Source organism: Brevundimonas sp. (genome assembly GCF_019636155.1).
GTDB lineage: Bacteria > Pseudomonadota > Alphaproteobacteria > Caulobacterales > Caulobacteraceae > Brevundimonas.
The window spans coordinates 109,022-218,328 of record NZ_JAHBYB010000001.1 but is presented as its reverse complement, the minus strand read 5'-3'; the positions used below and the strand labels follow the sequence as shown (position 1 = coordinate 218,328).

116 protein-coding genes, 3 tRNA genes and 2 pseudogenes (2 of these 121 running past the window's edge) are annotated in these 109,307 nt (G+C 69.4%); 82 read left to right on the top strand and 39 right to left on the bottom strand.

Annotated elements, in window-relative coordinates; genetic code table 11:
- Nucleotides 1–1,395, bottom strand: the 5' portion of a protein-coding gene (locus KF910_RS01175; protein WP_292258379.1) for a patatin-like phospholipase family protein. It extends 444 nt beyond the left edge of the window; only the first 1,395 of its 1,839 coding nucleotides appear in the window; the start codon lies at nucleotides 1,393–1,395; its stop codon lies off the left edge, out of view.
- 52 nt (nucleotides 1,396–1,447) lie between these two features.
- Here KF910_RS01175 and KF910_RS01170 point away from each other — a divergent pair, with 52 nt between their 5' ends.
- On the top strand, nucleotides 1,448–3,040 hold the full coding sequence (locus tag KF910_RS01170) for a carboxyl transferase domain-containing protein (protein WP_292258378.1): 1,593 nt from the start codon (nucleotides 1,448–1,450) through the stop codon (nucleotides 3,038–3,040).
- A gap of 362 nt (nucleotides 3,041–3,402) precedes the next feature.
- Nucleotides 3,403–3,897 (top strand): hypothetical protein, encoded by a 495-nt coding sequence (locus KF910_RS01165; RefSeq protein WP_292258377.1) that lies wholly within the window; start codon nucleotides 3,403–3,405, stop codon nucleotides 3,895–3,897.
- 100 nt (nucleotides 3,898–3,997) lie between these two features.
- Here KF910_RS01165 and KF910_RS01160 read toward each other — a convergent pair whose 3' ends face one another.
- Nucleotides 3,998–4,360 carry a DUF2200 domain-containing protein gene (locus KF910_RS01160; RefSeq protein ID WP_292258376.1) on the bottom strand — a complete coding sequence of 121 codons (363 nt, stop codon included), beginning with the start codon at nucleotides 4,358–4,360 and terminating at the stop codon, nucleotides 3,998–4,000.
- A gap of 68 nt (nucleotides 4,361–4,428) precedes the next feature.
- On the opposite strand from KF910_RS01160, the gene KF910_RS01155 reads away from it, so the two are divergent.
- On the top strand, nucleotides 4,429–5,343 hold the full coding sequence (locus KF910_RS01155) for an enoyl-CoA hydratase-related protein (protein ID WP_292258375.1): 915 nt from the start codon (nucleotides 4,429–4,431) through the stop codon (nucleotides 5,341–5,343).
- Nucleotides 5,344–5,347: 4 nt separating this feature from the next.
- Here KF910_RS01155 and KF910_RS01150 read toward each other — a convergent pair whose 3' ends face one another.
- Complete coding sequence (locus KF910_RS01150; protein WP_292258374.1) at nucleotides 5,348–6,379, bottom strand: SAM-dependent methyltransferase; 1,032 nt, start codon at nucleotides 6,377–6,379, stop codon at nucleotides 5,348–5,350.
- Nucleotides 6,380–6,538: 159 nt separating this feature from the next.
- Here KF910_RS01150 and KF910_RS01145 point away from each other — a divergent pair, with 159 nt between their 5' ends.
- Together KF910_RS01145 and KF910_RS01140 are read left to right on the top strand one after the other, a co-directional pair.
- Nucleotides 6,539–8,542, top strand: a complete 2,004-nt coding sequence (locus tag KF910_RS01145; protein WP_292258373.1) for a biotin carboxylase N-terminal domain-containing protein — start codon at nucleotides 6,539–6,541, stop codon at nucleotides 8,540–8,542.
- Nucleotides 8,539–8,907 (top strand): hypothetical protein, encoded by a 369-nt coding sequence (locus KF910_RS01140; protein WP_292258372.1) that lies wholly within the window; start codon nucleotides 8,539–8,541, stop codon nucleotides 8,905–8,907. The genes KF910_RS01145 and KF910_RS01140 overlap by 4 nt, the downstream gene beginning before the upstream one ends.
- Here KF910_RS01140 and KF910_RS01135 read toward each other — a convergent pair.
- Complete coding sequence (locus KF910_RS01135) at nucleotides 8,904–9,308, bottom strand: putative quinol monooxygenase (protein ID WP_292258371.1); 405 nt, start codon at nucleotides 9,306–9,308, stop codon at nucleotides 8,904–8,906. The genes KF910_RS01140 and KF910_RS01135 overlap by 4 nt on opposite strands.
- 62 nt (nucleotides 9,309–9,370) lie before the next feature.
- On the opposite strand from KF910_RS01135, the gene KF910_RS01130 reads away from it, so the two are divergent.
- From KF910_RS01130 to metG, 3 genes and pseudogenes are all read left to right on the top strand, one after another.
- Nucleotides 9,371–9,781 (top strand): DUF1489 family protein, encoded by a 411-nt coding sequence (locus tag KF910_RS01130; RefSeq protein WP_292258370.1) that lies wholly within the window; start codon nucleotides 9,371–9,373, stop codon nucleotides 9,779–9,781.
- Nucleotides 9,782–9,828: 47 nt separating this feature from the next.
- A pseudogene (locus KF910_RS01125) lies at nucleotides 9,829–11,221 on the top strand (MATE family efflux transporter).
- A gap of 94 nt (nucleotides 11,222–11,315) precedes the next feature.
- Complete coding sequence (metG, locus tag KF910_RS01120; RefSeq protein ID WP_292258368.1) at nucleotides 11,316–13,016, top strand: methionine--tRNA ligase; 1,701 nt, start codon at nucleotides 11,316–11,318, stop codon at nucleotides 13,014–13,016.
- Between the two features lie 161 nt (nucleotides 13,017–13,177).
- Here the strand turns inward: metG and KF910_RS01115 are convergent, their stop codons facing one another.
- Together KF910_RS01115 and rlmB are read right to left on the bottom strand one after the other, a co-directional pair.
- Nucleotides 13,178–14,038 (bottom strand): TerC family protein, encoded by an 861-nt coding sequence (locus KF910_RS01115; RefSeq protein WP_292258367.1) that lies wholly within the window; start codon nucleotides 14,036–14,038, stop codon nucleotides 13,178–13,180.
- Nucleotides 14,039–14,085: 47 nt separating this feature from the next.
- The gene (gene rlmB, locus KF910_RS01110; RefSeq protein WP_292258366.1) at nucleotides 14,086–14,967 is read right to left on the bottom strand and encodes a 23S rRNA (guanosine(2251)-2'-O)-methyltransferase RlmB; all 882 of its coding nucleotides are present in this window, start codon (nucleotides 14,965–14,967) and stop codon (nucleotides 14,086–14,088) included.
- Nucleotides 14,968–15,114: 147 nt separating this feature from the next.
- Between rlmB and KF910_RS01105 the strand changes: the two genes are divergently transcribed.
- The 3 genes from KF910_RS01105 (at nucleotide 15,115) to tuf (ending at nucleotide 16,601) form a co-directional block, all read left to right on the top strand.
- A tRNA-Tyr gene (locus tag KF910_RS01105) sits at nucleotides 15,115–15,198 on the top strand.
- 79 nt (nucleotides 15,199–15,277) lie between these two features.
- Nucleotides 15,278–15,351, top strand: a tRNA-Gly gene (locus tag KF910_RS01100).
- A gap of 59 nt (nucleotides 15,352–15,410) precedes the next feature.
- On the top strand, nucleotides 15,411–16,601 hold the full coding sequence (gene tuf, locus KF910_RS01095) for an elongation factor Tu (protein WP_292258365.1): 1,191 nt from the start codon (nucleotides 15,411–15,413) through the stop codon (nucleotides 16,599–16,601).
- Between the two features lie 168 nt (nucleotides 16,602–16,769).
- Here the strand turns inward: tuf and KF910_RS01090 are convergent, their stop codons facing one another.
- Entirely contained in the window at nucleotides 16,770–16,937 is a 168-nt protein-coding gene (locus KF910_RS01090; protein ID WP_292258364.1) for a hypothetical protein, read from the bottom strand.
- 125 nt (nucleotides 16,938–17,062) lie between these two features.
- Between KF910_RS01090 and KF910_RS01085 the strand changes: the two genes are divergently transcribed.
- The 33 genes and pseudogenes from KF910_RS01085 to KF910_RS00925 all read left to right on the top strand — a co-directional run bounded on the left by KF910_RS01085 (nucleotide 17,063) and on the right by KF910_RS00925 (nucleotide 37,105).
- Nucleotides 17,063–18,193: a GNAT family N-acetyltransferase gene (locus KF910_RS01085; RefSeq protein ID WP_292258363.1), complete on the top strand. Its 1,131-nt coding sequence runs from the start codon at nucleotides 17,063–17,065 to the stop codon at nucleotides 18,191–18,193.
- 11 nt (nucleotides 18,194–18,204) lie between these two features.
- Nucleotides 18,205–19,113 (top strand): cupin-like domain-containing protein, encoded by a 909-nt coding sequence (locus KF910_RS01080; protein WP_292258362.1) that lies wholly within the window; start codon nucleotides 18,205–18,207, stop codon nucleotides 19,111–19,113.
- A 114-nt stretch (nucleotides 19,114–19,227) separates the two neighbouring features.
- Nucleotides 19,228–20,112, top strand: a complete 885-nt coding sequence (locus tag KF910_RS01075) for a GIN domain-containing protein (protein WP_292258361.1) — start codon at nucleotides 19,228–19,230, stop codon at nucleotides 20,110–20,112.
- Between the two features lie 125 nt (nucleotides 20,113–20,237).
- A complete protein-coding gene (locus KF910_RS01070) occupies nucleotides 20,238–21,191 on the top strand; it encodes a hypothetical protein (protein WP_292258360.1) in 954 nt (317 codons plus the stop codon).
- 292 nt (nucleotides 21,192–21,483) lie between these two features.
- A complete protein-coding gene (gene rpsJ / locus KF910_RS01065) occupies nucleotides 21,484–21,789 on the top strand; it encodes a 30S ribosomal protein S10 (RefSeq protein WP_003164367.1) in 306 nt (101 codons plus the stop codon).
- Between the two features lie 22 nt (nucleotides 21,790–21,811).
- On the top strand, nucleotides 21,812–22,567 hold the full coding sequence (rplC, locus tag KF910_RS01060; RefSeq protein WP_292258359.1) for a 50S ribosomal protein L3: 756 nt from the start codon (nucleotides 21,812–21,814) through the stop codon (nucleotides 22,565–22,567).
- Nucleotides 22,567–23,205, top strand: coding sequence for a 50S ribosomal protein L4 (gene rplD / locus KF910_RS01055; protein ID WP_292258358.1), 639 nt, complete (start codon nucleotides 22,567–22,569; stop codon nucleotides 23,203–23,205). Before rplC ends, rplD begins: the two co-directional genes overlap by 1 nt.
- A complete protein-coding gene (locus KF910_RS01050) occupies nucleotides 23,205–23,507 on the top strand; it encodes a 50S ribosomal protein L23 (protein ID WP_292258357.1) in 303 nt (100 codons plus the stop codon). The genes rplD and KF910_RS01050 overlap by 1 nt, the downstream gene beginning before the upstream one ends.
- A 4-nt stretch (nucleotides 23,508–23,511) precedes the next feature.
- Nucleotides 23,512–24,348 carry a 50S ribosomal protein L2 gene (gene rplB, locus KF910_RS01045; RefSeq protein WP_292258356.1) on the top strand — a complete coding sequence of 279 codons (837 nt, stop codon included), beginning with the start codon at nucleotides 23,512–23,514 and terminating at the stop codon, nucleotides 24,346–24,348.
- A gap of 3 nt (nucleotides 24,349–24,351) precedes the next feature.
- Nucleotides 24,352–24,630: a 30S ribosomal protein S19 gene (rpsS, locus tag KF910_RS01040; protein WP_003164372.1), complete on the top strand. Its 279-nt coding sequence runs from the start codon at nucleotides 24,352–24,354 to the stop codon at nucleotides 24,628–24,630.
- Nucleotides 24,631–24,633: 3 nt separating this feature from the next.
- Nucleotides 24,634–25,014 carry a 50S ribosomal protein L22 gene (gene rplV, locus KF910_RS01035; RefSeq protein WP_292258355.1) on the top strand — a complete coding sequence of 127 codons (381 nt, stop codon included), beginning with the start codon at nucleotides 24,634–24,636 and terminating at the stop codon, nucleotides 25,012–25,014.
- Complete coding sequence (rpsC, locus tag KF910_RS01030; RefSeq protein ID WP_292258354.1) at nucleotides 25,014–25,769, top strand: 30S ribosomal protein S3; 756 nt, start codon at nucleotides 25,014–25,016, stop codon at nucleotides 25,767–25,769. Before rplV ends, rpsC begins: the two co-directional genes overlap by 1 nt.
- A 3-nt stretch (nucleotides 25,770–25,772) precedes the next feature.
- Nucleotides 25,773–26,210 (top strand): 50S ribosomal protein L16, encoded by a 438-nt coding sequence (gene rplP, locus KF910_RS01025; protein ID WP_292258353.1) that lies wholly within the window; start codon nucleotides 25,773–25,775, stop codon nucleotides 26,208–26,210.
- Complete coding sequence (gene rpmC, locus KF910_RS01020) at nucleotides 26,207–26,407, top strand: 50S ribosomal protein L29 (protein ID WP_292258352.1); 201 nt, start codon at nucleotides 26,207–26,209, stop codon at nucleotides 26,405–26,407. Before rplP ends, rpmC begins: the two co-directional genes overlap by 4 nt.
- 12 nt (nucleotides 26,408–26,419) lie before the next feature.
- Nucleotides 26,420–26,662 (top strand): 30S ribosomal protein S17, encoded by a 243-nt coding sequence (gene rpsQ, locus KF910_RS01015; protein ID WP_292258351.1) that lies wholly within the window; start codon nucleotides 26,420–26,422, stop codon nucleotides 26,660–26,662.
- Nucleotides 26,663–26,680: 18 nt separating this feature from the next.
- Complete coding sequence (rplN, locus tag KF910_RS01010; RefSeq protein ID WP_003164378.1) at nucleotides 26,681–27,049, top strand: 50S ribosomal protein L14; 369 nt, start codon at nucleotides 26,681–26,683, stop codon at nucleotides 27,047–27,049.
- A 2-nt stretch (nucleotides 27,050–27,051) separates the two neighbouring features.
- Nucleotides 27,052–27,360 (top strand): 50S ribosomal protein L24, encoded by a 309-nt coding sequence (rplX, locus tag KF910_RS01005; RefSeq protein ID WP_292258350.1) that lies wholly within the window; start codon nucleotides 27,052–27,054, stop codon nucleotides 27,358–27,360.
- On the top strand, nucleotides 27,360–27,917 hold the full coding sequence (rplE, locus tag KF910_RS01000) for a 50S ribosomal protein L5 (protein WP_292258349.1): 558 nt from the start codon (nucleotides 27,360–27,362) through the stop codon (nucleotides 27,915–27,917). Before rplX ends, rplE begins: the two co-directional genes overlap by 1 nt.
- Before the next feature lie 19 nt (nucleotides 27,918–27,936).
- On the top strand, nucleotides 27,937–28,242 hold the full coding sequence (gene rpsN, locus KF910_RS00995; protein WP_292258348.1) for a 30S ribosomal protein S14: 306 nt from the start codon (nucleotides 27,937–27,939) through the stop codon (nucleotides 28,240–28,242).
- Nucleotides 28,243–28,257: 15 nt separating this feature from the next.
- Complete coding sequence (gene rpsH, locus KF910_RS00990; protein ID WP_292258347.1) at nucleotides 28,258–28,656, top strand: 30S ribosomal protein S8; 399 nt, start codon at nucleotides 28,258–28,260, stop codon at nucleotides 28,654–28,656.
- 1 nt (nucleotide 28,657) lies between these two features.
- Nucleotides 28,658–29,191 carry a 50S ribosomal protein L6 gene (gene rplF, locus KF910_RS00985; RefSeq protein ID WP_292258346.1) on the top strand — a complete coding sequence of 178 codons (534 nt, stop codon included), beginning with the start codon at nucleotides 28,658–28,660 and terminating at the stop codon, nucleotides 29,189–29,191.
- A gap of 3 nt (nucleotides 29,192–29,194) precedes the next feature.
- Complete coding sequence (rplR, locus tag KF910_RS00980; protein ID WP_292258345.1) at nucleotides 29,195–29,551, top strand: 50S ribosomal protein L18; 357 nt, start codon at nucleotides 29,195–29,197, stop codon at nucleotides 29,549–29,551.
- 12 nt (nucleotides 29,552–29,563) lie between these two features.
- The gene (gene rpsE / locus KF910_RS00975) at nucleotides 29,564–30,166 is read left to right on the top strand and encodes a 30S ribosomal protein S5 (RefSeq protein WP_292258344.1); all 603 of its coding nucleotides are present in this window, start codon (nucleotides 29,564–29,566) and stop codon (nucleotides 30,164–30,166) included.
- Between the two features lie 3 nt (nucleotides 30,167–30,169).
- Nucleotides 30,170–30,364 (top strand): 50S ribosomal protein L30, encoded by a 195-nt coding sequence (gene rpmD, locus KF910_RS00970; RefSeq protein ID WP_292258343.1) that lies wholly within the window; start codon nucleotides 30,170–30,172, stop codon nucleotides 30,362–30,364.
- A gap of 173 nt (nucleotides 30,365–30,537) precedes the next feature.
- Nucleotides 30,538–30,978, top strand: a pseudogene (rplO, locus tag KF910_RS00965) (50S ribosomal protein L15); the annotation flags it as partial.
- 265 nt (nucleotides 30,979–31,243) lie between these two features.
- A complete protein-coding gene (secY, locus tag KF910_RS00960) occupies nucleotides 31,244–32,617 on the top strand; it encodes a preprotein translocase subunit SecY (RefSeq protein WP_292258515.1) in 1,374 nt (457 codons plus the stop codon).
- A gap of 28 nt (nucleotides 32,618–32,645) precedes the next feature.
- On the top strand, nucleotides 32,646–33,206 hold the full coding sequence (locus KF910_RS00955; RefSeq protein ID WP_292258342.1) for an adenylate kinase: 561 nt from the start codon (nucleotides 32,646–32,648) through the stop codon (nucleotides 33,204–33,206).
- Nucleotides 33,207–33,278: 72 nt separating this feature from the next.
- Nucleotides 33,279–34,007, top strand: a complete 729-nt coding sequence (locus KF910_RS00950; protein WP_292258341.1) for a TonB family protein — start codon at nucleotides 33,279–33,281, stop codon at nucleotides 34,005–34,007.
- A gap of 147 nt (nucleotides 34,008–34,154) precedes the next feature.
- On the top strand, nucleotides 34,155–34,523 hold the full coding sequence (gene rpsM / locus KF910_RS00945; protein ID WP_292258340.1) for a 30S ribosomal protein S13: 369 nt from the start codon (nucleotides 34,155–34,157) through the stop codon (nucleotides 34,521–34,523).
- A 9-nt stretch (nucleotides 34,524–34,532) separates the two neighbouring features.
- A complete protein-coding gene (gene rpsK, locus KF910_RS00940) occupies nucleotides 34,533–34,922 on the top strand; it encodes a 30S ribosomal protein S11 (protein ID WP_292258339.1) in 390 nt (129 codons plus the stop codon).
- A gap of 92 nt (nucleotides 34,923–35,014) precedes the next feature.
- Complete coding sequence (locus KF910_RS00935) at nucleotides 35,015–36,034, top strand: DNA-directed RNA polymerase subunit alpha (RefSeq protein ID WP_292258338.1); 1,020 nt, start codon at nucleotides 35,015–35,017, stop codon at nucleotides 36,032–36,034.
- Nucleotides 36,035–36,131: 97 nt separating this feature from the next.
- Complete coding sequence (gene rplQ / locus KF910_RS00930; RefSeq protein ID WP_292258337.1) at nucleotides 36,132–36,551, top strand: 50S ribosomal protein L17; 420 nt, start codon at nucleotides 36,132–36,134, stop codon at nucleotides 36,549–36,551.
- A 92-nt stretch (nucleotides 36,552–36,643) separates the two neighbouring features.
- Nucleotides 36,644–37,105 (top strand): GNAT family N-acetyltransferase, encoded by a 462-nt coding sequence (locus KF910_RS00925; RefSeq protein WP_292258336.1) that lies wholly within the window; start codon nucleotides 36,644–36,646, stop codon nucleotides 37,103–37,105.
- Nucleotides 37,106–37,118: 13 nt separating this feature from the next.
- Here the strand turns inward: KF910_RS00925 and KF910_RS00920 are convergent, their stop codons facing one another.
- Both KF910_RS00920 and KF910_RS00915 read right to left on the bottom strand, forming a co-directional pair.
- Nucleotides 37,119–37,991 (bottom strand): hypothetical protein, encoded by an 873-nt coding sequence (locus KF910_RS00920; RefSeq protein WP_292258335.1) that lies wholly within the window; start codon nucleotides 37,989–37,991, stop codon nucleotides 37,119–37,121.
- A complete protein-coding gene (locus KF910_RS00915; RefSeq protein ID WP_292258334.1) occupies nucleotides 37,981–38,892 on the bottom strand; it encodes an ABC transporter ATP-binding protein in 912 nt (303 codons plus the stop codon). The genes KF910_RS00920 and KF910_RS00915 overlap by 11 nt, the downstream gene beginning before the upstream one ends.
- 128 nt (nucleotides 38,893–39,020) lie before the next feature.
- Between KF910_RS00915 and KF910_RS00910 the strand changes: the two genes are divergently transcribed.
- The gene (locus tag KF910_RS00910) at nucleotides 39,021–40,259 is read left to right on the top strand and encodes a TCR/Tet family MFS transporter (RefSeq protein ID WP_292258333.1); all 1,239 of its coding nucleotides are present in this window, start codon (nucleotides 39,021–39,023) and stop codon (nucleotides 40,257–40,259) included.
- Nucleotides 40,260–40,317: 58 nt separating this feature from the next.
- Nucleotides 40,318–41,694 carry a trypsin-like peptidase domain-containing protein gene (locus KF910_RS00905; protein ID WP_416354671.1) on the top strand — a complete coding sequence of 459 codons (1,377 nt, stop codon included), beginning with the start codon at nucleotides 40,318–40,320 and terminating at the stop codon, nucleotides 41,692–41,694.
- A gap of 4 nt (nucleotides 41,695–41,698) precedes the next feature.
- Here KF910_RS00905 and KF910_RS00900 read toward each other — a convergent pair whose 3' ends face one another.
- Nucleotides 41,699–42,115, bottom strand: a complete 417-nt coding sequence (locus KF910_RS00900) for a VOC family protein (protein ID WP_292258331.1) — start codon at nucleotides 42,113–42,115, stop codon at nucleotides 41,699–41,701.
- Nucleotides 42,116–42,184: 69 nt separating this feature from the next.
- Here KF910_RS00900 and KF910_RS00895 point away from each other — a divergent pair, with 69 nt between their 5' ends.
- From KF910_RS00895 to KF910_RS00880, 4 genes are all read left to right on the top strand, one after another.
- Complete coding sequence (locus KF910_RS00895) at nucleotides 42,185–43,489, top strand: replication-associated recombination protein A (protein ID WP_292258514.1); 1,305 nt, start codon at nucleotides 42,185–42,187, stop codon at nucleotides 43,487–43,489.
- Between the two features lie 65 nt (nucleotides 43,490–43,554).
- A complete protein-coding gene (locus KF910_RS00890; protein ID WP_292258329.1) occupies nucleotides 43,555–44,001 on the top strand; it encodes a hypothetical protein in 447 nt (148 codons plus the stop codon).
- 178 nt (nucleotides 44,002–44,179) lie between these two features.
- Nucleotides 44,180–44,923, top strand: a complete 744-nt coding sequence (locus KF910_RS00885) for an RluA family pseudouridine synthase (RefSeq protein ID WP_292258327.1) — start codon at nucleotides 44,180–44,182, stop codon at nucleotides 44,921–44,923.
- Nucleotides 44,924–44,983: 60 nt separating this feature from the next.
- On the top strand, nucleotides 44,984–45,475 hold the full coding sequence (locus KF910_RS00880; RefSeq protein ID WP_292258325.1) for a CC0125/CC1285 family lipoprotein: 492 nt from the start codon (nucleotides 44,984–44,986) through the stop codon (nucleotides 45,473–45,475).
- A 3-nt stretch (nucleotides 45,476–45,478) separates the two neighbouring features.
- Here KF910_RS00880 and KF910_RS00875 read toward each other — a convergent pair whose 3' ends face one another.
- Nucleotides 45,479–46,690: a hypothetical protein gene (locus KF910_RS00875; protein ID WP_292258324.1), complete on the bottom strand. Its 1,212-nt coding sequence runs from the start codon at nucleotides 46,688–46,690 to the stop codon at nucleotides 45,479–45,481.
- A gap of 202 nt (nucleotides 46,691–46,892) precedes the next feature.
- Between KF910_RS00875 and crcB the strand changes: the two genes are divergently transcribed.
- From crcB to KF910_RS00835, 8 genes are all read left to right on the top strand, one after another.
- Nucleotides 46,893–47,276 (top strand): fluoride efflux transporter CrcB, encoded by a 384-nt coding sequence (gene crcB / locus KF910_RS00870; protein WP_292258322.1) that lies wholly within the window; start codon nucleotides 46,893–46,895, stop codon nucleotides 47,274–47,276.
- The gene (locus KF910_RS00865; RefSeq protein ID WP_292258320.1) at nucleotides 47,273–48,268 is read left to right on the top strand and encodes an RluA family pseudouridine synthase; all 996 of its coding nucleotides are present in this window, start codon (nucleotides 47,273–47,275) and stop codon (nucleotides 48,266–48,268) included. Before crcB ends, KF910_RS00865 begins: the two co-directional genes overlap by 4 nt.
- 145 nt (nucleotides 48,269–48,413) lie before the next feature.
- On the top strand, nucleotides 48,414–49,088 hold the full coding sequence (locus KF910_RS00860; RefSeq protein WP_292258318.1) for an HAD-IA family hydrolase: 675 nt from the start codon (nucleotides 48,414–48,416) through the stop codon (nucleotides 49,086–49,088).
- Nucleotides 49,089–49,850, top strand: a complete 762-nt coding sequence (locus KF910_RS00855; RefSeq protein ID WP_292258316.1) for an ATP12 family chaperone protein — start codon at nucleotides 49,089–49,091, stop codon at nucleotides 49,848–49,850.
- A gap of 99 nt (nucleotides 49,851–49,949) precedes the next feature.
- Entirely contained in the window at nucleotides 49,950–51,728 is a 1,779-nt protein-coding gene (locus tag KF910_RS00850; protein WP_292258314.1) for a hypothetical protein, read from the top strand.
- Between the two features lie 78 nt (nucleotides 51,729–51,806).
- Nucleotides 51,807–53,339: an acyl-CoA carboxylase subunit beta gene (locus KF910_RS00845; RefSeq protein WP_292258312.1), complete on the top strand. Its 1,533-nt coding sequence runs from the start codon at nucleotides 51,807–51,809 to the stop codon at nucleotides 53,337–53,339.
- Nucleotides 53,340–53,349: 10 nt separating this feature from the next.
- Nucleotides 53,350–53,808: a hypothetical protein gene (locus KF910_RS00840; RefSeq protein ID WP_292258310.1), complete on the top strand. Its 459-nt coding sequence runs from the start codon at nucleotides 53,350–53,352 to the stop codon at nucleotides 53,806–53,808.
- A 117-nt stretch (nucleotides 53,809–53,925) separates the two neighbouring features.
- A complete protein-coding gene (locus KF910_RS00835) occupies nucleotides 53,926–54,147 on the top strand; it encodes a hypothetical protein (RefSeq protein ID WP_292258309.1) in 222 nt (73 codons plus the stop codon).
- A gap of 1,095 nt (nucleotides 54,148–55,242) precedes the next feature.
- On the opposite strand, the gene rpsU is transcribed toward KF910_RS00835, so the two are convergent.
- Complete coding sequence (gene rpsU, locus KF910_RS00830; RefSeq protein WP_292258513.1) at nucleotides 55,243–55,476, bottom strand: 30S ribosomal protein S21; 234 nt, start codon at nucleotides 55,474–55,476, stop codon at nucleotides 55,243–55,245.
- Nucleotides 55,477–55,663: 187 nt separating this feature from the next.
- On the opposite strand from rpsU, the gene KF910_RS00825 reads away from it, so the two are divergent.
- On the top strand, nucleotides 55,664–56,341 hold the full coding sequence (locus tag KF910_RS00825; RefSeq protein WP_292258307.1) for a COQ9 family protein: 678 nt from the start codon (nucleotides 55,664–55,666) through the stop codon (nucleotides 56,339–56,341).
- On the top strand, nucleotides 56,338–56,595 hold the full coding sequence (locus tag KF910_RS00820; protein WP_292258305.1) for a YdeI/OmpD-associated family protein: 258 nt from the start codon (nucleotides 56,338–56,340) through the stop codon (nucleotides 56,593–56,595). Before KF910_RS00825 ends, KF910_RS00820 begins: the two co-directional genes overlap by 4 nt.
- Before the next feature lie 85 nt (nucleotides 56,596–56,680).
- On the opposite strand, the gene KF910_RS00815 is transcribed toward KF910_RS00820, so the two are convergent.
- From KF910_RS00815 to KF910_RS00805, 3 genes are all read right to left on the bottom strand, one after another.
- Nucleotides 56,681–57,274: a hypothetical protein gene (locus KF910_RS00815; RefSeq protein WP_292258303.1), complete on the bottom strand. Its 594-nt coding sequence runs from the start codon at nucleotides 57,272–57,274 to the stop codon at nucleotides 56,681–56,683.
- 92 nt (nucleotides 57,275–57,366) lie between these two features.
- On the bottom strand, nucleotides 57,367–59,895 hold the full coding sequence (locus KF910_RS00810) for a tipN (RefSeq protein WP_292258301.1): 2,529 nt from the start codon (nucleotides 59,893–59,895) through the stop codon (nucleotides 57,367–57,369).
- Between the two features lie 107 nt (nucleotides 59,896–60,002).
- Entirely contained in the window at nucleotides 60,003–60,203 is a 201-nt protein-coding gene (locus KF910_RS00805) for a hypothetical protein (protein WP_292258300.1), read from the bottom strand.
- A gap of 172 nt (nucleotides 60,204–60,375) precedes the next feature.
- On the opposite strand from KF910_RS00805, the gene KF910_RS00800 reads away from it, so the two are divergent.
- Complete coding sequence (locus KF910_RS00800; protein ID WP_292258298.1) at nucleotides 60,376–61,890, top strand: phospholipase D-like domain-containing protein; 1,515 nt, start codon at nucleotides 60,376–60,378, stop codon at nucleotides 61,888–61,890.
- Here KF910_RS00800 and KF910_RS00795 read toward each other — a convergent pair.
- The 5 genes from KF910_RS00795 to KF910_RS00775 all read right to left on the bottom strand — a co-directional run bounded on the left by KF910_RS00795 (nucleotide 61,808) and on the right by KF910_RS00775 (nucleotide 65,748).
- A complete protein-coding gene (locus tag KF910_RS00795) occupies nucleotides 61,808–62,539 on the bottom strand; it encodes an endonuclease/exonuclease/phosphatase family protein (RefSeq protein WP_292258296.1) in 732 nt (243 codons plus the stop codon). The two genes, KF910_RS00800 and KF910_RS00795, sit on opposite strands and share 83 nt — an antisense overlap.
- Nucleotides 62,540–62,591: 52 nt before the next feature.
- The gene (locus KF910_RS00790) at nucleotides 62,592–63,278 is read right to left on the bottom strand and encodes a TPM domain-containing protein (RefSeq protein ID WP_292258294.1); all 687 of its coding nucleotides are present in this window, start codon (nucleotides 63,276–63,278) and stop codon (nucleotides 62,592–62,594) included.
- The gene (locus tag KF910_RS00785; protein ID WP_292258292.1) at nucleotides 63,278–64,096 is read right to left on the bottom strand and encodes a TPM domain-containing protein; all 819 of its coding nucleotides are present in this window, start codon (nucleotides 64,094–64,096) and stop codon (nucleotides 63,278–63,280) included. The genes KF910_RS00790 and KF910_RS00785 overlap by 1 nt, the downstream gene beginning before the upstream one ends.
- A gap of 11 nt (nucleotides 64,097–64,107) precedes the next feature.
- A complete protein-coding gene (locus KF910_RS00780; protein ID WP_292258291.1) occupies nucleotides 64,108–64,767 on the bottom strand; it encodes a LemA family protein in 660 nt (219 codons plus the stop codon).
- 66 nt (nucleotides 64,768–64,833) lie between these two features.
- Nucleotides 64,834–65,748, bottom strand: a complete 915-nt coding sequence (locus KF910_RS00775; RefSeq protein ID WP_292258289.1) for a bifunctional methylenetetrahydrofolate dehydrogenase/methenyltetrahydrofolate cyclohydrolase — start codon at nucleotides 65,746–65,748, stop codon at nucleotides 64,834–64,836.
- A 93-nt stretch (nucleotides 65,749–65,841) separates the two neighbouring features.
- Between KF910_RS00775 and KF910_RS00770 the strand changes: the two genes are divergently transcribed.
- On the top strand, nucleotides 65,842–67,668 hold the full coding sequence (locus KF910_RS00770; protein ID WP_292258287.1) for a PPC domain-containing protein: 1,827 nt from the start codon (nucleotides 65,842–65,844) through the stop codon (nucleotides 67,666–67,668).
- 13 nt (nucleotides 67,669–67,681) lie between these two features.
- On the opposite strand, the gene hutH is transcribed toward KF910_RS00770, so the two are convergent.
- A complete protein-coding gene (gene hutH, locus KF910_RS00765; protein ID WP_292258285.1) occupies nucleotides 67,682–69,211 on the bottom strand; it encodes a histidine ammonia-lyase in 1,530 nt (509 codons plus the stop codon).
- A gap of 194 nt (nucleotides 69,212–69,405) precedes the next feature.
- Entirely contained in the window at nucleotides 69,406–71,067 is a 1,662-nt protein-coding gene (gene hutU, locus KF910_RS00760) for a urocanate hydratase (protein WP_292258283.1), read from the bottom strand.
- A gap of 87 nt (nucleotides 71,068–71,154) precedes the next feature.
- Here hutU and KF910_RS00755 point away from each other — a divergent pair, with 87 nt between their 5' ends.
- Genes KF910_RS00755 through KF910_RS00735 form a run of 5 tightly spaced genes read left to right on the top strand, consistent with a single transcriptional unit; the run spans nucleotide 71,155 to nucleotide 79,144 of the window.
- Nucleotides 71,155–71,856 (top strand): UTRA domain-containing protein, encoded by a 702-nt coding sequence (locus KF910_RS00755; RefSeq protein WP_292258281.1) that lies wholly within the window; start codon nucleotides 71,155–71,157, stop codon nucleotides 71,854–71,856.
- Between the two features lie 2 nt (nucleotides 71,857–71,858).
- Entirely contained in the window at nucleotides 71,859–72,761 is a 903-nt protein-coding gene (locus tag KF910_RS00750) for an agmatinase family protein (protein ID WP_292258279.1), read from the top strand.
- Nucleotides 72,761–73,972 carry an imidazolonepropionase gene (hutI, locus tag KF910_RS00745; protein ID WP_292258512.1) on the top strand — a complete coding sequence of 404 codons (1,212 nt, stop codon included), beginning with the start codon at nucleotides 72,761–72,763 and terminating at the stop codon, nucleotides 73,970–73,972. Before KF910_RS00750 ends, hutI begins: the two co-directional genes overlap by 1 nt.
- 54 nt (nucleotides 73,973–74,026) lie before the next feature.
- Complete coding sequence (locus tag KF910_RS00740; protein ID WP_292258277.1) at nucleotides 74,027–77,509, top strand: class I SAM-dependent DNA methyltransferase; 3,483 nt, start codon at nucleotides 74,027–74,029, stop codon at nucleotides 77,507–77,509.
- Between the two features lie 48 nt (nucleotides 77,510–77,557).
- Entirely contained in the window at nucleotides 77,558–79,144 is a 1,587-nt protein-coding gene (locus KF910_RS00735) for a phytoene desaturase family protein (protein ID WP_292258275.1), read from the top strand.
- 133 nt (nucleotides 79,145–79,277) lie between these two features.
- Here the strand turns inward: KF910_RS00735 and KF910_RS00730 are convergent, their stop codons facing one another.
- Together KF910_RS00730 and KF910_RS00725 are read right to left on the bottom strand one after the other, a co-directional pair.
- Complete coding sequence (locus tag KF910_RS00730) at nucleotides 79,278–79,640, bottom strand: response regulator (protein ID WP_292258273.1); 363 nt, start codon at nucleotides 79,638–79,640, stop codon at nucleotides 79,278–79,280.
- Nucleotides 79,637–81,139, bottom strand: a complete 1,503-nt coding sequence (locus KF910_RS00725; protein WP_292258272.1) for a sensor histidine kinase — start codon at nucleotides 81,137–81,139, stop codon at nucleotides 79,637–79,639. The genes KF910_RS00730 and KF910_RS00725 overlap by 4 nt, the downstream gene beginning before the upstream one ends.
- A gap of 134 nt (nucleotides 81,140–81,273) precedes the next feature.
- Between KF910_RS00725 and KF910_RS00720 the strand changes: the two genes are divergently transcribed.
- Entirely contained in the window at nucleotides 81,274–82,695 is a 1,422-nt protein-coding gene (locus KF910_RS00720; RefSeq protein ID WP_292258270.1) for a carboxylesterase/lipase family protein, read from the top strand.
- A gap of 8 nt (nucleotides 82,696–82,703) precedes the next feature.
- On the opposite strand, the gene gor is transcribed toward KF910_RS00720, so the two are convergent.
- The 3 genes from gor to glmU form a co-directional block, all read right to left on the bottom strand.
- Entirely contained in the window at nucleotides 82,704–84,089 is a 1,386-nt protein-coding gene (gene gor, locus KF910_RS00715; RefSeq protein ID WP_292258268.1) for a glutathione-disulfide reductase, read from the bottom strand.
- Nucleotides 84,090–84,113: 24 nt separating this feature from the next.
- Nucleotides 84,114–84,800 (bottom strand): ribose-5-phosphate isomerase RpiA, encoded by a 687-nt coding sequence (gene rpiA, locus KF910_RS00710; RefSeq protein ID WP_292258511.1) that lies wholly within the window; start codon nucleotides 84,798–84,800, stop codon nucleotides 84,114–84,116.
- 175 nt (nucleotides 84,801–84,975) lie between these two features.
- Nucleotides 84,976–86,322 (bottom strand): bifunctional UDP-N-acetylglucosamine diphosphorylase/glucosamine-1-phosphate N-acetyltransferase GlmU, encoded by a 1,347-nt coding sequence (gene glmU / locus KF910_RS00705; RefSeq protein ID WP_292258266.1) that lies wholly within the window; start codon nucleotides 86,320–86,322, stop codon nucleotides 84,976–84,978.
- Nucleotides 86,323–86,389: 67 nt separating this feature from the next.
- Between glmU and KF910_RS00700 the strand changes: the two genes are divergently transcribed.
- Nucleotides 86,390–87,106 (top strand): HAD-IA family hydrolase, encoded by a 717-nt coding sequence (locus KF910_RS00700; protein WP_292258264.1) that lies wholly within the window; start codon nucleotides 86,390–86,392, stop codon nucleotides 87,104–87,106.
- A 55-nt stretch (nucleotides 87,107–87,161) separates the two neighbouring features.
- A tRNA-Val gene (locus tag KF910_RS00695) sits at nucleotides 87,162–87,236 on the top strand.
- A gap of 116 nt (nucleotides 87,237–87,352) precedes the next feature.
- Here the strand turns inward: KF910_RS00695 and KF910_RS00690 are convergent.
- The 7 genes from KF910_RS00690 to KF910_RS00660 all read right to left on the bottom strand — a co-directional run bounded on the left by KF910_RS00690 (nucleotide 87,353) and on the right by KF910_RS00660 (nucleotide 93,081).
- Nucleotides 87,353–87,772: a molecular chaperone DnaJ gene (locus tag KF910_RS00690; RefSeq protein ID WP_292258262.1), complete on the bottom strand. Its 420-nt coding sequence runs from the start codon at nucleotides 87,770–87,772 to the stop codon at nucleotides 87,353–87,355.
- Nucleotide 87,773: 1 nt separating this feature from the next.
- A complete protein-coding gene (locus KF910_RS00685; protein WP_292258256.1) occupies nucleotides 87,774–88,604 on the bottom strand; it encodes a division plane positioning ATPase MipZ in 831 nt (276 codons plus the stop codon).
- Nucleotides 88,605–88,724: 120 nt separating this feature from the next.
- Nucleotides 88,725–89,363 (bottom strand): SPOR domain-containing protein, encoded by a 639-nt coding sequence (locus KF910_RS00680; RefSeq protein WP_292258254.1) that lies wholly within the window; start codon nucleotides 89,361–89,363, stop codon nucleotides 88,725–88,727.
- A 241-nt stretch (nucleotides 89,364–89,604) separates the two neighbouring features.
- On the bottom strand, nucleotides 89,605–89,994 hold the full coding sequence (locus KF910_RS00675) for an OmpA family protein (protein ID WP_292258252.1): 390 nt from the start codon (nucleotides 89,992–89,994) through the stop codon (nucleotides 89,605–89,607).
- 83 nt (nucleotides 89,995–90,077) lie between these two features.
- Nucleotides 90,078–90,851 (bottom strand): chorismate mutase, encoded by a 774-nt coding sequence (locus KF910_RS00670; RefSeq protein ID WP_292258250.1) that lies wholly within the window; start codon nucleotides 90,849–90,851, stop codon nucleotides 90,078–90,080.
- A gap of 266 nt (nucleotides 90,852–91,117) precedes the next feature.
- Nucleotides 91,118–91,711 carry a prephenate dehydratase domain-containing protein gene (locus KF910_RS00665; RefSeq protein WP_292258248.1) on the bottom strand — a complete coding sequence of 198 codons (594 nt, stop codon included), beginning with the start codon at nucleotides 91,709–91,711 and terminating at the stop codon, nucleotides 91,118–91,120.
- On the bottom strand, nucleotides 91,708–93,081 hold the full coding sequence (locus tag KF910_RS00660) for a class II 3-deoxy-7-phosphoheptulonate synthase (protein WP_292258246.1): 1,374 nt from the start codon (nucleotides 93,079–93,081) through the stop codon (nucleotides 91,708–91,710). Before KF910_RS00660 ends, KF910_RS00665 begins: the two co-directional genes overlap by 4 nt.
- A 303-nt stretch (nucleotides 93,082–93,384) precedes the next feature.
- Here KF910_RS00660 and KF910_RS00655 point away from each other — a divergent pair, with 303 nt between their 5' ends.
- Nucleotides 93,385–94,032, top strand: coding sequence for a glutathione S-transferase family protein (locus tag KF910_RS00655; RefSeq protein WP_292258244.1), 648 nt, complete (start codon nucleotides 93,385–93,387; stop codon nucleotides 94,030–94,032).
- Nucleotides 94,033–94,036: 4 nt separating this feature from the next.
- On the opposite strand, the gene KF910_RS00650 is transcribed toward KF910_RS00655, so the two are convergent.
- From KF910_RS00650 to ligA, 4 genes are all read right to left on the bottom strand, one after another.
- Complete coding sequence (locus KF910_RS00650; protein ID WP_292258242.1) at nucleotides 94,037–94,609, bottom strand: DUF4287 domain-containing protein; 573 nt, start codon at nucleotides 94,607–94,609, stop codon at nucleotides 94,037–94,039.
- Nucleotides 94,610–94,707: 98 nt separating this feature from the next.
- Complete coding sequence (gene clpA / locus KF910_RS00645; protein WP_292258240.1) at nucleotides 94,708–97,014, bottom strand: ATP-dependent Clp protease ATP-binding subunit ClpA; 2,307 nt, start codon at nucleotides 97,012–97,014, stop codon at nucleotides 94,708–94,710.
- Between the two features lie 13 nt (nucleotides 97,015–97,027).
- Complete coding sequence (gene clpS, locus KF910_RS00640) at nucleotides 97,028–97,357, bottom strand: ATP-dependent Clp protease adapter ClpS (RefSeq protein WP_292258238.1); 330 nt, start codon at nucleotides 97,355–97,357, stop codon at nucleotides 97,028–97,030.
- Between the two features lie 272 nt (nucleotides 97,358–97,629).
- The gene (ligA, locus tag KF910_RS00635; protein WP_292258236.1) at nucleotides 97,630–99,960 is read right to left on the bottom strand and encodes an NAD-dependent DNA ligase LigA; all 2,331 of its coding nucleotides are present in this window, start codon (nucleotides 99,958–99,960) and stop codon (nucleotides 97,630–97,632) included.
- Nucleotides 99,961–100,079: 119 nt separating this feature from the next.
- On the opposite strand from ligA, the gene KF910_RS00630 reads away from it, so the two are divergent.
- From KF910_RS00630 to KF910_RS00620, 3 genes are read left to right on the top strand one after another with little or no spacing between them, the layout of a single operon-like run.
- Entirely contained in the window at nucleotides 100,080–101,051 is a 972-nt protein-coding gene (locus KF910_RS00630) for a M28 family peptidase (protein WP_292258234.1), read from the top strand.
- Between the two features lie 57 nt (nucleotides 101,052–101,108).
- The gene (locus KF910_RS00625; RefSeq protein ID WP_292258232.1) at nucleotides 101,109–101,738 is read left to right on the top strand and encodes a methyltransferase family protein; all 630 of its coding nucleotides are present in this window, start codon (nucleotides 101,109–101,111) and stop codon (nucleotides 101,736–101,738) included.
- Between the two features lie 10 nt (nucleotides 101,739–101,748).
- Nucleotides 101,749–102,318: a hypothetical protein gene (locus KF910_RS00620; RefSeq protein WP_292258230.1), complete on the top strand. Its 570-nt coding sequence runs from the start codon at nucleotides 101,749–101,751 to the stop codon at nucleotides 102,316–102,318.
- Nucleotides 102,319–102,337: 19 nt separating this feature from the next.
- On the opposite strand, the gene KF910_RS00615 is transcribed toward KF910_RS00620, so the two are convergent.
- Nucleotides 102,338–102,796 carry a peptidylprolyl isomerase gene (locus tag KF910_RS00615; RefSeq protein ID WP_292258228.1) on the bottom strand — a complete coding sequence of 153 codons (459 nt, stop codon included), beginning with the start codon at nucleotides 102,794–102,796 and terminating at the stop codon, nucleotides 102,338–102,340.
- 70 nt (nucleotides 102,797–102,866) lie between these two features.
- Here KF910_RS00615 and KF910_RS00610 point away from each other — a divergent pair, with 70 nt between their 5' ends.
- The 8 genes in view from KF910_RS00610 to guaA are tightly spaced (at most 49 nt apart) and all read left to right on the top strand, a layout consistent with a single transcriptional unit that may run on beyond the window.
- Nucleotides 102,867–103,592 (top strand): RlmE family RNA methyltransferase, encoded by a 726-nt coding sequence (locus KF910_RS00610; RefSeq protein WP_292258226.1) that lies wholly within the window; start codon nucleotides 102,867–102,869, stop codon nucleotides 103,590–103,592.
- A 36-nt stretch (nucleotides 103,593–103,628) separates the two neighbouring features.
- Nucleotides 103,629–103,865: an AbrB/MazE/SpoVT family DNA-binding domain-containing protein gene (locus tag KF910_RS00605; RefSeq protein ID WP_292258224.1), complete on the top strand. Its 237-nt coding sequence runs from the start codon at nucleotides 103,629–103,631 to the stop codon at nucleotides 103,863–103,865.
- Nucleotides 103,852–104,271 (top strand): PIN domain-containing protein, encoded by a 420-nt coding sequence (locus KF910_RS00600; RefSeq protein WP_292258222.1) that lies wholly within the window; start codon nucleotides 103,852–103,854, stop codon nucleotides 104,269–104,271. Before KF910_RS00605 ends, KF910_RS00600 begins: the two co-directional genes overlap by 14 nt.
- Nucleotides 104,272–104,320: 49 nt before the next feature.
- Complete coding sequence (gene guaB / locus KF910_RS00595; protein ID WP_292258220.1) at nucleotides 104,321–105,778, top strand: IMP dehydrogenase; 1,458 nt, start codon at nucleotides 104,321–104,323, stop codon at nucleotides 105,776–105,778.
- An 18-nt stretch (nucleotides 105,779–105,796) separates the two neighbouring features.
- The gene (locus KF910_RS00590) at nucleotides 105,797–106,195 is read left to right on the top strand and encodes an MAPEG family protein (protein WP_292258218.1); all 399 of its coding nucleotides are present in this window, start codon (nucleotides 105,797–105,799) and stop codon (nucleotides 106,193–106,195) included.
- 11 nt (nucleotides 106,196–106,206) lie between these two features.
- On the top strand, nucleotides 106,207–107,715 hold the full coding sequence (locus KF910_RS00585) for an RsmB/NOP family class I SAM-dependent RNA methyltransferase (protein WP_292258217.1): 1,509 nt from the start codon (nucleotides 106,207–106,209) through the stop codon (nucleotides 107,713–107,715).
- Nucleotides 107,712–108,407 (top strand): 5'-methylthioadenosine/S-adenosylhomocysteine nucleosidase, encoded by a 696-nt coding sequence (locus KF910_RS00580; protein WP_292258215.1) that lies wholly within the window; start codon nucleotides 107,712–107,714, stop codon nucleotides 108,405–108,407. The genes KF910_RS00585 and KF910_RS00580 overlap by 4 nt, the downstream gene beginning before the upstream one ends.
- Nucleotides 108,404–109,307, top strand: partial view of a glutamine-hydrolyzing GMP synthase gene (gene guaA, locus KF910_RS00575; protein ID WP_292258213.1) — the 5' portion only. The gene runs 656 nt beyond the window's last position; 904 of the gene's 1,560 nt are visible here — the first part of the coding sequence; its start codon is at nucleotides 108,404–108,406; its stop codon lies beyond the right edge, outside the window. The genes KF910_RS00580 and guaA overlap by 4 nt, the downstream gene beginning before the upstream one ends.

Sequence of the window (109,307 nt, the reverse complement as noted above, 5' to 3'; positions counted from 1 at the left end):
GATGGGGCCATTGGTCATCTGCCGCATGATCTCGGCGGGGAAATTCTTCAGCACCGCCCCGTCGACCAGAACCTGATCGTCCATCACCACCGGCGGCATGACGCCCGGAATGGAGATCGAGGCCCGCATCGCCTGTCGCAGCAGCCCCCGGCGGTGGGTCTGCACCTGGCCGTTGGTCAGGTTGGACGAGGTGCAGAAGAAGGGCAGGGGCATGTCCTCGATCTCGATCTCGCCATAGGCATCGTGCAACAGGCGCTCAACCTTGCGGGCCCGGGTCATGGCCACGATGGGGAAAGCGATGTCCGACAGGGGGTCGGTGCGCACGAACGCCTGCCGGATGTGCGCCTCCAGCTCCGCGTCGGTCCAGCCGAGGGCAGGCCCGGCCCCGACCACCGCCCCCATCGACGCCCCGCCGACGAAGTCGAACGGAACCCGGGCCTCATGCAGGGCCTGGACGACTCCGATATGGGCATAGGCCCGCGCCCCGCCGCCCGAGAAGACCACCCCGACCGCCGTCCCGGTGACGACCCGCGCGATCCGGCTCGCGTCGTCGGCCACCCCTTCCGCCACATGGAACCAGCGCCCGGGGTTGAGGGCGTCCAGCCAGATCCGGGTATTGGCCGGCCGCGTCAGGCGCGCGTCGCGCAGCAGGATCAGGTCCGGCTGGCGGTGCGCCGCGTCCGGCCCCGGTCGTCGCGGCGGCGCGGCCGGCGGGGCCAGCAACGGATTGCCGATCATGAAGACCCGATCCACCTGGCGCGCGCACAGGGCGGCCCAGGCCGGCTCGTCCGCCTCGGCGACATACAGCACATAGTCGTGGGCGTCCTCGACTCGCGAGAACCATTCCGTGGCCGAACTCAGGGCCGAATGGTCGATGACCCGGCAGGTGAAGCCCATGGCCTGGATCGCCGCCGCCACCCGGTCGACGAAGGGCCGGACGGGCCGCGGCCTCAGACCGATGAAACCGAACACACTGGGCTCCGCCGCGCCGGATCGCCGATCCCGCGCCCGCTGGATCATCAGGCGTGACAGCTCGACCATCAGGTCCGGCTCGGTGCGGGCGGCCTCGAAGAAGGCGTCGCGCGGCAGGGCCAGGATCTCGCTGTCCCTCAGGGCCACCACGCTGGCCGTGTGCGGGGCGCCGGCCAGCATGGCCATCTCACCCACCGGCTCGCCGGGGCGCACCACGCCGATGAACTGGCTGGGCTGGCCCGGCTCGTGCCGGAACACGCCCAGACGGCCGTTGCGCACCAGATAAAGGGTGTCGGCCGGGTCGCCTTCATGGAACAGGGCCTCGCCGCCGGTCAGGGCGAACCAGCTGGCCCGGTCGATCATCCGCCCTTCGAAGACGCGGGCCAGGGCGGCTTCCAGGGTATCGGGGCGAGGCGTGCTCATCGGCCCTTGTATCGCCCTTCCGCGCGGGCGGGGGAAGGGTTAGGGAAGGGCCATGCCCAAGCTGACAACCGCCGTCGATCGAACCAGCGAACGCTTCGCCGCCCTGGACGCCCATAACCGGGCCCTGGCCGACGATCTGCGCGCCCGCGTGGCCAAGGCGGCCCTGGGCGGCCCGGAAAAGTCGCGCGAACGGCACGTCAGCCGCGGCAAGCTGCTGCCCCGCGACCGGGTCGAGCGGCTGCTGGACCCAGGCTCGCCCTTCCTGGAGGTGGGCCAGCTGGCCGCCAACGGCATGTATGGAGACGAGGCGCCGGGCGCGGGCATGATCTGCGGCGTCGGCCGGGTTTCGGGCCGCGAGGTGATGATCGTCGCCAACGATCCGACGGTGAAGGGCGGCGCCTACTTCCCCCTGACGGTCAAGAAACACCTGCGGGCCCAGGAGATCGCCGAGCAGAACCGCCTGCCGTGCGTCTATCTGGTCGATTCCGGCGGGGCCAACTTGCCGCACCAGGCCGAGGTGTTTCCCGACCGCGACCATTTCGGCCGCATCTTCTTCAACCAGGCGCGGATGAGCGCGCGGGACATCCCCCAGATCGCCTGCGTCATGGGGTCGTGCACCGCCGGCGGCGCCTATGTGCCGGCCATGTCGGACGAGACGGTGATCGTCAGGAACCAGGGCACCATCTTCCTGGCCGGACCGCCGCTGGTGAAGGCGGCGACGGGCGAGGTCATCTCGGCCGAGGAACTGGGCGGGGCCGAGACCCACGGCCGCAAGTCCGGGGTGGTCGATCATGTGGCCGAAAACGACGAGCACGCGCTGGAGATCGTGCGGGCCATCGTGGCCGACCTGAACACGGTCAAGGCCGTGGAGATGGACATCCGCGAGCCGCGCGACCCGGCCCTGGACCCCCAGGACCTGTACGGCCTGATCCCCGACGACGTGCGCGCGCCCTATGATGTGCGCGAGGTCATCGGTCGCATCGTCGACGGGTCGGATTTCGACGAGTTCAAGGCGCTATACGGCACGACCCTGGTCTGTGGTTTCGCCCGCATCTGGGGGATGCCGGTCGCCATCCTGGCCAACAACGGGGTGCTGTTTTCCGAAAGCGCGCTGAAGGGGGCGCATTTCATCCAGCTGGCCTGCAAGCGCAAGATCCCACTGGTCTTCCTGCAGAACATCTCGGGCTTCATGGTCGGCGGCCGGTACGAGGCCGAGGGCATCGCCAAGAACGGCGCCAAGCTGGTCACCGCCGTCGCCAGCGCCGAGGTGCCGAAATTCACTGTCCTGATCGGCGGCAGCTTCGGCGCCGGCAACTATGGCATGTGCGGCCGGGCCTACAGCCCGCGCTTCCTGTTCACCTGGCCGAACAGCCGGATCAGCGTCATGGGCGGCGAACAGGCGGCGTCCGTCCTGGCCACCGTCCACCGCGACGCCGACACCTGGACCGACGACCAGGCCGAAGCCTTCAAGGCCCCGATCCGCCAGAAATACGAGGACGAGGGCAACCCCTACTACGCCACCGCCCGCCTGTGGGACGACGGCGTGATCGACCCGGTGCAGACGCGCGATGTGCTGGGGCTGGCGATCAGCGCCAGCCTGAATGCGCCGATGCCGGACACGCAGTTCGGCGTGTTCAGGATGTGAGGCTGTGAGTGTCGGCTAGGGCGATTTGCCGACATTGACGCCCCGGTGGTGCTCCGACTTCAGGGCCACGTGCGCTTTAGGCGAAACGTTCCTGCGCAGGACGGTATCGAAGCAAGTTCCCGGTACCGCACGTCCTCCACTTAACCGCGCGCTATCCACAGCCGCGAGAACATTCTGGCAACTTCGCCATTGCGCGAACGGCGGTATGAAGTAAGAAGGAAGCATCGGGGCAGCGCCCCAATCACACAATCTGGTATAGGGTGGTATCTGTGGCGACAAAATCGGGTGGTTTATACGTCGGACGGCGGGCCTGCGAGAACGCGCTCCACGCGGTCCGATACGTCGGGGAGGTGGGACGTCCTATGAACACCCATGTGACAGTCAGCTTTGCCCCTGTGGGGATCGACGCTGAAGTCGCTGGCCGCGCCTTTGCAGACCTCCAAGCCCGCGTCACACGCTGGTGGAGAGACCAACGACAGCGGCAGGGCCGCGACATTGGTGAACTCCAAGGCTTCCACTGCCATTCAAACCCCGCCGGTAGTCGTCACGTCCACTGGGTTCTCCATGTCCCGCCCGCATTCGCTGCTGCCTTCGCCGACACGGTCAAAAACCGCCTCCAAAAAATATCGGGTCGCGTCGATCTGAGAGACGGGCTGCATATCGGCCCGGTGCACACGCCCGGGTCTCTGGCGAAGTACGTCCTGCGCGGCATCGAACCCGAGTATGCTGACTACCTTCACATCATGGCGGCGAATGAGGGCTTGGTTGCTGGCTGTCGGCGGACAGGAGTGAGCCGTGCAGCGAGCAAGGCCGCTCGCAAGCGCGCCGGATGGGTTCGCAAGAAACGGCGGCTATAACGGACATCGCCTACAGCGGGCGCGCGGAATGCCCTTCAAGGGTTGTAAGCGGACTATCATCGGTAGGTCGGAAGGACGCGTCGCGGGTACTTGAGCCAATTCACCCCGCCCGCAGCACCTTCTCCATCGCCTTCCCCTTGCTCACCTCGTCGACCAGCTTATCCAGGTGGCGCAGTTCGCGCATGAAGGGGTCTTCGATCCCTTCCACCCGATGGCCGCAGATCACGCCGGTGATCAGGAAGCGGTTGGGGTTCATGGCCGGGGCCTGGGCGAAGAAGGTTTCGAAGTCGGTTCCGTCGGCCAACAGGGCCTCAAGCTGCGCCTGGGAATAGCCGGTCAGCCAACGGATGACCTGGTCCACCTCGGCGCGGGTGCGGCCCTTCTTCTCTACCTTGGCGACATAGTGGACGTGGACGCTGGCCACGCTGGTCCTGCGGATGCGGTCGGTCGCGCTGGTCTTCATGGCGCAGCTTTCGTGTTCCGTTCGGCCGGTGGCGCGTTATAGGCGATGCAGCGCAGGAGACCCAAGCCATGGCCAAGCCCACAGACGCCGATCTGAACGCCGCCGATCTGAACGCCTTCGACATCACCGATGCCGAGGCGGCCGAGATCAACCGCATCGCCCATCCTCTGGTCGCCGATCCGGCGCCCGACGCCAATGATGATCTGGTGCGGGTGCAGGCGACGCCGGACGGCCTGGTCTTCGTCACCCTGAACCGGCCGCAGAAGAAGAACGCCTTCGACGCCGCCACCATCGCCGCCCTGCACGAGGCGTTCGAGACCCTGCACGGCGCCGATCATGTGCGGGCGGTCTTCATTCGTGGGGCGGGGGGGACCTTCAGCGCCGGGGCCGACCTGGGCTGGATGCGCGACGCCGCCGACTGGAGCGAATCCGAGAACCGCGCCGACGCCATGGGCCTGGCCGCGATGCTCAAGGCCCTGCACGACGTCCCGGCCCTGACCGTGGCCATCGTCGAGGGCGCGGCCATGGGCGGCGGGGCGGGCATCGTCGCCGCCTGCGACATGGCCGTGGCGGTCAGGGGAACGCGCTTCGCCTTTTCCGAGGTCAAGCTGGGCCTGATCCCGGCGACCATCGCCCCCTATGTGATCGAGGCCGTCGGCGCCCGCACCGCGCGGGCCCTGTTCCTGACGGCCGATGTGTTCGACGCCGAGGCGGCCAAACGCTTCGGACTGATCGGCCATGTGCTGGACGACGCCGGCCAGATCGACGCCTTCGTGGCCGATTTCAGCGCCGCCGTCCGCGCCTGCGCCCCCGGCGCCATGGGGGAGGCCAAGCGGCTGGTGCACGATGTCGCCGGGCGTAAACTGGATCACGGCCTGATGGAAGACACCGCCCGTCGCATCGCCCGCGCCCGCGTCTCGGCCGAGGGCCAGGAAGGCGTCCGCGCCTTCCTGGACAAGCGCAGGCCCAACTGGGCCGAATAGGGCCTCAGTCCGGCTTCTTCTGCACGATCACCCCGATCGAGGTGGTCTGGTGCCCCCACAGGGCCAGGACCAGATGCGGCTCGGACCGGTAAGGGGCGATGTCCAGGTATCGGTCGATCTCGCCTTCGCCCGGCGTGAAGTCGAACGCCGCCACCTTGTGACCCTGGGCCTCCAGGCGGCGCTTCAGTTCCAGGAAGTCGCGCTGGCGGAACAGCACCGTGCCGCCCACCTCGACCGTGCGATCATTCGAGGACATGTTGTATTCGGTGGTGTGGATCGCCCAACCGCCCGGCTTCAAGGTGTCCAGCGACCGCTCGACGAAGGTCAGTCCGGCCTCGATCGACCCCAGATGCTCGAAAGCGCAGGCGGACCAGCAGAAATCATAGCCGTTCAACTCGGCCGGAATGGCGTTCATGTCGCACGGCTGAAACTCGACATTGGCTTCGAAAATATCCGGCGGGCAAAGATGGGGGCGCGCCAGGGCGGCCTTGCTGGCGGCGTGCTGGTTGCTGGCGATCCAGCCGGCATCCGCCGCCTGGTCGGCCTCGACATCCGTGGCCGTGATCTTCACCCCCTGCGAGGCGAACCAGGCCGGCAGGGATTCCGATCCAACACCAAAGCCCAGGCCGCGCGCGCCCGGCCGGATCGCACCGCGTTCCCACAGCGCCTGCAGAATGAACACGAACTCCCAGATCTTGCGATGATAGCGCAGGCCTTCGCCGATCTTTGCGGTCCAATAGGCGAAATAGGGCTGCTCGAAACTGTCCTGGCGGCAGATCGTCGATTTCGGGAAGGCGCGGGTCGCCGGCTCGCCCGGAATCCTTGTCGGCTTGCCCCGCCACAGATCGGGCGCCGGTCGGGTTGATGCCGCCAGCATCAGCTTGACCTCGGCCAGTTCGGCGAAGATCGCATGGCTCATCCGTTCCAGCCCCACCATCCGTTCGTACAGGGGCAAGGTGGGATCGGGCGGCGGCAGGCCCGGCGCCACCGGCGGCAGTTCACGCGGAAACAGGTTGCGCAGGCGCTTTCGGATCACGCGATACGGACGATCAATGAGGGGAAGCGGCAAGAAAAACGACTCCGCCAGCGGAAAAGGAACCTCCTCATAGCCATGTCGCGCCGCCTTCGCCACGGTCTAACGTCGCCGTGGGCGCCCGACCTTTCCCCGGCGCCGGCGAACCGCTAACGGTGGGCCATGTTCAAGTCCGTCCTGGTCGCCAATCGCGGCGAGATCGCCTGCCGTGTCTTCCGCACCGCCCAGCGGATGGGAATCCGCACCATCGCCATCTATTCCGACGCGGACGCCCAGGCCCTGCATGTGCGCGAGGCGGACCAGGCGGTGCGGATCGGCCCTGCGGCGGCGCGTGAGTCCTATCTGGACGCCGACAAGGTTCTGGCCGCCGCGAAGGAAGCCGGGGCCGAGGCGATCCATCCGGCTTATGGCTTCCTGTCCGAGAACGCCGACTTCGCCGAGGCGGTGACGGCCGCCGGCATGGTCTGGATCGGCCCTCCGCCCGCCGCCATCCGCGCCATGGGCCTGAAGGACGCGGCCAAGACGCTGATGATCGAGGCGGGCGTGCCCGTCACCCCCGGCTATCAGGGCGAGGACCAGTCGGCGGCGACCCTGGCGGCCGAGGCGGCGCGCATCGGCTATCCGGTGCTGATCAAGGCGGTCGCCGGCGGCGGCGGCAAGGGGATGCGCCTGGTCGAACGGGCCGAAGACTTCGCCGACGCCCTGGCCAGCGCCCAGCGCGAGGGGCAGTCGTCCTTCGGCGACCCGCGCGTGCTGATCGAAAGCTACATCACCCGCCCGCGCCATATCGAGGTGCAGGTGTTCGGCGACAGCCACGGCACGGTGGTCCACCTGCACGAACGCGACTGTTCGCTGCAACGGCGCCACCAGAAGGTGATCGAGGAAGCGCCGGCGCCCGGCATGGATGCGGCCACGCGCGCCGCCGTCACCGCCGCCGCCGTGCGCGCGGCCCAGGCGGTGAACTATCAGGGCGCGGGGACGATCGAGTTCATCGCCGACGCCTCTGACGGGCTGAAGGCCGACCGCATCTGGTTCATGGAGATGAACACGCGGCTGCAGGTCGAACATCCGGTGACCGAGGCGATCACCGGCGTCGACCTGGTGGAATGGCAGTTCCGCGTGGCGGCGGGCGAAGCCATCCCACTGAAACAGGCGGACATCCCCATCAAGGGCTGGGCCATGGAGGCGCGCCTTTATGCCGAAGACCCGGCCAATGGTTTCCTGCCGTCCATCGGTCGGCTGGAGCATTTCAGCCTGCCGGACGACATCCGCGTGGACACGGGCGTGCAGCAGGGCGGCGAGGTCAGCCAGTTCTACGACCCCATGATCGCCAAGCTGATCGTCCACGCCGACACGCGCGAGGCGGCGGCGGCCGATCTGGCCCACGCGTGCGCCCAGGTCGAGGTCTGGCCGGTGAAGACCAATGCGGGGTTCCTGGCCCGCTGCCTGAGCCACCCCCGGTTCGTCGCTGGCGATGTGGATACGGGTTTCATCGCGGCGGAAGAGGCGGCGCTGCTGTCAAACGAGGACCTCCCCGCGCATGTGGCGGCCACAGCGCTGGCGACGGTGGGTTTGCGGGCAGACGATGCAGCTTTCTCAGCGGGAGGCGACGCTGCCTCTCCCTGGCGGGATGGACTGTTCGCCTTCCGGCTCAATGCTCCGGCCAGGGCGCAGATCGCCCTCTATCATCAGGGCGAAGCCGTTCTGGCCAATCTGGTCGGACGGGCCGGACCGCCGATCGGCCATTCTACGTACGACGTGGAAATGAACGGTAGACGCTTCCTCGTCTATGGCTCGCCTGACTTCGTCCACGTCGATCATGAACTAGCCTCGGTGGCGCCGCGCATCACGGACCGGGTGATCGTGTTCGAACGGGGATACGCGTTCGAGTTCGGTCTGCGCCGAGCGGCCGGAGTCGGAGATGGGTCGGCCTCCGACGGCGCCCTGCGCGCGCCCATGCCGGGTCGGATCGTTGCGGTCCCGGCCAAGGCCGGGGACGCCGTCACGAAAGGTCAGTCGATCGTGGTGCTGGAAGCCATGAAGATGGAGCACGCCCTGACCGCCCCCTTCGACGGGGTGGTGGGCGCAATATCGGTTTCGGTCGGCGATCAGGCCGCCGAGGGAACGGTCCTGGCCACGGTCACGGCCTCGGGAGACGCAGAATGAAGACCTTCACCCTGGCCCTGGCCGCCGCCACGACCCTGGCCTTCGCCGCGCCCGCCTCGGCCCAGACCGCCGTTGACCGTCCGCTGACGGCCGAAGAGACCGCGGACATCCAGTGCATGGCCATCTACAGCCTGGTCGCCGCCCAGGGTCAGACCGAGGCCGGCGCCCTGGGCGTCTTCTATTTCCTGGGTCGGCTGGAAGGCCGCGATCCCGCGCAAGACTGGCTCCGGCGGCTGCAGCAGTTCGCCGACGGCGCCACCCAGGCCGACGTGGCTCCGCACAGCGAGCGCTGCGGCCAGGCCATCATGGAAAAGGCCGAGACCATGCAGCGCGTGGGCGCCGAAATGACGGCCCAGGAAGACTAAGCCAGGCCCGCCCCGCCCAGGGGGCGGGTCTCGGTCTGGCTGTCGAACCCGACGATCAGGGGCCGGCCCCGCGCGATGGCGTCCCGGACCGCCGGCAGGGACAGGGAGGCGCGGTGGCTGTCGGCGCTGTCCCAGACCTCGGTGATCCACAGGGCGTCGGCGTCCACCGTGTCTTCGGCGACGATATAGGACAGGCAGCCGGGCATGGCCCCGGTTCCCTCCAGCAGGATGGCGGCCAGGTCGGCCCGGTGGCCGGGCAGGGCCTTCATGCGCCCGATCAGTCCATACATGGATGTTCCTTCGAAGGTCATGCTCGCCAGGGCCGGCGAGACGGCGGCCGTGGCCAGGCCCAGTCCCGCGCCCAGGCCGGCGGTCAGCGTCTGACGGCGTGTGGTGCTCATGTCCGCCAGACTACAGGTCCATCGCCCTGACGTCGCCGGGATTCAGATGCTATGGGGCGGCCATGGCGGCTCCGTCTTCCCTGCATCTGATCAAGCTGTGCGTCGGCGTCTCGGACATCGACTGGCTGGAACGCCGCGCGGCGGGCGGCAAGCCCCTGGTCGTGCACACCCGGATGACGCCCAAGCGCGCGGCCGAGATCGAGGACGGCGGCTCGCTCTACTGGGTGGTCAAGGGGATCGTCGGCTGCCGCCAGCCTGTGCTGGACATCACCACCCGCGGCGAGGGCAAGGCCAGCCGTTGCGAGATCACCCTGAAGCCGCGCATCATCCGCACCGCCCCCCTGGCGCGCCGCCCGTTCCAGGGCTGGCGCTATCTGGACGGGCACGAGGCGCCGGCCGACCTGACCGCCGCCGACGCCGGCGACATGCCGCCGGAACTGGTCGTCCAGCTGCGCGACCTGGGGGCCTGGTAGGCTGTAGAAGCCTCCATCCGATTCCGTGTTGACCGCCGCGATCCAGCGTGGCCTTTGCCCGCTCCCATGATCGCCCTCGGCCCCCAGACCCGAACCGTCCTGAAGGATCTGCTGGCCCTGGCCTGGCCGGTGGTCCTGGCGCGGCTGGGCATCATGACCATGGGTCTGACCGACGCCCTGGTGGTCGGCAACCATTCCGGACAGCAACTGGCCTTTCACGCCCTGGCCTGGGCGCCCAGCTCCATCGTCCTGACCACGGCGGTCGGGCTGATGATGGGGGTTCAGGTGATGACCGCCCGCCTGCTGGGCGAAGGTCGGCGGCGCGAGGTCGGCGCCGTCCTGCGGCGCGGCATGACCTATGCGCTTCAGATCGGCCTGGTCTCGATGGTCGCCCTGGCGGCCCTGGGCCCCTGGGCCCTGCGCCACGCCAATCTGGCCGAGGGGCTGGGCGAGGGGGCGGGCCCGGTCCTGGTCATCTTCGCCCTGTCCATGCCCGCCTATCTGGTCAGCGTCGCGGCCCAGTTCTTCCTGGAGGCCCTGGGTCGGCCCAAGCCCGGCATGTGGGCGATGTGGATCGCCAACGGCGTCAACCTGGTCCTCAACCTGGTGCTGGTGCCCGATCTGCTGGGAATTGGCGCGTCGGGCGCGGCGGCCTCGGCCTGGGCCACCTTCGGCGCCCGCACGGCCCTGGCGGTCTTCCTGGTGATCTACATCCTGCGCCTGCCCGAGGCGCGGGCCCTGGGCGTGTTCGACAAGCCCGCCCGCGACCGCCCGGCCGAGCGCGAGCAGCGCAAGGTCGGCTATGGCGCCGGGTCCAGCTTCTTCATCGAGGTCGCGGCCTTCGCCGCCATGACCTTCATCGCCGGACAGCTGGGAGCCGTCGAGACCACGGCCTGGACCATAGTGCTGAACGTCTCGGCCATCGTCTTCATGGTCCCCATGGGCCTGGCGGCGGCGACGGCCGTCCTGGTCGGCCGGGCCTATGGGGCGCGGGATCGCGACGGCGTCCTGCGCGCCGGCCTGGTCGGGATCGGGGTGGTGGCGGCCCTGGGCTTCGTCATCGCCCTGGTGGTCTGGCCGACGGCGGGCATACTGGCCTCGGCCTACAATCGCGACGCCGCCCTGTTGGCGGTCGCCGCCCCGGCCCTGGCCCTGGCGACCTTGTTCTTCGTCGCGGACGCCATCCAGGTGGTCGCCGCCTCGGCCAATCGCGCCGCCGGGGACATCTGGTGGCCCACCATCCTGCATTTCGTCGCCTATTCGGCGATCATGATGCCCCTGGGCTGGGTTCTGGCCCATCGCATCGGCGTGGACGGCCTGGTCTGGGCCGTGATCGTCGCCAGCCTGGTCTCAGCGACCCTGCTGACGGGCCGGTTCGTCCGGGTGGCGAAGAGAAGTGGCGAGTGGCGAGCGGCGAGTGGCGAGTGCGACGCGGCTTGACCGCGCTCTGCTTTTTCCCGACCTGCCGGTTGCGCTGAACGCTCGCGACCTCCACTAACACTCGCCACTCGCCACTCGCCACTCGCCAGAACCCATGTCCCGCATCCTCATCACCTCGGCGCTGCCCTACATCAACGGCATCAAGCACCTGGGGAACCTGGCGGGTTCGATGCTGCCGGCCGACGTCTGGGCGCGGTTCAAGCGGGGACAGGGGCATGACGTCCTCTATATCTGCGCCACCGACGAGCACGGCACCCCGGCCGAACTGGCCGCCGCCGCCGCGGGCCAGGACGTCCGCACCTATTGCGACGAACAGCACCAGATCCAGAAGCAGGCGGGCGCGGCCTTCAACCTCAGCTTCGACTGGTTCGGCCGCTCGTCCTCAGACGCCAACCGCCGCCTGACCCAGCATTTCGCCAGGGTGCTGGAGGCCAACGGCCTGATGGAGGAGCGGGTCGACCGGATGATCTATTCGGTCGACGACGGCCGCTTCCTGCCCGACCGCTATGTCGAGGGGACCTGCCCTCACTGCGGCCATGTCGGCGCGCGGGGGGACCAGTGCGACAACTGCGGCCGCCTGCTCGACCCGACCGACCTGATCGATCCCTATTCCGCCGTCTCGGGCAGCCGGAACCTGGAGGTGCGCGACACCCGGCACCTGTATCTGCTCCAGGCCGGCATGGCCGACCGCATCCGCGCCTGGGTCGATTCCAAGGACTGGTCGTCCCTGGCCAAATCCATCGCCTACAAGCATCTGGACGAAGGCCTGATCGACCGTGGCATGACCCGCGACCTGAAATGGGGCGTGCCCGTGGTCGGCCCCGACGGCGGCCCGCGCCCGGGCATGGAGGGCAAGGTCTTTTACGTCTGGTTCGACGCCCCCATCGAATATATCGCCGCGACCGAGGAATGGGCCGAGGCGAAGGGCGGCGACTGGCGTTCGTGGTGGCGCACCGACGAGGGCGCCGACGACGTGCGCTACGTCCAGTTCATGGGCAAGGACAATGTCGCCTTCCACACCGTCAGCTTTCCGGCCACCATCCTGGGCTCCGAAGAGCCGTGGAAGACGGTGGACACGCTGAAAGCCTTCAACTGGCTGAACTGGTACGGCGGCAAATTCTCGACCAGCCAGAAGCGCGGCGTCTTCATGGACCAGGCGCTTGAGCTTCTGCCCGCCGACTATTGGCGCTGGCACCTGACGGCCTATGGGCCGGAAGGATCGGACGCCGCCTTCACCTGGGAGCAGTTCCAGTCGACGACCAACAAGGACCTGGCCGACGTCCTGGGCAATTTCGTCAACCGCATCGTGAAGTTTGCGGAATCGAAGATGGACGGCGTCGTGCCGGACGGCGGCGCGGCCGGCGATCTGGAGGCCAGGCTGGAGGCCGACCTGCGCGCCGGCATCGCCGAGGCGACCGAGGCTTTCGAGGCGCTGGAGTTCCGCAAGGCGGCCCAGGCCATCCGCGCCGTCTGGGTGCTAGGCAATGAATATCTGCAGGTCGCGGCGCCGTGGACAGCCCTGAAGACCGACCGCGACGCGGCCGCTGTGGGGGTGCGCACCGGGCTGAACCTTGTGGCCCTGTTCGCCCGGCTGGCGGCGCCGATCATGCCCGAGACCGCCACCCGCATCGCCGCCTCGGTCGGGGCGACGGACCTCAGCTGGCCCTCGGCCGACGAACCCCTGCTGGACGTCCTGCCGCGCGGCCGGCCGGTGACGGCCCAGGGTGTCCTGTTCGCCAAGATCGAGGACGCCCAGGTGGCCGAATGGTCCGAACGGTTCGGCGGCGCGTCGTAACATCCCTTCTCCCCCTGGGGGAGAAGGTGGCTCGCGGAGCGAGGCGGATGAGGGGTAAGCCCGATCCATCCTCGCCGTGAGCCAGCGAGTGTGTCTGACACAACCCCCTCATCCGAACGCCTTTGGCGCCCACCTTCTCCCCCGAGGGGAGAAGGGAATTATCACGCGGCGGGCAGGGCCTCCGACCGGGTCATCTGCGGAACCACCTCCACCGGCGGCGGGGCGGAAGACGGCGCCCCGGTCGCCGGGACGGTCGAGCGCTCGCTGCGAACGCCCCTCAGGAATTTGGCCTGTTCCTCGGGGGTGATGTCCAGCCAGGCGGGGGCGGCGCGGTTGAAGGCCTCGGTCCGGTCCGTCCGCACGATCACCGAGCGATAGCCGTCCCAGATCATGTGCAGGGCGACATAGAGGACGATGGCCAGGCCGATGTAGCCGATCCAGCGGAAACGGTTCAGGACCTTGGCGATGAAGGTGGCCGCCACCCCCATCAGGCCGATGGACAGGACCAGGCCGAAGACCATGATCCAGGGGTGTTCGTGCGCCGCGCCGGCGACGGCCAGGACATTGTCCAGGCTCATGGTCACATCGGCGATCATGATCTGCAGCAGGGCCGCGCCGAACGACTTGCGCTTCAGGCCCAGTTCCTCGGGCGAGGGACCCTGGCCATGCTCGATCTGCATGGCCAGCTCCAGCTCCGCCTGGGCCTCGGCCTGGTCGTGGGTGGCCGCCTCGCGCAGTTCGCGCCACATCTTCCAGCAGACCCACAGCAGCAGCACCCCGCCCGCCAGCAACAGGCCGACGATGGCCAGAAGCTGGACCGTGATCAGGGCGAAGCCGATGCGCAGCACCACGGCGGCGGCCAGCCCGACCAGGATGGCCTTCTTGCGCTGCTCGGGCGCCAGGGCGGCGGCGGCCAGGCCCACGGCCACGGCGTTGTCGCCGGCCAGGACCAGGTCGATCATCAGCACCTGGCCCAGGGCGGTCAGCTGGCTGGCGAGTTCGGGGGAGGAGAGGAATTCCATCGGCGCTTCCTAATGGGGTGAAGCGAATGCGCCAAGGGCGCGCCCGTTCAACCCGCCTGTTTCCGTGACGCCTCGTAAAGGGCGACGGCCGCCGCGTTCGACACGTTCAGGCTTTCGAACCCGCCCGGCATGGGAATGCGCGCCAGGGCGTCGCAGTGTTCGGCCACCAGCCGCCGGATGCCGTCGCCTTCGGACCCCATGACCAGGACCGTCGGCCGGTCGTCCAGCGCCTGTTCCAGCGTCTCCTCGCCCGCGCCGTCCAGCCCGACCGCCCGCCAGCCCAGGTCGGCCAGCCGCTCCAGCGCCCGGCTGAGGTTGGTCACCCGCGCGCAGGCCAGGCGCTCGGTCGCGCCCGCCGAAGCCTTGGCCAGGGCGCCGGACAGGGTGGGGGAATGCCGCTCCTGCACCACGATGCCGCGCGCGCCGAAGGCCAGGGCCGAGCGGAAGATCGCGCCCACGTTCTGAGGATCGGTCAACTGGTCCAGCATGACGATGACGCCCCGGGCGGGATCGGCGATGTCTTCCAGGGACACCCCCTCCAGCGGGGCCACCTTCATCGCCATCCCCTGGTGCACGGCGCCGGGCGGCAGCAGGCGCGCCAGATGCGGTCCATCGACCACCTCGACCGTGCGGCCGCCGGCGCGGGCGGTCAGCTCCTCGGCCCGGTCGGGCGTGGCGAACAGGCGGCCGGCGCCGCGTCGCGCGGGGTTCTCCAGGGCGGCAATGACCGGGTGGCGGCCCCACAGCCAGTTCTCGGCGTCCGCCCGAGCCGGCCTGGCGCGCGGAGGCGAACGATCCGCCCCAGAATCGTCCCGGGTCCGTGCCTCGCCGCGCGGGCCGACGCCCCGCTCGTCCTTCCGCTCGGGCCGGGGCCGAAAGCCCGTCTTTCCGGCCTTTTTCCGGTCGTTGCGTTCCCTGTTCGACGACACTATAAGACGCGCTCCGATTTGGGGCCCCAAGGGTTTCGGGCCGGCGCTTCCCTCTATTACAGGGCGTGCTCAGTCTGAAACGCTTTGTCGTCCGGCGGCGTTCGCGCCGGTGGATGGCGTCCGGATCGGTCTTGAAAGACGGCGCGCGGGGGAATGTCCCGAGCGGCAAAGGGGGCGGACTGTAAATCCGCTGCGTAAGCTTCGCAGGTTCGAGTCCTGCTTCCCCCACCACGCCCGTCCTTCCGGACCGTCCAGGCCGGGACCCTGAGGAGGATCAGGGTGCGAAGGGGTTTCCTGACGCATTCTCCGCGCGGGTATAGCACAATGGTAGTGCAGCAGCCTTCCAAGCTGAGGATGTCGGTTCGATCCCGTCTACCCGCTCCAGATTTCGATGACGCAACGCCCGCTCCCCGATCTGGGCCAGGGCCACAGGAGTTTTGGCGATGGCCAAGGAAAAATTCGAACGGACTAAGCCGCACTGCAACATTGGCACGATCGGCCACGTTGACCACGGCAAGACGACCTTGACGGCGGCGATCACGATCACGCTGGCGAAGTCGGGTGGAGCGACGGCGAAGAACTACGCCGACATCGACGCGGCGCCGGAAGAGAAGGCGCGGGGCATCACGATCAACACGGCGCACGTGGAATATGAGACGGCGAACCGTCACTACGCCCACGTCGACTGCCCGGGCCACGCCGACTATGTGAAGAACATGATCACCGGCGCGGCCCAGATGGACGGCGCGATCCTGGTGTGTTCGGCCGCCGACGGCCCGATGCCGCAGACGCGCGAGCACATCCTGCTGGCCCGTCAGGTCGGCGTTCCGGCGCTGGTGGTGTTCCTGAACAAGGTCGACATGGTCGACGACGAGGAGCTGCTGGAGCTGGTGGAGATGGAAGTCCGCGAGCTGCTGTCGAGCTACCAGTTCCCGGGCGACGACATTCCGGTGATCAAGGGCTCGGCCCTGGCGGCGGTCGAAGGCCGTGACGCCAACATCGGCGAAGAGCGCGTGCTGGAGCTGATGCAGGCGGTGGACGACTACATCCCGCAGCCGGAGCGTCCGGTGGACCTGCCGTTCCTGATGCCGGTGGAAGACGTGTTCTCGATCTCGGGCCGCGGCACCGTGGTGACGGGCCGGGTCGAGCGCGGCATCGTCAAGGTCGGCGAGGAAGTCGAGATCGTGGGCATCCGCCCGGTTCAGAAGACGACCTGCACGGGCGTGGAAATGTTCCGCAAGCTGCTGGACCAGGGCCAGGCGGGCGACAACGTGGGCGTGCTGCTGCGCGGCACCAAGCGTGAGGACGTGGAGCGCGGCCAGGTGCTGTGCAAGCCGGGCTCGATCACCCCGCACACGAAGTTCCTGGCCGAGGCCTATATCCTGACCAAGGAAGAGGGCGGCCGTCACACGCCGTTCTTCACCAACTATCGCCCGCAGTTCTACTTCCGCACGACCGACGTGACCGGGATCGTGCACCTGAAGGAAGGCGTGGAGATGATCATGCCGGGCGACAACGCCGAACTGACCGTGGAGCTGATCACCCCGATCGCCATGGAAGAGAAGCTGCGCTTCGCCATCCGCGAAGGCGGCCGCACGGTCGGCGCCGGCGTGGTCTCGAAGATCATCGCCTGATCCTTGGTGCGCTAACGCTCGCCGCGCGGCGGCTCACTGCTTGAGCGCGCGAGGCGAGCCTGGCCCAAGCGTAACGGCCTCAAGCCGCGAGCCTCCGCTGAGGCGAACATAGGCCAAGCGTAATGAAACCCCCGCCGGTGCAAGCCGGCGGGGGTTTTGCTTGGGGCGTCAGGAATTGGGTTCGCCGGTGGCGGGATCGGTTTCGGTCTCGCCGGAGTTGGAGCTGCCTTCGGCCCCGCCGGGTTCGGTGGCCGGGCGGGGCGGCTGGCCTTCGCCGGGGGGGCGGCGCTGGTTTTCGGTCTCGGTTTCGCGGTTGTCGGGACGGGCGTCGGTCATGGCTGTTCCTGGCGGTTGAAGGTCCAGTCAAGGCAACGCCTGGAGGGGGCGGCGGCTCCCCGCTCAGACTTCGTTCATCATGCCGCTAAACCGCGCTGCAACCGGACCGGGGCCAGGATGGGGCCATGGTGCAGGTCGAGATCATCGCCACGGACGCCCTGGATGCGGCGCACATCGGTCGCTGGCGCGAGATGCTGGCGGCTTCGCCCGAGCTGTGCAGCCCCTATTTCCGGCCGGAGTTCACCCAGGTCGCGGGCCGGATCAGCCCTGGCGCTGCCGTCGCCGTGTTCCGCCGGAGCGGCGAGGTGATTGGCTATTTTCCGCACCAGAGGCGGGGCGGATCGATCCAGCCCCTGGGCGCGCCCCTGAACGACTATCACGGCGTCATCGCCTTTCCGGGCCAGGGGCCGAGCCTGGCCGAGACGGCGCGGCTGCTGAACGGCGCCCGGCTGAATGTCGGCGGATGGGTCGGGCCGGCGGGCGGGGAGGGCGAAACCCGCCAGACCTGCCAGGTCGCCATGCCCGAAGGCTATGACGGCTGGTATGCCGAGCGACGGGCCGCCTGGGGCAAGTATTTCAAGGACAAGGAGCGGGCGCGCCGCAGCCTGGAGGCCGAGTTCGGCCCCCTGCGGGTCCAGACCGACATCCGCGATCCGGACCTGCTGGACCGGCTGATCGCGCTGAAACGCGAGCAGTATCGGCGCACCGGACGGCATGACGTCTTCGCCTGCGGCTGGACGGCCGACCTGCTGCACGCCCTGATGCAGACGCGGGGCGAGGGAGGTTTCGGCGCCAGCCTGGCGGCCCTGTGGGCGGGCGACAGCCTGTGCGCGGTCGAATATTCGATGCATGCGGGCGACCAGTTTCATTTCTGGTTCCCGGCCTATGTGCCCGGCCTGGCCCGCTGTTCGCCGGGCATATTGCTGAGCATGGACACCATGCGGGCGGCCTCGGAACGGGGCTATGCGACCTTCGACTTCGGTTTCGCGGGCGAAGGCTACAAGAAATATTTCTGCAACGCCGAGCGCAACGTGACCGAGGCGGTGATCGTGCGCCCCGGTCTGGGCGCGGACCTGAGCCGGTCGGCGGTCGGCCTTCTGAACCTGGCGGGCGACGGGCGGGGCGAGCGGCTGCGCGCCAGCCTGCGCCGCCGCTGGGCCGCGATCGAAGCGTGCGAAGTCACCGCCGCCGACCGCTTCCGGGGCGTGGCCTACGCCGCCCGGGTGGCCCTGAGCCGCCGCATCCAGCCTGCGTGAAAGAGCGCCTGATGACCGAACGCCACACCCGCTATCCCGGCCCCATCGCCGAGGCCCGCGTGCATACGCATGATCTGCTGGCGCGCGGCTGGGGCGGGGACGACCACCTGGCCGAGGTGCTGGACCGCTATCCGGCCGAGCTGTTCGACATCAACCTGTATGACTACGACGACGAAGGCCAGGTGTCGCTGCGCACCGGGGCGCGCGGGCGGCTGAGCGGCCCGGACCTGCTGGAGGCTATCAAACAGGGCCGGCTGTGGGTCAATCTGCGCGGGGTGGAGACGGTGCTGCCGGACTTCTGGGCCGACGCCATGGCGGCTTTCGGGGCCATACAGGCCACCTATCCGGGCATGCGGGCGGTGACCAACGCCGGTCAGCTGATCCTGTCGTCGCCGGCGGCGCGGGTGCCCTATCATTTCGATGCGGCGGGGGTGGTGCTGTTCCACCTGCGCGGCCGCAAGCGGATCTTCGTCTATCCGGGCGACGAGGCCCATCTGCCCGAACGCAACATGGAGCAGGTGGTGGCCCGCCAGACCACGGAGGAGCTGCCCTACAGCCGCGCCTTCGAGGCCGACGCCGCCGTCATCGACCTGAACCCCGGCGAGGCCCTGACCTGGCCCCTGTATGCGCCGCACCGGGTCGAGAACCTGGATCGGTTCTGCGTCTCCCTGTCGATGGATTTCCAGACCTGGTCGTCGCGCCTGCGCAACGGGGCCCTCTACACCAACGCCGTGCTGCGCAGCCGGGGCGGGGCGCCGCGCTTCACCGACCGGATGGGCCAGGGCGAACTGGCGGCGCGGTGGGCCGCGTCCCTGGCCCTGCGGCGCATGGGCGCCTTGCAGAACCGGCTGAAGGATTTCGAGCGCGATTTCGAGCCCGCGGTGGGCGCGGTGGACGGCGCGGGCGCCCTGCCGGCCTGACGCCGTTTGCAGGTCTGCAGGTTAAATCGAGGTCATGACCTGATTTTAAAGTGACTCCGCCGGCCGGTCCGCGCACCTTTCCGCTCGACACTTCGCTGGGAGAGGAAACCCGTCATGAAGATCGCCGCCCTGACCCTTCGCGCCGCCCCGCTGGCCCTGATCCTGGCCGCCGGCGCCGCCGTCGCTTCTCCGGCCGCGGCCGAGGACGTCCAGATCCGCAACGCCGTGGCCCGCGTGGCCGTGGTGGTGGAAGACCGCACCGATGTCGCCGTCGAGGTGGAGCAGGGCGGCTCGGGCCTGCCCAATGTCCGGGTCAGCCGCCGGGACGGCAAGGTCATCATCGACGGCGGCCTGGGCCGCAACATGATCCGGGGCTGCCAGTCCGGCGCCGCCAGCCCGCGCCAACCAGGCGAGGGGGCCTCGGTCGAGGTCCGCAACCACGGCCGGGTCCAGCTGTCGAACGCGCCCCTGATCCTGATCCGTTCGCCGCGCCAGGTGGATGTCGGAGGCCAGGGGGCGGTGTTCGGCTCCATCGGCCGGGGCGCGACCTCGGTGGACGTGGGCACGGCCGGGTGCGGCGGCTGGACCGTCGCCAATGTCGATGGCCCCCTGTCGATCAGCGTCGCCGGTTCCGGCGACATCAACGCCGGGACCTCGCGCAGCCTTGAGGTTTCGGTCGCCGGTTCGGGCGATGTCAGCGCCGGGGCCACCGGCGCCGCCGAGGTCTCGATCGCCGGCTCGGGCGATGTCAACATCGCCGCGGTCAACGGGAATTTCGAAGTCAGCATCGCCGGCTCGGGCGACGTCCTGGTCCGTAGCGGCCGGGCCGACCGGTTCGAGGCCAGCGTCATGGGCGGCGGCGACGTCGACTTCCGCGGCTCGGCCAACTCGGCCGAGGTCAATCTGATGGGCGGCGGGGACGTGCGGATCGGCTCGGTCTCCGGCTCGGTCGAGCGCAATGTGATGGGCGGGGGGCGTCTGACGATCGGCGACCGCTGATCCGGCCACGCCCTGGAATACCGAAGACCCCGGCCCGCCGCCGGGGTCTTTTTTCGTCAGGAACCGAGGGTCCGCCTGTCGCCGCCGCCTGTTAGGATCGCGGCCGACGCATTGGGGAGGATCGCATGCGCATCTCGGTTCTGGCGGCCCTGGGTCTTCTGTCCCTGACGCCCGGCTCGGCGCCGGCCCAGACGCCGCCGGAAGGGCTGGTCTGGATGGCGCTGCGGGACATCAACGAATACGGCTTCGACCGCGACGACCCGACCAATAGGCCGCCCCTGGTCACCCGCGTCCCGGACGGCATGATCCGGGCGGTCGACATGACCGATGACGGCCATACCGACTGGCTGGTCGATTACGAGGCGGCCGAACTGAGCAGCTATTGCGGCACCGGCGGCTGTTCCAAGATCCTTTATGTCACCCTGGGCGACGACGGGCTGATGCGCGCCTTCGACGAGCAGGCGCACACCCTGACCTTCTATCAGGTCGATGGCGAGCGGCGCGTCGAGGCCGAGGTGCATCACGCCCTGTGCTCCAGCGATGCATCGCGTGAGTGCCGCTACGCCTATGCCTGGGACGCCGAGCTGCGCCGCCTGGTCGAGCGGCCGACGCGCGACGGCCAGGGGATCATCGCCGTGGGCGCCTTCTCGCCGATCGACACGTCCGAGGATCGCGGCCCGCCTTCCGATGCGCCGGAGGCCGTGGCGGACATCTGGTTCAAGACCCGCACCGCCTGCGCCTCGGTCTATGTGGATGACGGGGTCGAGATCCGGCGCGCCGCCCTTCATGACATTCCCGACGTCGATGGGGACGGGGTGCGCGACTGGGTAGTGGAGCGGCCGTCCCCCTGTCAGGACAGCCCCGGCGACATGGTGCCCTATCCGGGCTTCGAGGTGTGGCTGAGCCGCGCCGATGGCGAAGCGGTCCAGGCCTATGTGTCGCCTGCCGAAATCTTCCCGAAGCTGGATGTGTCGGCCGGTCCTGCGGTCGTCGTCACCGAGCCGGCCTGCGGCTTTCAGGAGACCTGCGCCCAGACGCGCCTGCGCTGGGACGCCGGTTCGGGCCGGCTGGTCGAATAGGGAAGGGGGCTCGCCACCTTTTCGCCGCTTGACGGAAGCGGAATCGGAGGTCATAAGCCCCCACTCTTGTTGGACCGGCTGTGCGGAGTGATCCGCAGACGCGGTTCGCAGGAACGACCTGAGACCCTGTTCTTTGCAGTGACCCAGGACTTCAACGGCCTTCGCGGGCGACCGCGTGGGCCGATCGTTTTTGCGAAGCGTGCGTACTCTGAAGGCCTTAGCGCCTGAAGACTCCGGTCTTTGAAATGGTTCACAGGGACGCAGGTTCGCCTGCTTGGGAAAAACAACCGATATGGATCAGAGCATCCGCATCAGGCTGAAGGCCTTCGATCACCGCGTCCTCGACTTTTCGACGCGCGAGATCGTCAACACCGCCAAGCGCACGGGCGCGACCGTTCGTGGTCCGATCCCGCTGCCCACCCTGATCGAAAAGTTCACCGTGAACCGCTCGCCGCACGTCGACAAGAAGTCGCGCGAGCAGTTTGAAATCCGCACGCACAAGCGCGTGCTCGACATCGTCGACCCCACCCCGCAGACCGTGGACGCGCTGATGAAGCTCGACCTGTCCGCCGGCGTGGACGTCGAGATCAAGATCTAAGAAGAAAGAGGCGGGATCCGACATGCGTACGGGCGTGATCGCCAAGAAGCTGGGCATGACCCGCGTGTTCGCCGATGACGGCGCGCACGTTCCGGTCACTGTGCTCCAGCTGGACGGCTGCCAGGTCGTCGGCCAGCGCACTCAGGAGCGGGACGGCTATGTCGCCCTGCAGCTGGGCGCGGGCACGAAGAAGGCCAAGAACACCAACAAGGCCCAGCGCGAGACCTTTGCGAAAGCTCAGGTCGAGCCGAAGGCCTATGTGACCGAGTTCCGCGTCGATGCGGACGGTCTGCTGGACGTGGGCGCCGAACTGTCGGCCGACCACTTCATCGCGGGTCAGAAGGTCGACATCCAGGGCGAGACCATCGGTAAGGGTTTCGCCGGCGCCATGAAGCGCTGGAACTTCGGCGGCCTGCGCGCCACCCACGGCGTCTCGGTCTCGCACCGCTCGCACGGGTCGACGGGTAACCGCCAGGATCCGGGCCGCACCTTCCCGGGCAAGAAGATGGCCGGCCACCTGGGCCAGGAAGTCGTCACCCAACAGAACCTGACCGTCGTCCGCGTGGACGCCGAGCGCGGCCTGATCCTGATCAAGGGCGCCGTCCCGGGTCACGACGGCAGCTACGTCAAGGTCCGCGACGCCATCAAGAAGGCCCGCCCGGCCGACGCCCCGTTCCCCGGCGGCGTGAAGTCGAACGGCAAGGCCGCTGCTCAACCCGCCGAGACGCCCGCCGAAGAGGCCCAGGCTGTCGAAGCGACCGAAGGCGGTGAAGCGTAATGAAACTCTCGGTCATCAAACTCGACGGCAAGGCTGCTGGCGACGTTGAGCTGTCGGACGCCGTCTTCGGCATCTCCGACATCCGCGGCGACCTGCTGGCCCGCTATGTGAACTGGCAGCTGGCCAAGCGCCGCGCCGGCACCCACAAGGTCCAGACCCGGAACGAGAATTCTCGCACCGGCAAGAAGATGTACAAGCAGAAGGGCACCGGCGGCGCCCGCCACGGTTCGCGCCGTGCGCCCCAGTTCGTCGGCGGCTCGCGCGCCTTCGGCCCGGTCGTCCGCGACCATGGCTTCTCGCTGCCCAAGAAGGTGCGGGCCCTGGCCCTGCGTCACGCCCTGTCGTCCAAGGCCAAGGCCGGCGAACTGGTCGTGGTGGACACCGTCTCGGTCAAGGAGCCCAAGACCGCCAAGCTGCGCGAGCAGTTCGGCAAGCTGGGCTGGACCAAGACGCTGATCATCGCGGGTCCGGAAGTCGACGCCAACTTCGGCCTGGCCGCCCGCAACATCCCGCACATCGACGTGCTGCCGAACGCCGGCCTGAACGTCTATGACATCCTGCGGGCCGACAAGCTGGTGCTGACCAAGGCCGCCGTCGAGGCGATCGAAGCCCGCTTCAGCGACAAGGAAGCCGCGTAATGGCCGCTCAACCTACCGCCAAGCACTACGACACCATCCTGGCTCCGGTGATCACCGAGAAGTCCACGGTGCTGTCCGAGCAGAACAAGGTCGTCTTCCGCGTCGCCGACACGGCCTCGAAGGACGAGATCGCCGCGGCGGTCGAAAGCCTGTTCAAAGTCAACGTCGTCAAGGTCAACACCCTGATCCAGAAGGGCAAGACCAAGCGGTTCCGGGGCATCCAGGGCCGTCGCGTCGACATCAAGAAAGCGATCGTGACGCTGGCCGACGGCCAGTCGATCGACGTCACCACGGGGCTCTGATCCGATGGCTCTGAAACATTACAATCCGACGTCGCCGGGCCGCCGCGCCCTGGTGCTGGTCGACCGCTCCGAGCTGCACAAGGGCCGCCCGGAGAAGTCGCTGACCGAAGGCCTGACCAAGTCGGGCGGTCGCGGTCAGGGCGGTCGCGTGGCTGTCCGCTTCCGCGGCGGCGGCGCCAAGACCCTGTACCGCAAGATCGACTTCAAGCGTCGCAAGTTCGACGCGGTCGGCACGGTCGAGCGTCTGGAATACGACCCGAACCGCACGGCCTTCATCGCCCTGGTGACCTACGAGGACGGCGAGAAGACCTATATCATCGCGCCCCAGCGCCTTAAGGCCGGCGACACCATCGTGGCCGGTGAAAAGGTGGACGTGAAGCCGGGCAACGCCATGCCGCTGCGCTCGATGCCGGTGGGGACCATCATCCACAACATCGAGATGAAGCCGGGCAAGGGCGCCCAGCTGGCCCGTTCGGCCGGCGCCTACGCCCAGTTGGTCGGCCGCGATCAGGGCTATGCCCAGATCCGTCTCGGCTCGGGCGAACTGCGCATGGTTCTGGACGGCTGCATGGCCACGGTGGGCGCGGTGTCGAACCCCGACCACATGAACCAGAACCTGGGCAAGGCCGGTCGCAAGCGTCACATGGGCTGGCGTCCGCACGTTCGCGGCGTGGCCATGAACCCGATCGACCACCCGCACGGCGGCGGCGAAGGCCGCACCTCGGGCGGCCGCACCCCGGTCACCCCGTGGGGCAAGGACACCAAGGGCGCTCGGACCCGCAAGAACAAGGCCACGGACAAGTTCATCATCCGTAGCCGCCACACCAAGAAGGCTCGCTAAGACATGGCCCGCTCCTCCTGGAAAGGCCCGTTCGTCGACGGGTACCTGCTCAAGAAGGCCGACGCCGCTCAGTCGTCGGGTCGCAAGGACGTGATCAAGACCTGGTCGCGCCGCTCCACCATCCTGCCGCAGTTCGTCGGCCTGACCTTCGGTGTCCACAACGGCCAGAAGCATGTGCCGGTGTCGGTCTCCGAAGAAATGGTCGGCATGAAGTTCGGCGAGTTCGCTCCGACCCGGAACTTCCCGGGCCACGCGGCGGACAAGAAGGCCAAGAGGAAGTAACCGATGGCCCAGACCAAGAACCCCCGTCGCGTCGGCGCGACCGAGGCCCGCGCCAAGGTCACCAACGTCCGCATCAGCCCGCAGAAGCTGAACCTGGTCGCCGCCTCGATCCGCGGCCTGCCGGTCCAGAAGGCGCTGAACGAGCTGGAATTCAGCCGCAAGCGCATCGCCGGCGACGTTCGCAAGGCCCTGTATTCGGCCGTGTCGAACGCCGAGAACAACCACAACCTCGACATCGACTCCCTGGTCGTGGCCGAGGCCTTCGTGGGCAAGAACCTGGTGATGAAGCGTTTCGCGAGCCGCGCTCGCGGCCGCTCGTCGCGCATCCTGAAACCGTTCAGCGAGATCACCATCGTGGTCCGTGAAGCCGGCGAGGCCGCCTGATGGGTCAGAAAATCAATCCGATCGGTTTCCGCCTCGGCGTGAACCGCACCTGGGACAGCCGCTGGTACGCCGGCGGGGCCGACTACGCCCGCCTGCTGCACCAGGACCTGAAGCTGCGCACCTGGCTGAAAGAGCGCCTGTCGGGCGCCGGCGTGTCGCGCATCATCATCGAGCGTCCGCACAAGAAGTGCCGCGTGACGATCTACGCCGCCCGCCCGGGTGTCGTGATCGGCAAGAAGGGCGCCGACATCGAGAAGCTGCGCAAGGACATCTCGGCCCAGACCGAGGGCGAAGTTCACCTGAACATCGTCGAAGTCCGCAAGCCGGAAACCGACGCCCAGCTGATCGCCGAGGGCATCGCCCAGCAGCTGGAGCGCCGGATCGCCTTCCGCCGCGCCATGAAGCGCGCCATGCAGTCGGCCATGCGTCTGGGCGCCAAGGGCGTTCGGATCAATGTGTCGGGTCGCCTGGGCGGCGCTGAAATCGCCCGTATGGAATGGTACCGCGAAGGCCGCGTGCCGCTGCACACCCTGCGCGCCGACATCGACTACGGCTTCTACGAAGCCAAGACGACCTACGGCATCATCGGCATCAAGGTCTGGGTCTTCAAGGGCGAAGTCCTGGAGCACGACCCGATGGCCCAGGACAAGCGCTGGGCCCAGGAAGCCTCTGGCCCGTCGTCGAACGAAGGCCGTGAGCGCGGCGGCCCCCGCGGCGACCGCGGTCCGCGTCGTGACCGGGGACGTGAGAACTAAGTCATGTTGCAACCGAAGAAGACCAAATACCGCAAGGCCTTCAAGGGCCGCATCCACGGCTCGGCCAAGGGCGGCTTCTCGCTGAACTTCGGCTCGTATGGCCTGAAGACGCTGGAGCCGGAACGCATCACCGCGCGTCAGATCGAGGCGGCCCGCCGCGCGATCACCCGCCAGATGAAGCGTCAGGGCCGCGTCTGGATTCGCGTGTTCCCCGACCTGCCGGTCACCGGCAAGCCGGCCGAAGTCCGCATGGGCAAGGGCAAGGGCGCCGTGGATCACTGGGCCGCGCGCTGCGCCCCGGGCCGGATCCTGTTTGAAATCGACGGCGTGCCGGACGACATCGCCCGCGAGGCGCTGCGCCTGGGCGCCGCCAAGCTGCCGGTCCGCACCAAGGTGGTCACCCGCCTGGACGCCGGCATCATCACGGAGCAAGCGGCATGACCAAGATCGCCGATCTGCGGTCCATGACGACCGATCAGCTGGGCGACCAGCTGCTGTCCCTGAAGAAGGAACAGTTCAACCTGCGCTTCCAGGCCGCCACCGGCCAGATGGAGAAGACCCATCGCGTTTCGGAAGTGCGCAAGGACATCGCCCGCATCTCGTCGCTGCTGCGCGAGAAGCAGCGCGCGTCGGCCTAAGGAGACCCGAATATGCCCAAGCGAATTCTCGAAGGCGTGGTCGTCTCCGACAAGGGCGACAAGACTGTCGTCGTCAAGGTCGAGCGCACCCTGCTGCACCCGGTGCTGAAGAAGACCGTGCGTCTGTCCAAGAAGTACCACGCCCACGACGAAGGCAACGCGCTGAAGATCGGCGACGTGGCCCGCATCGTCGAGTGCGCCCCCAAGTCCAAGCTGAAGCGCTGGGAAGTCCTTTCCCCCGCCTCGGCCTCGTAATCGGAAGGATCTGATACAATGATCCAGATGCAAACTAACCTGGAAGTGGCCGACAATTCGGGCGCGCGCCGGGTCATGTGCATCAAGGTGCTGGGCGGCTCCAAGCGCCGCTACGCCTCGATCGGCGACACCATCGTCGCCTCGGTGAAGGAAGCCATCCCGCGCGGCCGCGTGAAGAAGGGCGACGTCGTGCGCGCCATCGTCGTGCGCACCGCCAAGGACATCCAGCGCAAGGACGGCTCGGTCATCCGCTTCGACAAGTCGGCCGCCGTCATCGTCAACAAGCAGAACGAGCCGGTCGGCACCCGTATCTTCGGCCCGGTTCCGCGCGAACTGCGCGCCAAGAACCACATGAAGATCATCTCCCTGGCTCCGGAGGTCCTGTAACCATGGCCGCCAAGATCAAGAAGGGCGACCGCGTCGTCGTCCTGACCGGCAAGGACAAGGGCCGCACCGGCGCCGTCCTGAAGGTCCTTCCGACCGAGAACCGTGTCGTCGTGGAAGGCCTGAACATGGTTCAGCGCCACACCCGCCCGACCCAGGCCGACCCGCAGGGCGGCATCAAGAACAAGGAAGCGTCGATTCACCTGTCGAACGTCGCGATCGCCGACGCCAACGGCAAGGCGAGCCGCGTCGGCTTCAAGATCGAAGGCGACAAGAAGGTCCGCTTCGCCAAGACGACGGGAGACGTCATCTGATGGCTACCGAGAAATACACCCCCCGGCTGAAGTCCGACTATCAGGCCCGCATCCGCGGCCTGATGAAGGAAAAGTTCGGCTACACCAACGAGATGCAGGTGCCCAAGCTGGACAAGATCGTCCTGAACATGGGTGTCGGCGAGGCCGTGGCCGACTCCAAGAAGGCCAACGCCGCCCTGGCGGACCTGACCAAGATCGCCGGTCAGAAGGCCGTGCCGACCAAGGCCCGCAACTCGATCGCCGGCTTCAAGCTGCGTGAAGGCATGGTCATCGGCGGCAAGGTCACCCTGCGCGGCGACCAGATGTACGAGTTCCTGGACCGGTTCATCACCATCGCCCTGCCGCGGGTGAAGGATTTCCGGGGCCTGAAGGGCACCTCGTTCGACGGCCGCGGCAACTACGCCACCGGCCTGAAGGAACACATCGTGTTCCCCGAGATCAACTACGACCAGATCGATCAGATGTGGGGCATGGACATCGTCGTCTGCACCACGGCCAAGACCGACGAGGAGGCCAAGGCCCTTCTCGCCGAGTTCAAGTTCCCGTTCGTGAACTGAGCGGGAAGGGAAGAGAACAATGGCTAAGAAGTCCGCCATCAATCGCAACGACAAGGTCAAGGCCCTGGTCGCGAAATACGCCGAGAAGCGCGCCGCGCTGAAGGCCATCGCCAACGACGAGAGCCTGCCGCTGGAGGAGCGCTTCGACGCGCGCCTGAAGCTGGCCGCCCTGCCGCGCAACTCGGCCCCGACGCGCATCCGCAACCGTTGCGACGTCACCGGCCGCCCGCGCGCCTATTATCGCAAGCTCAAGATGAGCCGGATCGCCCTGCGCGAACTGGGCAACCTGGGCCAGATCCCCGGCCTGACGAAGTCGAGCTGGTAAGGGGAGGCATACATCATGATGATCAACGATCCCCTCAGCGACATGATCGCTCGCATCAAGAACGCCGCGACCCGCAAGCGTTCCAAGGTGCTGACCCCGGCCTCCCGCCTGCGCCAGCGCGTCCTGGACGTGCTGCAGGACGAAGGCTACATCCGCGGCTACAGCCTGGTTCAGAACCCGGGCGAGTTCCCGCAGTTCGAGATCGAGCTGAAGTATTTCGACGGCAAGCCGGTGATCGCCGAGATCGCCCGCGTGTCCAAGCCCGGCCGCCGCGTCTATTCGGCGATCAGCGACCTGAAGCCGATCAAGAACGGCCTGGGCATCTCGATCCTGTCGACGTCCAAGGGCGTCATGTCCGACGCCGCCGCCCGTGACGCCAATGTCGGCGGCGAAGTCCTCTGCCGGGTCTATTGATATGTCTCGTATCGGCAAGAAAACCATCGCCGTGCCGAAGGGCGTGACCGTCACGCTCGACGGCCAGACCGTCACCGTCAAGGGCCCCAAGGGCGAGCACGCCTGGACCGTGGCCGACGAGGTCGAGATCAAGCAGGACGGCGAAGAACTGTCGCTGGCTCCGCGTTCGGACACCGCCCGCGCCCGCGCCATGTGGGGCCTGTCGCGCACCCTGGTCGCCAATATGGTGACCGGCGTCACCACCGGCTTCGAACAGACGCTGGAACTGGTGGGCGTGGGGTACCGCGCCGCGATGAAGGGCAACGCCCTGTCGCTGCAGCTGGGCTTCTCGCATGACGTGGACATCGCGCCGCCCGCCGGCGTGACCTTCGCCACGCCCAAGCAGACCGAGATCAAGATCTCGGGCTCCGACAAGCAGGCCGTCGGCCAGATCGCCGCCGTCATCCGCAAGCTGCGTCCGCCGGAGCCCTACAAGGGCAAGGGCATCCGCTACGCCGGCGAGACCGTGCGTCGCAAGGAAGGCAAGAAGAAGTAAGTCATGGCTCTCTCTCTTCGACAAACCGCCAAGCGCCGCGCCGAGCGCAACCGTCGCCGCCTGAAGGCCGTGGCCAACGGCCGCCTGCGTCTGTCGGTGACCCGTTCGGACAAGAACATCTCGGCCCAGATCATCGACGACGCCCAGGGCGTCACCGTCGCCGCCGCCTCGTCGCTGGAAGGCGGCAAGGGTTCGAAGGGCTCGGACGTCGCGGCGGCCGCCAAGATCGGCAAGCTGATCGCCGAACGCGCCATCGAGAAGGGCGTCAAGGACGTCGTCTTCGACCGCGGCGGCTACATCTATCACGGACGGGTGAAGGCGCTGGCGGAAGCCGCGCGTGAAGCCGGCCTGAATTTCTAAGGGACGCGACAGATGGCGCAACAACCCCAACGCGGCGGCGGCGACCGTAATCGCCGGGACAACCGCAACGCTCCCCCCGTCGAAGGTCCGGATTCGGACATCGTCGAGAAGCTGGTGCACATCAACCGCGTCGCCGCCACCGTGAAGGGCGGCCGCCGGTTCTCGTTCGCGGCCCTGATGGTCGTCGGCGACGGCAAGGGCCGCGTCGGCTTCGGTCACGGCAAGGCGCGCGAAGTGCCGGAAGCCATCCGCAAGGCGACCGAAGAAGCCAAGAAGACCATGATCAAGGTTCCGCTGCGCGAGAACCGCACCCTGCACCACGACGGCAATGGCCGCTGGGGCGCCGGCAAGATCATGATGCGTGCGGCCCCTCCGGGCACCGGCGTCATCGCCGGCGGTCCGATGCGCGCCGTGCTGGAAACCCTGGGCGTCCAGGACGTGGTGGGCAAGTCGACCGGTTCGTCGAACCCCTACAACATGGTGCGCGCCACCTTCGAAGCTCTGAAGGTCCAGTCGTCGCCGCGTCAGATCGCCTCCAAGCGCGGCAAGAAGGTCTCCGACCTGATGGGCCGCCGCAGCGACGGCGCCTCGTCGCCCGAAGCCATCGAGGGCTAAGACATGGCCAAGAAAGACACCACGACCGTCACCGTGCGCCAGACCGGCAGCCCGATCCGCCGCACCAAGGACCAGCGCGCCACCCTGGCGGGCCTGGGCCTGAACCGCGTCGGCCGCGAGGCGACCCTGGAGGACACCCCTTCCGTCCGCGGCATGATCGCCAAGGTCGCCCACATGGTGGAAGTGGTCGAGAAATAAGCACCGCTCCATGAGCGGGAGTGGCGAGTGATGAGTGGCGAGTGACGAGCGTAGGGAGATCGGGTCATCCGATTTTTCTTGACTCGCCACTCATCACTCGCCACTCGCCACTTTCATTTTTCCAAGCCGAGTCTGGCCTCAGCCAGGCGCTAGCACCCGAAAGGATCAGGCACATGAAACTCAACGAAATCCGCGACAACGAAGGCGCCCACAAGAAGCGCATGCGCGTCGGCCGTGGCCCCGGTTCGGGCAAGGGCAAGACCTCGGGCCGCGGCGTCAAGGGCCAGAAGTCCCGTTCGGGCGTCGCCATCGGCGGCTTTGAGGGCGGCCAGATGCCGCTGTACATGCGCATGCCCAAGCGCGGCTTCAACAATCCCAACGCCCTGAAGCTGGCCGAGGTGAACCTGTGGCGTCTGCAGGACGCCGTGGACGCCAAGAAGCTGGACATCAAGAAGGACATCAACGGCGAGGCCCTGGTGGCCGCCGGCGTGATCCGTCGCGTCAAGGATGGGGTGCGCGTCCTGGGCACGGGCGAACTGAAGGCCAAGCTGAACATGGTCGTCTGGTCGGCCTCGGCCGGTGCGATCAAGGCGATCGAAGCCGCCGGCGGTTCGGTGACCCAGCAGCGCATCGCCGCTGAGGCCGCCGCCGCCGCCCGCGTCGAAAAACGCAACGCCGCCAAGGGCAAGGCTCCGGCCGCCAAGGCGCCCAAGGGCGACGCCAACAAGGTCTCGGCCCGCGCCAAGCGCACCGCCGCCAAGGGCGCGAAGTAAAAAACCAAGCGGGGCGGTCTGGCTGACAGGCCGCCCTTCGCCTATCTGGACGCAGGCGTGGACTTCAGGTCCGATGCGCGCGTTCTGATCCGTCGGGGTGACCAACATGGCTTCGGCCGCCGAACAACTCGCAGCCAATATGAACATCGGCTCGTTCGCCAAGGCGACCGAGCTGCACAAACGCCTGCTGTTCACCCTGGGGGCGCTGATCGTCTACCGCATCGGCACCTATGTGCCGATCCCGGGCATCAACTCCGAAGCCTTCCTGCAGTTCTTCCAGAACCCGGACGGCCAGCGCGGCATCCTGGACATGTTCAACATGTTCTCGGGCGGCGCGGTCGAGCGGATGGCGGTCTTCGCCCTGAACGTGATGCCCTATATCTCGGCCTCGATCATCGTCCAACTGATGGGCGCGGTCTATCCGCCGTGGGAGAAGCTGCGCAAGGAAGGCGGCGAAAGCGGCCGCAAGCAGTTGAACCAGTACACCCGCTATCTGACGGTGGTCCTGGCCCTGTTCCAGTCGTTCGGCATCGCCATCGGCCTGAACAACAGCCAGGGCATGGTCGACGCCCCCGGCGTCTTCTTCCTGGTCTCGACGGTCGTGACCCTGACCGGCGGCACCATGTTCCTGATGTGGCTGGGCGAGCAGGTGACGGCGCGCGGCGTCGGCAACGGGGTGTCGCTGATCATCTTCGCCGGCATCGTGGCGGTCCTGCCGGGGTCGGTGGCGCGTCTGCTGGGCCTGGCCCAGCAGGGTCAGATGTCGGCCTTCGCCCTGTTCTTCATCGCCATCATGATGGCCGCCGTGGTCGTCTTCATCGTGGTGATGGAGCGGGCCCAGAGACGGCTGCTGATCCAGTATCCCAAGCGCCAGGAAGGCAACCGCATGGCCGGCGGCGAGCGCAGCTTCCTGCCGCTGAAGGTCAACACCGCCGGCGTCATCCCGCCGATCTTCGCCTCGTCCCTGCTGCTGCTGCCGGCCACGGTGGCCCAGATGACGGCCAACGCCAACCTGCCCGAGTGGCTGAGCTGGGTGCCGGTCGTCACGGCCCAGCTGCAGCACGGCCAGCCGATCTTCACGGCCCTCTATGCCCTGCTGATCATCTTCTTCACCTTCTTCTACACCTCGATCACCTTCAATCCCGAGGACACGGCCGAGAACCTGCGCAAATACGGCGGCTTCCTGCCGGGGATCCGCCCGGGCAAGCGCACGGCCGAGTATCTGGACTATGTGCTGACCCGCCTGACGGTGATTGGCGCGGCCTATATCACCGCCGTCTGCCTGCTGCCGGAAATCGTCGTGGCCAACTTCGGCAACAGCCTGTATTTCGGCGGCACCTCGATCCTGATCGCCGTCTCGGTGACCATGGACACGGTGGCCCAGATCCAGTCGCACCTGCTGGCGCACCAGTATGAGGGGCTGATCAAGAAGGCCAGGCTGCGCGGCCGTGGCCGCGGGGTCGCGCCGGTTCGGCGCTGATCGACCGATCTGAAGGGGAGGGCGGGGCGTGAACCTGATCCTGTTCGGCCCGCCGGCGGCGGGCAAGGGCACCCAGGCCAAGCGTCTGGTGGAACAGCGCGGCATGGTCCAGCTGTCGACCGGCGACATGCTGCGCGCCGCCATCGCCTCGGGCTCGGACCTGGGGCTGAAGGTCAAGGACGTGCTGGCGCGCGGCGATCTGGTGACGGACGAGATCGTCATCGCCCTGATCGAGGCCCGCCTGCCCGAGGCCGAGGCCGCCGGCGGGGCCATCTTCGACGGCTTCCCCCGCACCGTGGCCCAGGCCGAGGCCCTGGACGCCATGCTGGAGCGCCGCGGCGCCCGGATCGACGCGGTCGTGCGGCTGAAGGTCGATGACGCCGCCCTGACGGAGCGCATCGCCACCCGTTTCGCCGACCAGGGCCGGCCGGACGACAATCCCGAGACCTTCAGGGACCGTCTGGCCGTCTACAACCGCCAGACCGCGCCCCTGCTTCCCTACTATGAGAGCCAGGGCAAGCTGACCGAGGTGGATGGCATGGGGTCGATCGACCAGGTGGCCGCCGCCATCGACGCCGTCCTGGGCTGAACCTCTTCATCGTCCTCTGAGCCGCCGGCCTCGTAGCGCGTTATGATGCGGCAGGCGATGGCGGAGAGGCCGTTGAAATCCGAGCCGACACCCAGGATCCGGCGCCGGCTGCGCTGGATCGGTTTCGCCGCCGTGGCCGTGCTGGGCCACGCGGGCCTGGCCTGGTGGGCGGCCCAGAGCCAGCCGCATCGGCCCGCCAGCGCCCTGACGCCGTCGCTGGATGTGATCGTCCTGCCGCTGTTCCTTCCACCGCCGCCCCCGCCACCGCCCGAAAGGGCGGAGGTTCGAGGCGGGGGCCGCCCGTCCGCTCCGTCGGCCGTTCGGCCCTCGCCCGCGCCGACACGGCCGCCCGAGGTGGCGGCCCCGCCCCAGCCCGCGCCCGAGCCGCCCCTGGTCGTCGGCCGGGCCGAGGACGCCGCGCCGACGCCGGATCAGGGGCTGGGCCTTCAGGGGCGTGGGGCCGGAACGGGCGCCGGCGACGGTTCGGGGCCGGGACGCGGGGCGCCGCCCCGGCTGTTGCAGGGGCCCAGCCTGGGCCAGCTGCGGGCCTTGCATCCGCCGGCGGCGCTGCGGGCCGGACGGTCGGGCGAGGCGACCGTCGCCTGCGACATCGGCCTGGACCAGAGGCTGCACGGTTGCCGGGTGATCGCCGCGCGCCCGGCAGGGCAGGGGTTCGAGGCGGCGGCCCTGCGCGCGGCCGAGACCCATTATCGCTTTCAGCCGCCGGTCCGTGACGGCGTTCCGGTGGCGGACCAGCCGGTGACCATCACCATTCTGTTCGGCCGCCCGGCCGGCCGATGATCGCACGGAAAGACGCCCATCGGGCCGCAAGGCGTTGACGCGCCGTGAATCCCCTGTATAAGGCGCGCTTCCGCGAAGGGCGCCAACGCTCCTGGTCTGTCGACCGGAGCGTTTGCTGCGTCTGAGAAGGCATTCCTGGAGAGTTTCGTGGCCCGTATCGCCGGCGTCAACATCCCGACGAACAAGCGCGTTGAAATCGCGCTTCAGTATATCCACGGCATCGGCCCCGCCGCCGCCAAGGAAATCACCCAGAAGGTGGGCATCGAGCCCGCCCGTCGCGTCAACCAGCTGACCGACGCCGAGGTTCTGTCGATCCGCGAGACCATCGACCGCGACCACACGGTCGAGGGCGACCTGCGCCGCGAGACCTCGATGAACATCAAGCGGCTGATGGACCTGGCCTGCTACCGCGGCCTGCGCCACCGCAAGGGCCTGCCGGTCCGCGGCCAGCGCACCCACACCAACGCCCGCACCCGCAAGGGTCCCGCCAAGCCGATCGCCGGCAAGAAGAAGTAAGACATAGCCATGGCCAAGGAACCGGGTCGCGTTAAGCGCCGCGAACGCAAGAACATCACCTCGGGCGTCGCCCATGTGAATGCGTCGTTCAACAACACCATGATCACCATCACGGACGCCCAGGGGAACGCGATTTCCTGGTCGTCGGCCGGTCACATGGGCTTCAAGGGCTCGCGCAAGTCGACCCCCTACGCCGCCCAGATGGCCGCCGAGGACGCCGGCAAGAAGGCCCAGGAGCACGGGCTGAAGACGCTGGAAGTCAACGTCTCGGGTCCGGGTTCGGGCCGTGAATCGGCCCTGCGCGCCCTGCAGGCCGTGGGTCTGACCATCACGACCATCCGCGACGTCACCCCGATGCCGCACAATGGCTGCCGTCCGCCCAAGCGCCGCCGCGTCTGAGACGCGTCGTCGCCGACTACCCCATTCTCCGCCGGTCCCGCCTTCTCTGACGAGAGCAGGGGGACCGGCGAAACCCGTTTCGAGGGACACCTATGATCGAACGTAACTGGCAAGAGCTGATCCGTCCCGAGAAGCCGCAGATCGAGACCGGTTCCGACGCCCAACGCAAGGCGCGTCTGGTGGCCGAGCCTCTGGAGCGCGGCTTCGGTGTGACGCTCGGCAACGCCCTGCGCCGGGTACTGCTGTCGTCGCTGCAAGGCGCGGCGGTGACGGCCATCCAGATCGACGGCGTGGTCCATGAATTCTCGTCGCTGGAAGGCGTACGCGAGGACGTGGTCGACATCGTCCTGAACATCAAGCAACTGGCCCTGCGCATGCACGCCGAGGGTCCGAAGCGCATGACGCTGAAGGCCACCGGCCCGGGCGCCGTGACCGCCGGCCAGATCGACGTCCCCTCGGACATCGAGGTCCTGAACCCCGATCACGTCATCTGCACCCTGGACGACGGCGCCTCGATCCGCATGGAGCTGACCGTCCAGAACGGCAAGGGCTATGTGGCGGCCGAGTTCAACCGTCCGGAAGACGCTCCGATCGGCCTGATCGCGGTCGACGCCCTGTATTCGCCGGTCAAGAAGGTCGCCTATCGCGTCGAACCGACCCGCCAGGGCCAGTCGCTGAACTACGACAAGCTGATCATGGAGGTCGAAACCAACGGCGCCGTGACCCCGGTCGACGCCGTGGCCTACGCCTCGCGCATCCTCCAGGACCAGCTGCAGATCTTCATCACCTTCGAAGAGCCCAAGAAGGCCGTCGAGGCCGCCGACGGCAAGCCCGACCTGCCGTTCAACCCGGCCCTGCTGAAGAAGGTGGACGAGCTGGAGCTGTCGGTCCGTTCGGCCAACTGCCTGAAGAACGACAACATCGTCTACATCGGCGACCTGATCCAGAAGACCGAGGGCGAGATGCTTCGCACCCCGAACTTCGGCCGCAAGTCGCTGAACGAGATCAAGGAAGTGCTGGCGACCATGAGCCTCAGCCTCGGCATGGACGTGCCGAACTGGCCGCCGGAAAACATCGAAGACCTGGCCAAGAAGTTCGACGACCAGATCTAGTTTCAACCCCTCCGCCCGCGGCCACGCCGAACGGAGCGGTTAGAATGAGAAGCCCAGGTCCAGTTTCTGGAAACCGGGTTGAGTAGGAGAGACCCCGATGCGCCACGGCGCCGCCTATCGCAAGCTCGGCCGTACGGTCAGCCACCGCCAGGCCATGTTCGCCAACATGGCCGCCTCGCTGATCAAGCACGAGCAGATCACCACGACCCTGCCCAAGGCGAAGGAACTGCGTCCCTTCGTCGAGAAGCTGGTGACCCTGGCCAAGAAGGGCGACCTGCACGCCCGCCGTCAGGCCATCAGCGCCGTGCGCGACGTGCCCCAGGTCGGCAAGCTGTTCGACACCCTGGCCCCGCGCTATGCGGAGCGGAACGGCGGCTATATCCGCATCATGAAGGCGGGCTTCCGTCACGGCGACAACGCCGCCATGGCGGTGATCGAGTTCGTCGACCGCGACGTGGACGCCAAGGGCCTGGATTCGGGTCCTGTCCAGTCGTTCGACGAGGGCGACGAGGCCTGATCGGAACCGTCAGGTCCGAAAGATTTCAGGGGGCGGCCGGGCGATCCGGCCGCCCCCTTTTCCTTGTCCGGCGATTGCGGCATAGGCGGGCCATGACCGTCCGCATCCTGCCGTACGAACCGCGCCACGCCGCCGAGTGGGCGCGCTTGAACGAGGGCTGGCTGGCCGAGGGCGGCTTCGAGGTCGAGGCCAAGGACCGCAAGGTCATCGACGATCCCCAGGGCGCCATACTGGCGGGCGGCGGGCGCATCTTCATCGCCGAGAGCGACGGCCGGGCGGTGGGGTGCTGCGCCCTGATGGCCATGGCCGACGGCGGCTTCGAACTGGCCAAGATGTGCGTGTCGCCCGCCGCGCGCGGCCTGGGGCTGGGCAGGGCCCTGCTGGACGCCTGCGAGGCCGAGGCGCGGGCGGCTGGGGCGCCGCGCCTGTATCTGGAAAGCGCCTCCAGCCTGAAGGCGGCGGGCGCCCTGTATCGCTCGGCCGGCTTCGTCGACCTGCCGCCGCGCCCGACGCCCTATGCCCGGGCCGACGTCTTCATGGAAAAGCGGCTCTGACGCGACGCCGGCCCTATTCCTTGGCCAGGTCCTGACGCTGGAACCGCCACAGGGCGGCGGCCAGGGGCCAGGCGATCCAGAAGGCGACGCTGACCAGCCCCATGGCCGCATGTTGCCCGGACAGGCCGCGCGCCATGTCGCCGCCTTCGACCGCCGCCCGCAGATAGACGAAGGCCGCGCCCGGATTGGCCAGGGTGGCGATCCATCCGTCGGGCGCCAGGCCCAGCAGGGCCAGGGTCTGGGGCGACAGAAGCTGTGCCACGCCGACGACGATGGGGATGATGACCGTCGCCAGCAGGGACCGCGTCGTCACCGCCGCCAACAGACCGATCAGGGTGAACTGCATCAGAGCCAGCCACGACAGGACGAAGCCGCCCAGGAACCGCCCGCCGACATTGGCCCCGACCTCCAGGCTGAGCGGCCGGTTCAGGATCACCGCCTTCAGCACCGTCTCGGCGATCTCTCCGGCCAGAAGCGCGATCATCGCCGCCAGGGCCAGCAGGCCGAAGGCCCCCACCTTGCCCAGCAGCAGGTTGATACGGCTGTTGCGGGCGCTGATCAGCCGCCAGGTCTCCCAGCGATAGTCGCCCGCATACAGGGTCGCCGCCCCGATCAGCAGGAACAGCAGAACCGCCGGATTGGCCATGTCGGCGACGCCGGAGACCACCTCCTCGACCAGGCGCACCGGCCCGCCCATCATCATCTGGGCCAGTTCGGGCGGGGCGCGGCCGTTCAGGGTGATCTTGGCCGCGCTGGTCTTCATCAGCACATTGCCCAGCACCGACATGACCAGGCCGAACACCGGCAGGAAAACCACGCTCCAGAACAGGACCGTGGCGTTGCGGCTCAGCCGCAGGGTCTCGGCGCGGATCCCGTCAGCCAGCATGGTCGGCCTCCGGATCGCGGGCGGCGCCGGTTTCGGTGAAGAAGACGCTTTCCAGGTCCGCCCCGATCCAGCGCGCCTCATGGATGTCGATCCCGGCCTGGACCAGGGCGCGGATCACCTCGGGCGCCTCGGCCCGGGCCGCCTCCACCAGGACGGCGTCGCCCGCCGTTGTCGCCCGGGCGCCCAGGACGGCCTGGGCCGCCTCGGCCGCGCCCACGGCGATCCGCAGCCGTTCGCCGGCGGCGGTCAGTTCGCTGACCGCGCCCTCGCGCACCAGGCGGCCGCGGTCCAGGATCGCCACCCGGTCGCAGACCCGCTGAACCTCGGCCAGCTGATGGCTGGCCAGGATCACCGTGACCCCCTGTTCGTCGGCCAGGGCGCGGATCAGGCCGCGCATTTCCTGGATGCCGGGCGGGTCCATGCCGCTGGTCGGTTCATCCAGGATGACCAGTTCGGGCCGGGTCATCAGGGCGGCGGCGATGCCCAGCCGCTGCATCATCCCGACCGAGAACCCCCGCACCTTCCGGCCCCGCGCCGGTCCCAGGCCCACGCGCTCCAGCCAGGCGTCGATCTCGGCGGACCGGCCCATGCCATGCGCCTGGGCCAGCCATTCCAGCGCCTGTCGCGCGGTCAGGAAGGGCGGGAACCGGGGCGTCTCGATCATCGATCCCATGCGCCGCATGGTCGCCGGCTGGCCCACCGCCCCGCCCAGGACGGCGGCCCGCCCCTCGGTCGGCCGCACCAGGCCCAGCAGGATGCGGAACAGGGTGGACTTGCCCGCGCCGTTCGGCCCCAGGACGCCATAGACCCCGCCGCGCGGCGCCGACAGGGTCAGGCCGTCCAGCGCCCGCACCCCGCCATAGGTCTTGGTCAGGCCCTCGACGTCGATCACCGTGTCCATGGCCTCAGCCTGCCCTGCGCCGCGCCGTCCGACAAGCCGTGGCCGGGCCGCCACGGCCGGCGCCCGCTTCGCGCCCCGGCGCCGAAAGGGCGGCGACCGCCGCGCGGCCTTCGGCTAGACAGCCGCCGATGGTTTTCAGATCTTCCCGAGACCGCCGCGCGGCCCTGGCCTTCATCTTCGTGACGGCGGTGCTGGATATCGTGGCGATGGGGATCATCATCCCCGTCCTGCCCCAGCTGATCGAGGATTTCGTCGGCTCCAACGCCCAGGCGGGCCTGATCAACGGCCTGTTCGTCGCCCTGTGGGCCGGGATGCAGTTCGTCGCCTCGCCGGTGATCGGCAGCCTGTCGGACAAGTTCGGCCGCCGACCGGTCATCCTGATCAGCTGCGCCGGACTGGCCATCGACTATGTGCTGATGGCCCTGGCGCCGAACCTGTGGTGGCTGGCCCTGGGGCGGATCGTGGCGGGGATCACCTCGTCCAGCTTCACCACCATCTACGCCTATATGGCCGACATCACCGAGCCGGAGAAACGGGCCCGCGCCTATGGGCTGATCGGGGCGGCGTTTTCGGGCGGCTTCGTCCTGGGGCCGGTGATGGGCGGCTTCCTGGGCGAGATCGGGCCGCGGGCGCCCTTCTGGGCCGCCGCCGTCCTGTCGGGCGTGGCCTTCCTCTATGGGCTGTTCATCCTGCCCGAGAGTCTGAAGCCGGAGAACCGCATGGCCTTCAGCTGGCGGCGCGCCAATCCGGTGGGGGCCATGATGCTGCTGCTGCGCCATCCGGAACTCACCGGCCTGTCGGTGGTGAATTTCCTGCTCTATTTCGCCCACCACGTCTTTTCGGCGGTGTTCGTGCTCTACGCCGCCTATCGCTACGGCTGGGGCCCGCGCGAGGTGGGGCTGCTTCTGGCCGGGGTCGGGGTTCTGGACATGCTGGTCCAGGGCGGCCTTACCGGGCCGGTGGTCAAGCGGCTGGGCGACCGGCGCACCATGGTCCTGGGCCTGGCCGGGGGGACGGTCGGGGTGGCCCTGATGGGCTGGGCGCCGACGGGGCTGATCTTCACACTGGCCATGCTGCCGAACGCCCTGTGGGGCCTGGCCATGCCGACCATCCAGTCCCTGATGACCCGCCGCGTGGGCGAGGACGAGCAGGGCCAGCTGCAGGGCGCGAACATGAGCGTCGCCTCCATCGCCGGCATCGCCTCGCCCCTGTTCTTCGGCTGGATCTATTCGATCTCGATCGCGGACTCCTCGCCCCTGCATCAGCCTGGCCTGGCCTTCTATCTGGCGGCGGTGATCCTGGTGATCGCCGTCGGCGTCGGCCTGCGGACGGCGCGGCGGCCTGACTGTCAGGAACCGCCATCTTGACGCCCGAAAGCCGGTGCGGAATGCCATGGTGACGCTTTTCCTCGACCCTCGGATGCTGATGAAGACCTCGACGATCGCGCTCGCCGCCGCCCTGGCCCTGTCGGCCTGCAGCTCGCCCTCGGACACCAAGGCCCAGGAGGGGGTGTTCAACGAGGCCCCGCGCCGGGTTCCCGGCGACGCGGCGGGCGTCAAGGCCAGCTTCGCCCCCGTTGTCCGCCTGGCCGCCCCGGCCGTGGTCAATATCGCGGCCGTGGGGGTGCAGCAGGTGCGCGACCCCTTCTGGGGCATTCCGGGCCAGCGCCAGACCGGCTCCATCGGCTCTGGCGTGATCGTCCGGGCCGACGGGGTGGTGGTGACCAACAACCATGTCATCCAGGGCATGCAGCAGATCCGCGTCACCCTGAACGACCGGCGCGAATATCCGGCCCGGGTGATCCTGGCCGACGAACGCTCCGACATCGCCGTGCTTCAGCTGGAGGGCGTCGAGGGGCGTCTGCCGGTGCTGAACCTGGACGATCAGGAGGAGCAGCAGGTCGGGGACCTGGTCCTGGCCATCGGCAATCCGTTCGGCGTGGGCCAGACGGTGACCAACGGCATCATCTCGGCGGTGAACCGGACCGAGACGGGGATTTCGGATTCCAGCTCCTTCATCCAGACCGACGCGGCCATCAATCCGGGCAATTCCGGCGGCGCCCTGGTCGACATGGACGGCGACCTGATCGGCATCAACACCGCCATCTTCTCGCGCTCCGGCTCCTCTTCAGGCGTCGGCTTCGCCATCCCGGCGGCCATGGTGCGCCAGGTGGTCAACGCCGCCGTCGGCGGGGCCACCGCCGTCGTCCGCCCCTGGCTGGGGGTCAAGGGCGACCCGGTGACCCAGGACATCGCCTCCAGCCTGGGCCTTGACCGGCCCCAGGGGCTGGTGGTCACCGAGGTCTATCCCAACGGCCCCGCCGCCCGCGCCGGCATCCGCCAGGGCGACATCCTGACCAGCATCGACGGGGCGGCCGTCAACGACCAGAACGGGCTCAACTTCCGCGTCGGATCGCGCGATCCGGGCGATGCGGTCCAGGTCGGGGTCATCCGCGACGGCCGCGCCCAGACCCTGACGGCGCGGGCCCAGCGCCTGCCGGGCGAGGCCGACCTGGACCGCGCCCGCGTGATCCGCAGCGGCGCCCTGAGCGGCGCCGCGGTGCTGGTGCTGAACCCCGCCCTGGCCGACGCCCTGGGCGGCGATCCCTTCGCCTCGGGCGTCATCATCGGCCGGGTCGAACGCGGCAGCTTCGCCCAGGCCGTGGGCTTCCGGCCGGGCGATGTCCTGGTGTCGGTCAACGACCGGCCGATCTCGACGCTCGAACAGGCCGGGAATGTCGCCCGCGGGTCCCGCGTGGTGATCCAGCGCCAGGGCCGGCTGATACCCGGCGTGATCCGTTAGGCCATTACGCCTTGGCCACGGGCGCGCCGATGGACCAGCAGTGGCCGAAGGGGTCCTTCATCTGGCCGTAGCGGTCGCCCCAGAACATGTCGGCCAGGGGCGTGATCGGCACGGCCCCGGCGACCAGGGCCCGCGCCCACCATTCGTCCGCGTCATCGACCTGCAGGTGCAGGGTCACCGACTGGGGCCGGGCGTCGGGCGTCTGGCCGTATTCCGGAAACTCGTCCGACAGCATGACCAGGCCGTCGTTTATCCGCAGCCGGGCGTGCAGGATCCGCTCGCCGTCGTCCGCCATGTTGCGGAACAGCTCCTCGGCCCCGAAGGCCGCGCGATAGAATTCGATCGCCGCCTGGCCGCCGCGCGACGGAATGGTCAGATAGGGGATGACGCCGCCGGGCGGGACGTTGTGGGGTTCGGCCATGGGGTCTCTCCTTCGACGTCAGACTAAACGGGTGAAATGGCCGCTCATAGCGCCTATCTGTCAGCCCGCATGAGCGACCTGTTCGAAGCCTCCGGCATTCATCCGCCTGACGCGCCCCTGGCCGACCGGCTGCGGCCGCGCGCCCTGGACCAGGTGGTGGGCCAGGATCACCTGCTGGGCCCTGACGGCCCGATCCGCCGCATGATCGACAGCGGCCGGCTGGGCTCCATGATCCTGTGGGGGCCGCCGGGCACGGGCAAGACCACCATCGCCCGGCTGCTGGCCCAGGCGGCGGGTTACCAGTTCCAGCAGATTTCGGCCGTCTTCTCGGGCGTGGCGGACCTGAAGAAGGCCTTTGAGACCGCCCGCACGCGGCGCGCCGCCGGCCAGAGCACCCTGCTGTTCATCGACGAGATTCACCGGTTCAACCGCGCCCAGCAGGACGGCTTCCTGCCCTTCGTGGAGGAGGGGATCGTAACCCTGGTCGGGGCCACGACCGAGAACCCGTCGTTCGAGCTGAATGGCGCCCTGTTGTCGCGCAGCCAGGTCTTCGTGCTGAAACGGCTGGATGACGCCGCGCTGGATCAACTGTTGAGCCGAGCCGAGGTCGACCTGGATCGACCGCTTCGGGTGACGCCCGAGGCGCGCCAGGCCCTGCTGGCCCTGGCCGACGGCGACGGCCGCTACCTGCTGACCATGGCCGAGATCCTGTTCGCCCTGCCGCCGGACCAGACCCTGGACGTCCAGGGGCTGGCGGGCCTGCTGCAGAAGCGCGCGCCGGCTTACGACAAGAGTCGAGAAGAGCATTATAACCTCATATCCGCCCTACATAAATCCGTTCGAGGGTCCGACCCGGACGCGGCCCTCTACTGGCTGGCGCGGATGCTGAACGGGGGCGAGGATCCGCTGTATCTGGCCCGCCGGATCGTGCGGATGGCGGTCGAGGACATCGGCCAGGCCGACCCCCTGTCGCTGCTGGTCGCCAATGCGGCCAAGGAGACCTACGACTTCCTGGGCAGTCCCGAGGGCGAACTGGCCCTGGCCCAGGCGGTGGTCCACCTGGCTACCGCGCCCAAGTCGGTGGCGGTCTATGAAGGCTACAAGGCCGCCTCCCGGGCCGCGCGCGAGACCGGCTCCCTGACGCCGCCGGCCCATATCCGCAACGCCCCGACAAAGCTGATGAAGTCGCTGGGCTATGGCGAGGGCTATCAGTACGACCCGCATCTGGAGAGCGGCTTTTCCGGCGCCGACTATTTCCCCGATGGCATGGAGCGCCGCACCTTCTACGACCCGAAGGGCGAAGGGCATGAGGCCAAGGTGCGCGAGCGGCTGGACCGCTGGGCGGCCCTGCGCGCGGCCAGACGCGCGGGCTGAGACGGCGTTGCTGTAACGCTGTTTTAGGTGCAGTCTTCCCTTACGGAATCCTGTGGGAGGGAAGAATGTCCGATATGCTGAACAAGACGCCGTGGCACCTGTGGGTGGTGGGCGCGGTCTCGCTGCTGTGGAACGCCTTCGGCGGCTACGACTTCACCATGAGCGTGACCCAGGGCGAGACCTACTGGCGCGCCTCTGGCATGGACCAGGCGATGATCGACTATTACCACGCCATGCCGGGCTGGATGTATGGGCCGTGGATCCTGGGCGTCTGGGGGGCGGTCGCCGGCTCGATCCTGCTGTTGATGCGCAACCGGCTGGCGGTCTGGGCCTTCGGCCTGTCCTTCATCGGGGCGGTGGTCAGCCTGGCCTATGGCAAATTCATCAACCCGCCGCCGCCGCCGCCGGCCGAACTGGCGATGATGTCCAACATGCCCTACGTTATCGTGGTGATCGCCGCCCTGTTGCTCTGGTACGCCTGGAGCCAGGCCAAGCGCGGCGTCCTGCGCTGAAACAGTCGCCAAGCGGGCGGATCCCCTGATCGACCGCCCGGACGGTTCAGGCTGGAGCGAAATCGGTTCAGTTGGACGCACGTCCAACTGAACTCAGATATTCGCTCCAGGGACTCTTGGACCATTGTTCTGGGTTCAGTCGATTCCGACTGAACCGAAAATGGTCTAAGGGCCACGGGTGAGCCCGCGCCAGCCCGTTTCCCTTTCAGACGAAGAGATCGCCGCCGTCCGATCCTGGGTGGTGCACGAGGACGCGCATCTGATCGCCTTCAACAAGCCGTCCGGCCTGTCCAGCCAGGGCGGGCGCATCCAGGCCCACACCCTGGACGACCTGCTGTGGGCCTTCGCCCGCTCGAACGGGAAGCGGCCCGAACTGGTGCATAGGCTGGACCGCGACACCTCGGGCGTCATCGTGGCGGCCAAGACCAAGCCGGCCGCCGGCTTCCTGGGCAAGGCGCTGCAGGCCCGGCGGCTGCACAAGACCTATCTGGCCCTGGTGGCGGCCGCGCCCGAGCCCTCGGCCGGAACCATCGACGCGGCCCTGCGTCGTCAGGAGATCGGGCGCGAGGCCTATATGCGGGTCGTCCCCTTGGACGCCGAGGGCGCCCAGGCTTCCACCAGCCGCTATCGCACCCTGGCGGCGAACGGGGAGGGGGCTTTGGTCGAGCTTCAGCCCCTGACCGGCCGCATGCACCAGTTGCGGGTTCATATGGCCCATATCGGCCGGCCCCTGGCGGGGGACGTCCGCTATGGCGGGCCGCTGACCCTGGGCGGGCAGGCGGCCCCGCGGCTGATGCTGCATGCGTCCGCCCTGGACCTGCCGCACCCCGAGGGCGGGCGCATCACCGTGCGGGCGCCGCTTCCGGACGACTTCGCCGCCCTGGCCCAGGCCGTCGGCCTGACGCATCTGGCCCTGTCCTGATCGCAGGGACGGCGGAACATTTCGCCGCCTCCGGACGCTGAACCGGTCAGGAGCAAGCCCATGAAACGCCTGACCCTTCCGCTGATCGCCTTGTCCGCCCTGAGCCTGGCCGCCTGCGCCAGCCTGGCGCCCTATGGCCCCCAGCGTGGGCCGGGAGGCCAGGGCTTTTCGGAACAGAGGATCGAAAGCGACCGCTGGCGCGTCACCTATAGCGGCGTCGGCGCGCCCGGCCCGGTGGTCGACTACGCCCTGCTGCGGGCGGCCGAACTGACGTCCCAGGCCGGCTATGACTGGTTCGAGGTCGGCCAGCGCTGGATCGACGGACGGCCCGACGGCGCCGGCGGGATCAGGCCCAGCGTCTCGGTAGGCGCGGGATCGTCGCGCCATGGGCCCTATTCGGCGTCCGGCGTGGGCGTCGGCCTGGGCCTCAACTTTTCCGGACCCCAGCCGACCTCGACCACGCTCGAGATCCTGATGGGCCGCGGCCCCCGGCCCGATCGGGTGGAGGCCTATGACGCCCGCGACGTCCAGGCCCGCCTGCGCGGCCGCTGACGGTCAGCGCCCGCCGCGCGTCAGGGCGCGGTATTCGACCAGGCGTTCCTTGTCCCGCTTCACCTGGTCGGCCACGGCGTTGTCGACGTCCAGCGAGGCGTAACGGACCCAGCCTTCGACGCCCAGCTTCTCCTGGATCGCCGATACCGGCGTCTGCCAGCGGAAGTAGGACAGCCAGGTCACCAGCAGGCCCAGCACCATCGCCAGAATCTGAAGGCCCCGGAAGGCCGCCTCCTGCCCCTGGATGGGCTCCAGCACGAACAGGGCCAGCCAGGCCAGGAAGACCATGGGCGTCACGAAGCGCGAGAACCAGCGCATCCAGTAGCGTTCGCGCCGCACGCGCCACAGCTCCATCTGGACGTGCTTTTCCAGATATTCCATCCGCGCGCCCATCCACATGGTCAGGCGGGTCAGGAAGTGCGAACGCTGGCCCCATCCCTTGCCGTCCATCTGGAACTGGGTCTCGGCCTGGTCGGCCAGGGCGCGGGCCTGGGTGAACAGGGTCTGGAGTTCGCGCGTCCGCTGCACGATCTCACGCGACAGTTCGTAGGAATCGTTCTCCAGCCGGAACCTGTACTGGACGAACAGGATGGCCTGCACCGCCCAGAAGACGCCGACACCCAGCACCATGGCGCCGGCGGCCAGGCCCAGGCCCATCGGCTGCGATCCGGTCCAGCTGGTGAACCAGGTCGGCCCCATGCTGGCCAGGACGGCGAAGGCGATCAGGGCCAGGGCCTGGCACATCCGCTTGACCCCGACATGGACGCACAGGGCCTTGAACACCCGACGGCCGTAGTCGTGGATGTGGCTGCGCAGGTCCTTGTCGACGGGGAAGCGCTCCTCGATCTGGCGGCTGAACAGGACGTGGAAGCGGTCGGGTTTCCCCTCGCTTTCCCAGAAGGGGAAGATGTCCAGCGGCTGGTTGAAATATTCGTCGATGTGCGAAGACACCGCCGCGACCGTCGCCGGGTCGGTGGAGAAGACCTCACTGTCCTGGATCGGTCGCAGGATGCCCTCGGCCGGGCGGCTGACCCGCCCGCCCGAGGCCGTGCTCTGCGGCGCCTCGCGATCCGCATGGTCGGCCGAGCCGGGCGGCGGCGGGTTGGCGGGCTGAAGCCGCTGGTCGTGGCCCATGCCGCCGTGGCCTCCGTCATGCGCGGACGCCGGCGCGGCGTGGGCGTCGTGCCCGTGATGGCTGTGGTCGTCGTGCGACATGGCGGCGGCGGCGTCCTGACAGAGAATCCCGGGCCCGATACTAAGCCAGAGCGCGCCGCCGGGCCGACGACGTTCTCTCACGGCGCGAAGCCGCCCCTCCGGTATCGCCGTTAACCGTGCGTCCGGGCAAGTGAAGTTTCGGTCAGAAGGGCCGGCGCGCCAACTCTCGCCTTGCAGGCTCAGGCGGTATAAGGCCCGCAGCATGACACGGTTTCTGATCGTCGCCGCGGGGGGCGCACTGGGGTCCATGGCGCGTTATGGGCTGGGGTTGGTCGCGGGCCGTCTGGCGCCGGGACACACCTGGCCGTGGGGCACTTTCGGGGCCAATCTGATCGGCGGCCTGCTGATGGGGCTGCTGGCCGGATGGCTGGCGCATCGCGGCCAGGGCGGGGAGGGGGTTCGCCTGTTCGCGGCGGTGGGCGTGATGGGGGGCTTCACCACCTTTTCGGCCTTCTCGCTGGAGACGGCCCTGATGATCGAGCGGCGCGACTGGGCCATGGCGGGCGGGTATGTGGCCGCCTCGGTCGTGCTGGCGGTCGCGGCCTTGTTCGTCGGACTGATGATCGCCCGGAGGCTGTGGGCGTGAGCCGCGAGGTCAAGACCCTCTATGTGGCCGAGGCCGAGGACGGCATCCGGCTGGACCGTTGGTTCAAGCGGCGCTGGCCGCACGTCTCGCACATCCAGGTGCAGAAACTGGCCCGCAGCGGCCAGATCCGCGTCGACGGCGCCCGCATCAAGCCGGACGGCCGCTTGACCGCCGGGGCCGCCGTGCGCGTGCCGCCCCTGCCGGAGCCGGGCGAACCCCCCGACGCGGACAAGCAGGGCCTCAGTGACCGTGACATCGCCTATGCCCGGTCGCTGGTGCTGTATGAGGACGACCTGGTCATCGCTCTGAACAAGCCCGCCGGCCTGGCGGTGCAGGGCGGGACCAAGACGACCAAACATGTCGACCGCCTGCTGTCGGCCTGGGGCGAGGGGCTGGAGCGGCCGCGCCTGGTCCACCGGCTGGACCGCGACACCTCGGGCGTCCTGCTGCTGGGCAAGGGTCCGGAAGCGGCCAAGCGGCTGGCGGGGGCCTTCGCCCGACGTCAGGCGAAGAAGACCTATTGGGCCCTGGTCATCGGCAATCCCAAGCCGCCGGCGGGGATCATCGACCTGCCGCTGAAGAAGTCGGGCATCAACGACTTCGAGATGATGCGCCCTGCGGATTCGAAGGAGCACGGCGCCGAACCGGCCGAGACCGGCTATGTCACCGTCAGCCGCGCCGCCCACCGCGCCGCCTGGATGGCGCTGCGCCCCTTCACGGGACGGACGCACCAGCTGAGGGCCCATATGAAGGCCATCGGCCATCCGATCCTGGGCGATCCGAAATACGGCGACGAGGCCTCGGGCCAGCTGTCGGGCCTGCTGAAGCTGCAACTGCATGCGCGGCGGATCGAGCTGGATCATCCCGGCGGCGGCAAGCTGGTGGTCGAGGCGCCGCTCAGCCCCGAGATGAAGGCCGGCTTCGCCCATTTCGGCTTCTCCGAAGACGAGGCCGAGGTCGAGCCGTTCGGCGGCCTGCGGCGGCCGCGATGAGATCGGCGCCCAAAATCCTCCCCCCTCGGGGGAGGGGGACCGCGAAGCGGTGGAGGGGGCCAACCCCAGACGCCGCTGCTTGGCCTAGCCCCCTCCACCATCCTTCGGATGGTCCCCCTCCCCCGGTGGGGGAGGAGTTTCCGCGATGAGGCCGCTGGCCGTGTTCGATATCGACGGCACCCTGGTGGACAGCCGCGTCCTGATCCATGAGGCGACGGTGTCGGCGGCGCGCGGTCTGGGTCTGGCCGAGCCGTCCTATGATGTCGTGCGCCAGACCGTCGGCCTGTCGCTGCACGAGGCGATGCGGGTGGTCCAGCCCGACCTGACCGACCCAGAGCTGGCCGAGTTCGTGGCCGGGTTCCAGGCCTTCTTCCGCCGCCGCTACGAGGCCGGGCATGAGGAGCCCCTGTATGCGGGGGTCGAGGATACGCTGCGGCGGCTGAAGCGCGACGGCTGGCGGCTGGCCCTGGCGACGGGCCAGAACCGACGCGGGGTGGCGCGGAACATGGCGCGCGCCGGCTGGGCCGATCTGTTCCTGTCGGCCCATTGCGCCGAGGACGGGCCGGGCAAGCCGGACCCCGCCATGCTGATCGCCGCCATGACGGCCTGCGGCGCCTGCGCGGCGACCACGGTGATGATCGGCGACACCGGCCACGATCACCGCATGGCGGTGGCGGCCGGGGCGACGGCCCAGGGCGTTGGCTGGGGTTTTCACACGGCCCAGGAGCAGATCGCCGCCGGGGCCGTTCATGTGGCGCTGGACCTGCCGGACCTGGAGGCCGCGCTGGACCGTTTCGCCGCCGGGCAGGAGGCCGCCTGAATGCATATTCCGCCGCTGGATCCCAATGTCGCCGCCCGCAAGGGCTTCCGCGAATCCGAGGAGCGGCTGAAGCGCTTCTGGAAGGCCGTCGAGGTGCGCCCGGACGAGGGAAGCTGGGCCGTGATGCTGGACGGCCGCACGCCGAAGACGCCGGCCGGGGCGCCCGTGGCCCTGCCGACCCCGGCGGCCGCGCGGATGGTGGCCGACGAATGGGCCGCCCAGGGCGAGTTCCTGGACCCCGCGACCATGCCGGCCCAGCGCCTGGCCGCCACCGCCATCGACCGGGTGTCCCGGGCGCGGGAGGCCGTGGCCGAGGAGATCGCCGCCTACGCCGGCTCGGACGCCCTGTGCTATCCGGCCGAGACGCCCCGGGGCCTGGCAGAGCAGCAGGCGCGGGACTGGACGCCCTGGCTGGACTGGGCCGGGCGCGAGCTTGGCGTTCGGCTGGAGCCGTCCAGCGGGATCATCCATCGGGCTCAGGATCCGGTCGCCCTGGCGCGGGTGCGTGAGCAGGCCCTGGCCCTGGACGATTTCGCCCTGACCGGCCTGGCCGCCCTGACGCCCCTGCTCGGCTCGGCCGTCCTGGCCCTGGCGGTGCAGCGCGGCGCGCTGGACGGCGCCGCCGCCTTCGACCTGTCGCGCCTGGACGAGGCCTTCCAGGAGAGCCGGTGGGGCGTCGACGCCGAGGCCGCCGAACGCACCGCCGCCCGCCGCGCCGAGGCCGTGCTGATCGACCGCTGGTTCCGCGCGCTGGAAGGCTGAGGGGCCGCCGCCGACCGGGACGAATGTCAGGATGGAGGTGTCATGGCGCGGCCGGGCTGATATGAAGAACGTCGTCATGTCAGTGGACGGGAGCGAACGATGCGGGGCGTGTTCGGCGGGGCGGCGGCGGTCGGGCTGATCGCCCTGTTTTCCAGTTCGGCGGCGGCGCCGCGTCCGGCGACGTTCTCGGCAGAGGCCCTGGACCTGGTTGATCCGGTCCGTCAGGCCCGCGCCCTGTGCGGCAGGCCCGAGGGCGCCAACGTCCTGAAGCGCCGGCTTCTGACCGCCATGGCGGCCGGCGGGGGCCTGGCCGGGGCCGACGCGGACATCGCCCTTTATCCGGACCTGGCCGAGGTCCGTTTCCGGATCGCGACGAAGAGCGAAGAGGCCAGTCGATATTTCAACCAGGGCCTGATGCTCAGCTACGGCTTCAATCACGCCGGCGCCGTGCGGTCGTTCCGTCAGGCCCAGAGGCTGGATCCGGACTGCGCCATGTGCTGGTGGGGCGAGGCGGTTGCGCTGGGGCCGAACATCAATGCGCCGATGGACGACCGCGATCGGGAGGCGGCCCTGGACGCCCTGGATCGGGCCATGGCCCTGCGCGAGGCGGCGACCCCGGTCGAGCGCGCCCTGATCGAGGCGGCGGCCCGGCGCTATTCGTCCGATCCCGCCGCGGACCGACAGGCCCTGGACAGGGCCTATGCCGAGGCCATGCTGGAGGTCGCCGCCCGGTTCCCGGACCATGCGGAGGTCGCCGTCCTGGCCGCCGAGGCGGCGATGGACACGACGCCCTGGAATTACTGGGAGACCGACCGCCGCACGCCGGTCGGCCTGGCGGGGGAGGCGGTGCGGCTGATCGAGGGGGTTCTGGACCGCGATCCGGGCCATGCCCAGGCGGCGCATCTGTATATCCATCTGATGGAGAACGGCGACCCGGCGCGGGCCGAGGCCGCGGCGGACCGTCTGGCGACCCTGGCGTCCAGCGCCGGGCACCTGGTCCATATGCCGGCCCATATCTACATGGTGCGGGGGCGATACGCCGACTCGATCCGGGTCAATGTCGCCGCCGTCCGCGCCGACGAGGCCTGGATACGCGCCTCGGACGACCGGGGCCTGGTCCGCTTCGGCTACTATCCGCACAATGTCCATTTCATCGTCGCCTCGGCCCAGATGGCCGGCGACATGCGGACGGCCATCGACGAGGCCGCCCGGCTGCGCGGCCTTCTGGACCCGGAGACCTCGGCCCAGATCGGCTGGGTCCAGATGATCGACGCGGCGCCCTATCTGGCCATGGCTCAGTTCGCTTCGCCCGAGGCCATCCTGGCCATGGCCGAGCCCGATTCGCGCCTGGCCTTCGCGGGGGCGATGCGGCTGTACGCCCGCGCCGTGGCCCAGGCCCGCAAGGGGGATGGCGCCGCCTTTGACGCCACCCTGGCCCAGCTGGCGGCCCTGCGGACCTCGGACCGGTTCGACGACCTGACGGCCCAGGGCGTTCCGGCCCTGGAACTGCTCGCCCTGGCCGAGGCGGCCGCGCGGGGCCGCCGGGCCTTTCACGAGCGCCGCTATGAGGCGGCGGTGCGGCATTATCGGCAAGCCGTCGTGATCGAGGCGGGGCTTCCCTATACCGAGCCGGCTTACTGGCCCTATCCGGTCAGCCAGTCCCTGGGCGCGGCCCTGCTGAAGGCCGGGCGGGCGGATGAGGCCAGCGAGGCCTTCCGTCAGGCCCTGATCCAGGCGCCGGACAATGGCTGGGCCCTGTATGGCCTGGCCGAGAGCGAGGCGGCCCAGGGTCATGCCCTGGAGGCCGCCGCAGCCCGCCGCGCCCTGGATCGCGCATGGCTGGGCGATCACACCTGGCTGAGGCTGGATCGGCTGTAGGGCGGCGGGCCCGGTCGACGCCCCTCGCTTGCGCCCGCCTTCGGGTCTCCTTATGCCAGCGAGCAAGGAGACCCGCCCATGCAAGACATCCTCGATCAGCTGGAAGCCCGCCGCGCCGCCGCGAAACTGGGCGGGGGCGAGGCCCGGATCGCCAATCAGCACGCCAAGGGCAAGCTGACCGCGCGCGAGCGGATCGAGGTGCTGCTGGACGAAGGCAGTTTCGAGGAAACCGACATGTTCGTGGAGCATCGCAGCCACGAATTCGGCATGGAGAAACAGCGCATCCCCGGCGACGGCGTGGTCACCGGCCGCGGCACGATCAATGGTCGTCTGGTCTATGTCTTCTCCAAGGATTTCACGGTCTTCGGTGGGTCTCTCAGCGGCGCGCATGCGGCCAAGATCGTCAAGCTGCAGGGCATGGCCCTGACCAATGGCGCGCCGATCATCGGCCTGTTCGACGCCGGCGGGGCGCGGATCCAGGAAGGGGTCGAGAGCCTGGCCGGCTATGCCGACATCTTCCTGCAGAACACCCTGGCCAGCGGCGTCATCCCCCAGATCAGCGTCATCATGGGGCCGTGCGCGGGCGGCGATGTCTATTCGCCGGCCATCACCGACTTCATCTTCATGGTGAAGGACACCTCCTACATGTATGTCACCGGCCCGGACGTGGTGAAGACGGTGACCAACGAGGTCGTCAGCCACGAAGACCTGGGCGGCGCCCGCGTCCATGCGGGCAAGTCGGGGGTCGCCGACGGCGCCTTCGAGAACGATCTGGAGGCCCTGGCCGAGGTGCGGCGCCTGATCGGCTTCCTGCCCCTGTCGAACCGCGAGAAGCCGCCGGTGCGCGACTCCTATGACGACCCGGACCGGGACGAGGCCAGCCTGGACACCCTGGTCCCCGCCAATCCGAACCAGCCCTATGACATCAAGGAACTGATCCTGAAGACGGTGGACGAGGCCGACTTCTTCGAGATCGGCGCCGACTACGCCAAGAACATCGTCTGCGGCTTCGGCCGCCTGGACGGCGCGCCGGTGGGCGTCGTCGCCAACCAGCCCCAGGTGCTGGCCGGGGTGCTGGACATCGACAGCAGCCGCAAGGCCGCCCGGTTCGTGCGCTTCTGCGACGCTTTCCACATCCCCATCGTGACCTTCGTCGACGTGCCCGGCTTCATGCCCGGCACGCGTCAGGAGTACGGCGGACTGATCAAGCACGGGGCCAAGCTGCTGTTCGCCTATGCCGAGGCGACCGTGCCCAAACTGACCGTCATCACGCGCAAGGCCTATGGCGGCGCCTATGATGTGATGAGCAGCAAACACCTGCGCGGCGACGTCAACTACGCCTGGCCCAGCGCCGAGATCGCCGTCATGGGCGCCAAGGGCGCGGTCGAGATCATCTTCAGGAAAGAGGCCGGCGACCCCGAGGCCCTGGCGGCCCGCGAAGCCGAATACAAGGACCGCTTCGCCAACCCCTTTGTGGCGGCGAAACTGGGCTATATCGACGACGTGATCATGCCGCATGGGACGCGGCGGCGGCTGATCAAGGCGCTAAGGACCCTGAAGGGGAAGACGCAGAGCAATCCGTGGAAGAAGCACGATAATATTCCGCTGTGAGGGAAGTTAGATGCGCGTGTCGGCCGCCTTCCTCGTAGGCATTCTAGGTCTAGCGATTTCTGGGTGCGTTCAGACAGAGCCGCCGAAATCTCTACCTTCCGTCGTTGATGGGGTGGACGAAATTCATGTGGTGGCCAATGTCGGCTGTACGGCCCCAACCTTGGGGACCGGCTATCTTTGCAACTCGATTACCGATGGCGCTCGCATCGAACGTATCGTTGCTTTCGTGAACGCCAGGCCGAACCGTTGGATAATGCCTTGGGCCGGTGCGCCTATCCATCCGATCCGGATCGAGTTCCGCAAGGATGGCAGGCACCAGGAGACATTTGGGATCAGCGCGTCATCGTTTGAACGAGCGACGTTTTTCAGCCAGCACGCAACGCGCGCCGAGGTTGATGAGGCACTGGACTTGGTCGGTCTGGAAAGGTCCAATCTGAGGTTCGATCCGGAAGATCAAATCCCCGAGTGACCAATCTCCTCTTCGTCTGCGCCCGTAACCGCCTGTGCTCGCCGACGGCCGAGCGGGTGTTCGTTGGGCGGCCGGGCGTGGAGACGGCGTCGGCGGGTCCCCGGGTCAAGCCCGAGGATGACGGGCGCCGGATGCGGAGGCGGTGGTGGACGCCGACCACATCGACTGGGCGACGTCATCTTCGTGATGGAACGGTCGCATCCCGCCAAGCTGAACCGCCGCTTCCGCGACCGCCTGCGCGGCAAGCGGGTGGTGTGTCTGGATATTCCCGACGACTACGGCTTCATGCAGCCGGAACTGGTGGCGCTGCTGGAACAGAGGGTGGGGCGGCATCTGTGATCTCTTCTGGGCGGGGTGGGGGGTGAAGAGCCCCTCCACCGCCTTCGGCGGTCCCCCTCCCCATGGAATGGGGAGGAGAAGGGTTTGGGGGTTTGGGCGCGAGTTGGTGTGCAGCCTCTCCCTCCCCGTTCGGGGAGGGTGGCGCGAAGCGCCGGGTGGGGAGGGCTGGGCGATACGCGCGCTGAGGGTGTCGCGCCGAAGCGCCCCCACCCGTCTTCGCCCTGCGGGCTCAGACACCCTCCCCGAACGGGGAGGGAGACATCGCGCATACGGCGGCGTCTTCGCCAGCGGATGCTTGCGAAGCTCGGGAAGGCGGCGGAGCGTCGGGCCTTCGCCCGGCGTGGATGTATGAGTGCCGTGTTCGGCGAGAGGTCTGACGCTCCGCACGGAGGGTTTCCACGAGCTCGGGGCGGGCGCCGATCTTTTCGGCTACTCCCGGAGGCCCGCGGCGGGCGGGCCGGGCCAACGACCCGGTCCCGGAACGGCCAGAGTAACCCCCTCGACCCTCCCTCGGTCGCCGGACCCGTCGCCAATGACTGTCCGATCCGACGACCGCAGGCCCATGCGTGTGAGTGACACGCACAGCCCCGCTTCCTCCGCTCCCGCCGCCGCGAAGTCGCTGGCCTCGCGGCCTCCCCATGCGACGGGACCAGGGGAGTATAGGGGCGGGGCGAACCCAGGCGTGTGAGATGGGGTTAGGGGTGGGGATTGATGTGCGGGGTCAGGGAGATGGGTTCCCTGGCGCGCGCAGTTGGCGGTCCTGACCCCTCTCCCGATGGGAGAGGGTTTGAACGCCCAAGAGCCCGCCAGGGCGATTGGACTTGCGTGAAAGGGTGAGGGGTTACGGCGCCCGCCGGGTGAGCGCGTAACCCCTCACCCTTTCGGCTGGCGCATCGCTGCGCTCTGCGGGCCTCAAGCCCTCTCCCTGTGGGAGAGGGGAGGTGTGTGGGGGGGGAGCGCCGGCGCCCGGAGTCTAGCCCCTTCACCGCTTCGCGGCCTCCCTCCCCCGGTGGGGGAGGATCTGGGAGGCGGGGCATGAAAAAGGCCCGCCGGATCGCTCCGGCGGGCCCTGGTCTTTTCAGCCTGGCGCTGGGATCAGCGGGCGCGGGGCTTGGGCGCGGGCAGCAGGCCTTCGCGCTGGGCGCGCTTGCGGGCCAGCTTGCGGGCGCGGCGGACGGCCTCGGCCTTCTGGCGGGCGCGCTTCTCCGACGGCTTTTCATAGTGCACGTGGCGCTTCATTTCACGGAAGCTGCCTTCGCGCTGCATCTTCTTCTTCAGGGCCTTCAGCGCCTGATCGACGTTGTTGTCGCGGACGAAAATCTGAACCAGGTTCAACTCTCCTTTGGCCGCCCGCCGCGTCCTGTGAGGGAGACGGGCAGACAAATAAATCTCATCTCCGACGGAGCGGGTCCGCGGATGAAGGCGGGCTGATACACGAGCCCGCCCCCCATGTCCAGATCGTCGCGGCCATATCTGAAGGGTCGAAACACCCGCAATACGGGCTTATGATGCTGCCATGACCGAGGCGCCACACCTGTCGAACAGCGGTGATTCCCGCGACTGGGCCGACCGCATGGAACAGGCGGTGCTGGACGCCGCCCTGGAGCGGGCGGCGGATCTGGGCTGGAACGCGCGGATGGTGCGGGCGGCGTGCGAGGCCAACGGACTGTCGCTGGGGGACCAGGAGCTGCTGCTGCCCAACGGGGCGCGGGATCTGGCGGCCCTGCTGTGGCGGCGGCGGGACGATGAGGCCATGGCGACCCTGGCGGCCGTCGATCCGGCGACGCTGAAGATTCGCGAGCGGATCGCCCGGGCGGTGTCGGCCCGGCTGGAGGCCGGGATGGCGCACGAGGCGGCCGAGAAGCGGGCGGCGGGGTTCCTGGCCCTGCCGACCAACGCCGATCTGGCGGCGGGCCTGACCTGGGCGACGGCGGACCGGCTGTGGCGCTGGGCCGGGGACAGGGCCACGGACTGGAACCACTATTCCAAGCGGGCGATCCTGTCGGGGATCCTGCTGCCGGCCATGACGATGCGGCTGTTCGACGGGCGCGAGCCGGCGGACGGCTTTGTCGCCCGGCGGATCGAGAACGTCATGAGCTTCGAGAAGTGGAAGGCCGGCAAGGATTTCGACGCCCCGATCCGCAAGCTGACCGAGGCGCTGAGCCGGATGCGCTATGGGGCGCGGGCGTCGTGAGCGGAACGACGACGGCCCTGCCCGGCGGCGTCGTGCATGAGTTGCCGGACGACCTGCGGGCGGCGCTGGAAGGCGACGAGGCGGCCCGGGCGACATGGCTGGACATCACCCCCCTGGCCCGGAACGAGTGGATCTGCTGGGTCGAGTCGGCGAAGAAGGCCGAGACGCGGCACAAGCGGATCGTGTGGGGCGGCGAGAACCTGCGCGACGGAAAGCGGCGGCCCTGCTGCTGGCCGGGATGCAAGCACCGCTGAGGCCCGGGGGCGGGCTTTCGTAAAGGCCGGGATTCAAGACGGTCCGTTCTCCCTCGAACAAAGGGAGAGGGAGAGGTGCGTGAGCCTAGGCCACGGCGGCGCGGGGCAGGGGGGGCAGTTGGGCCGCCACGGCGGAGACCGCCGCCTTGACCGCCTGGCGGGCCTGGGCCTCGTCGGCGTCGTCGGGAACCCGCAGCAGGCCCACGGCGGGGGTCTCGGTGACGTCGGGCAGGCCGGCGAGGATGCGGAACAGCAGATAGGAGCCGGCGTCGCGCCCCGCCTCGGAAGTGGCGCGGGCGGGCAGGCCGGCGGCGGCCAGTGCGCGCACCATCTCGGACACCGGCAGGGTGGCTCGCGCCAGGCCGGGCAGGGCGGGGTCCAGCCGCCCCTCGCCGTCCAGGGAAAGGTTCTCGGCCCGCATCTGCAGGCTGAAGCCGCCCTCGGACGGGCCGCGCCCGACCAGCAGCAGGGCCCGGCAGCGGCGGTCGCCCATATGAAGGCTCAGGGCCTCGAACAGACGGTCCGGGGCGTCGCCTTCGACATGGACGGCGCGGGCGCCCGACGGGCTCCAGAGGGCGCCGGACAGGTCCTCGACCGGGTCCCAGACGGCGTCGTCGGGGTCATAGCCGCAGACGACGATGACGGGGCGGCGATCATGCGCGGCGTCGGAGTCTGGCATGGGCCTGCCCAGGTTTGTGACAGCGACGTGACAGTCGGCCCGACCGTGGGGGCTCAGGGCGATGTCGTCAACCCGGATTCCCCGGGAGGGAATCAGGCCAGGTCGCCGATGGCGGCGTCCAGCAGCAGGAAGGCCCGGCCGCCGTCGGTGGACAGGCGCGCCAGGACGCCGCTGGATTCCGGCCCGAAGCCCTGAAGCTCGCGCCCGAAGGCCCGGACATAGGCCTCGGCGTCGGCGCGGACCTCGGCGTCGCCCAGGACGCGGCGCGAGACGCTGCGGACCGCGGCGGGGGCCACGCGGCGGACGATCAGCCGGGCGGAGGCGGCGTCGCCGGCCGACCAGTGGCGGGCGGCCTCCTCGATGCGGGCGCGGGGCAGCAGGGCGTTGGGATCGACCCCCATGCGGCGGATGCTGGCCACGATGCGGTCGGCCAGGGCGTCGACGTCGGCCGGGGGCATGACCGGGGCGGTCAGGTCCAGGGGCGGGCCCTCGGCGTCGGGTTCGCGGCCCTCGACCAGGTCGTTCCAGCCCAGCTGTTCCTCGGCGGGCGGGCGGGCGCCGTCGGCGGGGGCCAGCTTCAGCCGACCGCGCAGGCCGAAGGCGCGGGCGTCGTCGCGCGGGGCCTCGGGGGCCTGAGGCTCGGCGGCGGGACGGCGGCGGCCGGTCGGGGCGTCGCCCGAGACCACGCCCATCAGCCGCACCGCCTCGGTCAGCATGTCGTAGTTGCGGCGGACCCGCTCCTGGAAGCCGGCGTCCAGGGCCTCGGTGTCCTGGGCCGCCTTGCGCGAGGCCTCGGTGAGGGCGGCCAGACCGTCCTCGACCGCGCGGCGCACCGCCTCGACCCGTTCGCGGGCCTGGTCGGGCAGGGTTTCGGCCCGGCTGTCGATCTCGGCCACGGCGCTTTCGATCCGCGCCAGGGCCAGGGTCACGCGTTCCAGGGTCGATTCGACCCGTTCCAGGGCCTGGTCGCCGGCCTCGCCCACCAGCCCGGCGGTCTCGGAGACGATGCGGCGGGCCTCGGCGATGCGGGCCTCGGCCGCCTGATCGGCCTTCTGGGCCGCCTCGAACAGGCTTTCGCCCAGGCGGTCGGCGCGCAGGCGGGCGTCCTCGACGGTGCGGTCGGCGACCTGGCGGCCCTCTTCGGCGGTGGCCTGAAGCGCGACCAGGGAGCGGCGCGTCTCCTCCATCAGGGTGTCGCGGGCGTCGGCGGCCAGGGCCTCGAACCGGTCCAGGGCCACCTTGGTGGCGGCGTCGAAGCCGTCGGCCTCGCGCTGGGACATCTCGACCAGGGCGCGGAACTGGTCGCCGGCGGCCTCGATCAGGTCCTTGATGGTCTCGTTGGCGGTCGAACTGGTCTGGTTCAGTTCGGCGGCGGCCGTGCGGGCGGCCGAGAGGTGTTCGGTCAGCTGGGCGCGCTGGCTCTCGACCTGGGCCGAGAAATCCTCCTGGTCGGTGCGCAGGGCGTAGGCGGCGGTGACCAGGGCGGCGCGCTGCTGGCTGAGGCCCTCCTCGACCGACTGGATCTGTTCGGAGACGCCGGCGCCGGCGTTCTCGAGCCTGAGAGTCTGGCGCGACAGGTCGTCGGCGGCCAGGCGGGCGGCGTCCTGGGCCTCTCCGGCGGCGGCGGCCAGGTCGGCGGCGCGTGCGGCCAGGGCGGCCTCGGCCTCGCGCAGCTGGGTCTGGGCCAGGTCGGAGGCGTCCACCACCATGCGCGACTGGCGGTCGATGGCCTCCAGAACGCTGCCGGCCTGGCCTTCCAGCTGGCCGCCCAGGGTCTGGAGCTTGCCGCGCTCGGCGCCCAGCTGGTCGGTCAGGCGGCGGGCGGTGCGGCCCGCGGTCTCGGCGGCCTCGTTCAGGCGCTGGGTCTCGGCGATCAGGGCCTCGCGCAGCAGGGTCAGATCGTGGCGGGCGCGGTCGGCGGCCAGGGCGGCGTGGTCGATGTCGGCGCGCAGGGTGTTCAGCACCTCGCCCGTCTGCTGGGCCGCCAGGGCGGTGGGGGCGACCAGGGCGGTCGACAGGTCGCGGGCGCGGCGCGTCTCCTGCGCCAGTCCGGCGCCTTGCCGCACGGCGTGGGCCAGAAGGATGGCCAGGCCCGCCGGGGCCAGGGCCAAAAGGCCGTAGATGGCCAGGCGCATCGGCTCCAGCACCGAGGTTCCCAGGCCGTATTCGTAGGCGGCCCAGGCGGCGATGCCGGCGATCCACAGGGCGGCGGCGATCCCGCCGATCAGATAGGCGTGGCGGGCGGGCGGACGGGCCGGGGCGGCGGAGGCCAGGGCGGCCGGCGCGGGCGCGGCGGGCAGGGTGGGTTCCGAGGCGGGGGCCGGCGGCTGGCCCATGTCGATGACGACGGCGGCCTGGGCGGCGCGCTCGGCCTCGGCCTGGGCTTCGGCTTCGGCCTGGGCTTCCAGTTCGGCCTGGCGGGCGGCCTCCTCGGCCTTGCGCTGTTCCTCGGCGAGGCGGCGGCGACGACGCTCGGACATGGGACGGGGCGGCGCTTCGGGCGCGGGCTCGGCCTCCTCCGCCGGCGCCTCGGGCAGGGGCTGGGGAGTCGGGTCGATCGGCGCCGGAGCCTCGGCTTCGGCGTCGGAGGATTTCACAGGCGGCCGGCTACGGGATTTCATCAGGCGTCGATCTCGGGTCTGATCCCCCGTCAGGCCCAGCCTGATTTCGAGGGTGCGCGGACCCTAGCCGCTAGAGCCGGAAGATCAAAGCGTCGGGCGCCCGTGCGTCAGCAGTCGCGCGCGTCGGGGGTGATCGTCACGGTCAGGGCGGGCGTCGCGGCGTCGCCGTCGTCGCAGTTGGCCAGGCGGTGAACCTCATGCTCGGGAGCGGCGGCGCCGCGCGGGTCCAGGTTCACGCCGAACTGGGACAGGGTCAGGGCGGCCAGCATGGCCATCAGGCCCGCCAACAGGTCGATCAGTATCTGCAATGGATCGCCCCCCGATTTAGACGCCGCCTTATGCGCGCGCACAGTGGGGCGGAACAATGGCGAAACCGCACAACGGTCGCTGGCGTTGACCGAAAGCGGCGCCGCGTGGAACGGATGCCACATCCCCGCGCGCGCGACGCGCCTTCGTCATGCGAATCGGTCACGCTGAGACATGCCTTCGCGCACGCACAGCTATGACGGCAGCCTGCTGCAGCCCGGCGACGGCCTCTGGCGGGTGGAGCGGGCCGACCGTTACGCCGTGCTGATGGAGAACGACGCCTATTTCGAGGCCCTGTCATCGGCGCTGAACAAGGCGCGGCGGTCGATCGTCATCCTGGGCTGGCAGTTCGATCCGCGCACCCATCTGACCCTGAACGCGCCGGCGGACGACCGCACGGCCGAGATCGGCCACCAGCTGCGCCTGCTGGTCAAGCGGAACCCCGAGCTGGACGTCCGCCTGCTGATCTGGAAATCGCCGCTGCTGATCGCGGCGTCGCAGGGCTTCTATCCGCACCGGGCCCAGCGCTGGTTCCGCAAGCGGACGGTGGAGTTCCGGCTGGACAGCCCCGGCCCCATGGGCGCCTGCCATCACCAGAAGGCGGTGATCATCGACGACAAGGTCGCCTTCTGCGGCGGTGGGGACATCGCCACCGACCGCTGGGACAGCGAGCGGCACCTGGACGGCGACCCCAGGCGCTGCCAGCCCTCGGGCGTGATCTGCCCGCCCCGGCACGAGACCATGTGCGTGTTCGACGGGGCGGCGGCGCGGGCCCTGGGCGACCTGGCGCGCGAACGCTGGCGCCGGGCGGTGTGGGAAAGGACCGAGCCGGTCGATGTCGAGGGCGATCCCTGGCCCGACGGGGTCGAGCCGGTGATCCGCGACGTGCGCCTGGGCCTGTCGCGCACCGAGCCGGACGGGGCGACGCCCGAGGTGCGTGAGAACGAGGCCCTGCACCTGGCGGCGATCCGCGCCGCGCGGCGGCTGATCTATCTGGAGAACCAGTATTTCACCTCGGCCGTCGTGGCCGAGGCCCTGGCCGCCCGCCTGGCCGAGCCGGACGGGCCGGAGGTGGTGCTGATCACCACCGGGCGCAGCCCCAGCTGGTTCGACCAGCTGACCATGGACAAGGCCCGGGCCCAGGTCCTGTATCGGCTGGAACAGGCCGACCGGCACAATCGCTTTCTGGCCCTGGCGCCGCGAACGACCGAGGGCGGGCGGATCATCGTCCACGCCAAGGTCTCGATCATCGACGACCGGCTGCTGCGGATCGGATCGACCAATCTGAACAACCGCTCGTTCGGCTTCGACACCGAATGCGACGTCTCGATCGAGCCGGAGGACGCGGGGGGGCGCGAGGCGATCCGGGACCACCGTCACCGGTCTCTGGGCCATTTCCTGGGCGTCACGGGGCCGGAGTTCGCGGCGGCCGAGGCGGTCATGGGCTCGACCGGGGCGGCCATAACCGCCTTCGACACCGGCCGGCTTCAGGTGCTGGGGGCCGATCCGCCGTCGTGGGCGCAGAGCCGGATCGCCGACTGGCGACTGGGCGACCCGATGTCGGTGCACGATTCCTGGCGGCCCTGGCAGCGCCGCGGCAAGGCCGTCAGGCGGGTTGAAGCGCGAAGTCGAACACCAGCGGCAGGTGATCCGACGCCGCCCGCGCCAGGGGCGAGGCCGGGGCGCTGATCTTCAGGGGCCGCACCTGGGGGCTGACGAAGACGTGGTCGATGCGGATGGCCGGGAAGGTCGAGGGGAAGGTCTTCACCGACGGCCTGAGGCCCAGCATCCGCTGGGCGTCCGACAGGCGCCGGGCCAGGGTCTGATAGGGCCGGGTCAGGGAGGTGGCGTTGAAGTCGCCGGTCAGTATGGTCGCCCCCTGGCAGGCGCCCAGCCAGTCCTGGCCGACCAGGGCCGCCGTCTGAAGACGCTGTTCGCGCGGCATCAGGCCCAGGTGGGTGTTGATGACGTTCAGCGGCGTCCCATCGATCTCGATGCGCGACCACAGGGCGCCGCGCGGCTCCAGCCCCGGCACGCCCGAGATGGTGGGCAGGGCGGCGGCCCGCATCAGCCGTTCGGGCCAGCGGGTCAGGATGGCGTCGCCGTAAAGCTCGGTCTCCACCGCCATGGCCGGGTGGAAGCGGAAACTCATGGCCAGGCGTTCGGCGATGCTGCAGGCCTGGTCGACGTGGGCGGTGCGGGCGCGGCCGACGTCCAGTTCCTGAAGGCAGACGATGTCCGGCTCATGCTCGGCCAGGACGTCGGCGATGCGCCCGACGTCCAGCCGGCGATCGACGCCGACGCAGCGATGCACATTATAGGTGATCAGGCGGGCCATCAGCGTCTCGGGGCTAGGCCCTTTTTCACCGAAACGCCAGCCGTCTGGGCGATCAGATCAGCACCAGCCGGTCGGGCAGTTCGTTGCGGTCGTCCGGGGCCGGAGGGAAGTGGGCCGCCAGGGCGTCGCCGCACAGGCCCACCGCCGCCTCGAAGCCCTCGACCGGCCGGCCGGCCCGCATGGCGCCGGTCAGGGCCTGGACCGCATCGGCCCAGGTGTCGGGCCCGGCCAGGCCATGCACCGCCTCGTCGGCCACCACCTCGACCTGGCGGTCGTCCAGGCAGGCGAAGATCAGCACCCCGGTGCGCCGGTCGGTCTGGTGCAGGCCGTGGGCCATGAACTGGCGGACCGCCGCCTGGCGCGCCCGCGCCCGCCGCACCGCGCGCGGGGTGACCCAACGGCGCACGACGGGGAGGGAGACGATCAGGAAGACGCTGATGAAGGTTGCCGCCTGGACCAGGGCGTAGGCCGCCAGGGCCCGGCCGATGATGATGTCCCGCGCCGCCAGATGCGCCGCCTCCCAGCTGTCGGCTACGCCGGGGAACCAGGCCGGGTCGAAGCCCAGGGGGATCAGGGCCATGGGCGCCAGCAGGGCCGCCAGGGCCGCCCAGCCCAGCCGCACGTCGCGATAGGCCGAGACCCGCCGCGCCAGGACGCAGAAGATCTCGCCGGAGGTCCGGGCCTCGGCCGCGGCGATGGCCGCCGCGATGCGGGCGTGATCCTGGGGCGTGAAGCGCATCACCATCCTCCCGAGGCGCCGCCGCCGCCGAAACTGCCGCCTCCGCCGCTGAAGCCGCCGCCGAAGCTACCGCCGCCGAAGCCGCCGCCGCGGCCCCGGCCGGAACTGTTCCTCAGCGCCTCGGACGCGGCCCAGATCAGGATGGGCGAAACCCCGCCGCGCCGCCGCCGGCCCCGCGCCGCCGATCCGATCAGGGCCAGGAAGAGGAAGAAGAAGACCAGGAATACGATGATCATCGGCCCGATGGCCGGGCCGGGCCGCTGGCGTTCGGCCTCGACGGCCACGGCCTGGGCCTCGGCGGGATCCAGCCTCAGCTGACGGTCGATGGCGTCCACTCCTTCGGTTATGCCGCGCTGGAAGGCGCTGGTGCGGAAGGCGGGCAGCAGGGTGGTCTGGATGATCCGGGCGGACAGGGCGTCGGTCAGGACGGGCTCCAGCCCATAGCCCACCTCGATCCGAACCTTGCGTTCGTTGGGGGCGATGATCAGCAGGACGCCGTTGTCCTTCTGCCGCTCGCCGATGCCCCAGTGGCGGCCCAGGCGATAGCCGTAGTCCTCGATCTCATAGCCCTGGAGGCTGGGCACTGTGACGACGACCAATTGATCGCCGGTGGCGGCCTCCAGCGCCTCCAGCTTGCGGGTCAGGGCCGCCTCGGTGGGGTCGTCCAGCAGCCGGGCCTGGTCGATGACCCGGCCGGACAGTTCGGGAAAGCGCGGCTCGGCCGACCAGGCGGGACCGGCCAGGGCCAGAAGCGCCCAGGCCAGGGCCAGGCCGATCAAGGGGATCAGGCCGCGCGTCCCCGCGCGCGTGGCGGACACGGCGCCTGACCTCACTGGGCCGGCGCGGGGGCGGCGCCGGGCGCGGCGGCGGGGGAGGGCGCGGGTTGCAGGCCGTCGAAATTCACGCTGGGCGCGGTCTGGGCCTCGGCCGTGGCGGTGAACAGGGGCATGGCTTTGGACCCGCCATGGATGGTCTTGGCCCAGATCACCGTCGGGAAGGTGCGCAGGGAGGTGTTATAGTCACGCACCGCCTCGTTGTAGTCGCGCCGGGCGATGTTGATGCGGTTCTCGGTGCCTTCCAGCTGGGACTGGAGGGCCAGGAAATTCTCGCTGGACCGCAGGTTGGGATAGGCTTCGACGACCATCAGCAGGCTTTTCAGCGCCTGGCTGAGTTCGCCCTGGGCCGCCTGGTAGCGCTGGAAGGCCGCCGGGTCGTTCAGGGTCTCGGGGGTGACGGTGACGCCGGTGGCGCGGGCGCGGGCCTCGACCACCTGGGTCAGGGTGGTGCGCTCCTGCAGGGCGGCGCCCTGGACCGTGGCGACCAGGTTGGGCACCAGGTCGGCGCGGCGCTGATACTGCGACTGGACGTCGGCCCAGGCGGCCTCGGCCCGCTCCTGCTTGGTGGGGATGGCGTTGATGCCGCATCCGGCCGCGGCGGGGGCCAGGATGACGGCGGCCGCGACGGCGGCGAAACGCGGGTTCAGGCTCATGGCGTCCTCCGGCGGCCGTTCCGAGCGCGGCCGAGACTCAAACTATCCGCCCATGTCGGGACGGCTTCAAGCGTCCAGTTTCTCCGGCTCCACCCCGGCCGCGCGGCAGGCGGCGGCATAGGTGTTGGCCAGAAGGCAGGCGATGGTCATGGGGCCCACGCCGCCCGGCACGGGGGTGATGCGCCCGGCGACGGCCGCGGCCTCGTCAAAGGCCACGTCGCCGACCAGCCGGGTCTTGCCCTGGGCGGCCTTTTCCGGATCGCGGGAGGGGACGCGGTTGATGCCGACGTCGATCACCGTGGCGCCCGGCCTGATCCAGTCGCCGCGGATCATCTCGGGCCGGCCCACGGCGGCGACCAGGATGTCGGCGGTGCGGCACAGGGCCGGCAGGTCGCGGGTGCGCGAATGGGCGATGGTGACGGTGCAGCTTTCGCCCAGCAGCAACTGGGCCATCGGCTTGCCGACGATGTTGGAACGGCCCACCACCACGGCGTTCAGGCCCGACAGGTCGCCCAACTGGTCCTTCAGCAGCATCAGGCAGCCCAGGGGGGTGCAGGGGACCAGGCCCGGCAGGCCGACGGCCAGGCGGCCGGCGTTGACGACGTGGAAGCCGTCGACGTCCTTGTCCGGGTCGATGGCGGCCAGCACGGCGTCGGCGTCGATCTGGGCCGGCAGGGGCAGCTGGACCAGGATTCCGTGCAGGGCCGGGTCGGCGTTCAGCCGGTCGATCAGGGCCAGGAGTTCGGCCTGGGTCGCCGTGGCGGGCAGGCGATGGGTTTCGGAATACATCCCGGCCTCGACCGTCCGTTCGCCCTTGGAGCGGACATAGACCTGGCTGGCCGGATCCTCGCCGACGATGACCACGGCCAGGCCCGGCTGGACGCCGTGGTCCGCGCTCAGACGCGCCGCCGCCGCCGCGACGCGCTGAACCAGCCGCGCGGCGAAGGCCTTGCCGTCGATCAGGGTCGCGCCATCGCTCATCGGGATCGCCTTCGTCAGAAATCGAACGGATGGCGCGATTTACAGAGGGGCCGGTTCGGCGTCTATCATCATCGGACCGTCACGAGGATCGTCATGCGCCGTATTTTCCTTTCGACCGCCGTCAGCGCGGCCGCCCTTCTGATGGCCGTCTCGGCCCAGGCCCAGGAGCCGCTGCGGTTCGGCGACACCGTTCAGGGCAAGCTGGCTGCCGGGGCCGACGACGCCGACGACGGCCCGCACCAGGACTATGTCGTCTCGGCCCGGCAGGGGCAGAGGCTGGAGGTGGTGCTGAGGTCCGAGGATTTCGACGCCTATCTGTCGATCCACGCGGCGGACGAGACCGGAGCGGAGGCCCTGGCCGAAGACGATGACGGCCTGGGCCAGGGGACCGATTCGCGCCTGCGCTTCACCGCGCCCCAGGACGGAGACTATCGGGTGCGGGTCCGGGCCTGGAGCGGGCAGGGCGAGGGCGCCTATTCCCTGAGCCTGGCCGAGCTGGCCCCCGCCCCGCCGGCCCCGACGCCGCGCACGGTGCGGATCGGCGACGAGATCGAAGGGCGGTTGGACGCCGATGATCCCGAGACGGACGCGGGGCCCCGCTTCGACGCCTACGTCCTGCGCCTGGCGGCCGGCGACCGGGTGTCGCTGGGGCTGGAGGCGGACGATTTCGACCCCCTGGTGCGGATCGGCCGGATGGAGGGCGGGGTCTTTTCCGAGCTGGCCTATAACGACGATGCGCCTGACGGCGGGCTGAACGCCCGGCTGCTGTTCACCGCGCCGGGAGCGGGGGACTATGTCATCCGCGCCAGCAGCTATGCGGCGGGCGCGGAAGGGGACTATCGGCTGAAGCTGGAGCAGGCCCCGCCGGCGCCGGCCGCGACGCCGATCGCCCTGGGTCAGAGGATCGAGGGACGGCTGGCCCGCACCGACGGTGTCAACGCCCAGGGCCGCCGGGTGGACCTGTATCGGTTCGAGGGACAGCCGGGCCAGAGGATCACCATCACGGCGACCTCCAGCGATTTCGACGCCTATCTGGAACTGTTCCGCGACACGGCGGGCGGGCCCGTCTCGGTCGCCCAGGACGACGACAGCGGCGGCGGAACCAACGCCCGCATCAACACCGTGCTGGAAGAGGGCGGGGTCTATCTGATCGAGGCGCGGGCCTTCAGCGACGGCCTGGGCGCCTATGGACTGAAGCTGGAAGAGACCCTGCCGCCGCCGGCGCCGACGCCCCTGGCCTTTGGCGCGACGGTGCAGGGCGAGATCACCACCGACAATCCCGCCGGCGCCGACGGCCGCCCCTACAAGGCCTATGTCTTCTCGGGCCAGGCCCGGCAGAGGGTGCGGATCATCGTGCGGTCGGGCGATTTCGACAGCCTGGTCTCCATCGGCCGCCCCGGCGACGACTGGTCGGCCCTGGCCACCGACGACGACGGCCTGGGCGAGGGGCTGGACGCGCGACTGAACTACACCCTGCCGGAGGACGGCGACTACGAGGTCCGGGTCATGCCCTGGGCGGCCGAGAAGCTGGGCCTCTATTCGGTCGAGATGACCGACCGGGGGCCGGAACCCAGGCCGGGCAGCCTGGTGGTCGGCGCCACGGTGCGCGGAACCCTGTCGGACGAGGACGGGGTGACCGACGAGGGCGCGGCCTATGACGCCTACGAGATCCAGGCCAAGGCGGGCGAGAAACTGCGCCTGACCCTGGTCTCCAACGCCTTCGACAGTGTGGTCGAGGTGGGCCGGACGGACGAGGACGGCGCCTTCGACAGCCTGGAAAGCGACGACGACGGCCTGTCGGACACCCATGCGCGTCTGGACTGGACCGCGCCGGAGGACGGCCTCTATGTCATCCGCGCCCGCAGCTACGCCCCCAACTCGACCGGCGACTACGCCCTGACGGTGGAGAAGCAGCCCTGATCGCGACCGCCCGTCATGCCGAGGGCAGGAGATCGGCGGCGAACGGACGGTAGCGGCCGGCGCGGACGCCTTCGGCGGCGCGTGCGATGTCGGGCGCGAAATAGTGGTCCGAGCCGTAGGGAGCGGCCGCCTGGCGCACCAGGGCGTGGACCTGTTCCAGCATCGGCGAGGACGTCAGGGGGCGATGGAATTCGATCCCTTGCGCGGCGGCCAGAAGCTCGATGCCGACCACGGCCGCCGTGTTCTCGGCCATGTCCAGCAGGCGGCGGGCGCCGTGGGTGGCCATGGAGACGTGGTCTTCCTGATTGGCGCTGGTGGGCACGGTGTCGACGACGCAAGGATGGGCGACCATCCGGTTCTCGGCCACCAGGGCGGCGGCCGTCACCTGGGCGATCATGAAGCCCGAGTTCAGGCCGCTTTCCTTGACCAGGAAGGCCGGCAGCTCGCTCATCTTCGGGTCGACCAGGATGGAGGTGCGGCGCTCGGAGATATTGCCCATCTCGCACAGGACCAGGGCGATCTGGTCGGCGGCGAAGGCCACCGGCTCGGCGTGGAAATTGCCGCCCGAGATCACGTCGCCGTCGTCGATGAAGACCAGGGGATTGTCGGTCACGGCGTTGGCCTCGCGCTCCAGCGTCGCGGCGGCGTTCCTCAGCACATCCAGGGCCGCGCCCATGACCTGGGGCTGGCAGCGCAGGGAATAGGGGTCCTGGACCTTGTGGCAGCCTTCGCGGTGGCTGTCGCGGATGGCGCTGCCGGCCATCAGGGCGCGCAAGGCGGCGGCCACCTCGATCTGGCCCGGCTGGCCGCGCAGGGCGTGGATGCGCGGATCGAACGGCGCGTCCGACCCCTTCAGGGCGTCGACCGACAGGGCGCCGGCGGCGATGGCGGCGGCGAAACAGGCCTCGGCCGCGAACAGGCCGGCCAGGGCCAGGGCGGTCGAACACTGGGTGCCGTTCAGCAGGGCCAGCCCCTCTTTCGGACCCAGGACGATGGGTGTCAGTCCCGCCTTGGCCAGGGCCGCCTCGGCCGGCAGGGTCTGGCCCGCGACCCGCGCCTCGGCCACCCCGATCAGGACGCAGCTCATGTGCGCCAGGGGCGCCAGGTCGCCCGATGCGCCCACCGATCCCTTGGATGGAATGCAGGGCAGGATGTCGGCGTTGACCAGGGCGATCAGGGCCTGAAGCGTCTGGCGCCGGATGCCCGAGGCCCCCTTGGACAGGCTGGCGATCTTCAGCACCATCAGCAGGCGGGTGACCGGCTCGCTCAGCAAGGGCCCCACCCCGGTGGCGTGGCTGAGCACCAGGTTCTTCTGCAGGGTCTCCAGGTCTTCCGGCGCGATACTGGTGTTGGCCAAAAGGCCGAAGCCGGTGTTGATGCCATAGACGGTGCGGCCCTGATCCAGAATGGCGGCCACGGTCGCCGCGCCCCGGTCGACATCGGCCCAGGCGGCCTCGGTCAGGCCGACGGTCACGGGACCGTCCAGCACGGCGCGCAGCTGCGACAGGGTCAGGGGGGATTGGCCGATGGTGATCTGGGTCATGGCGCCTTCGCTATCACTGAACCCTCTCCCGGCGGGAGAGGGCTTGAGCGCGCGAGAGCGAAGCGATCGCTCTTGCGCGAAAGGGTGAGGGGTTAAGGCGCCCGACTTTCGCCGACGGACGCCCTCACCCGATTTCGCAACCGATCGCCCGAGGGCTCTCGGGCGAAATCTCCCTCTCCCCTCGGGAGAGGGTTTCAAAGGCTCGGCAGGTTCAGGCCGTGTTCGCGGGCGGCGTTCCTGGCGATGTCGTAGCCGGCGTCGGCGTGGCGCATGACGCCGGTGGCGGGGTCGTTCCACAGGACGCGTTCGAGACGCCTGGCCGCCTCGGGCGTGCCGTCGGCGACGATGACCACGCCGGAGTGCTGGCTATAGCCCATGCCGACCCCGCCGCCGTGGTGCAGCGACACCCAGCTGGCGCCCGAGGCGGTGTTCAGAAGGGCGTTCAGCAGGGGCCAATCCGACACGGCGTCCGAGCCGTCCATCATGGCCTCGGTCTCGCGGTTGGGGCTGGCGACCGAGCCTGAGTCCAGATGGTCGCGGCCGATGACGATGGGGCCGGAAAGCTCGCCGGACGCCACCATCTGGTTGAACATCAGCCCGGCCCGATGCCGGTCGCCCAGGCCGATCCAGCAGATGCGGGCGGGCAGGCCCTGGAAGGCGATCCGCTCGCCCGCCATGTCCAGCCAGCGGTGCAGGCCGGCATTGTCGGGGAACAGCTTTTTCATCGCCGCGTCGGTCTTCTTGATGTCGTCCGGATCGCCGGTCAGGGCGGCCCAGCGGAAGGGGCCGACGCCGCGGCAGAACAGCGGGCGGATATAGGCGGGCACGAAGCCGGGGAAGTCAAAGGCGTTCTGAACCCCCCGGTCGAAGGCGACCTGGCGGATGTTGTTGCCATAGTCGGTGGTCGGCACGCCCATGGCCTGGAAGGCCAGCATTGCGCCAACATGGTCAACGATTGATTCACCAGCCGCCTGGCGCACCGCCTCGGGGTCGGACTGGCGTTTGTCCTCCCATTCTGAGACCGTCCAGCCCTTGGGCAGATAGCCGTTGACCAGGTCATGGGCGCTGGTCTGGTCGGTGACCAGGTCGGGCCGAACGCCGCGCTTGACCAGTTCAGGCAAAACATCCGCTGCATTTCCTAATAGGCCGACCGATATGGCTTTTCCTTCGGCCTTGGCCTGGTCGATCAGGCGCAGGGCCTCGTCCAGGTCTTCGGCCATGACATCGAGATAGCGGGTGCGCAGGCGCATCTCGATCCGGCTGCGCTGGCATTCCACGGCCAGGCAGGACGCCCCGGCCATGGTGGCGGCCAGGGGCTGGGCCCCGCCCATGCCGCCCAGGCCGGCCGTCAGGATCCATTTGCCCGACCAGTCGCCGTCGTAATGCTGGCGGCCCGCCTCCATGAAGGTCTCATAGGTGCCCTGAACGATGCCCTGGGTGCCGATGTAGATCCACGACCCGGCCGTCATCTGGCCGTACATCATCAGCCCCTTGCGATCGAGTTCGTGGAAATGCTCCCAGGTCGCCCATTTGGGCACCAGATTGGAGTTGGCGATCAGGACGCGAGGGGCGTCTTCGTGGGTGCGGAACACCCCGACCGGCTTGCCCGACTGGACCAGCAGGGTCTGGTCCGCCTCCAGCGCCCGCAACTGTTCGACGATGCGGTCGAAGCTCTGCCAATCGCGCGCCGCCTTGCCGATGCCGCCATAGACGACCAGATCCTCGGGCCGCTCGGCCACCTCTGGGTCCAGGTTGTTCATCATCATCCGCAGGGCCGCCTCGGCCGCCCAGGTCTTGGCGGTCATTTCAGGGCCGCGCGGGGCGCGGACGACGCGGGTGTTGGACGTGGCGCTCATCGGAACCTCCCTGCGACGGTGGGGTCCGCCGCTCTTGTCTCCGTCTTATGTCTAGACATTATTCGATGCAAGAGGCAGGTTCGCCGCATGGACCGTCAGCCCCTGCATCGCCGCATTGCAGCCGACATCGAGCGCCGCATCGCCACGGGCGACTGGCGGCCGGGCCGTCGCATCCCGACGGAGGCCGAGCTGATGGCCGAATACGATTGCGCGCGGATGACGGTGTCGCGCGCCCTGTCGGACCTGGCGGCGCGGGGGCTGGTCGTGCGCCGTCGCCGGGCCGGGACGGTTGTGGCCCATCCGCCGGTCCATTCGTCGGCCCTGGTCGCCATCCCGGACATCCAGGCCGAGGTCGAGGGGCGGGGCCTGGCCTATTCGCACCGGCTGACGGCGCGCCGCATCCGCGCGGGGCACGAGGATCACCCGGCGCTGGGCGACCGTCTGATCGAGCTGGAGACCCTGCACCTGGCGGACGGCCTGCCCTTCGTGCTGGAGCGGCGGCTGATCTCGCTGGACGCGGCGCCGGAGGCCGAGGCGGCGGATTTCACGGTTCAGGCGCCGGGGAGCTGGCTTCTGGCCCATACGCCCTGGACCGAGGCCGAGCACCGGATATCGGCCGTGGCGGCCGATCGCGAGACGGCGGCCGCACTGGGGCTGACGCCCGGCGCGGCCTGTCTGAGGCTGGAACGACGCACCTGGCGCGATGGTCGGGGCGTGACATGGGCTTCCCAAATCTCTCCCGGCGCCGCCTATGATCTGGTGGCGCGTTTCTCGCCGACGAAAGGATGAGCATGACGGAGAAGTCCGAAGCCCTGGGCTGGCGGTCGGTCGGCGATCTGGTCGGCGATCACCCCGATGCGCCGGTCGCCCTGATCGGGGCGCCGTTGAACGAGCGGTCGCTGACACCCGGCCGCTGCGACCTGGGGCCCAAGGCGTTCCGGGCCGTGCTGCCGCGCTTTTCCACCTATGACATCGAGACGGGGGGCAGCCTGGAGACCGTGGTGCATGACGCGGGCGACGTGCCTCTGAAGGCTGTGTCGCCCGCCGACGCCTTTGCGCCCGTGCGTGACGCGGTGGCGGCGCAAGGGGCGCGGGCGCTGACGGTGCTGGTCGGCGGCAACAACGCCATCACCCGACCGGGCGCGCATGGGCTGGGGCTCGCCAAGGGGCTGGACAGTGTAGGCGTGCTGACGCTGGACGCCCATTTCGACCTGCGCGACACCGACCAGGGCCTGACCAACGGCAATCCGATCCAGGCGCTGCTGGAGGACGGGCTGGACGGGCGGCGCATCAGCCAGATCGGCCTGGCCCCCTTCGCCAATACGAAGCGGGCGCATGACAAGGCGAAGGCGGCGGGCATTTCGGTGCGGACGGCGGGCGAGTGCCGGGAACGCGGCCTGGCGGCGGTCGTGGCCGAGGAGCTGGAGCGTCTGTCGGGCCTGTGCGACGCCATCTATGTCGATTTCGACATCGACGTGATCGACCGCGGTCAGTGGCCCGCCAGCCCCGGCGCGCGGCCGGGCGGGGTGTCGGTGCACGACTTCTTCGCCGCGACGCGGGTGATCGGCGCCCATGCCAAGGTCAGGGCCGTGGACCTGACCGAATACGATCCGTCGCTGGAGATCGGCGACCTGGGGTCGCTGACGGCCGGGCGCTGGTTCTGCGAGCTGCTGATGGGGTTCCAGTCGCGATGATCAAGGCCGACCGACTGATCACCGAATGCCGCCTGGCCACCATGGTCGCGTCCGACGAACCCTATGGGGCGGTCGAGGATGGGGCGATTCTGATCCATCACGGCAAGATCGTCTGGGCCGGGCCGCGCGGCGAACTGCCCAGGCACAAGGCGGCCGAGACGGACCGGCTGGGCGGGCGATGGGTCACGCCGGGGCTGATCGACTGTCACACCCATCTGGTCTTCGGCGGCGACCGGTCGGGCGAGTTCGAACAGAGGCTGGGCGGCGCAACCTATGAACAGATCGCCAGGGCGGGCGGCGGCATCGTCTCGTCCGTGCGCGCCACGCGCGAGGCCAGCGAGGATGATCTGTTCGACAGCGCCATGAGCCGGCTGGAGGGGCTGAAGGCCACCGGCGTCACCACGGTCGAGATCAAGTCCGGCTACGGCCTGGACATGGAGGCCGAGCTGAAGATGCTGCGCGTCGCGCGCCGCATCGGCAAGGAGGGCGGGGTGCGGGTCCGCACCAGCTATCTGGGCCTGCACGCCCTGCCGCCCGAACACCGCGACGACCGCGACGCCTATGTCGATCTGGCCATCGGCGACATCCTGACCGCCGCGCACGATCACGATCTGGTCGATGCGGTCGACGCCTATTGCGAGCCCATCGCCTTCACCACGGCCGAGGTCTCGCGCCTGTTCGAACGGGCGCGCAGCCTGGGCCTGCCGGTGCGGCTGCATGCCGACCAGTTGTCGGACGGCGGCGGGGCCGCCTTGGCCGCGCGATACGGCGCCCTGTCGGCCGACCATGTCGAGCACACCACCGAAGAGGGGGTGAAGGCCATGGCCCAGGCGGGGGTGGTCGCGGTGCTGCTGCCCGGCGCATACCTGATGCTGCGCGAGACGAAGACGCCGCCCATCGACCTGTTCCGCCAGCATGGGGTGAAGATGGCGGTGGCGACCGACTGCAACCCCGGCACCTCGCCCGTGGCCTCGATGACGGCGGCGATCAACCTGGCCTGCGTCCAGTTCCGACTGACGCCGGAGGAGGCCCTGGCCGGCGCGACGCGCGAGGCGGCCCGCGCCCTGGGCCTGTTCGCCGATGTCGGGCGCATCAAAAAGGGCCTGGCCGCCGACCTGGCCGTCTGGGACATCGACCGCCCCGCCGAGCTGGCCTACTGGCTGGGCAAGCCGATGCTGCATGCGCGGTATGCGGGCGGTGATCCCGCATAGATTGTGTCTGAATTGAAGCTAATCTAAGGTTGTCTCCCGCAGGGAGGGCGACCGATGGATGCCGACGACTTCATCCGGGTCTGGAGCGCGGCCGGCATTTCGGAACGCGCCCATTATCAGGGCTTCATCAGCCAGCTGTGCCGGGTCATCGGCGCGCCCGCGCCGGACGAGGTGCGGGTCGGCGATCCCGACTATTGTTTCGAGCGGCCGGTGCGGTTCCTCTATGAGGACGGGACGTCGCATCCGGGCTTCATCGACTGTTACAGGCGCGGCGCCTTCGTGCTGGAGGCCAAACAATCCCGTAAGCGTCGGGATGGCGGGATCCTTGATCCCCAGCATCAGCTGGCGCTGGTCGGCGCCAGGCGGCGGCGGATGGCGAAGGTGTCGGATTCGGCCATCGAAAGGCTGATGCGCGCCGCCAAGCGCCAGGCCGAGGGCTACGCCAAGGCGCTGGACGAATGGCCGCCGTTCCTGATCGTGGTCGATGTCGGCCGGGCGATAGAGCTTTGGTCCGATTTCGCGCGGCAGGGGAAGGCCTATTCGCCCTTTCCAGACAGGGCGCGATACCGGATCGAACTGTCCGACCTGGCCGACCCCGCGATCCGCGAACGGCTGCGCCGGGTCTGGACCGATCCGATGAGCCTGGACCCGGCCCAGAGGGTCGCCGAGGTGACGACCGACATCGCGGCCGATCTGGCCTGGCTGGTGCGATCCATCGGGGCGCGGGTCCCGAACGGCCCATCGGGCGCGCCGGACGCGGCCACGCGCGTCGCCTGGGCCAATCAGACCGCCCTGTTCGTCATGCAGTGCATCTTCGCCATGTTCGCCGACAGCGTCGGACTGATCGAACGGCGGGGATTCCTGACCTTTCTGGAGAGCTATCGCGGCCAGGCCGACCAGTTCCACAAGGGCGCGGGCGATTTCTTCCGGCGGATGGACGAGGGCGGCCATTGCGCCGCCATCCGCCAGGATCTGAGGCGGTTCAACGGCGGCCTGTTCAAACACGCCACCACCCTGCCGATCACGGACGCGGAACTGGAGGCCCTGATCGCGGCGGCGCGGCGGGACTGGGCTTCGGTCGAGCCGGCCATCTTCGGGGCGCTGCTGGAACAGGCCCTGGACCCGCGCGAACGCAGCGAACTGGGCGCCCACTACACGCCGCGCGCCTATGTCGAACGGCTGATCGAGCCGACGGTGATGGAGCCGCTGCGGGCCGACTGGGAGGCGGTGGAGGCGCGGGCCATCGGCCTTTATCTGGCCGGAGACGAGAAGGCGGCCCGAAAGGCCGTGCGCGAGTTTCACCGCCAGCTGTGTCATGTCCGGGTGCTGGACCCGGCCTGCGGCACCGGCAATTTCCTGTATGTCGCCATGGGGATGATGAAGGCGCTGGAAGGCGAGGTTCTGGGCGTCCTGGCCGAGATGGGCGAGGCCCAGGCCAGCCTGGCGCTGGACGGCCATACGGTGGGGCCTGAGCAGTTCTGGGGCATCGAAAAGAACGCCTATGCCGCCTGGATCGCCGAGATGGTGATGTGGATCGGCTATCTGCAATGGCATTTCCGCCTGTTCGGCGACGCCCAACCGTCCGAGCCGATCCTGAGGAATTTCGAGAAGATTCAGCACCGCGACGCCCTGCTGACCTGGTCGCGGGTCGAGATGGCCATGGATGGGCGGGGACGGCCGCGACGGTGGACGCGCGCGAGCGGGACCGGAGGCGTCCCCTGTCTGTTCGAGGCCGATGACGAGACGGTCGAGGTGGTGCGCTATGTCGATCCGCGCCCCGCCGCCTGGCCCGACGTGCATTTCATCGTGGGCAATCCGCCCTTCATCGGCGGCAAGGACATGCGGCGCGAACTGGGGCCCGGCTATGTCGACGCCCTGTGGCATGTGCGTCAGGGGCGGTTCCGCTCGGCCGACCTGGTCACCGCCTGGTGGGATCGGGCGGCCGAGATCCTGACGCGGCCGGGATCGAGCCTGCGCCGGTTCGGCTTCATCACCACCAATTCGATCACCCAGACCTTTTCACGCCGCGTGCTGGAGCATCATCTGGATGGCCGTCCGGCGATGCGGCTGGCGTTCGCCATTCCCGACCATCCCTGGCTGAAGGGCGGGGACCGGGCGGCGGTCCGCATCGCCATGACCGTGGCCGAACGCGGCGAACCGGACGGAGAGGGGCGGCTGCTGACGGTCACGTCCGAACAGGGGCTGAATACGGATGCGCCCCGTATCGAACTGCGGGAAAGGCGCGGCGTCATCGCGGCGGACCTGACCCTCGGCGACGAGGTGTCCGCAGCCGGCGCGTTAAAGGCCAACGCCTGCCTTTCGCATCGCGGCGTTCAGCTGTCAGGCGCCGGATTCCTGGTCTCGCCGACACGGGGGCGCGAACTGATGGCGGCGTCGGCGGCGGAGGCTTCATCACCCCTGCGGCAATACAGGAACGGACGTGACCTGGCCGACCGGCCCCGGCGCCTGAAGGCGATAGACCTGTTCGGCTGGAGCGAATCCGAGGTGCGGCGCCTTCATCCGGGCGTCTATCAGCATGTGCTGGAGACGGTGAAGCCCGAGCGCGACCGCAACAACCGGGCCGCCGTGCGCGACAACTGGTGGATATTCGGCGAGCCGCGCCGCGAGATGAGGCCGGCGCTGGAAGGGCTGGACCGCTACATCGTCACGGTCGAGACGGCCAAGCATCGGTGGTTCCGCTTCCTGGGCGCAGACATTCTGCCGGACAACAAGCTGGTGGTGGTGGCCAGCGACGATGCGCGGGTGCTGGGCGTGCTGTCCTCTCGCCTGCACCGGGCCTGGTTCGCCGCGAATTCCGGCCGTATCGGCGTCTATGACAAGGACGCCGTCTATGTGAAGAGCGCCTGTTTCGACGCCTTTCCCTTTCCCGACCTGGACTGTGCGGCGGGGCTGGAGCTGGGCGCCCTGGGCGAGGAGATGGACGCCTTGCGCGCCCGGGTTCTGGCCGAACATCCCGATCTGACCATGACCGGCCTCTATAATGCACGCGAGAGGCTGCTGTCCGGCGCGCCTCTGTCCGAAGCCCAGCACGATGTGTGCGAGCGGGGTCTTGTGCGACTGCTGGATCATCTGCACCGCCGGATCGATGAACAGGCCGCCAGGGCCTATGGCTGGACCGCGGAAATGGATGACGAGACGGCGGTCGCCGCCTTGGCCCGGCTGAACCGCGAACGCGCCGTGGAAGAGGCGCGGGGCGTGGTGCGTTTTCTGCGCCCCGGCTATCAGGCCGCTCGAGTGGCGGTGTCGGCGGGCCCGGTGCAGATCGAGGCCGGCCTGGCGCCGGCGACGGTGCGTCCGACCCTTCCGCCATCGCCCGAAGGCCTGGCGTCATCGCTTCTGGCCACCCTGCGCCGCAGCGGCGCGCCCGTGGAGGCCGAAGCCCTGTCCGCCCGGTTCGACGGAGGCACGCGGCGCACGCGAGAGGCCAGGGTGCGAGAGATGCTGGCCGTCCTGGCCGTGGCCGGGTCTGTTCAGAGGACGGACACGGGCTGGTTCGCCGCCGTGCGTCGCGGCTGACGCGCCCCGGTCCGGCTGCTATGGCAGGCGGGCGAGGGGGACGACCGAATGGCCGAGACGCAGACCGATGTCGTCATCCTGGGCGGCGGGCACAACGGGCTGGTCTGCGCCTTCTATCTGGCGCGGGCGGGGCTGAAGGTCACGGTGCTGGAGCGCCGCGGGATCGTCGGCGGGGCGGCGGTGACGGAGGAATTCCATCCGGGTTTCCGCAACTCGACCGCCAGCTATACCGTCAGCCTGCTGAACCCGCGCGTCATCGCCGACATGGACCTGGCCCGCCACGGCCTGAAGGTGGTCGAGCGGCGGGTGGCGAACTTCCTGCCGCTGGACGACGGCCGCTATCTGCTGGCGGGCGAGGGGCGGACGCAGGGGCAGGTGGCCAAATTCTCGGCGCGCGACGCCGAACGCCTGCCCGAATACGAGCGGCGGCTGGAGGTGGTGGCCGGGGTGCTGCGCGACTGGATCCTGCGCCCGCCGCCGAACATGGCCGAAGGGGGCTGGCTGGCCGCCCTGCCGGAGTTGCTGTCGGCCGGGCGGCTGGGGCGGCGGGCGGCGGGTCTGGACGTCCAGGGGCGGCGCGACCTTCTGGACCTGTTCGCCAAGTCGGCGGGCGACTGGCTGGACGGCTGGTTCGACCGCGATCCGGTCAAGGCCCTGTTCGGATTCGACAGCGTGGTCGGCAATTACGCCAGCCCCTACACCCCCGGCTCGGCCTATGTGCTGCTGCATCACGTCTTCGGCGAGGTGAACGGCAAGAAGGGCGCCTGGGGCCACGCCATCGGCGGCATGGGCGCCATCACCCAGGCCATGGCGGCGGCCTGTGTCGAACAGGGAGTCGAGATCCGGCTGGATGCGCCGGTGGCCCAGGTGCTGACCGAAAAGGGCAGGGCGGTCGGCGCGGTGACAGAAGGCGGCGATGTGGTGCGCGGGCGGGCCGTGGTGTCGAACCTGCATCCGCGCCTGCTGTTCGACCGGCTGGTCGATCCGGCCGTGGTCCCCGCGGACTTCAGCGAGCGGATGGGGCGCTATGCATCCGGGTCGGGCACGTTCCGCATGAACCTGGCCCTGTCGGAACTTCCGCGATTCACGGCCCTGCCGGACGCCGGCGATCATCTGACGGCGGGAATCATCATCGCCCCCAGCCTGGATTACATGGACCGCGCCCACGCCCAGGCGCGGTTGAACGGCTGGTCGGCCGAACCCATCGTCGAGATGCTGATCCCCTCGACCCTGGACGACAGCCTGGCCCCGCCGGGCGCCCATGTCGCCAGCCTGTTCTGCCAGCATGTCGCGCCCGACCTGGCGGACGCGCACCGAGAGACGGTGGCCGACCTGATGATCGAGACGGTCGATCACCATGCGCCGGGCTTCAAGGCGTCGGTCATCGGGCGGCTGGCCTTGGGCCCGCGCGATCTGGAGCGGCGGTTCGGCCTGGTGGGGGGCGACATCTTCCACGGCCGGCTGACGCTGGATCAGCTGTTCAGCGCCCGGCCGGTGCTGGGCCACGCCGACCATCGGATGCCGGTTCCGGGCCTGTATCTGTGCGGATCGGGCGCCCATCCGGGCGGGGGCGTCACCGGGGCGCCCGGGCATAACGCTGCGCGCGCGGTGCTGAAGGACCTGGGCAGGCGTTAGGTTTTGAACCCACAAATCTCGTCACCCTCGGGACAAGCCCGAGGGTGACGGGGGTTTTGAAAAATCTTGAAGAAACGGAGCCCAATTATGGGTTCACACGCTAAAGGGAGAGGGAAGCCATTCGATTGAAACCTTAGACGCCCAGGGCCTTGCGGATCGCCTGGCCGACCGCGGCCTCGGTGAAGGGTTTCTGCAGGGTGGGGCGGCCGCGCCACTGGTCCGGGAGGCCCGCCTCGCCATAGCCAGTGGAGAAGACCAGGGGCACGCCGCGATCAGCCAGGGCCTGGGCCACCGGAAACACCTGCTGGCCCGCGACATTGACGTCCAGCAGGGCGGCGTCGAGGCTCTCGCCCGTCGCCAGGGTCAGGCCCGCGGGCACGGTGGCCGCCGGGCCCACGGGAATGCAGCCCAGGTCTTCCAGTATGGTCTCGATCGGCATGGCGACCAGGGATTCGTCCTCGACCACCAGAATTCTGCGCCCCGTCAGATCCGTCATTGTGCGTCCCGTTCCCTGTCCAGCGGCATGGAGATGTCGGCCTTGAAGCCCTCGGGTGCGTAAGCCGCTTCGATCTCGCCCGCCAGATCGTGGCGGATATTGCGTTCGATCAGACGGCTGCCGAAGCCGCGCCTCTGGGGCGGGCTGACCTGCGGCCCGCCCGCCTCGCGCCAGTTGAGGGTCAGGCGCGGCGCGCGCTGGTCGGCGATGGCCCAGTCCACGAAGACCCGGCCTTCCGGCGTCGACAGGGCGCCGTATTTGCCGGCGTTGGTGGCCAGTTCGTGGAACACCATGCCCAGCGACAGGGCCTGGGCCGGGTCCAGAGACACCGGCGGCCCGTTCAGCACGATCCGCAAGGCCCCGCCGTGGGCGTCGGTCTCATGCTGCAGCACGGCGCGAAGGTCGGCGCCTTCCCAATGACTGCGGGTCAGCAGGTCGTGGGTGTGCGACAGGGACATCAGCCGCGACTGGAAGGCCTCGGCGAAGCCCTGTGGCTCCGGGTGATGGCGGGCCGTCTGCATGGCGATGGACTGGACCGTGGCCAGGGTGTTCTTCACCCGGTGGTTCAGCTCGTCGATCATCAGCTTCTGCCGCTCGGCCGCCAGGACGGATTCGGTGACGTCATGGCCCTGAACCAGGATGCCGGCCGGCCGGCCGGACCCGTCGCGGATCGGCTGATAGATGAAGTTCAGATAGACGTCCTCCAGCGGGCCGTCGGGCCGCCGTTGCAGCCGGACCCTCTGGTTGCGCCCCTCATAGGGCTCGCCGGTCTCAAGCACCCCGTCCAGCAGTTCGAAGAAACCCTGGCCGGCCAGGTCGGGCAGGGCCTCGCGCACCGGCAGGCCCTCCACCCCGTCGCGCCCGATCAGGCGGGAATAGGCGCCGTTGACCAACTGGAACACATGGTGCGGCCCGCTCAGCACGGCGATGAAGCCCGGCGCCTGCATGAACATGCCGACCAGCCGGTCGCGTTCGGATTCGAGCGCCAGGTTGCGCTCCTGCATGCCCTCGGCCTGGCGCAGCACCCGGTCGCTGATCAGGGCGTCCAGGGCCGAGGCGTCGCCCGCGCCCGTCGCCCGCCGCAGCATATGCAGTTCGGTGATGTCGGTGGTGTGCTGAAGGATGAAGCGCAGCCGGCCGTCCACGTCCTTCACCGGCGAATGGGTGCAGCTCCAGTATTTGTCGATATAGCGGATCGCCCCGGTCTGGTCCGGCAGGGGGATGGCGTAGTGCAGGCTGGGAATGCGGTCGATCTCGCCGGTCCGCAGCACCCGCTCGAAGGAGCCGCGCAGGAGGGCCATGTTGGTTTCATCGCCGCCGGCGTCGAAGGCTTCCAGCACATGACGGCCCAGCAGGTCGTCGCGCGTGCGCTGGGTGACGTCCAGATAGGCCTGGTTCATGCCGGCGAACCGCAGGTCCGGCGTCAGCAGCATGTAGGGATTGGGCGAGGCGTCGAACGCCGTCGCCAGGTCGAACGCCAGCTCGCCCGATTTCGCCAATTCTTTCAACGCATGCCCCAGGACCCCGCGCGCTCGGAACGGCCAGCGCGGCGCTTGGTTCCCGTCGGGACTGGATTTTTCGCATGCGGCGCGGTTCCGGACGAAAACGCGGCGAAGATCGGTATTCTGGGCGCATGAGTTTCGCGGACGCCGATGACCCGATCATCCAGACGCGCGACGGCCCGGTGGTCGGGCGGGTCGCCGGCGAGGTCGCGGTGTTCAGGGGGCTGCGGTATGCGGCGCCGCCCGTGGGGCCCCTGCGCTGGCGTCCGCCGCAACGGCCGAGGCCCTGGACACAGCCGCGCCCGGCCTTGGCGTTCGGTCTCAAGGCCGTCCAGCCGCCGTCGGATGCGGACCCGGGCGTGGGCGAGGAGGCCATGGGCGAGGATTGCCTGACCCTGAACCTCTGGGCGCCGCGGGCGGGCGGGGGGTGGCCGGTCATGGTCTGGATCCACGGCGGCGGCTTCGTCAGCGGCTCGGGCTCGGCGGGCCTGTATGACGGGGCGCGACTGGCGCGGCGGGGCGTGGTGGTGGTGACCGTGAACTATCGGCTGGGCCGGCTGGGCTTCTTCGACCATACGGCCCTGGCGGCCGAGCGGGCGGATGGCGAACCCGCCGGCGCCTATGGGCTGATGGACATGATCGCCGCCCTGGAATGGGTGCGGGACTCGATCGGGGCGTTCGGCGGCGATCCGGGGCGCGTCACCCTGTTCGGACAGTCGGCGGGCGGGGCGGCGGTGGCGCGGCTGATGATCGCCCCGGCCGCGCGCGGCCTGTTCCATCGCGCCGTGATCCAGTCCGGCCTGGGACGCGAGCGGTGCGCGCCGCTGGAGGGGCCGGGCGAGGCGGGCGTCGCCCCGATCCGCGCGAGGGGCGCGGACTGGGCCGTCCGGGCGGGCCTGCCGCCGGATGTCTCGGCCGAGACCCTGCGCGCCGTGGCTCCCGAACGCCTGCTGACGCCGGGTTTCAGCTTCTATGGCGGCGACGGCTTCATCCAGGACGGACGGCTGGTGCGGGAAGATGTGATGTCGGCCTTCGCGGCCGGGCGGCAGGCGCCGATCCCCCTGATCATCGGGTCCAACGGGGCCGAGTTCGCCGGTCAGGACCCGGACGCCTATCCGCCCTGGCGCGCCTTGCAGGCCAGGGTGGCGCCCGGCGCGGTGTCCAGCTGGGGCGGCGACGGCGCCGCGCTTCTGGGCGACTGGGTCTTTGGCGAGCCGGCCCGCGCCCTGGCCAGGCTGCACGCCAGGACGGGGGCGCCGACCTTCCTGTATCGCTTCGACGCCGCCGGGGGGCGGCACGGGGCCGAGCGGGGCTTCGTCTTCGATAACCTGGAGCCGGAGGCGCCGGAAGGCCATCAGGCGCTGGCCGAGCGCCTGGCCGACGCCTGGGCGCGCTTCGCGGCGGTGGGCGATCCCAGGGGAGGCGGGCTTGCCGACTGGCCGGATCTGCGCGAGGCGCCCGACGCCTTGCTGCATGTCACCGACGACGGCGCCCGTGCGGCGCCGGTCCCGTTCGCCTCACGCCTGGACCGGCTGGAGGCCCTGCATCGCTGAGCGGGGGTTCAGCCTGCCGAGACGTTCGCCGGCGCCTGTTTCTCCTTCAGGGTCACCAGCTCCTCGGCCATGGTGGGGTGGACGGCGCAGGTCGCGTCCCATTGCGCCTTGGTCAGGCCGGCCTTCACGGCGATGGCGGCCAGCTGGATCATCTCGGGCGCCTCTGGTCCCACGATGTGCACGCCGACGACCTTCTGACTGGTCGCATCGACCACCAGTTTCATCAGGACGCGTTCGTCCGAGCCGGTGAAGGCGTATTTCATCGGCCGGAACCGGGTGACATAGACGTCCACCTCACCCGGACAGCTATGCCGCGCCTCGGATTCCGTCAGGCCCACGGTGCCGACCGGCGGCTGGCTGAACACCGCCGTGGCCACGGCCTCGTAGTCGAAGGCCATCGGATTGTCGCGATAGACGGTCTCGTGGAAGGCCACGGCCTCGCGGATGGCGACGGGGGTCAGGTTCATCCGGTCGGTGACGTCGCCGATGGCCCAGATGTTGTCGGCCGTGGTCCTGGAGAATTCATCGACCCTGATGGCCCCGGCCTCGGTCAGTCCGACCCCCGCCGTTTCCAGCCCCAGGCCCTTGACGTAGGGAACCCGGCCGGTGGCGAACATGACCACGTCGGTCTCGATCTCCATGCCGTTTTCCAGCCGGTTGATCAGGCCCGTCTCGGTCTTCTCGATCGCCGTGTGCTGACAGCCCAGTATGACCTTGATCCCGCGCTTCTCGATCTCGCCCGCCAGATGCGCGCGCACGTCGTCGTCGAAGCCGCGCAGGATGTTCGGCCCGCGATAGATCAGCGTCGTCTCGACGCCCAGGCCGGCGAAGATGCCCGCGAATTCCACCGCGATATAGCCGCCGCCCGCGATCAGGATGCGCTTGGGCAGTTCGGGCAGATGGAAGGCCTCTTCGGAGGTGATGGCATGCTCGATGCCCGGCATGTCGGCCGGAACCCAGGGCCGGCCGCCGGTGGCGATCAGGATCTTCTCGGCCGTGATGGTTCGGTCCTTGCCGACGATTTCGACCGTGTGGGCGTCCTTCAGCACCGCCCGGCCATGCACCAGATCGACCCCGGCCTTGCCCAGGTTGGCGGCGTAGATGCCCGACAGGCGCGCGATCTCGACATCCTTGGCCTGGAGGAAGGTCGGCCAGTCGAAGGCGGCGTCGGGGAGGGTCCAGCCATAGCCCTCGGCGATCTCCAGCGCGTGGCTGACCTCGGACGCCATGACCATGAATTTCTTGGGCACGCAGCCGCGCACCACGCAGGTGCCGCCAACCTTGAACTCCTCGGCGATGGCCACCCGCTTGCCGCCCAGCGCCGTCAGCCGCGCCGCCCGCACCCCGCCCGAACCGGCGCCGATGACGAAGAGGTCGTAGTCATATTCAGCCATCAGAACGCTCGATCTTGGGAAGGGTCACGGAAATAGGGTCTGGACCCCGTCATCGCCACCGATGATCGCCTCGTCCGCCAGGTCCAGGAAAAGGCCGTGCTCGACGACGCCGGTGATCAGCTTCAGGTCGTCGGCCAGGCGCGCCGGGTCGTGGATGGCGCCGCATTTGGCGTCATAGATCAGATTGCCGCCATCGGTTCTGACCAGGCCCCGCTCGGCGCTTCGGACCCGGGCGGGCATGGCGATGTCGTGGTCGGTCAGGACGTCGGCGATGCGGTTGGCCGTGGTCTTGTGGCCGAAGGCGACCACCTCGATGGGCAGGGGGAAGGCGCCCAGGACCGGAACCACCTTGGCGCTGTCGGCGATGACGATGCAGCGGGCCGAGGCTTCCCACACCAGTTTCTCGCGCAACAGGGCCGCGCCGCCGCCCTTGATCAGGGCCAGGCCCGGCCCGACCTCGTCGGCGCCGTCGACGGTCAGGTCCAGGCGTGGCGTGTCTTCGAGTGTGGTCAGCGGCAGGCCCAGGTCGCGCGCCAGTTCGGCGGTGGCTTCAGACGTCGGCACGCAGCGCAGGTCGGCCAGGCCCCGCGCCGCCAGCGCCCGCACGAACCAGGCCGCGGTCGAGCCGGTGCCAAGGCCCACGACCATGCCGGGTTCGACGCGCAGGGCGGCGGCCTCGCCGGCGTGTTTCTTCTGGATGTCGCTCATGATTGTCCTCCCTCTCCCAGAGGGAGAGGGCTTGAGGCTCGGCAAGCGAAGCGCGCCGCCAGCCGAAAGGGTGAGGGGTTACGGTGCGAAACGGCGAGACCTAAACCCCTCACCCTTTCGCGCAAGTCCGATCGCTGGCGCTCTCGGGCGCTCAAGCCCTCTCCCGACGGGAGAGGGATCATGATTTTTGCGCCTTCTTCGCCTTCATCATGGCCATGAAGCGCGTGGCCCAGCCGGGCTTCACCGCCTGGCGCGCGCGGGCCAGGGCCAGGGCGCCGTCGGGGACATCCTGGGTCACAACCGAGCCGGAGCCGACCATGGCGCCCGCCCCGATGGTCACCGGCGCCACGAGCGAACTGTTCGAGCCGACGAAGGCGCCCTGGCCTACCGTGGTGCGATGTTTGAACACCCCGTCGTAGTTGCAGAAGATGGTCCCCGCGCCGATGTTGGCGCCCGCGCCCACTGCGGCGTCGCCCAGGTAGGCCAGGTGATTGGCCTTGGCGCCGTCGTCCATGCGGACGTTCTTCACCTCGACGAAATTGCCGATCTTGACCTTGGCGCCCAGGTTCGCGCCGGGCCTCAGGCGGGCGTAGGGGCCGACCTCGGCGCCCGGCCCCACGGCGGCGCCTTCCAGATGGCTGAAGGCGCGGATGCGGGCGCCGGCGGCCACCGTCACCCCGGGGGCGAAGACGACATAGGGCTCGACCGTCGCGCCGCCCTCAACCTGAGTGTCCCAGGCGAAATGGACGGTGTCGGGCGCGGGCATCATGACGCCGGCCGCCAGGGCCATCTCCCGCTGGACCTTCTGGAACAGGGCCTCGGCCTGGGCCAGTTCGGCCTGGGCGTTGACACCCATCACCGCATCCTCGTCGGCATAGACGGCGCGCGTGGGGGCGCCGCGGCCGCGCGCCAGCTCAACCACATCGGTCAGATAGTATTCGCCCTTGGCGTTGTCGTTTTTGACCTCGGCCAGAAGATCGAACAGCAGGGCGGCGGGCGCGGCCATGACGCCCGAGTTGCAGACCGTGACCTTCAGCTGATCCGGCGAGGCCTCCTTATGCTCGACGATGGCCTCCAGACCGCCGTCGGCGTCGATCAGCAGGCGGCCATAGCCGGTCGGATCGCGCGCCTCGAAGCCGACCACGGTCACGCCCTCGCCGCCGAAGGCTCCTTCGATGTCGCCCGCTTTCAGCAGGGGCACGTCGCCATAGGTGATAATGACCTGGCCGTCGAAGCCGCTCAGCGCCGCCTTGGCCGCCAGCACGGCGTGGCCGGTGCCCAGGGGCGGGTCCTGAACCGCCACCGCCTCGGCGCCCAGCCGCGCCTCGACATGGGCGCGCACCTGGGGCGAATGAGTTCCGACCACCACCACGATCCGTTCGCAGCCCAACCCTTCCGCCGCGTCTATGGCGTGGTCCAGCATGGCGCGGCCGCCGACCGGGTGCAGCACCTTGGGCAGGAGCGACTTCATGCGCGTGCCCTGTCCGGCGGCGAGGATGATGGCGGCGCGGGCCTGGCTGGTCATGAATCGGTCCGGAGGCTAGGGCGTTCATCGTGGTCTAACCCATCGGGCGGCCCGAAGGGAGACGAGGATGATCGAACGCGACCTGGAAGGCTGGACCCTGGCCTTCGACCTGGACGGCACCCTGGTGGAGACGCACCACGATCTGGTGGGCACGCTGAACCGGATGCTGGTGCTGAAAGGCCTGCCCCAGGTTCCGATGCAGGGGGCGCAGGAACTGATCGGCGGCGGGGCGCGGGCCCTGCTGGTCCATGGCTTTGAACGCGCCGGCGCGCCGGCCGATCAGGCGAACGATCCCGAACTGTATGACGCCTTCATCGCCGACTACATCGACCACATCGCCGACCATTCGCGCCCGTTCGAGGGGTGTGTCGAGACCCTGGACCGGCTGGCGGAACGCGGCGCGGCCCTGGTCGTGGTCACCAACAAGCGCAGCGACCTGTCGGAAATGCTGCTGGACCGGCTGGACCTGACGCGTCGCTTCGCCGCCGTGGTCGGGCCCGATCGGGTCAGCGCCCGCAAACCCTGCGGCGCCCATCTGGTCGAAGCGGTGCGTCAGGTCGGGGGCGATCCGGCGCGCGCCATCATGGTCGGCGACGCGGCGCCCGACATCGGCTGCGCCCGCGACGCCGGCCTGCCGGTGATCGGGGTCAGCTTCGGCTACACGCCCGTGCCGATCGAGGATCTGCTGCCCGACGTCATCGTGGACGCCTTCGCCGACATCGAGGAGGCGGTCGACATGATCGTGGTCGACCACTATGTCGCCAAGGCCCTGTCTGGGGCCTGAACGGGGCTTGCGCCCATCAAGGCGCCGGGCTATGTCCGCGCCTCCCCGATGGCATGGATGCGTAGCTCAGCGGGAGAGCACCTCGTTCACACCGAGGGGGTCACAGGTTCAATCCCTGTCGCATCCACCATTCCTTCTTTGCGCATAGCCGCCACGCCAACCGTATGCGCGTGGTTCCGGTTCAAGACGCAGTCTTTCACCTCCACCATTCCCTACCTCGGCAGAGAGGTCTTCGCGCCGGCCCCGTCAGGGCCGCAGCAGGCGGTCGCGCGCGGCGTTCAGGCGGGCGGCCAGGCCCTCGGTGCCGCCCTGGTCGGGGTGGGCGCGGGCCATCAGGCGGCGCCAGGCGGCGTTGATGGCGGCGGCGTCCGCGTCGGGCGCGACGCCCAGGATCGAGCGGGCCTCGGCCGCCGACAGGTCTTCACGACGCGGGGAAACGGTCCGCTGGCGCGAGGCCAGGACCAGCCACAGGCCCGCGGCGGCCAGGGCCGCGCCGATGATCCAGGCGCCGCGCATCGCCGCCAGAAGGCCGCCGCCCAGGGCCGCCGTCGCCAGCAGGGTGGCCGCGACGCGCCAATGGCCGCGCCGGGCGCTCTCGGTCTGGCGGCCCAGGCGAACCAGGGCCCACAGGGCCAGGGCGCCCAGACCCAGCCACAACAGGCTCAAATCAGGCCGCCGCGTCCAGGGGGGTCAGGCTCTGGTCCAGGCCCAGAGCCTGCATCAGGTTGCGCAGTTCCTGGCGCGCCGCGACATGGGCCAGGGACACCGCCACCGGCCGCACATCGTTCGACAGGTCCGCGACGGTCAGGCCGAAGGGGAACAGTTCGCGATAGATGACCCGGTCGCGCAGGCCCGGCCCGACGCGGAAGCCGACCCGCTTGGCCAGCTTGTCCATCCGCTCCTGCAGGCGGCGCCGGTTGCGCGCCTCGGCCACCGCCAGGCGGTTGGTCAGGACGACCCAGTCGATGGTCGCCTGGCGGCCCTGGGTGACGGCCCGATGCTTGCGCGCCTCCCAGACGCTTTCGGAATAGATCGAGGGTTTCTGCAGTTCCAGCGTCACCGGGTCCACCTGGCCCAGCAGGTCGAAATCGACGAAACTGTCGTTCATCGGGGTGATGATCTGGTCGGCGCGGGCGTGGGCCGCGCGCGACAGGGCGGTGTCGCCGCCCGGCGTGTCGATCAGGATGACGTCGGCGCCCTGGGCCTGGGCGAAGGCGGCCTCGAACCGGGCCATCTGTTCGGCCTCCTCGGCGCGGGCCAGGGCCTTGCCGTCGCCCATGTCCGGCTCGGTCGGCATGGGCAGGGTCTGCTGGTTGGCGGCCGCCCAGGCGGCGCGGTTGGCGAAGAAGCGCGCCATCGACCGCTGGCGCAGGTCCAGGTCGATGATGGCCACCCGCTTGCCGGCGTGCAGCAGGCCGGTGGCGATATGGATGGCCAGGGTGGACTTGCCGGCCCCGCCCTTCTCATTGCCGACGACGATGACAAGAGGCTGCGACATGGCGCGAACGATCCGTTTCCAGCGGCCGGGCGCGACTCACTCCGCCCCGGTCCAGTCGGATCAGAATCGGGCCGGGACTTCAGAAGGTCAACGACAGGCCCATGTCAGGCTTGTGGACGATCAGCCCGCGCGCCGGCACCAGGGGTCGGACACCCGGGCGGCGCGGCACAGGCCGGCGGCGGCCTCGGCCGGGATCGGCCCGACCTTCAGCCGGGTCAGGCGGCGGCCGTTGACCTCGACCGGCTCGAACCGGGGGGTCAGCCCGGCCAGGGCGCCGCCCTTGCCGGCCTCGGCCCATGCGGCGCGGGCGGCCGCCTCGCTGGAGAAGGCGCCCAGCTGGATCACCGTGGCCGGGCCGGAGGCGGCGGACAGGGCGGGGCGCAGGGTCGTCGTGTCCGAGACCTGGCGCACCACGGCCTGGCTCGCGGAACGGGCCATGGCGGGGGCGGCCTCGGCGGCGGTGCGGACAACGGCCTGGCGCACCGCGCCCTGGATCGTTCCGTCGCGCGCGTCCCAGAGGTCGTGGGGGTCCATGACCTGGACCTGAAGGGCGGGACGCAGGCCGGTCGGCGTGGTGGCGACGACGACCGGGGTCGAGGGGGCGTCGTGCGAGACCGGGGTCATGGGCACGTCGATGGCGGCCACGGCCTGGGCCAGGTTCTCGAACCGGTTGGGATCGCCTTCGCCCCCGTTGCAGGCGCCGAGCGCCAGGACGGACAGGCAGGCCAGGACCGGACGGCTGAGAGACCAGGGGTTCATAGGCCGGACCCTAGCGGATAGGCTTTGAGGCCCCGTTGAGGAACAGGCTTAAGGCGAAGGGTTAATCGCTTCATCATGTCCGCCGGCCACGCCCACTGTCCGCGCCGTCACGGACGGCGTGATCTAAGCGCCTAGGATCGCCAGGAGTTCACGCGGGCTCCATGCCGACCTGTCGCGGCGCAGGGCGACCTGTGGGCCGTCCAACGGCTTGGAGACCGGTACGCCCACACCGAGCCGCCAGTCAGAAATTGACGTCGACGCTCACCCGGCGGTTGAGCGGTTCAGGCGTATTCGGGGGCGTGGTGCGGGCCAGGAGGGATGCACCCCGTCCTTGCTGCTCGATCATGGACGGATCAATGCCCAGGTTCACAAGTTCGGTCGCCACTGCCTGAGCGCGCCTTCGGCTCAGTTCATCGGAGAATTCCTCGGCCTCCGCCGTGTCCATATGGCCGACGATAAGCACCCGGCTGGGATGACCGTGTCGCGCATAGTCGGCGACGGCGCGCACCATCCGATACCCCCGAGGCGAAAGCTCGGCGCGGCCATACTCGAAATAGTCGAGGAATTGGTTGGCTGCGGCGGGGCTGGCGATCAGGGACGCGACGGCGGCGACGGTGAGCAGTGTCCTCATGCCTGTCTTCTTCCTTTCACCCTTTCATTGTGAGGTCGAAGGGTCCGCAAGCAAAGAGGAGGCTGTCATTCGCGGGATCACATTCAGCCCACTGCCCCCACGCAGCCATGCGGCTCGCCCAGCGGCAGGACCGCGTCGGTCAGGTGAAGCGACCAGCCGTGGTCGGTGGCCAGGGCCCAGCGGCGGGCGCCCGCGCCGTCGCCGGCGTCGCCGCCGGCGCTGACCACCACGCGGCGGCCGGCGGGCAGGGCGGCCGGGTCGATCTTGGCCACGGCCAGGGCGGTCGGGGTCTCGCCGCCGAAGCCGTCGAAGACCGTCAGGCTGTCCCATTCGCGGCGCAGGCCGATCCACCAGGGGTCGCCCGAGTTGACGGCCAGGACGGCGACGCCCCCCTCGGACGCCGCGAAGGCCAGGGCGGCCTCGGGCGCGTGGGCGATGCGGATCTCGGCGGCGGCGCCGAAGCGGCGCCGGGCGCCGTCGAAGGCGCGGGCCGGATCGACCGGGGCCCAGACCTGGACCTTCTGCACCCCCTGGCGGGCCAGGCCCCAGCCGACGATCTCGCGCCACAGATGGCCCACGGCCGGGGCGTTGTCGGGATCGCAGCGGTCCAGCATCCGCGCCATCACCGCCTGTTCGCGGTCGGGACGCAGCTTGGTGTGGGGGCCGGTGGGGGCGTCCTTGGCCCGGCCGACGCGGGCGGCCAGGCGCAGCCGCTGCTCGAACAGGGCCAGCAACTGGTCGTCGACCAGGTCGATCTCGTGCCGCAGGGCGGCCAGGGCCATCTGTTCGGGGGTGATGTCGGCCGGTTCGGCGACGGCGGCGGCGGGCCAGATCTGCAGGAGGCGGGCTTGGGGCATGGGAGGCGGGCTTTCGGAAAGAACGGAATCGATAGGGGCGAACAGCCGCTCAGGGTCTGAGCGGTCGCCGGCGAGACTGTCAGGAGCGTTTGGCGCCCAACGCCTCAGCCGGCGTATCGAAAGCCGTAGAAGCCGAAATAATAGGAAGCGGCCGCGCGCGAGCGGGTGTTCAGTTCGGCAGTGGCGCGCAGCGTGGACATGGGTCCGGTTCCGTGAGGATCGTTCGGCGATCCTGCCCTATCGGATCGCGCACGGATCGTGCCGCGTCAAGCCGTTTGGGCGCTCAACAGGACAAATCGCGTCCGGTTGTCGGCCGAATCCTGAAGGTCGTTGCTCAGAATCGACAGGCCGTAGGCGTCGGCGGCGCCGCGCGGGGCGATGGCGGCGCGGGTGCGGTCGCCGGCCTCGGCCACGGCCTGGGCGGCCCCGGCGGTGTCGAAGGCCTCGACCGGGGCGATGCCCATGGCCTTCAGGGTATGGACGCACTGGCCCAGGGCGGCCGGATGGCTCTCGGCCGTGCGGATGTCGGACAGGCGGGCGCCCGGCGGCGCCATCAGGACCAGCCGGATCGGGCGCCAGACCTCGGCCGCCGGCTCCATGTCCAGGGCCTCCACCAGGCTGGCGGCGGGTTCGACCCGGCCGATGATGGTGTTCTCGACCGGGATCAGGGCGCAGCCGCAGTCGCCGGACAGCATGGCCTGGATCGCGTCCTGGAAGGTGGGAAACCCGATCGGCGCGTCCCAAGGACGCAGGTTCAGACAGGCCTCGTGGCTGAAGGCGCCGGGCGCCCCCTGATAGGCGACGCGGCCCGGATTCAACGGCGGCGCCTTGCCCTGGGGGACGCTGTCGGCGTGGGTCATGCGGCGGCCGAGCGCGCCTGGCGCCCCGCCTTCAGCCGCTCGGCCACCAGGAAGGCCAGCTCCAGCGCCTGATCGGCGTTCAGGCGCGGGTCGCAATGGGTGTGGTAGCGGCTGGACAGGTCGTCCTCGGTCACCGCCTGGGCGCCGCCCAGACATTCGGTGACGTTCTGGCCGGTCATCTCCAGGTGGACGCCGCCGGGATGGACGCCCTCGGCCTCGGCCACGTCGATGAAGCTGCGAACCTCGGCCAGGATGCGGTCGAACGGCCGGGTCTTGTAGCCGTTGGCGGCCTTTAGCGTATTGCCGTGCATCGGGTCGATCGACCAGACCACGCGCTTGCCGTGCGCCTTGGCGGCGGCCATCAGGGCGGGCAGCCGGTCGCCCACCTTGTCCGCCCCGAACCGGCCAATCAGCGTCAGGCGGCCGGGGGTGTTGTCGGGGTTCAGGGCGTCGATCAGGCGCAGCAGCTCGTCCGGCTCCAGCGTCGGGCCGCATTTGACGCCGATGGGGTTCCTGATGCCGCGCATGAACTCGACATGGGCGCCGTCCAGTTGCCGGGTCCGCTCGCCGATCCACAGCATGTGCGCCGAGGTGTCGAACCATTCGCCGGTCGAGCCGTCCAGGCGGGTCAGGGCGCTTTCGACATTCAGCAGCAGGGCCTCATGGCTGGTGAAGACCTCGACCCGCGCCAGATCGGGATGGGTGGCGGGGGTCACGCCCACCGCCTCCATGAAGGCCAGGGCCTCGCCGATCTTGTCGGCCAGGTCGCGATAACGGGCGCCATAGGCGTTGTCGCCCGCGAACCCCAGGGTCCAGCGATGGATGTTGTACAGGTCGGCATAACCGCCGCTGGCATAGCCGCGCAGCAGGTTCAGGGTCGCCGCCGACTGGTGATAGGCCTTCAGGAGGCGCTGAGGATCGGGCAGGCGGTCCTGGGCGGTGAAGGCCATGCCGTTGATGATGTCGCCGCGATAGCTGGGCAGGGTCTGGTCGCCGATGGTCTCCAGCCCGGACGAGCGCGGCTTTGCGAACTGGCCCGCGATGCGGCCGACCTTCACCACCGGCTTCCTACCCGCGAAGGTCAGGACCACCGCCATCTGCAGGATCAGGCGGAAGGCGTCGCGGATGTTGTCGGTCGAGAATTCCTTGAAGCTTTCGGCGCAGTCGCCGCCCTGCAACAGAAAGGCCTCGCCCGCCTCGACCTGGGCCAGGCGCTGGGTCAGGTTGCGCGCCTCGCCGGCGAAGACCAGGGGCGGCATGGCGGCCAGTTCATCCTCGACCGCCGCCAGGGCGCGCGCGTCCGGATAGTCCGTGGGCATTTGCACCACGGGTTTCGACCGCCAGCTGTCGGGGCTCCAACGCATAGTCATGAGGCCAAGATAGGCCGTTGACGGGACGGGAACAATGATCCGGCGCCGGTGCGACATCTGGGGCGTTCTGTGTCTGGACCGGCCCTCTCCTGATGGGAGAGGGCTTAAGCGCCCAAGAGCCCGTCGGGGCGATTGGCCTTGCGCGAAAGGGTGAGGGTCGGCTCGTCGAGGTCAGGGCGCGATCGGCCACATCCGCCCCTCACCCTTTCGTCTGACCGATCGCTACGCTCCCGGAGGCTCAAGTCCTCTCCCATCGGGAGAGGGAAACCGATACGTCTCCGTATGTTCGCCAGGGAGGACCCTATGGCCCCGATCATCACCGCCTTCGAACGCTCGCCCGACCGGGGCCGAGGCCTGGCGCGCGACATGCGGGTCCGCTGGGCGCTGGAGGAGGTGGGCCAGTCCTATGACGTGCGTCTGGTCGACTTCGCGGCGATGAAACAGCCGCCGCACATGGCCCTGCATCCGTTCGGCCAGATTCCGACCTTCGAGTCCGGCGGCCTGACCCTGTTCGAGACCGGGGCCATCGTCCTGCACATCGCCGAGACTTATGGCGGGCTTCTGCCGGAAGAAGCGGACGCCCGGGCGCGCGCCATCGCCTGGATGTTCGCGGCCGTGAACACGGTCGAGCCGCCGATCGTGGAGATATCGATGGCCACGGTTCTGGAGACGGACAAGCCCTGGTTCGCCCAGCGCCAGCCGATGCTGCAAGACCGTGTCCGCACGCGCCTGGGCCAGTTGTCCGACCGCCTGGGTCAGGCCGAGTGGCTGGACGGCGGTTTCAGCGCCGGCGACCTGATGATGATCAATGTGCTGATGCGGGCCGAAAGCTCGGGCCTGATGGAGGCCTTCCCCAATCTGACGGCCTATCTGGCGCGCGGCCGGGCGCGTCCGGCCTTCCAGCGCGCCTTCGCCGCCCAGAAGGCGGTGTTCGAGGCCGCGGCGGGTTAGGGGCTCAGCCGCGCTCGGCGGCCAGGGCGAACAGGCGGGCGATCTCGGCGTCGACGGATTGCGGCCCGTCCAGCTCGACCACCGCCGTCAGTCGTTCCGACCAGCTCTCCCGGCGCACGGCGGGCGACAGGCGAGGGGAGGCTGTCGGCTCCAGCTTCAGCCCCAGCAGGGCGCGCCCGCCCTTCAGCGGCCGGGTCGCGGCGAACTGAACCGCGCGCGAGAAGCTGGTGTAGCCTTTGCGCTGGCCCGAGATGATGCCGGCGGCGGCGGCGGCCTCGATCGCCTCCAGGATGGCCAGGGCGGCGGGGTCCTTCCACAGGGCGGCGCGCAGTTCGGCGGCCTCGTCCCAGCCGGGCCCGGCCGAGGGGGCGCAGGCGTCCAGGATCTGGGCGGCGTGGTTCTGGCCCACCCCGTATTCAGCCTTCAGCCAGGCCGCCCGGGCGCGCGGCGCGGTCTCGGGACAGGTCTTCATGATCTCGACCCAGTCGGCCAGGGACCGGCCGGTGTTCTTTTCCAGATTGGCCTGGACGGTGGCGAACCACTTCTTCTGGCGTTCGGTCAGGACGGCGCCTGTCATGATCGTCTCCGCGTTCGGCCGCAGCCTGAACCCTGGCGGCGCAAACGAAAAGGCCCGGATGTCGCCATCCGGGCCCTCGTGTGCGTCTGTCCGCTTGATCAGTCGGCCGGTTCTTCCGCGGCTTCGCGCGTCGCCGCATCGGCCGAACCGCCGATGTCGAAGGCGATCTTGCCGTCCACCAGCGCGACCTTCACATGGCCGCCGCGCACCAGCCGTCCGAACAGGATCTCGTCGGCCAGGGGCTTCTTGATCGAGTCCTGGATGACCCGCGCCAGGGGACGGGCGCCATACAGTTCGTCGAAGCCGTTCTTGGCCAGCCAGTCGGCCGCCTCGTCGGTCAGTTCGATGGTGATGTTGCGGTCCGCCAGCTGGGCCTCAAGTTGCAGGACGAACTTCGTCACCACCGACTTGATGGTCTCGGCGTCCAGCGCCTTGAAGGCGACGATGGCGTCCAGGCGGTTGCGGAACTCGGGCGCGAACAGGCGCTGGATGGCCTTGTCGTCCTCGCCCTCGACCTTGCCGCGACCGAAACCGATGGCCGCGCGGGCGTTGTCGGCGGCGCCGGCGTTGGTGGTCATGATCAGGATGACGTTCCGGAAATCGACCTTCTTGCCGACCGCATCGGTCAGCATGCCGTTGTCCATCACCTGCAGCAGGATGTTGTAGACGTCCGGGTGGGCCTTCTCGATCTCGTCCAGCAGGACCACCGCATGCGGATGCTGGTCCACCGCATCGGTCAGAAGCCCGCCCTGGTCATGGCCGACATAGCCCGGAGGGGCGCCGATCAGGCGGCTGACCGTATGGCGCTCCATGTATTCGGACATGTCGAAGCGCTGCATCTCGATGCCCAGGGTGGCGGCCAGCTGCTTGGCCACCTCGGTCTTGCCGACGCCGGTCGGGCCGGAGAACAGGAAGCAGCCGATCGGCTTGTTCGGATCGCGCAGGCCGGCGCGGGCCAGCTTCATGGCCGATGACACCTGTTCGATGGCGCCCTCCTGGCCGAAGACGACGCGCTTCAGGTCACGTTCCAGATCGCGCAGGGATTCGGTGTCGGACTTGGAAACCGACTTGGCCGGGATGCGGGCCATCTTGGCTATGACCGCCTCGACCTCCTTCTGGCCGATGACCTTCTTGCGCTTGGATTCGGGCAGCAGCATCTGCGACGCGCCCGCCTCGTCGATGACGTCGATGGCCTTGTCCGGCAGTTTGCGGTCGGTCATGTAGCGGGCCGACAACTCGACCGCCGTGCGCACCGCCGCCTCGGTGTAGCGCAGCTTGTGATGCTGCTCGTAATAGGTCTTCAGCCCCTTCAGGATCTTGACCGTGTCCTCGACCGTCGGTTCGTTGACGTCGATCTTCTGGAAGCGGCGGACCAGGGCGCGGTCCTTCTCGAAATGCTGGCGGTATTCCTTGTAGGTGGTCGAACCCATGCAGCGCAGGGTTCCCGACGCCAGGGCCGGCTTCAGCAGGTTGGAGGCGTCCATGGCCCCGCCACTGGTTGCGCCGGCGCCGATCACCGTGTGGATCTCGTCGATGAACAGGATGGCGTTGTCGTGGTTTTCCAGTTCCTTGACGACCTGTTTCAGCCGCTCCTCGAAGTCGCCGCGATAGCGGGTGCCGGCCAGCAGGGCGCCCATGTCGAGGCTGTAGATGGTCGCGCCCTTCAGCACGTCCGGCACCTCGCCGTTGACGATCTTGCGCGCCAGGCCTTCGGCGATGGCGGTCTTGCCGACGCCGGGTTCGCCGACCAGCAGGGGGTTGTTCTTGGTGCGGCGGCACAGGATCTGGATCGAGCGTTCGACCTCGGCCATGCGGCCGATCAGGGGGTCGATCCGGCCCTGGCGCGACTTCTCGTTCAGATCGATGCAATAGGCCTCCAGCGCCTCGCCACCCTGTTTGACGGCGGCGGCGTCATCGGCGTCCTCGGGGCTCTGGCCGCTGCGGACGGGACGGGTCTCGCCCGAGCCGGTCTTGGCGATGCCGTGGGCGATGAAATTGACCGCGTCATACCGTGTCATCTCCTGCTCCTGCAGGAAGTAGGCGGCGTGGCTCTCGCGTTCGGAGAAGATAGCCACCAGGACATTGGCGCCCGACACCTCCTCGCGGCCCGACGACTGGACGTGGATCACCGCGCGCTGGATCACCCGCTGGAAGCCGGCGGTGGGCTTGGCGTCCTCGCCGTCCGCCGTGGCCAGGGCGGCCAGGTCGTTGTCGACATAAAGGGTCAGGGCGGTCTTCAGCGCCGTCAGGTCGACGTTGCAGGCCCGCATCACGCCCGAGGCGTCCGGGTCGTCGACCAGGGCCAGCAGCAGGTGCTCCAGCGTGGCGTATTCGTGCCGGCGCGTGTTCGCATAGTGGACCGCGCGGTGCAGGGTTTCTTCGAGAGGACGGGAAAACGAAGGCATGCGAAGGCTCCTCTCAGTCCTTTTCCATCGTGCATTGCAGGGGATGCTGGTGGCGCCGCGCCGTCTCGACCACCTGGGCGACCTTGGTTTCGGCCACTTCGTAGGTGTAGACGCCGCACACCCCGACGCCATGCTGGTGCACATGCAGCATGATGCGGGTCGCGTCCTCGCGGTCCTTCTGGAAGAACCGCTCCAGCACATAGACGACGAATTCCATCGGCGTGTAGTCGTCGTTCAGGATCAGCACCCGATACAGCGAGGGCTTCTGAAGCTTCGGCTTGGTTTCGGTGACGGTGGCGGTTCCAGAACCGCCGCCCGCGTCGCCGGGCCTTTGGATGGGCATTCGTCGTCCGTCTTGGGGAGTCGATGGATCAGATAGGGAATGATGGCCTGATTTGTAGAGGCGTCCAGTCACACCCTGCGTGAACCGTGCCAACCTCCTTTTCGGCATCCTACGGCGAGCGATGCGAGGCCGGGGTTCCAGCGGCGCGCGAGGGCGTGAACCTGTCACGCACGCGGCTCGCGGATAGATCGCCCCCGCTACGCTCCGGCAGAAGCTGAACCATTTTTCTGGGCTCAGTCGATTCCGACTGAACCGGAAATGGTCCAGGCAGGTCAGGCGATCAGGGCCAGCCAGTCGTCTTCGGTGAGGACGGTGACGCCGTGCTTCTGGGCCTCGGCCAGTTTCGATCCGGCGCCGGGGCCGGCGACCAGATAGTCGGTCTTCTTCGACACCGAGCCGGACACCTTGGCCCCCAGGCTTTCGGCGCGGGCCTTGGCCTCGTCGCGGGTGAACCGCTCCAGGGCGCCGGTGAAGACCACCGTCTTGCCCGCCACCGCTGTGTCGGTCTGGGGCCGTTCGGCGTCTTCGACCCGGTCCAGTTCGGCGACCAGGGCGGCGACCACGGCCTTGTTGTGGTCCTCGTGGAAGAAGTCGGCGATGGCGCGGGCGGCGACGGGGCCGACCCCGGCGATCCCGGCGATGCGGCCCAGGGTCTCGGACGGGCCTTCGTCGCGCGCGACCTGGGCCAGGCGGCGCAAGGAAGGCCAGTCGGGCGCGCGCTCGGCCAGGGCGCGGCGGGCGGGGGCGGCCAGGCCGGGGAAGGCCAGGGCGATCTTCTGATCCAGCGGCGCCTCGGGCCAGGGGTCGGCCTGGGCCGGTTCGGCGGCGGCGAGGATGGACAGGACGCGCGGCGATATGCCCGGCGTCAGGCTGAGCGCCGTCCAGTCGGCCGAGGGTATGCCTGCCGCCGCTTGGAGCCCTGCCGCATGGAAGGCGTCCCAACTGCCGAACTCGCGCGCCAGCAGCAGGGAGGTCTGTTCCCCGATCTCGCGCACCCCCAGGGCGAAGATCAGGCGGTCCAGGGCGATGGTGCGTCGCGCCACGATGCCGGCGACCAGGTTGCGCACGCTGGTCTCGCCATAGCCGTCTTCGGCGCGCAGGGTCGCCAGTTTTTCCTCGTCACGCGCCAGGCGGAAGATGTCGGCCGGTTCGCGGATCCAGCCCCGCTCGTGGAAGGCGATCAGCTGTTTTTCGCCAAGACCTTCAATGTCGAAGGCTCGGCGGCTGACGAAATGCTTCAGCCGCTCGACGATCTGGGCGTTGCAGATCAGGCCGCCGGTGCAGCGGCGGCGCGCCTCGCCTTCCTCGCGCACGGCCTCGGAGCCGCAGACGGGGCAGTGGGTCGGGAAGACATAGGGCGCGGCGTCGGCGGGGCGGCGATCCGGCACGATGGCGACGATCTGGGGGATGACGTCGCCGGCGCGTTGCAGCACCACGGTGTCGCCGATGCGCACGTCCTTGCGGGCGATCTCGTCTTCGTTGTGCAGGGTGGCGTTGCGCACCACCACGCCGCCGACGGTGACGGGGTGCAGGCGGGCGACGGGGGTCAGGGAGCCGGTGCGCCCCACCTGGATGTCGATGCCTTCCAGCACCGTGGTCGCCTGCTGGGCCGGGAATTTGTGGGCGATGGCCCAGCGGGGGCTGCGGGCGATGAAGCCCAGACGCTGTTGCCAGTCGATGCGGTCGACCTTGTAGACCACGCCGTCGATGTCATAGCCCAGGGCGGCGCGGCGGGTCTGAAGATCCTGGTAGGTCTGGATCAGGCTGTCGGTTGCAAACTGGGCCTGGCCCGAGACGCGCCAGACGCCGGGGGTGATGAAGCCCCAGTCCTGCAGGATCTCCAGCCCATCCCATTCGCTGTCGGCGAAGGGGGCGGACAGTTCGCCCCAGGCGTAGGCGAAGAAGCGCAAGGGACGCGTCGCCGTGGTCTCCGGGTTCTTCTGGCGCAGGGAGCCGGCGGCGAAATTGCGGGGGTTGGCGTAGGTGCGCTGGCCCGCCGCCTCGGCCGCCGCGTTGAAGGCGTCGAAGGCCTCGTTGGGGGCATAGACCTCGCCCCGCACCTCGATGACGTCGGGCCAGCCGTCGCCGGACAGGCGCTGGGGGATGTCGGCGATGGTCTTCAGATTGGCGGTGACGTCCTCGCCCGTTTTGCCGTCGCCGCGGGTGGCGCCGCGGACCAGGACGCCCTTTTCGTAGCGCAGGCTGGCGGACAGGCCGTCGATCTTGGGCTCGGCCACAAAGGCCAGGTCTTCCTTTTCGCCCAGCTTGAGGAAGCGGCGGATGCGGGCGACGAAATCGGCCACCTCCTGATCGTCGAAGGCGTTGTCCAGGCTGAGCATCGGCACGCCGTGGCGGACCGGGGCGAACTGGCTGGAGGCCTCGGCGCCGACCTTGAGGCTGGGGCTGTCGGTGCGGACCAGGGCGGGGAAGCGGGCCTCCATGGCGCCGTTGCGGACCTTTAGGGCGTCATAGTCGGCGTCACTGATCTGGGGCGCGTCGTCCTGATGGTAGAGGCGGTCGTGATGGGCCAGTTCGGACGCCAGGCGGGCCAGCTCCTGACGGGCCTGGTCTTCGGTCAGATCGTCGACGGGAATGGCGTTCATGGGAATCGCAAACGGCGGAAAGGTCCATGAGGTTCTAGCCTCGGCATGACAGGACGTTAAGCTGACGCCGCGCCGGACCGTCGTTAAGGTCGCGCCCGAATCCGCAAGCTGGAGCCTCCATGCGCCCGATCCCCGCCCGTTTCGCCCTGGTCAGCCTGACCGCACTGGCCCTGTCGGCCTGCATGAGTTCGACAGTGGTGGAGCCGGCGGCCCCGGTTCCGGCCACGCCCCAGATCGACCGCTACGCCCAGCTGATGGACGATCTGCGGACCCTGTCGGCCGACGACATGGAGGGGCGGCTGATCGGCTCGCCCGGCGGCGAGCGGGCGCGGGCCTATCTGGTCGGGCGGCTGGAGGCCATGGGGGTGGCGGCGCCGGCCATGGGGCGGCTGCAGCCGTTCGAGGCGACGGTGAATCGCCGCGACGGCTCGACCGTGACCTTCAACGGGACCAACATCCTGGGCGTCATTCCGGGCACGCGGGCGGCGGATCGCTATATCGTCCTGACCGCCCACTATGACCACGAGGGGGTCAAGAACGGCGAGATCTACAACGGCGCCGACGACAACGCCTCGGGGGTCTCGACCCTGCTGGAGATCGTCGCCCGGCTGAAGGCGACGGCGCCGGAGCACAGTGTGCTGATCGCCCTGGTGGACGGGGAGGAGCGGGGCCTGCTGGGGGCCAAGCATTTCGTCGAGGCGCCGCCGGTGCCCCTGACCTCCATCGCCATCAACCTGAACTACGACATGACGGCGCGGGCCGAGAGCGACGGCAAGCTGTGGGTCACCGGCACGTACCAGCATCCGAACCTGCGGCCCCTGCTGGAGCCCATTCCCGCCAATGGCGCGATCAGCTTGGCCTTCGGCAAGGACACGCCCGAGGACACCGGCGCCGACAACTGGGTCATGGCGTCGGACCACGGCGCCTTCCATCGGGCAGGCCTGCCGTTCCTGTATTTCGGGGTGAATTTCCACCCGGACTATCACAAGCCGACCGACGACTTCGACAAGGTGACGCCGTCGGTCTTCATCAGCGCCACCGAACTGGCCTGGAGCGCCTTCCAGGCCGTTGACCGGGCGCTGGATCGCTGATCCGTTGGACCGGCCGCGGGCGAGGGTCCGCGGCCGTCCTCTTTCCGGAGCCCGTCGATGCCCGCCTTGCCGTCCGCCTTCGATATCCAGGCCGTCCAGAAACTGCGCAAGGCGGCCGTCCTGGTGCTGGGCCTGGCCCTGATCGGGGCCACTCTGTTTCTGCAGTCGCCCGGAGGAGTCGAGGGCGACTGGCACGAGGCGGTCGAGGCGGCGGGCCTGGGCGCCATCGTCATCGCCATCGTCGGACGGGCCTGGTGCTCGCTGTATATCGGCGGGCGCAAGAAGGCCGAGATCGTTGATCGCGGCCCCTATTCGATCAGCCGCAATCCTCTGTATGTCTTCAGCTTCATCGGCGCCTTCGGCATCGGCGCCCAGACCGGCCAGATCACCGTGGCGGCGATCTTCGTGGTCGCGGCCTGGGTGATCTTCCGCGCCACCGTCCGCAAGGAAGAGGCCTGGCTGAGCCGGGAGTTCGGCGAGACCTATGCCGCCTATGTGCGCCGCACGCCGCGTTTCCTGCCCCGGTTCTCGGCCTGGCGGGACGACGAGGAGCGGGTGGTGCGCCCGGCCTTCTTCCTGCTGACGCTGCGGGACGGCCTGGCCTTCCTGATCGCCATTCCCCTGTTCGAGGCCATTGACGCGGCCCAGGCCGAAGGCTGGCTGCGCGTCCTGACCCATCTGCCGTAGGAGAGCCTTGATGCGCCGCATCCTGATCCTGTCGGGCGCCGCCCTGGCGCTGGCCGTCGCCGGGTGCGAGCCGCCGGAGACGTCGAAGGGGGCGGCGTCGAAGGGGGAAGGGGCGCCGGCCGCCGCGCCCGTCTTCACCAGCGAGATCGAGCAGGACCAGTCGGGATACTATCTGCCGACGACCGAGGCGGCGGGCGGGGGATGGGTCTTCCATCACCTGTTCATGGGTCAGGCGGCCGATTTCGCGGCCTGGGAGGCGGGCCAGCGCAGCGAGACCTTCGCCCCCATCATGATCGAGTTCGAGGACCGCGACAGCCCGATGGTCCAGACCGAACTGGGCGAAAGCCGTAGCGGCCGGGCGCGCGTCCTGCCCACATCCTACGCCGTCAGCGGGGACCGGGTGCGGTTCGAGGGACGGTCGGAACGGCTGGGCGTCGTCAGGTTCGAGGGGCGGCTGGACGCCGGCGCCCTGGCCGAGTCGCGGCGCAACCTGGGCGCCGAGGGGGCGGTTCTGACCGGGACCCTGACCGTCGACGGCCGGGCCCGGCCGGTCAGCCTGCGCTGGTGGGCGGGGGACTGATCCCCCGCCTTCAGGCGTCCTAGCCCACCGTCGCCTTGACGATCTTGCCGGGCGCGCGGGGCGGCTCACCCTTGGGCAGGGCGTCGATGTGCTCCATGCCCGATTCGACCTGGCCCCAGACGGTGTACTGGCGGTCCAGGAAGGTGGCGTCGTCGAAGCAGATGAAGAACTGCGAATTGGCGCTGTTCGGGTCCGAGGTGCGGGCCATGGAGCAGACGCCGCGCACGTGCGGCTCGGCGCTGAATTCCTGCTTCAGGTTCGGCTTCTTGGAGCCGCCCGAGCCGGTGCCGGTCGGGTCGCCGCCCTGGGCCATGAAGCCGGGGATGACGCGGTGGAAGACCACGCCGTCATAGAAGCCCTCGCCGGCCAGTTCGGTGATGCGGGCGACGTGGCCGGGGGCTAGGTCGGGGCGTAGCTTGATGACCACGTCGCCGGTTCCGGCGCCGGTGTCGACGGTGAAGGTGAGGGTTTCGGCCATGGGGCCCTCCTGTGATCGGAATGTGCGAGCGGACATAGCGACTGACGGCGGCGACCGCTATGGGAGAGGCATGAGCGAGGACGAAAAGCCCCCCGAACGCCCCCAGGCTGAAAGGCGCCGCATGGTGCGCCCGCCCACGGGCGGCACGGCGGCCGGGCGCGGCATGGGCCAGAAGATCAAGACCGCCGACAAGAAGTCGATGTCCAGCCAGCAGTGGATCAAGCGGCAGCTGGCCGACCCCTGGTCCGACCGCGCCCGCGCCGAGGGATGGCGCAGCCGCGCGGCCTTCAAGCTGATGGAGATCGACGACAAACATCGTCTGATCCGGCCGGGGTCGCGGGTGATCGACCTGGGCGCGGCGCCCGGCGGCTGGGTCCAGGTGGCGCTGAAGCGGGGGGCGGCGGCGGTCGCGGGGGTGGACCTTCTGCCCATCGAACATATCGCGGGGGCCGAGCTGATCCAGGCGGACTTCACCACGCCCGGCGTGGACCAGCAGCTGATCGACCTGATCGGCGGGGCGCCGGACCTGGTGCTGTCGGACATGGCGCACAACACCATCGGCCATCGCCAGACCGACCACCTGAAGATCATCGCCCTGATCGAGATCGCCGCCGACTTCGCCATCCGCACCTTGCGGCCCGGCGGCGTCTTCGTGACCAAGAGCTTCCAGGGCGGGGACGCGGGCGGGGTTCTGGATGACCTGCGGACCCATTTCGAGACGGTGAAGACGGTCAAGCCCCAAGCCAGCCGCAAGGGCAGTTCCGAGGTCTATTGGGTTGCGCTGAACCGGCGATGATATACATTTGAGAATGTATATCCATGGAGGCGCGTCATGCCCAAGGTTTCACGATGGGGCAACAGCCTGGCCGTGCGGCTGCCCGCCAAGGTGGTCGAGGCGCTGGATCTGCACGACGGCGACGAGATCGCGGTGACGGTGGTCGGCAAGGACAGGCTGGAGATCGAGAAGGACGAGCGGCGGCGCGAGGCGATCAAGCAGATCAGGAAACTGGCCTGGCCCGTTCCGCCCGGCTTCCGGTTTGATCGTCTCGAATCCAATGAGCGGAAGTAGACCCTTCCTGGACACCAATATCCTGATCTACGCCGTGACGGATCAGGGTTGGAAATCGGACATCGCCAAGACCGTCCTCGTTAACGGAGGCGTGATCAGCGTCCAGGTGCTGAACGAGTTCGCGGCCGTCGCGAAGCGCAAGCTGGGCCGGAGCTGGCGAGAAATCGACGACGTCTCCGCAGGTTTTCGGAAATCGGGCCTGCAGGTGGTTCCGCTGGATGTCGCCACCCACTCGGACGGGCTGAAGCTGGCTGCGGAAGCCCAGCTTCACATCTATGACGCCTGCATCGTCGCCTCGGCGTCACGCGCCGGGTGCGGGCTTCTGCTGACCGAAGACCTGCAGGACGGACGGCGGTTCGGCGATCTGGTGGTGCGTAATCCGTTCGCGGGCGCGGCGGACGGTTGACACCAGTCCCGGCGCAGGGGATACGCGGCCCGCAAAACGGAGGCTCCTGATGGAGATACGCGAAGGCCTGACCTTCGACGATGTTTTGCTGGAACCCGGCCCGTCCGAGGTCATGCCCGCCGACGCGGACACCTCGACCCGCCTGACCCGAGACATCCGGTTGAACATCCCCCTGGCCTCTTCGGCCATGGACACGGTGACCGAGGCGCGCCTGGCCATCGCCATGGCCCAGGCGGGGGGGCTGGGGATCCTGCACCGCAACCTGACGGTCGAGGACCAGGCCGATCAGGTCCGCCAGGTGAAACGCTATGAAAGCGGCATGGTGGTCGATCCGGTCACGGTGACGCCGGACACCACCCTGGGCCAGGTGCGCGAGATCGTGGCGCGCAGGAAGATCACCGGCTTCCCGGTGGTGGACCCGAAGTCGGGCAGGCTGGTCGGAATGCTGACCAACCGCGACATGCGGTTCGAGAACGACCTGAACCGCAAGGCCGCCGATCTGATGACCACCGGGCCGCTGTTCACCGTGGCCGAGGGGGCGGGGCGTGACGAGGCCCTGGCCATCCTGCGTGACCGCAAGATCGAGCGGGTGATCGTCACCGACGAGGCCGGGCGCGCGGTCGGCCTGATCACCATGAAGGATATCGAGAAGGCCCAGGCCTTCCCCCATGCGGCCAAGGACGACCAGGGCCGGCTGCTGGTCGGCGCGGCCTCGACCGTGGGTGACAGCGGTTATGAACGGTCCATGGCTCTGGCCGAGGCGGGCGCGGACGTGGTGGTGATCGACACCGCCCATGGCCATTCGGTCCAGGTCGCCCGAGCGGTCGAGCGGGTGAAGCGCGAGACCAACCGGCTGCAGGTCGTCGCCGGAAACGTCGCCACCTATGACGCCGCCCGCGCCCTGATCGACGCGGGCGCCGATGCGGTGAAGGTGGGCATCGGGCCGGGCAGCATCTGCACCACCCGCATCGTCGCGGGCGTGGGCGTGCCCCAACTGACGGCCATCATGGAGGCCGTGCGCGCGGCGAGGGAAACGGGCGTGCCGATCATCGCCGACGGCGGCATCAAATATTCGGGCGACCTGGCCAAGGCCATCGCGGCGGGCGCGTCCTGCGCCATGATGGGCTCGATGTTCGCCGGCACGGACGAGAGCCCGGGCGAGGTCTTCCTGTATCAGGGCCGGAGCTACAAGTCGTATCGCGGCATGGGATCGGTCGGGGCGATGGGGGCCGGGTCGGCCGACCGCTATTTCCAGAAGGAGGTCGAGACCCAGAAGCTCGTGCCCGAGGGCATCGAGGGCCAGACCCCCTACAAGGGACCGATCAGCCCGGTGATCCACCAGCTGGTCGGCGGCCTGCGCGCGGCCATGGGCTATGTCGGCGCCGCGACCATCGAAGACTTCCAGCAACGGGCGCGGTTCGTGCGCATCACCGGGGCGGGCCTGCGCGAAAGCCATGTCCACGACGTGATGATCACGCGCGAGGCGCCCAACTATCGTCAGGGCTGACCGGGGAGGGTCAAGACCATGGATATGACGCCTGAGTTCATCATGCTGGCCTTCACCCTGATCCTGGCCCTGGTCCAGATCCTGTGGGCGGCGTCGGCGCGAACGCGCGAACTGGGTCTGAAGTGGAACGCCGGCGCGCGCGACGGCGTGCCGCCGCCGCCGGGGCCGCTGGCCGGGCGGCTGATGCGGGCCCAGGCCAATCTGTTCGAGACCCTGCCGATCTTCGCCGCCGCCGTCATCATGGCCCATGTGGCGGGCGAGGACGGCCAGATGACCTTCCTGGGGACGCATCTCTATTTCTTCGGGCGGCTGGTCTATTTGCCGCTCTATGCCTTCGGGATTGCCTATGTGCGGTCGCTGGCCTGGGCGGTCAGCCTGGCCGGGCTGGTCATGGTCATCGCCGCCCTGTTCGTCTGATCTGAGGTTCCGTGACCCCTGCCGCCCGTCTCGCCGCCGCCGCCTCGGTCCTGGATTCCATCGCCCAGGGCCGCCAGCCGGCCGAGGCCGTGCTGAAAGCCTGGGGCCAGGCCAACCGCTACGCCGGGTCCAAGGACCGCAAGGCCATTGCCGACCGGGTCTATAAGGTGCTGCGCGCCCGCGCCCGCCTGTCGTGGGCCATGGGCGGGCGCGAGGACGGACGGGCGCTGGTGATCGGATCGCTCAGCCTGATCGACGGCCTGGCTCTGGACGAGATCGAGGCCCTGCATTCGGGCGACGGCTATGGTCCGCGTCCGCTGTCGAAACAGGAACGCAGCCGTCTGACGGCGGCGGGCGAGGGGGACCTGCCCGGCTGGGTCGCGGCGGGCCTGCCGGCCTTCGTGGTCGAGGATTTCAAGGCGACCTTCGGCGATCGCTGGGCCGAGGAGGCGCAAGGGTTGATGGCGCCGCGCGCGCCCATCGACCTGCGGGTCAATACGCTGAAGACGGACGTGGCGACCGAGCGCGCCGAACTGGCCCACGTCGGGCTTGAGGCGACGCGGACGCCGTGGTCGCCCGTGGGCCTGCGTCTGGCCAGCGAGCCGCCGCCGAACATCCAGGCGACCGACGCCTTCAGGGATGGCCGCATCGAGATCCAGGACGAGGGCAGCCAGATCGTCTGCGCCCTGGCCGGCGCCGCGCCCGGCATGACGGTGGTCGACTATTGCGCCGGCGGCGGGGGCAAGACCCTGGGGCTGGCGGCCGCGATGTTTCCTTCTCCCCTCGGGGGAGAAGGTGGCTCGCAGCGCGAGACGGATGAGGGGGCTGTTGGCGACACACCCGATCATCCTGCAGACGAGACGAGGGACCAGCCCCCCCATCCGAGCGGCTCCGCCGCCCACCTTCCCCCGCGAGGGGGGAAGGGAAGACTTATCGCCTCCGACGTCGTGCAGAAGCGGCTGGACGCCATCCGGCCCCGGCTGGCGCGCGCGGGGGTCGAGGCGGAGCTTCGCCTGCTGGGTCAGAATGGCGGGGGGATGGAAGACCTGAACGGCGCCGCCGACCTGGTCTTCGTCGATGCGCCGTGCAGCGGTTCGGGCACATGGCGACGCCGGCCCGAGGACGCCTGGCGCCTGACGACGGACGAGGTGGCGCGTCTGCACGCCTTGCAGGTGCGCATCCTGGGCCAGGCGGCGAAACTGGTGCGGCCGGGCGGGCGGCTGATCTATGTCACCTGTTCCATGCTGGCGGCCGAGAACGAGGCCAGCGCCGACGCCTTCGAGGCGGGGCATCCTGAGTTCCGGCCCGTGGCTATGTTCGCTCCTCCCCCCTTGGGGGAGGGGGACCATCCGAAGGATGGTGGAGGGGGCTGGTCCGGGCTGCGGAGTCTGGGGTTGGCCCCATCCACCGCTTCGCGGTCCCCCTCCCCCGATGGGGGAGGAATGCATCGCCTGCGCCTGTCGCCGGCATCGACGAACACCGACGGCTTCTTCGCCGCCCTTTATGAGCGGTCGGCATGAGGCTGGAACGCTATGGTGATGTCGTCGTCCTGCCGGTCATGGCGGCGCCGGCGGAATATGGGGAGCATCTGCGGGCGCGCATCGATCCCCTGATGACCGGCATCGGCCCGGTCGAGGCGGCGGTGTCCCTGACCGCCGCCCTGGCGCGGCTGGAGGCGACCGGTCAGGCGCCGGACCTGGTCGTCTCGCTGGGGTCGTGCGGGTCGCGGGTGCTGGACCATGCGGCGGTCTATCAGGCGTCGTCGGTGGCCTATCGCGACATGGACGCCAGCCCGCTGGGGTTCGAGAGGGGGATCACGCCCCTGCTGGACCTGCCCGCCGTCCTGACCCTGCCGTGCCCCATCGCCGGTGTGCCCTGCGCGCGCCTGTCGACCGGGGCGAATGTGGTGTCCGGCGCCGCCTATGACGCCATCGCGGCCGAGATGGTGGACATGGAGACCTGGGCCCTGGTGCGCGCGGCCCAGACGTTCGGCGTTCCCCTGATCGCCCTGCGCGGCGTGTCGGACGGCAAGGCCGAGCTGAAGGTTCTGAGCGACTGGACCGGGACCCTGCATCTGGTCGATGCGAATTTGGCGGCGGCGCTGGATCGGCTGACGGACGGCCTGCAGTCGCAGGGTCTGAGCCTGCTTGAAATGACGGCCGGTCCCGGCCAAGACCCCGCCCAATCCCCTGTTTCGGAAACGATCCCATGACCACCGCCGCCCACCAGAAGGTGCTGATCGTCGATTTCGGCAGCCAGGTGACCCAGCTGATCGCGCGGCGCCTGCGCGAGGCGGGGGTCTATTGCGAGATCCATCCGTTCGACAAGGCGGGGGCGGCCCTGGCGGCGATGAAGCCCCAGGCCATCATCCTGTCGGGCGGCCCGGCGTCGACGACGGAAACCGCAAGCCCGCGCGCCGATGCCGCCCTGTTCGAGGCGGGCGTGCCGGTTCTGGGCATCTGCTACGGCCAGCAGGCCATCTGCGCCCAGCTGGGCGGCAAGGTGGAAAGCGGCCACCACCGCGAGTTCGGTCGCGCCGAGATCGCGGTCCAGAAGGACAGCCCCCTGTTCGCCGGCCTGGCCGGGGTGGGCGAGGGCGAGCCTGTGTGGATGAGCCACGGCGACCGCGTCACCGCCATTCCCCCCGGCTTCGAGGTCATCGCCACCTCTGAAGGCGCCCCCTTCGCCGCCATCGGCGACGAGGCGCGCAAGATCTATGGCGTCCAGTTCCACCCCGAGGTGATGCACACCCCGCGCGGGGCGACGATCCTGAAGAATTTCACCCACCGGATCGCGGGCCTGACCGGCGACTGGACCATGGCCGCCTATCGCGACGAACAGGTCCAGAAAATCCGCGCCCAGGTGGGAACCGGCAAGGTGATCTGCGGCCTGTCGGGCGGGGTCGACAGTTCGGTGGCGGCGGTGCTGATCCACGAGGCCATCGGGGACCAGCTGACCTGCGTCTTCGTCGACACCGGCCTGTTGCGCAAGGATGAGGCGAAACAGGTCACGACCCTGTTCCGGGAACACTACAACATTCCGCTGATCCATGTTGATGCGTCACAGGAATTCCTGGGCGCCCTGGCCGGGGTGTCGGATCCGGAAACCAAGC

Bases quoted from the DNA above. Each gene is read 5' to 3' on its own strand.
- KF910_RS01170 (WP_292258378.1), top strand. From the start codon at position 1,448: ATGCCCAAGCTGACAACCGCCGTCGATCGAACCAGCGAACGCTTCGCC.
- KF910_RS01165 (WP_292258377.1), top strand. From the start codon at position 3,403: ATGAACACCCATGTGACAGTCAGCTTTGCCCCTGTGGGGATCGACGCT.
- KF910_RS01160 (WP_292258376.1), bottom strand. From the start codon at position 4,360: ATGAAGACCAGCGCGACCGACCGCATCCGCAGGACCAGCGTGGCCAGC.
- KF910_RS01155 (WP_292258375.1), top strand. From the start codon at position 4,429: ATGGCCAAGCCCACAGACGCCGATCTGAACGCCGCCGATCTGAACGCC.
- KF910_RS01145 (WP_292258373.1), top strand. From the start codon at position 6,539: ATGTTCAAGTCCGTCCTGGTCGCCAATCGCGGCGAGATCGCCTGCCGT.
- KF910_RS01140 (WP_292258372.1), top strand. From the start codon at position 8,539: ATGAAGACCTTCACCCTGGCCCTGGCCGCCGCCACGACCCTGGCCTTC.
- KF910_RS01135 (WP_292258371.1), bottom strand. From the start codon at position 9,308: ATGAGCACCACACGCCGTCAGACGCTGACCGCCGGCCTGGGCGCGGGA.
- KF910_RS01130 (WP_292258370.1), top strand. From the start codon at position 9,371: ATGGCGGCTCCGTCTTCCCTGCATCTGATCAAGCTGTGCGTCGGCGTC.
- metG (WP_292258368.1), top strand. From the start codon at position 11,316: ATGTCCCGCATCCTCATCACCTCGGCGCTGCCCTACATCAACGGCATC.
- KF910_RS01115 (WP_292258367.1), bottom strand. From the start codon at position 14,038: ATGGAATTCCTCTCCTCCCCCGAACTCGCCAGCCAGCTGACCGCCCTG.
- tuf (WP_292258365.1), top strand. From the start codon at position 15,411: ATGGCCAAGGAAAAATTCGAACGGACTAAGCCGCACTGCAACATTGGC.
- KF910_RS01090 (WP_292258364.1), bottom strand. From the start codon at position 16,937: ATGACCGACGCCCGTCCCGACAACCGCGAAACCGAGACCGAAAACCAG.
- KF910_RS01085 (WP_292258363.1), top strand. From the start codon at position 17,063: ATGGTGCAGGTCGAGATCATCGCCACGGACGCCCTGGATGCGGCGCAC.
- KF910_RS01080 (WP_292258362.1), top strand. From the start codon at position 18,205: ATGACCGAACGCCACACCCGCTATCCCGGCCCCATCGCCGAGGCCCGC.
- KF910_RS01075 (WP_292258361.1), top strand. From the start codon at position 19,228: ATGAAGATCGCCGCCCTGACCCTTCGCGCCGCCCCGCTGGCCCTGATC.
- KF910_RS01070 (WP_292258360.1), top strand. From the start codon at position 20,238: ATGCGCATCTCGGTTCTGGCGGCCCTGGGTCTTCTGTCCCTGACGCCC.
- rpsJ (WP_003164367.1), top strand. From the start codon at position 21,484: ATGGATCAGAGCATCCGCATCAGGCTGAAGGCCTTCGATCACCGCGTC.
- rplC (WP_292258359.1), top strand. From the start codon at position 21,812: ATGCGTACGGGCGTGATCGCCAAGAAGCTGGGCATGACCCGCGTGTTC.
- rplD (WP_292258358.1), top strand. From the start codon at position 22,567: ATGAAACTCTCGGTCATCAAACTCGACGGCAAGGCTGCTGGCGACGTT.
- KF910_RS01050 (WP_292258357.1), top strand. From the start codon at position 23,205: ATGGCCGCTCAACCTACCGCCAAGCACTACGACACCATCCTGGCTCCG.
- rplB (WP_292258356.1), top strand. From the start codon at position 23,512: ATGGCTCTGAAACATTACAATCCGACGTCGCCGGGCCGCCGCGCCCTG.
- rpsS (WP_003164372.1), top strand. From the start codon at position 24,352: ATGGCCCGCTCCTCCTGGAAAGGCCCGTTCGTCGACGGGTACCTGCTC.
- rplV (WP_292258355.1), top strand. From the start codon at position 24,634: ATGGCCCAGACCAAGAACCCCCGTCGCGTCGGCGCGACCGAGGCCCGC.
- rpsC (WP_292258354.1), top strand. From the start codon at position 25,014: ATGGGTCAGAAAATCAATCCGATCGGTTTCCGCCTCGGCGTGAACCGC.
- rplP (WP_292258353.1), top strand. From the start codon at position 25,773: ATGTTGCAACCGAAGAAGACCAAATACCGCAAGGCCTTCAAGGGCCGC.
- rpmC (WP_292258352.1), top strand. From the start codon at position 26,207: ATGACCAAGATCGCCGATCTGCGGTCCATGACGACCGATCAGCTGGGC.
- rpsQ (WP_292258351.1), top strand. From the start codon at position 26,420: ATGCCCAAGCGAATTCTCGAAGGCGTGGTCGTCTCCGACAAGGGCGAC.
- rplN (WP_003164378.1), top strand. From the start codon at position 26,681: ATGATCCAGATGCAAACTAACCTGGAAGTGGCCGACAATTCGGGCGCG.
- rplX (WP_292258350.1), top strand. From the start codon at position 27,052: ATGGCCGCCAAGATCAAGAAGGGCGACCGCGTCGTCGTCCTGACCGGC.
- rplE (WP_292258349.1), top strand. From the start codon at position 27,360: ATGGCTACCGAGAAATACACCCCCCGGCTGAAGTCCGACTATCAGGCC.
- rpsN (WP_292258348.1), top strand. From the start codon at position 27,937: ATGGCTAAGAAGTCCGCCATCAATCGCAACGACAAGGTCAAGGCCCTG.
- rpsH (WP_292258347.1), top strand. From the start codon at position 28,258: ATGATGATCAACGATCCCCTCAGCGACATGATCGCTCGCATCAAGAAC.
- rplF (WP_292258346.1), top strand. From the start codon at position 28,658: ATGTCTCGTATCGGCAAGAAAACCATCGCCGTGCCGAAGGGCGTGACC.
- rplR (WP_292258345.1), top strand. From the start codon at position 29,195: ATGGCTCTCTCTCTTCGACAAACCGCCAAGCGCCGCGCCGAGCGCAAC.
- rpsE (WP_292258344.1), top strand. From the start codon at position 29,564: ATGGCGCAACAACCCCAACGCGGCGGCGGCGACCGTAATCGCCGGGAC.
- rpmD (WP_292258343.1), top strand. From the start codon at position 30,170: ATGGCCAAGAAAGACACCACGACCGTCACCGTGCGCCAGACCGGCAGC.
- secY (WP_292258515.1), top strand. From the start codon at position 31,244: ATGGCTTCGGCCGCCGAACAACTCGCAGCCAATATGAACATCGGCTCG.
- rpsK (WP_292258339.1), top strand. From the start codon at position 34,533: ATGGCCAAGGAACCGGGTCGCGTTAAGCGCCGCGAACGCAAGAACATC.
- KF910_RS00935 (WP_292258338.1), top strand. From the start codon at position 35,015: ATGATCGAACGTAACTGGCAAGAGCTGATCCGTCCCGAGAAGCCGCAG.
- rplQ (WP_292258337.1), top strand. From the start codon at position 36,132: ATGCGCCACGGCGCCGCCTATCGCAAGCTCGGCCGTACGGTCAGCCAC.
- KF910_RS00925 (WP_292258336.1), top strand. From the start codon at position 36,644: ATGACCGTCCGCATCCTGCCGTACGAACCGCGCCACGCCGCCGAGTGG.
- KF910_RS00920 (WP_292258335.1), bottom strand. From the start codon at position 37,991: ATGCTGGCTGACGGGATCCGCGCCGAGACCCTGCGGCTGAGCCGCAAC.
- KF910_RS00915 (WP_292258334.1), bottom strand. From the start codon at position 38,892: ATGGACACGGTGATCGACGTCGAGGGCCTGACCAAGACCTATGGCGGG.
- KF910_RS00910 (WP_292258333.1), top strand. From the start codon at position 39,021: ATGGTTTTCAGATCTTCCCGAGACCGCCGCGCGGCCCTGGCCTTCATC.
- KF910_RS00905 (WP_416354671.1), top strand. From the start codon at position 40,318: ATGAAGACCTCGACGATCGCGCTCGCCGCCGCCCTGGCCCTGTCGGCC.
- KF910_RS00900 (WP_292258331.1), bottom strand. From the start codon at position 42,115: ATGGCCGAACCCCACAACGTCCCGCCCGGCGGCGTCATCCCCTATCTG.
- KF910_RS00895 (WP_292258514.1), top strand. From the start codon at position 42,185: ATGAGCGACCTGTTCGAAGCCTCCGGCATTCATCCGCCTGACGCGCCC.
- KF910_RS00890 (WP_292258329.1), top strand. From the start codon at position 43,555: ATGTCCGATATGCTGAACAAGACGCCGTGGCACCTGTGGGTGGTGGGC.
- KF910_RS00880 (WP_292258325.1), top strand. From the start codon at position 44,984: ATGAAACGCCTGACCCTTCCGCTGATCGCCTTGTCCGCCCTGAGCCTG.
- KF910_RS00875 (WP_292258324.1), bottom strand. From the start codon at position 46,690: ATGTCGCACGACGACCACAGCCATCACGGGCACGACGCCCACGCCGCG.
- crcB (WP_292258322.1), top strand. From the start codon at position 46,893: ATGACACGGTTTCTGATCGTCGCCGCGGGGGGCGCACTGGGGTCCATG.
- KF910_RS00860 (WP_292258318.1), top strand. From the start codon at position 48,414: ATGAGGCCGCTGGCCGTGTTCGATATCGACGGCACCCTGGTGGACAGC.
- KF910_RS00855 (WP_292258316.1), top strand. From the start codon at position 49,089: ATGCATATTCCGCCGCTGGATCCCAATGTCGCCGCCCGCAAGGGCTTC.
- KF910_RS00850 (WP_292258314.1), top strand. From the start codon at position 49,950: ATGCGGGGCGTGTTCGGCGGGGCGGCGGCGGTCGGGCTGATCGCCCTG.
- KF910_RS00845 (WP_292258312.1), top strand. From the start codon at position 51,807: ATGCAAGACATCCTCGATCAGCTGGAAGCCCGCCGCGCCGCCGCGAAA.
- KF910_RS00840 (WP_292258310.1), top strand. From the start codon at position 53,350: ATGCGCGTGTCGGCCGCCTTCCTCGTAGGCATTCTAGGTCTAGCGATT.
- KF910_RS00835 (WP_292258309.1), top strand. From the start codon at position 53,926: ATGACGGGCGCCGGATGCGGAGGCGGTGGTGGACGCCGACCACATCGA.
- KF910_RS00825 (WP_292258307.1), top strand. From the start codon at position 55,664: ATGACCGAGGCGCCACACCTGTCGAACAGCGGTGATTCCCGCGACTGG.
- KF910_RS00815 (WP_292258303.1), bottom strand. From the start codon at position 57,274: ATGCCAGACTCCGACGCCGCGCATGATCGCCGCCCCGTCATCGTCGTC.
- KF910_RS00810 (WP_292258301.1), bottom strand. From the start codon at position 59,895: ATGAAATCCCGTAGCCGGCCGCCTGTGAAATCCTCCGACGCCGAAGCC.
- KF910_RS00800 (WP_292258298.1), top strand. From the start codon at position 60,376: ATGCCTTCGCGCACGCACAGCTATGACGGCAGCCTGCTGCAGCCCGGC.
- KF910_RS00795 (WP_292258296.1), bottom strand. From the start codon at position 62,539: ATGGCCCGCCTGATCACCTATAATGTGCATCGCTGCGTCGGCGTCGAT.
- KF910_RS00790 (WP_292258294.1), bottom strand. From the start codon at position 63,278: ATGCGCTTCACGCCCCAGGATCACGCCCGCATCGCGGCGGCCATCGCC.
- KF910_RS00780 (WP_292258291.1), bottom strand. From the start codon at position 64,767: ATGAGCCTGAACCCGCGTTTCGCCGCCGTCGCGGCCGCCGTCATCCTG.
- KF910_RS00775 (WP_292258289.1), bottom strand. From the start codon at position 65,748: ATGAGCGATGGCGCGACCCTGATCGACGGCAAGGCCTTCGCCGCGCGG.
- KF910_RS00770 (WP_292258287.1), top strand. From the start codon at position 65,842: ATGCGCCGTATTTTCCTTTCGACCGCCGTCAGCGCGGCCGCCCTTCTG.
- hutH (WP_292258285.1), bottom strand. From the start codon at position 69,211: ATGACCCAGATCACCATCGGCCAATCCCCCCTGACCCTGTCGCAGCTG.
- hutU (WP_292258283.1), bottom strand. From the start codon at position 71,067: ATGAGCGCCACGTCCAACACCCGCGTCGTCCGCGCCCCGCGCGGCCCT.
- KF910_RS00755 (WP_292258281.1), top strand. From the start codon at position 71,155: ATGGACCGTCAGCCCCTGCATCGCCGCATTGCAGCCGACATCGAGCGC.
- KF910_RS00750 (WP_292258279.1), top strand. From the start codon at position 71,859: ATGACGGAGAAGTCCGAAGCCCTGGGCTGGCGGTCGGTCGGCGATCTG.
- KF910_RS00740 (WP_292258277.1), top strand. From the start codon at position 74,027: ATGGATGCCGACGACTTCATCCGGGTCTGGAGCGCGGCCGGCATTTCG.
- KF910_RS00735 (WP_292258275.1), top strand. From the start codon at position 77,558: ATGGCCGAGACGCAGACCGATGTCGTCATCCTGGGCGGCGGGCACAAC.
- KF910_RS00730 (WP_292258273.1), bottom strand. From the start codon at position 79,640: ATGACGGATCTGACGGGGCGCAGAATTCTGGTGGTCGAGGACGAATCC.
- KF910_RS00720 (WP_292258270.1), top strand. From the start codon at position 81,274: ATGAGTTTCGCGGACGCCGATGACCCGATCATCCAGACGCGCGACGGC.
- gor (WP_292258268.1), bottom strand. From the start codon at position 84,089: ATGGCTGAATATGACTACGACCTCTTCGTCATCGGCGCCGGTTCGGGC.
- glmU (WP_292258266.1), bottom strand. From the start codon at position 86,322: ATGACCAGCCAGGCCCGCGCCGCCATCATCCTCGCCGCCGGACAGGGC.
- KF910_RS00700 (WP_292258264.1), top strand. From the start codon at position 86,390: ATGATCGAACGCGACCTGGAAGGCTGGACCCTGGCCTTCGACCTGGAC.
- KF910_RS00685 (WP_292258256.1), bottom strand. From the start codon at position 88,604: ATGTCGCAGCCTCTTGTCATCGTCGTCGGCAATGAGAAGGGCGGGGCC.
- KF910_RS00680 (WP_292258254.1), bottom strand. From the start codon at position 89,363: ATGAACCCCTGGTCTCTCAGCCGTCCGGTCCTGGCCTGCCTGTCCGTC.
- KF910_RS00675 (WP_292258252.1), bottom strand. From the start codon at position 89,994: ATGAGGACACTGCTCACCGTCGCCGCCGTCGCGTCCCTGATCGCCAGC.
- KF910_RS00670 (WP_292258250.1), bottom strand. From the start codon at position 90,851: ATGCCCCAAGCCCGCCTCCTGCAGATCTGGCCCGCCGCCGCCGTCGCC.
- KF910_RS00665 (WP_292258248.1), bottom strand. From the start codon at position 91,711: ATGACCCACGCCGACAGCGTCCCCCAGGGCAAGGCGCCGCCGTTGAAT.
- KF910_RS00660 (WP_292258246.1), bottom strand. From the start codon at position 93,081: ATGACTATGCGTTGGAGCCCCGACAGCTGGCGGTCGAAACCCGTGGTG.
- KF910_RS00655 (WP_292258244.1), top strand. From the start codon at position 93,385: ATGGCCCCGATCATCACCGCCTTCGAACGCTCGCCCGACCGGGGCCGA.
- KF910_RS00650 (WP_292258242.1), bottom strand. From the start codon at position 94,609: ATGACAGGCGCCGTCCTGACCGAACGCCAGAAGAAGTGGTTCGCCACC.
- clpA (WP_292258240.1), bottom strand. From the start codon at position 97,014: ATGCCTTCGTTTTCCCGTCCTCTCGAAGAAACCCTGCACCGCGCGGTC.
- clpS (WP_292258238.1), bottom strand. From the start codon at position 97,357: ATGCCCATCCAAAGGCCCGGCGACGCGGGCGGCGGTTCTGGAACCGCC.
- ligA (WP_292258236.1), bottom strand. From the start codon at position 99,960: ATGAACGCCATTCCCGTCGACGATCTGACCGAAGACCAGGCCCGTCAG.
- KF910_RS00630 (WP_292258234.1), top strand. From the start codon at position 100,080: ATGCGCCCGATCCCCGCCCGTTTCGCCCTGGTCAGCCTGACCGCACTG.
- KF910_RS00625 (WP_292258232.1), top strand. From the start codon at position 101,109: ATGCCCGCCTTGCCGTCCGCCTTCGATATCCAGGCCGTCCAGAAACTG.
- KF910_RS00620 (WP_292258230.1), top strand. From the start codon at position 101,749: ATGCGCCGCATCCTGATCCTGTCGGGCGCCGCCCTGGCGCTGGCCGTC.
- KF910_RS00615 (WP_292258228.1), bottom strand. From the start codon at position 102,796: ATGGCCGAAACCCTCACCTTCACCGTCGACACCGGCGCCGGAACCGGC.
- KF910_RS00610 (WP_292258226.1), top strand. From the start codon at position 102,867: ATGAGCGAGGACGAAAAGCCCCCCGAACGCCCCCAGGCTGAAAGGCGC.
- KF910_RS00605 (WP_292258224.1), top strand. From the start codon at position 103,629: ATGCCCAAGGTTTCACGATGGGGCAACAGCCTGGCCGTGCGGCTGCCC.
- KF910_RS00600 (WP_292258222.1), top strand. From the start codon at position 103,852: ATGAGCGGAAGTAGACCCTTCCTGGACACCAATATCCTGATCTACGCC.
- guaB (WP_292258220.1), top strand. From the start codon at position 104,321: ATGGAGATACGCGAAGGCCTGACCTTCGACGATGTTTTGCTGGAACCC.
- KF910_RS00590 (WP_292258218.1), top strand. From the start codon at position 105,797: ATGGATATGACGCCTGAGTTCATCATGCTGGCCTTCACCCTGATCCTG.
- KF910_RS00580 (WP_292258215.1), top strand. From the start codon at position 107,712: ATGAGGCTGGAACGCTATGGTGATGTCGTCGTCCTGCCGGTCATGGCG.